The organism is Atlantibacter subterraneus (genome assembly GCF_007570865.1).
Lineage (GTDB): Bacteria > Pseudomonadota > Gammaproteobacteria > Enterobacterales > Enterobacteriaceae > Atlantibacter > Atlantibacter subterraneus.
Genome location: NZ_VLPS01000006.1, coordinates 115344 through 230378, shown reverse-complemented (window position 1 = coordinate 230378; position 115035 = coordinate 115344). Strand labels below are relative to the sequence as shown.

Sequence of the window (115035 nt, the reverse complement as noted above, 5' to 3'; positions counted from 1 at the left end):
TTTGCGCGCTGGCGTCGCGGACTTTGGTGACCGATACCACCAGCGACTGGCGCATGGCGTCAATGGCGTTCGCCAGGCGGCCCAGCTCGTTGTTCGCGGTTGGGGTGACGGTGTGGGTCAGATCGCCCGCCGCCACGCGTTCAAGCTGGACGATAGCCCGGTTCAGCGGGCTCAGCAGCAGATGGCGCATTCCGAACCAGACAGCGACAATCAGGCCCGCAGCGATCAGCGCCGCCAGCACCATCAGCCCCAGTACGGTTTGTTTGTGTTGCAGCACGCCCGTCACTTCTTCTTTGCCCCGGTTTTCACTCCAGGCCAGGAAGGTGCGCATGTCATTATCGAATTTCTGGGACAGCGGGATCAGGCCGTTTTCCATCAGGGCGTAATAGTCGTCCGGGCTCTGGCTTTTCAGCGACGCCAGCATCGGCGTGATGCCGTTGACGTTAAAGGCGTCGAAGCTGCGCGACAGCTGCCCCAGCAATTGCTGGCCCTGCTCGTCGTTGACGTTGCTTTCCAGCAGGCTTTTTAACGTCTTGCGCCCCTGGCTGATTTCATTTTCGATTCGGGTAACCGACTTTTCCGCGTCCTGCAACAGGCCGACTTCCATCAGGCGTACCGCCTGACCGGATTCATTACGCGCCCGCAGGATCTGGGTGTAGCCATCATTGAGGCGCATGATCTGCTCGCCCTGCAGATGGTTGATGCGTTGCAGCGAAGTAGAGCTTTGGGTTAGCGCATAAATACCGATCCCGCTAACCAGTAATAACAGCAGCGTCATGGCTGCCAGAACGGCCAGCAGGCCCATGCGAATAGAGAGGTTTTTCAACATAGTCATTTCCCGGTGGTTGCCGATAACTCCACGTGAAGCCAGAAGGAAGTTATCGGCATTTACCGGAAAAAGTTTAATCAGCAACGAATAATTTCAATATGTTACTGCTTTGCTATCGCCGGGTTAACGCGGGTGACAGCGGCATTCTGACGGCTTTCCCACAGCACGGTCAGGCCGCGTTGCAGGGCGATAAAGATAAACAGCAAAATGCCGATGGCGATTTTGGTCCACCAGGAGCTCAGCGTACCGTCAAAGTTGATATAGGTCTGGATTAGCCCCTGGATCGCCACGCCGAATAGCGTACCCAGCACCGTACCGACGCCGCCGGAAAGCAGCGTGCCGCCGATCACCACCGAGGCGATGGCGTCCAGTTCTACCCCTACCCCCGCCAGCGCATAGCCCGCCTGGGTATAGACAGAAAACACGATGCCTGCGAGGGTTGCCAGCCCGGTAGACAGCATATAGATCCGGATGGTGGTGCTGCGGGTAGAAATCCCCATCAGATTTGCGGAGGTGGCGTTGCCGCCAATGGCGTAAACCTGGTTGCCAAAGCGGGTGCGATGGGCGAGGAAAATGCCGATCACCACCACGCCGAGCATCAACAGCCCCATCGCGCTTAAACGCCCGCCGCCGGGTATTTTCCAGGCGAGGCTGGAGAGCGTGTCGTAAATCGGGTGGTTAATCGGAATGGACTCTTCGGACACCAGATAGCTGACGCCGCGCAGGAAGAACATCCCGGCGAGGGTGATGATAAACGCCGGAATTTTTAGCGCGTCAATCAGCAAACCCATAAATGCGCCGAAGGCGCAGCCCATCGCCAGCACCAGCGGGAAGGCCAGCAGCGGGGAAATCCCCCAGTAGCCGATGGCTTTCGCCAGGAATACGCCGGTAAAGGCGATCACCGAGCCGACCGACAGGTCGATGCCGCCGGAGAGGATCACAAAAGTCATTCCGACGGCGATAATCCCCAGGAAGGCGTTATCGGTCAGGATGTTGCAAATCACCCGCGTGGAGGCGAAACCGGGGAACTGCGTCAGGCAGTAGAGGTAACCCAGCACAAACACCGCCAGGGTAATCATCAGCGGTAAGTTACGTTTAATCATCGCGGCGTCTCCGACGTAACAGACTAATAAAGCGCGGTGACTGAACAATCAGCACGCATAGCACCACCACCGCTTTCACCACCTGGTTCAGCTCGGGCGGGAAACCGGACAGCAAAATCCCGGTGTTCATCCCCTGAATAATCAACGCGCCCACCACCGACAGGGCGATGTTGAAGCGTCCGCCCATCAGCGAGCCGCCGCCAATCACCACTGCGAGGATGGCGTCCAGCTCCAGCCACAGACCGGCGTTGTTGGCATCCGCCCCGCGAATATCCGCCGTGACGATAATCCCGGCAATGGCGGCGCACAGGCCGCTGAGCACGTAAGTCAGCATCACCATCAGGCGGGTATTCACCCCGGCGTTTTTCGCCGCGCGGATGTTAATCCCCACCGCTTCGATAAACATGCCGAGGGCGGTTTTGCGGGTGAACAGCCAGAATACGATCAGCGTGACCAGCGCGATAATCACCGGCGTCGGGAAAAACAACAGCGAGCCGCTGCCCAGGAAAGAGAGCGCGGGCGAGTTGAACGTGACGATTTGCCCGGAGGTGATCAGTTGCGCCACGCCGCGCCCGGCCACCATCAGGATCAGCGTCGCGACAAACGGCTGGATTTTTAGCACCGCCACCAGAATACCGTTCCACAATCCGGCCAGGACCCCAACGCCAAGCGCCCCCAGCAGCACCACCGGCAAGCTATGACCGGCAACGGTTAATGATGCCGCTGTCGCTCCGGCAATCGCCATGATGGCACCAACCGACAGGTCGATACCCCCGGTGGCGATCACCAGCGTCATGCCAATAGCCAGCAGCGCGACGGGCGCGGCACGGTTTAAGATGTCAATCGGGCTGCCGAATAAGCGCCCGTCCTGAACCACAATCTGGAAGAAATGGTTCGCCACCATGCTGTCGACCAGCAATACCAGCAGCAACGCTATCAGTTGCGGCATTCCCTGCGGCCAGCGGAAACGGCGCTTCGGCGCGCCCACGTCCGGCACTGAACGAGTCATCAAGAGCCCTCCTTATGCCGCGATGGCATTCATAATTGCGCTGACGGACAGCTCTTCAAGCGGGATTTCCGCCACCTGTTCCCGGTCGCGCATGATGATCACCCGGTCGGCATACCCCACCAGCTCTTCCAGTTCTGACGAGATAACCAGCAGGGCCAGGCCGTCGGCACACAGCGTTTCGATCAGACGAATAATTTCGGCATGCGCGCCGACGTCAATTCCGCGCGTGGGTTCATCGAGGATCAGGAACTGCGGACGGGTCAGCAGCCAGCGCGACAGCAGCACTTTTTGCTGATTGCCGCCGGACAAGAACTCCACCGGCTGCTCGGCGCTCGGCGTGCGGATGCCCAACTGGCGGATAAAGCGCTCGGCGATGTCGTTTTGCTCGCGCCGGGGGATCGGTCGCAGCCAGCCGCGCTGGGCCTGGAGCGCCAGAATGATGTTTTCACGCACCGAGGCGGCGGCAATAATCCCATCGGTTTTGCGATCTTCCGGGCAGAAGCCGATCCCCAGACAGGACGCCTGGTGAGGGGAACGCAGCGCCTGCGGTTTGCCCTTGATCAGCGCGTTGCCGCTGTCGGCGGGCTTGATACCAAAGATCACTTCGGCGGTTTCGGTGCGCCCGGAACCTAACAGCCCCGCCAGGCCAACAATTTCGCCGGGGCGGACTTCCAGTGAGAACGGCGCAATCACGCCTTTTTTGCCGTAGTCTTTAAACGCTGCTACCGGTTTTTCGCTCAGCAGCGTGCGCCCGGCGCGTTGCAGGGCGTTCTGGTCCAGCTCGCGCCCCAGCATCATCTTCACCAGCTCGATTTGCGGAAGCTCTTTGGTGTCGCGGGTGCCGATAAACTTGCCGTTGCGCAGCACGGTGATGCGGTCGGTGACTTCATACACCTGGTCCAGAAAGTGGGTAACGAAAATCAGGCTGACGCCCTGATCGCGCAGCTGGCGCATCAGGGTAAACAGCATTTCCACTTCTTTGGTATCAAGGCTGGCGGTGGGTTCATCGAGGATCAGCACTTTGGCGGATAAATCGATGGCGCGGCAAATCGCCACGATTTGCTGCATGGCGACGGAGAAGCGGTTGAGCGGCTCGCGCACGTCGAGGCTGAAGCCGTAAGATTCCATTAGCGCCGTGGCGCGTTTTTCCATCTCTTTGCGGCGCAGTAAACCGAAGCGTTTCGGTTCGCGGCCAATAAACAGATTATCCGCCACTGACATATTCGGCAGCAGGTTCACTTCCTGGTACACCGTCCCGATGCCGAGCTGCTGGGCGTGGGCGGTATTTTTCGGGCGGATGGTTTGGCCCTCTAACCACACGGTACCGCCGTCGGGCTGATACACGCCGGTGAGGGCCTTAATTAATGTGGACTTGCCTGCGCCGTTCTCCCCCAGCAAGGCCATAATTTCGCCACGCCGTAAGCTAAAATCGACGTGATCCAGCGCTTTTACCCCCGGAAAGACTTTACTCAGCCCTTCGGTGCGCAAGATTTCCTGATGTTGTTGTGTTTGCATCACCGGACTCCGAAAAGCGTGTCAGTAGAGCAAAAGGCTCTCCGCAGAGAGCCTTGTCTGCGGCTGGCTTAGTAGCCCATGCCTTTTTTCTTCTCGAGTTCTTCTTTCGCGGTATCCGGCAGGAACAGCGTAGATTTGGTGATGGTAGTTTTCTCAGGCATGGTGCCGTCTTTTTTGAATTTTTCCAGCGCATCGAATGCCGGGCCGGCCATGTTCGGCGTTAATTCAACGCTGGCATTGGCTTCGCCGTCGATCATCGCTTTGAAGATATCCGGTACGCCGTCGATGGAGCCCGTCAGAATATCAGAGCCCGGTTTCAGGCCCGCTTCTTTAATGGCCTGGATGGCACCGATAGCCATGTCGTCGTTATGGGCGTAAACCATGCAGATGTTTTTGCCGTTGTTTTCAGCCTTGATAAAGCTTTCCATGACTTCTTTGCCTTTACTGCGGGTAAAGTCGCCGGATTGCGAACGGATGATTTTCACGTTCGGCGCTTTAGCGATAGCTTCGGCAAAGCCTTTTTTACGGTCGATCGCTACGCTCGCACCCACGGTGCCCTGGAGTTCAACCACATTACAGGGTTTGCCGTCGAGGGTTTTTACCAGCCAGTCGCCAATCAGACGGCCTTCCAGCACGTTGTCAGCAGTAACGGTGGTCATATACAGCGATTTGTCTTTTACATCGATATTACGGTCCAGCAGGATCACCGGGATTTCCGCCTCTTTGGCTTCTTTCAGCACCGGCTCCCAACCTGTTGCCACAACCGGGGCGATAAAGATGGCATCAACGCCCTGAGCGATAAACGAACGCACGGCTTTGATTTGGTTTTCCTGTTTCTGCTGGCCGTCCGCGATCTTCAGCGTGACGCCGCGTTTTTCAGCCTCGCTTTTCGCCACGCTGGTTTCCGCTGCGCGCCAGCCTGATTCAGAACCTACCTGAGAAAAACCCACGGTTAAGGGGGCTGCCATTGCCATAGACGACATGGCTGCCGAAACTGCTGTGACCAGAAGTAAGCGCTTCCACATAAGTGAATCCTCGTAGGGTTATTGTTGGTTAAATCTCCACCTGCGGGAAAACTATAGACAATAAGGGATGTAACAAAATGCGTTACATCACAATTCAAAAAAGTTACATAAAGGTTATGAGCCTGAGAATGCAAGAGTGTGAGCGGGGTAGCGACTTTTCGCCCCTGCGCCAGGTCGCGGATTAGAGAGATTTTTTTGCTTCTGACCGGGCAAAAATCTCACTTTGTAAACGGTTACAAAAATTTATTCAGAAAGCGGCTGAGTTTATGGATTATTCAGCCATAAAAAGACAATAAAACGCGTTGGGATTTATTGGTGACGGGAAAAACAGTCCAGGACTTTCAGGCGCATTTGGCTATAATACCCGGCATTGTTTGCCATACAGTTAAAGGAAACAGACATGAGCTTACTCAACGTGCCTGCTGGTAAAGATCTGCCAGAAGACATCTATGTAGTTATCGAAATCCCGGCGAATGCGGACCCGATCAAATATGAAATCGACAAAGACAGCGGTGCGCTGTTCGTTGACCGTTTCATGTCTACCGCGATGTTCTATCCGTGCAACTACGGTTACATCAACCACACCCTGTCTCTGGACGGTGACCCGGTTGACGTGCTGGTCCCGACACCGTACCCGCTGCAGCCGGGTTCTGTGATCCGCTGCCGTCCGGTTGGCGTGCTGAAAATGACTGACGAAGCAGGCGAAGACGCCAAGCTGGTTGCGGTCCCGCACACCAAACTGAGCAAAGAGTACGATCACATTAAAGACGTGAACGACCTGCCGGAACTGCTGAAAGCGCAGATTGCCCACTTCTTCGAGCACTACAAAGATCTCGAGAAAGGCAAATGGGTGAAAGTGGACGGCTGGGATAACGCAGAAGCCGCTAAAGCGGAAATCGTTGCCTCTTTCGAACGCGCCGCGAAGAAATAATTTTCTGGCGTTAGCTCTCATGATACCGGTCGCCTTTGGCGACCGTTTTTTTTACCACCGCCCGGTTAAATTCCCCGCGCTATTTATAGGTCATTGTAAAAGTTGCCGTGGCATTAGCGACGCCAGCGGTCATTTTGGCAGCGGTCTGATAATAGCGCGCCTCAAGCGGCACCGTAAACGCACCCTGATTAGCGCTGGTGTCGACATAGGTTTCCTTGCCAAAAGTAATCGGGCTTCCGTTGTTGGTCCGTAGCCACAGTTGCACGCCGACGCCGGTAGCGCCGGTATCGCCTGGCGCGCTGTCCAGACTCATCACGCCCGGCGTCCCGGACACGCCGGGCGCATCGACGGTAATGTAGATTTTAATCGCGCTGCTATCGCAGTTCAGCCCAATATCAATATTGCGCCAGTCCGCGACGGTTGAACCGATGCCGCTAAACTCGCTAATGGCATGTTTGCCCAGATCGACTGAAATATCCGGCGTTGTGAGGGCGCAGCTCGGCAACACGATTTGTCCCCCCATAAACTGGACTGGCACCTCAGGCGCCCAGTTGTTGGTCTCATTAACGCCAGCATAAAAGTAACCCGCATTAAAGCTATTAATCGTGCCAGGCTGGACAGTACCGGTTTTTATCAGCATCATCCGCATCCGATCGCTAATGTTCATGCGCTCACCGACGCTATTGGAAAAACTCGCCAGTTGACGGGCTGTTTGTCCGGCGCTCATTCCCAGATACGCGCTCCAGTCTCCCCCGCCTTTCTGCGTGCTGCCCTCCAGCACATAGCCAATGCCGGGAACATTGGTGTCAAAAACCGTTTCACCATTCCAGGTGACGCCAGAATTATGGCTAATGTAACTTTTCAGGCCGGATACCACGTTAAATCCGCGTTGCGCTTCATAATCGTATTCGCAATTCTGATAGACCTGTCCCTGAACGTAGAGCCAGTCGCCAGTAATAGGCATCCCAACCGGTAAATCGGACCGTACCGACGTATTCTCTATACGGTGAATCGAGTAGCTGCCGCTGGCGGTACATCCCGCGCCGGGAGCAGCAAATGCGCCTCTGGACGCGATAAGAAGCAACCATCCCAACAGTAAAATTCGCATACTACATTTCATTATCGACACTCCTGTTCCGTTTCCAGTACCGGTACGTCAGCGCTATTGTCCGGCAGTTGGTAATGTACCCGGCAGCGTTCCGCCCCGCTCCAGCTCACCACAATCTCGCCCCGATCCGGCACGCCGGAGAGATACACCTGGCCGTCATCGCCGACAATACCGCTTCCCCCGTCGCTTAATTTCGCCTCAGCGCCGAAGGGAACCGGCAGCCCGCGGTAAATCAGCGTCATCAACGCGCGGCGGCCCACTCGGGTATTAAAATCGGCCATTACCACCGCCCCCTGGGTTGGAATGACGGTCTGCACCGCCGTATCAATATCCACATCGTCCCTCAGGGTGCTGGGGTCCAGCGCCACACGGTTCTTTTTATAAGGCGTGACATAAGGCACCACCGCGTAACCGCGCCAGTCGGTATAGATGCCAGTATTGTTTTGTATTCGGGTGTCATTCGCACCGGGCGCTTTTACTATCGCCAGCGACTGGCCGAGGGATTGACTGAACGTCACGCCGTGAGGATGCGCCACCACGCCGCCCTTCAGGCCATAGTTGACCTGCCGCATCGCGTCGTCATAGTTATATCCCCCAGAGACTTCGCCATACCCGCCCTTCCAGGTGGCGCTGAGCATACCTGACGCCCCTGCGCCCTGATTGGTATAGCTCTGCTGGACGTTATAACTGAGGTTGTTATCCGCCAGCGCGGTGCCATTAATGCCCAACTGCTGGCGCGTATTTCCCTGCTTCGCGCTAGTGACGCTATAGCTCGCCCAGGCATTCGATAAAAAGCGGCTGAGCGGCACCTGAATGCTGAAAGCCAACTGCTGGTCTGCCGCGGTGTCACTATCCGGCATTTCGCTGTAGCTATAAGCAATGCTGTAGTTAATGCCGTTGATACTGCCGTTCCAGCCGGCGCTGAGCGTGCGTTCATACCCTTTTTCACCCCAATAATCCTGCTGGTAGCCGGAGATGAAAAACGATCCCATCGCCCCCAGGCGCTGGCTGACATCCAGCTGCAATTTTTGGCGTTTGTTATGATCCAGGGCATCTCTGTTGTCGCCATCCTGCCGATCGTTGGTTTCCTGAAAGGAGTAATATCCTTCCGTGGAATAGCGGTAAGTCGCCAGCGTGAAGTTCGTGCCGGTGGCCTGAATATCTTTGGAGTATTGCAACCGGTATGACTGGCCAGAGTGATCCGCACTATTAACAGGCATGGCGCGGGCGACCGTGGCGTCGGCGGAAAGCGAACCCAGTTCGCCAAGGCCGATGCCCAGCCCCAGAGCCCCGGCCTGGTAATTGTCGGCATAGATGACGCCGCCATAAAGGGTGGTGGAATGGGGTAAGCCGTAAATCGCAGTCAACTGCCCGAACTGCGGCTCCGCACCGCCATCGCTGCGGTATTTTCCGGCGGCAAACGCATATTTCAGGCGTCCTTCGCGCTGCATCAGCGGCACCGCCGAAAACGGCTGTACAAAATGGCGCTCGGTGCCGTCGGACTCTTTGATAGTGACATCAAGATCGCCGCTGCCCGCGGTGGGATAAAGATCGTTGATGGTAAACGCGCCCGGTGCGACATAGGTTTGATAAATGGTGTAGCCGTTTTGTTTCACAGTCACCTGGGCGTTCGACTGCGCGATACCGCGAATAACTGGGGCGAAACCTCGCAGGCTATCCGGCAGCATATTGTCGTCGGACGCCAGCTGCGCGCCACGTAACGGTACGCTATCGAAGACATCGGAAGGGGTATAGCTATCCCCCAGCGTCATTTGCGCTTTGAGAGTGCGAATATCCCGCAGTAACTGCGTGTTGATGGAATTCCAGTGGCTACCGTTACGCTCGTCATAGTTCCATGTTGAATCATTGCGCAGCCGCCACGGGCCAAAATTCAGCCCGCTTTGCAAACTGGCATATTGGTTGCTGTCTGCCCCCTCGCCTTCGCTATATTGGGTATGGCTGCCGCTAACATTGTAATTCAACAACGCCGCAGGCACGCCTTCATCCCACTGTGCCGGATCGACCTGACCGCGCGCGGTAGAGTCCATCGCGGCCTGAGGAATACTGACATTGAGTTGCAGCTTGCTGAACCGAAACTCCGTGGCGGCCAGCGGTATGTACTGGCCGATATCCTCCAGCGCATGGTTCGGGGCCAGCGCGGCCAGCGCCGGAAAGGCGTCGATTTTTACTCCCCAGGCACGCAATAACGCCGGCGTTAACTGCGCGTTCAGTTTCTTATCCGCCCCAGCGACAAAGTTGACGTTTTGAACATCGCCCTGCTGCTCGCCATTGACGTAAACCGTTACCTGATACTCGCCGGGCTGTTGGCCTTCGGCTTCAGCAAACGCCGATAAGTCTGCCACTGGCTGGCCGGGATTATCGATTTCAAGGGCATGAATATTGAAGGTTTCGCGCGCCTGTACGCACGGCGCCAGCAACAACGCCATCAGAGACGAATAATGAACGAAGCGCCGCATTATCCCTCCTGAACGTGACGACGTTCCGGCTCGGTAATACCGCCATAATCATTAATCGCCTGCCAGACCACGGAAGAGGCCGTCGCCGCCGGCAGGGCGAAATTTACGCTGCCGAAAGGCGCAACCAGATCCGCTTCTTTGATTTCCTTACCGTCAACGGTAAGCGTAAACAGCGTGACGTAGTACGGCGTGGGATTACGAATAATCAGGCGATTGCCCTGCCGTGCCGCCTGCAACTGTCGGTATGCCTGTTGCGGGTCGCCCGGTAATCCCGTGGGGCGGTAAAACAACTTCACGCGCGTTTTGACGACCAGCTGCAATACATTGGTGTGCGGTTTGCTGCTGTCGTCAGCCGCGATCGACTTGACATTGAGCCAGAAAATGGACTCCCGATCCTGCGGTAAATTGCCGCCGGTGCGGATAATACGCAGCAGATTTTCTTCACCCGAATTAATGCGAAACAGCGGCGGCGTAACGATAAACGGTCCTCGTTCGCCAGATGTTCCGGTATCGACCCAGCTTTGAATCAGGTAGACGCCGGACTTCTCAGGATTTCTTACCGGAAGTGAAACCTCTTTTTTATCGGCCGGATAAATAACCCGGGTGCCACCCGTTACAACACCCGCCCAGGCGGGAATGGCAGACAGCGCCAGAGCTGTCGCCAACAGTACCAATCGGTTCATCGCTTATCCCCTGACAGCGCGCGGAACGCATCCGTGCGCTAAATCCCTGTGAATACCGGGGCGAGCGCCCCGGAAAAGGTTATTTGTAGTTAAAGGTGAACTGGGCGGTGCCGTTGGCGGCCCCGATAACCACGGGCTCGCCTGTGGAGACGTAACGCGCCAGGAAATTGAGGGTGTTAGGCCCGGCGCTCAGGGGATAGTTGGTTGAAGCACTGTGCAGCGGGATCAGATTGTCGCTTGAGTCATAGATACCGATACCGACGCCTTTGGCGGCGGTTGCCCCGGAATCGATTGCAAGCAGAGTGGTATCGCTGGCGCTGGTACCGTCAAACGTCACCGTTGCGCCAGTGACGGTATCCGGGCAACTGCTGACGGCGAGCGCAAACTTCACCGCAGAGGATTTAACGCCTGCCGCATCTGTGCCATCGGTATTTTGCAGCGCGCTTTTCGCGACTTTGCCGAGATCGACATCCAGCCCCTGGGCCGCGCTATCGACGGTACAGGTCTGATCGCTGATGCTGCCGGTAAAATTAATCTGGCCGTCATAAGCCATAGCCGAACCCGTCACGCCGATAGCCGCCAGGCAAAACAGGCTGATAATTGATTTTTTCATGAAAGACTCTCCGCATTGGATATAAATAACAGGCCGCCAGTCGGCCTGAATCCGGTAACAACGTAGAGACGACAATAATATTGCCCTGTGTCACACCGTTGTCATTCCGCCGCGAAAGATACCAGCACAAATAAATTATGCCATTCGGAGTCAATTCAAATTATGTCGGAAATTTTACATAATGAATTATATTTTCATCAATTTATCTAATATTAATAATCCGTTTTTGCGCATTTCATAAAATTGATCTTAGACACTAATATTTATATCACCGATATAAAAAGTAGCCATCCAGGGCATTGCGCCAGGATCTGCTACAAACACGCCGCAAACCAGCGTCGCGCCAGGCATTAACCATTTATGGGTAGGGTACAGATTACTATTTCTTTTCAGTTAGAGCTGTTTGACGGGCCAGTCAATTTTCACGAAAACCAATAATCGAAAAACAAACAAATAATTAAAAATAGAATTTCACACTTCTTTCAGTGGGACATAACCTGCTATTTATCAGGATTTCCTTATCTATATAAAAGTATAGGAAAAGTCTTCAACCTTATTAACGCTATCGACTATAACGCACTAAATTATATTTGACGTTATTAATATCAAATCCCGCAGCCCATTTCAATCACTAAGATTTCAGAGGGCGAGAATTAATAATAAGATTCACATGATAATATTATAAATCATCATTCAATGCACCCTTTGTTTTAAACAAACCGCTGTGGAAAGTAATGGCGCACTGACAGCTAAAAAAAAGAAACCCTACCGAAGCAGGGTTTCTTTTGGCGTTAATACTGTTCTCTATCCAGCCAGTTGCCGCTTTCTATGCGGGTCAGGCCCTCTACTGGCCGCTGATAAACATACATCCAGGCGCTGCCGTAGGGAGTCTGGATCAGCTGACGCCGGTATTCTCCCCCCGTTGTGCGCAGGGCATCCAGCTCGGCAAGAGTGCTGGCATCAATGCGATACACTTCACCCAGCACCTGCCCTTCGCCCGGCACCGCGCCGGGATAGTGGCCAATGCTGAACAACTGGTAGTTCTCTACCGTGTGATCGCCCAGCCACTGGGCGTTGGTCATCCAGTGGCTGTTGCCTTGTTTGCGTCTTAAACTACCGTAGACAAATATTCGCATTGCTAAAACTCGAACTGATAGAGCAAATCGAGTGCCTGATCTACGCCAGACACCGCTTCCAGATATAGCTTAGGCATCAGGCGATAACGCAGCGTAAGCGTCGCCAGCGAATCGAAAATACCTACGCCATATTTCACCTGCAGACCCGGCAGTACATAGCCGCTGACCACTACTTGCGAGGAGTCGCCGACTCCCTGGGTATCCAGCGCCAAATTACTGACGCCAAACGTCTCGCCGATTTTACCCACAACCTGACCACTTTGTGCAACCCCCAGACCAACCAGCATTGAGGTCATTGCTTCGCTATCGCTCTGTCCGCTCTCAAGCCCCTGACCGCGTAACAGATAGGAAAGTGCCTCCTGCTGCGACATTGCCGGATCTGAGAACACCTCAACCCTGGGTTCATCCGGCGTGCCGGTGACCCTCACCCCCGCGGTCACATCGTTTTCCGTGGCCTCAGGATTTCGGATTGCTTCTATGTTTAGTAGCGGCTGATCCGGCGGCCCGGAGAACAGCAGTTCGCCTTTACGCACGATCAGATCCTGGCCGTAAGCGCGGAAACGCCCTTCCGGAATATTGACCTGGCCGTTTAAGCCCAGCCCCTGCTTATCCTGCGCCACTTTCAGGTCGCCCGTCAGACGCGCCCGTAAGCCGAAGGCGTCCATACGCACGTTATTACCGACATGAACCGTCAGATTACTGTTGATTGGGATCGCTGCCGTCGGCGCGCTTTCCGGCTTCAACTGCGCATCCAGCATCACTTCATCGCTGGAAACGTCCACTGCGCTTTCCGGCAGCTCATGCACCACGATACGCGCCCAGGGCACGTCAACCCGGCCATCCAGCGTGATCAGGCTCGGCGTGGCTTCCAGCACCACGTCCGGCGATACATCCAGCCGCACCATCGGCGGCACGCTAATGCGGACTTTATCGCCCTTCGCCGCCACCCGCGCGCGCCAGTTGTCAATCTGGCTCCAGTCGGCGTCGCCGTTCAGGTTGATCTGCCCGCGTCGGGTATTCACCACGCCTTGCAGCGTGGAGCTCATGCCGTTGAAGGCCATCGAGAGCTGGCTTGGCTGCATATCAAACGGCATAAAGTTACCGTCGATATCTACGCCGGTCAGCTGCATCTGACCAAACAGCTGCGGCTGCGCCGCGTTGCCCCCCAGCCGTAAATTGGCGTTTAACAGCCCCGCCGCTTTCTCGCCGCGTGAGAAGATAGCGTTGACCATCGCCAGCGAGAAGTTGCGAATGTTGACGTTGCCGGACAGGTTGCGGCGGTTTTGCGGATCGGCAATCTGCACTTTACCGTCGAACTGCCCGTTGCCCGCCAGGCGCAGCAGCCAGCCCAGCTCCGCCTGATTATTACGCAGCGCGGCGTTCAGGCTCAGGGTATCAAAGGCCACCGGCAGCGCGTTGCCGTTAACGATTTGCGTCACCCGTACACCACGGCCATCCAGCGTCACACTGCCCTGCGGCAGACCCTCTTTGGTAGTGTCCCATGTGACATCGGCTTTGCCGGTGAACACGCCCCTTGCCTGGGTTTCCGGCGGCAGGAACGGTTTCACCATCGCCAGATCAAAGCGGTTAAGCTCCACCACGGCATGGCCTGCCGCACCCGCATCGACCGCCTGCGGCAAGCAAAGTTGCGCATTAGGGTTGGTCCAGCAATGCGGGCCGATAGTGATTTTTTGCTCCTGGCCGCGGTAATCCAGCGCAATAGCGCGGGATTGCGACCATGGGCCGACCGGCGTTTCGAAGCGGGTATTTTCCAGAGTGCCGCGCCAGCGCTGTTCCTCGCGGTCAAAGCTGCCTTTCAGATTAAGCTGCCCGGAAACCGGGTCACCCTGCACCCGCAGCGCCAGTTGATGATCCTTTTCGCTGCCTTTGGCGTTGATGGTCGCCAGCGCGATATTCAGCCCCGGCTGGGCAATACGCTCTACGCGCACGTCCAGCGTGCCGCCAATCTGATCGGTAGATTTGATGTCGCCGTCGACGCGCACCTGGGCAATCGACAGCTCCTGCCAGCGCAGATTGCGGGCGGTAATGTCCGCCAGCACCTGCGGCGCTTCCACCGTTCCACGGATCTTCACCAGTCCTTTGGCAGTGCCGCCTAACCCCGGCAGGGCGTTGTCCAGATTCGGCGCGTCGATACTGGCGTCCAGCTCCAGCTCCTTCACGCCCAGCTCGCCTTTAATGTCGGCAGTGTTACGTCCCAGCGCCACGTGCAGCCCGGGGATCACCCACTGCATATAGCTGTTGCCCTGGAGTTGCCCGTCTACTTTCACGGCGTTCTGTTTAACGTTGCCCGCCAGCTTAATTTCCGGCACGTTCACCTGCCAGCTGCCGCCGTACAGGCTGCCGCGCAGTTTTACTAAGCCATCGAGCTTCGCCGGCCAGTCTGGCCAGGTTTTGGCGGTGTTGATTTTGTTAAGCGTCAGCTCGCCGCGCCAGCTGATGGCCTGCTGCCAGTCAAGCAGCGCCTTCAGTTCAGTGGTACCTTCCAGCGCAGCGACTTTCAGCTTATCCAGATTGATGTTCTGCTCGTTGCCTTTGGCGTCCAGGGTAATCGTGGCGGGCGGGATTTCCGCGCCCTTCACCGCCGTGCGGAAGCTCAGGGTGTAGTCGGTCATCTTCCCGGTCAGCTTGAGCTTGAGATCGTCCGCCTGATACTGTTTTTCACCGGTAAACGGCCAGTAAAGCTGCTCGCTGGTGATATCCAGATTCAACGGCAGGCCCGCTTCAGCCAGCTTAGTCTGGCCGCGCAGCACCAGATCTACCGGGCCGGACAAGTTAATGCCGAACTCCAGCTGTTCGCGCAGCGCCCCGCCGACTTTGATTTTGACCTTTTCGCCTTTAATCGGATCGACGTTCAGGGTGCTGTTGAGCGTGATATCCACCGGCCAGCTGTTGCGCAGCTCGGCGCGCCCTGTGGCGTTTACCGTACCCTGGGTGGAATCAATATCCAGCGCATCAAGAGTGGCTATCCCGTCCACGCTGCTGACTTTAAGCAGCATTGCGTTAATGGTGACGTCGGTATCGCCCGTTAAGCGTAGCTGTTCGCCGCGGAACGATTGAATGGTCAGATTCAGCGGCAGATGGACGTCGGTCATCTCCGGCAGCACCGGCTTCGAGAACAGCTGTTTGAGCGTCTCGCCCAGCGGCAGCTCATCCGGCTGCGGGTTCTCTATCTTCGGTTCAACCACCTCTTCCTGCGCGACTTTAGCCACTTTCGGCAGGGCGATGAGCAGCCCCTGTAAGGTGGTAGGCGTCAGCGTCAGGTTGCGTTCCTGCCAGTTGAGGCCAGACGCGAAATCCATTACCGATACCGTGGTGTCATCAATACGAACGTTAACGTTATTGAGCGTGACGCTGCTTAGCGTAATGGGGTATGGCGTCGAGAGGTCGAGCGGGCCGCTGTCTTCCTCTTCAACCTGAGCCGCCGGGGGCATTTTCTCGGTATCAATCACCACGTTGATGTCACGTAACGCCAGAGCGTTCACGCACAGGCTGCTGTCGCGCAGGCAACCCAGCTTCACGGCGAGGTGGACTTCGCCCGCCAGGACGTTAACACCCGGCTGCTCATAGCGCAGATTTTTGATCGACAGATCGCGCCAGCCGCCGGTCACGCTGCCGATCTCCAGCCCCGGCACCCAGCGATCGGCCGCTTTAAACACCATGTGCAGGCCGGTGGTCGTCCCGACTAAGAACCCGACAACCCCAAGCAGCACCACCAGAAACAGCACCACGGCAAGGGTGATCTTCTTCCATAAACTCATAATTCAGGCCCCAAACCGATGTAGAACTGCAACCCGTGTTCTTCTTTATCGCCAATCGGCACCGCGAAATCGAGTTTGACCGGGCCGACCGGCGATTGCCAGCGCACCCCGACGCCCGCGCCGGTTTTGAAATCGCTGCGGCGGATATCATTCACCGCCTCGCCGGAATCCACGAACATGGCGCCCCACCATTTGCCGGTAACGTTGTACTGGTACTCCAGCGATCCGGTAGCCAGTTTCGAAGCGCCGGTGAGTTTGCCGTCGTCATTCTCAGGGGAAATAGATTTGTATTTGTAGCCGCGAATACTGCGGTCGCCGCCCGCGAAGAAACGCAGGTCCGGCGGGACTTTGTCGAAGTCGCCGGTTTCAATCCAGCCCAGATTGCCGCGCGCGACGAAACGGTGGCGATCGTACAGGGTGCGGATCCAGACGTTTTGCGCCTGCAACACCACGAAATCGACGTCCGAGCCCCAGGCGGTATTGGAGTAATCCACCGAATAACGCTGGGAATCGCCCCAGGTCGGCATTAAACCGCCGCGCGAGCGGGTACGGCTAATCATCACGCCCGGGTAGAGCAGCATGGTGGTATTGGTGACATCCGCCTGGGTAAAGTGGTCGAGACTCCAGCGCAGGTTGATGGCGCGCTGCCAGCCGCTCGACAGATCCCAGTAGCGCGACACCGCAAGCGTCGTGGAGTCGGCTTCGGTATCGTTTAAGTCGGTGCGCTTAAAACCGCCCTGCACCAGGTAATATTGCTCGATGGGGTTTTTCAGCAGCGGCACTTTATAGCTGAAGTCGAGCTGCTGCTCCGGCGCGGAAATGCTGGTGCTGGTGGTGAAGCTGTGGCCGTAAGAGTTAATCCAGGGCTTGTGCCAGGTGGCTTTAACGCGCGGCCCCACGTCGGTGGAGTAACCTACCCCGGTTTCTATCCGGTTCTGAATGCGCGGCGAGAGTACACCGTGCAGCGGCAGCACTTTGGTCTGTCGGGCCTTATCAAATTCCGGAGCCACCACCACCGAGTTGAACCAACCGGTGGCGGAAAGCCGACGGTTGAGTTCCGCCAGGTCTTTGGACTGGTAATAATCGCCCTGCCCGAACGGCACCAGGCTTTGTAAATACTCTTCGCGGATTTGCGATCCTTCGAAGGTCACCGGCCCAAAACGGTAGCGTCCACCGCTGTTGTAATCGATGTCCCAAAACGCCTGATGGCGTTCCAGTGAAACCCCTAACTGACTCTTAGTAAACTCGCTGTCGAAGTAGCCTTTGCGCAGCGAAACGCGAGTGAGACTTTTCTTAAAATTGTCGTAATCACCGTGATCGAGCACCGTTCCGATCGCCGGACGGGTGCTGAGCAGGTCGAGATAGTCCCGATCGGTACGCGCGCCGCCACGTAAAATCACATCGGTTCCGCCGATGCGTACCGGCACGCCAGGGGATACTTTAGCGATCAAAACCTGGCGTCCTTTGGGCGGCGGCGGGCGCAAATCGAAGTCTATTGTCGGCTCGTAATACCCCAACGCCTTAAGCCCATTTCGGATGGCGTCATCCACGCGGGCGCGGAATTGTCGGTCAGGCGTAACTTCATCACTTTGTATTGTAGATAGTTGAGCGCGAACGTTTTTTTCCAGTTCGCCAGACAGGCCTTCCACTTGTAGACGCACGTTCGCCGCGCTGGCAGCGGCGGATACCAGTACCAAACTGGCGCAGAAAAAGAGACGGAATCGTGGCACGTTTTCTCCTGAATTTCCTTTTTCCCACCCCTGGAAGGAAACGTAGTGCCGCTCCGCGGCTTGATGAAAATTCCCGCATATCGGGAATTGAAAAAGAGACGACTACCCAAATATTTCTTATGTTTAAATCTAGACGTATTTATCAACTGTATTGTGTGCAAAGACACGCCGTGTGACAACCTTAGCGAGGCTGTTGCTTATTTCTCCACTTACGGGAGTCGCAACGATGAATTTTTTTGACAAAAAGCACCTGATTGACCCGGATCTGGCTCTGCCTGGACGTAGTACGCCGATGCCGGTCACTGCGTTGCACGCAGTCAACGAGCACTCAATGACCAACGTGCCGGAAGGGATGGAAATCGCCCTGTTCGCGATGGGCTGTTTCTGGGGTGTCGAACGGTTGTTCTGGTCATTGCCGGGCGTGTACAGCACCGCGGCAGGTTATACCGGCGGCTACACCCTGAATCCAACCTACCGCGAAGTCTGTACGGGGAAAACCGGTCATGCCGAAGCGGTGCGCATCGTTTACGATCCGCGCGTTATAAGTTATGAGCAGCTGTTACAGGTGTTCTGGGAGAATCACGATCCCGCTCAGGGGATGCGCCAGGGCAATGATACCGGGACGCAATACCGTTCGGGCATTTATCCGCTGACGCCGGAGCAGGACAGTGCCGCCCGGGCCAGCCTGGCGCGTTTTCAGAAAGCCATGGAGGAAACAGGCGATGATCGGGTCATCACCACCGAAATCGCCAGCGCTAAGCCCTTCTATTACGCCGAAGATGAGCATCAGCAATATCTTCACAAAAATCCCTATGGGTATTGCGGAATCGGCGGGATTGGGGTGTGTTTACCGCCGCGCGGATAGATTAATCTGCTTGCGTTAAATTTCAGATAATGCCAAAAAAAGAATCCTGGCATTATCTGAATTCATTTTTATAAAACCCTATAAATGAATTATCTCTACAATGTTAATTTCTGAATAATAATTTAATTCCTGCCAGTCATCTCAATAAGTAATACCACCTGGTCAATAAACCTTCAGCACTATTCTTATTTAAATTATTTTTAATTAAACGATAATTCAGACAACATTAAAACTCGCCAGTTGACACTGCTCGCGCATAAATATTTAATATCGACTCTACAAAAATATTCATTTCAGCCTGACATGTACAGAGGAAATATGAAGAGTGTAAATAAGGGATATGTATTCACTACTTTGCTGGCAATTTCTTCCCTAGCCAATATAGCGTATGCAACCGACGATCAAGGGACAGTGCATTTTACCGGTAAGGTCGTCAGCGCGCCTTGTGAGATAGACAGCGGTTCTAAAACGGTTAACGTTACGTTTACGCCCGTGTCGACAACATCATTTTCTGCGCTTGGCAGTGAAAACTCACAAACTCAGGATGTGGCGATTAAATTAATCACGTGTCCAGCGGATACCACCGTTAACCTCACCTTCTCGGGTACCACTGATACCACCAATGAAGAATTGAAAGCGATGACGTCAACCGATCCTACCGGTCTGGCGGTTGTGCTTTACGGGACCGGTGCCGCATCCAGCAGCAAAGTGACTTTTGATAATGCGCCGAATAGCGCTTTTGCGCAAACGACACCAACCGGCCCGGCCAGTGATTTAACGTTTAATTATCAGGCCAAACTGGTGGCAACGGTGGCTCCGGCAACCATCAAAGGCGGCGACTTTACCGCGGATGCGACGTACACCATTTATTATCCGTAACCGGATATTCCTACAGCTGTGCTGTCTCCCTGGCGCTGCTGTTTTCACTTGAATTAAATGCCATTATGAAAAGCGTATTTCACTTAGCAGTATTTATTAGCACATTAACCCTTTGTTCATCCGCCCTGGCCGGTGTGCAGATTGGCGCAACGCGAATTATTTACCCGGAAAAAAATGATGAGGCGCAACTCTCGGTTAAAAGCCAGAATACCACCATCAGCCATTTAGTTCAGGCATGGGTGAGTAATATTGACGACCAGGGCGAACCGCCTTTTATCGCCTCGCCGCCAATCATTAAGCTTGGCGCTAATCAGGAAACGATTTTCCATTTTATCTACGCAAAAAAAGGGGCGGAATTGCCTAAGGACCGGGAGTCTGTGTTCTGGGCCAATATTAAATTCATCGCCAGCACCCCTGAAGAGTTACAGAATAAAAGTAAGCTGCAACTGGCTTCAAGAACGCGTATTAAACTTATTTATCGCCCCAGTACGCTGACTGAAGATGGCGCAAGCAACGCTTATAAAAAAATAACTTTTGCCAGAAAAGGGGCCGGGCTAAACATTAGCAATCCCACGCCTTATTACGTCACGCTGAGCACAGTTTCTGTTAATAATGTGAAACTGGCCGCGCCTCGTAATACGCTGGCGGCATTATCAATGATGGTTGCCCCATTTGGAGTAATTACTCTTCCGGCGAATCTGACGGTAAACTCATCTATTAAATGGAATGCCATTAATGACTATGGGAGCGTAACAGAGTCACAACAAACGCTTCTGCCCTAAGGTTATACATCAATGCTCAGCTATGAAATAAAGGGAGGCGCGGTTTTTTATTGCCCGGGGATACGTTATTTTGCACTGGTAATGTTAACACTATTCACCAATGCGCAGGCGCGGGGCGAAGAGCAGTTTAACCTGAACGCGTTGAGCCACGATTCGCCGCTTGCTGATAGCGCCGTTCTGAAAAAATATATTTCAGATAATGAATTACTGGCCGGAAACTATTTATCCTCCGTTTATTTCAATTTGAATTATGCAGGAAAAAAAGAAATAACCTATCAGCTTTCCGCCGATAAAAATCATTTATTTCCCGTTCTCACTAAAGCCGATCTTCGGAGCTATGGCGTGAATGTCGATGCGATACCTGCATTTGATAAACTGGCTGATGACGACACCATCAGCGACATCAGCCAGTATATTAAAGATGCGACATATCGCTGGTCTGATAAAACGCAGCGTCTGGATATTCGCGTTCCGCAAATCGCGCTGACGCATGAGGCGAAAGATCTTGTCTCGCCTGAGCTTTGGGATGACGGCCTCCCCGCCTTTCTGTTGGGCTATTACTACAGCGGATCGCAATCGCGCTATCGCAATGGGTTACAGGCAAATATGTCCAGCAATTTTCTTAACCTGAATACCGGCGCGAACTATGGCGGCTGGCGGGTACGGAATAACGCCAGCTATTCCGATGGCGACTGGGAAAACCTGTCGTCAACGCTGTCCCATGATATTAAAAAGTTGCGCAGCCAGTTTTTGCTGGGCGATAGCACCACCCCTGCCGACCTCTTTGACGGGATCCCGTTTCGCGGCGTCAGGATCTATTCAGATAACGATATGCTGCCGTACAGCCAGCAGGGATTTGCGCCCGTTATTCGCGGTATCGCCCAAAGCGACGCCAGGGTAACCATAAAACAGCATGGCTATACGCTCTATGAAACCTACGTTCCGCCTGGCCCATTCGAAATCACCGATATAACTCAGATTTCTTCCGGCAGCGATTTTGACATAACCGTTACAGAAGCAGATGGCAGCGAGCATTCGTTTACCCAGTCGTCTGCTTCTTTACCGGTTATGTTGCGGCGCGGCGGCTTTAACTACAGCCTGGCGCTGGGCCGTTATCAAAGCAAAGATGTTTCCGCGTCGCCTGACTTTGGCCAGGCGCAACTGGTGTACGGGCTGCCGTGGGGGATCACCGCATATGGCGGCAGCGTCGCGTCGCAGGGGTATTACTCATCCATGCTGGGGCTGGGTGCCGATCTGCATACTCTGGGATCGGTATCATTTGATTCCACGCACGCGACCAGCGTCATTGATGGCGCGACTAATAAAGGTATGTCTTACCGTATCCAGTATGCGAAAAATATCGATAAAACCGGCACCAATTTGACACTGGCGAGTTACCGCTATTCTTCAAAAAACTTTTATACCTTTTCTGAAGCTATTGATCAGCAAACTACCTCCGATACACAAGATGATATGTATGCGTACCGTAACGCTTATAATCGCCGAAGCCGCGCGCAAATTAATATTAACCAGTCACTGGGAAGCTGGGGCAACGTTTATATTTCTGCTTATCAACAGGATTATTGGCAGTTAAATAAATATGAGCGCAATATTTCACTTGGCTATAATATGATGTGGCATCGGATCTCATTTGCATTCAACGCGTCGCAAACTGAGATGCCCACCAGCCAGCGCGATAATCAATTTTCTTTTAACGTCAGCGTCCCTCTGGATAAATGGCTTCCTCAGACATGGGCTAATTATTCATTAAGCCAGTCGCAGCAGGGAAATGCCACCCATCAAACAGGGATAAGCGGTAATGCGTTAACAGATAACAAACTGAGTTACGCGGTTCAGCAGTCCTGGGATGAACAAAATAAAGCGACTAACGGGAGCCTTAATGCGACCTATCGCAGTTCTTCCGGCAGTGTAAGCGGCGGCTATCATTACAGTAATACTAACCAACAAATCAATTACAGCGCCCAGGGGGGCGTTGTCGTTCATCCCTATGGCGTAACGCTGGCGCAGTCTCTGCCCGATACGATGACGCTGGTGCGCGCCCCCGGGGCCAGCGGCGTGAAAATTAACAACGGCACCGGAATTTATACCGATAGCCGGGGTTATGCCATTGTGCCTTACAGTAATCCCTACCGGCAAAACACCATTTCATTGAATACGGCCGGGCAACGAAATATCGATATTAGCGATCCGGTTAACGTGGTTATTCCTTCACGTGGCGCTGTAGCGCTGGCCAACTATAAAGTGCGAACCGGCGCGCGAATCTTGTTTACCTTACGCCATCACAATCAGCCGGTTCCTTTTGGCGCGCTGGTTTCCCTCCCCAATGAAAAAGAAAGCCCATCCAGCCTGGTAGATGACCGCGGCCAGGTTTATATCACGGGCGTTTCCGCTGGCACGAAGCTGGTCGCGCAATGGGGTAATAGCATCGATCAAACCTGCGAGACCGAAGCGCTGCCCTTCGCTGCTGTTTCAACCGCTGATATCCCGGTTATTCAACAAACGCTTGAATGCCGTTAACATTTCAGGAAAAACCATGCCAGTTCAACCTTACTCACTCCTCTCTCTGTTCCGGCTGATGCTTAGCCTGCTATTGCCGGTTATCTGCTGGAGCGCACAGGCCAATTGTGTTTTTCACAACGGCTCCGGTAACGTGATGCAGGAAGTCACCATTCCGACATTAACGGTAGACGCTCATCCTGCCGCCGATACCGTATTATGGGATAGTGGGATCATTAGCTCCTCTGTCACCACCGATATTTTATGCTTAACCGCCGCGACGATTGAAACGGGCTATCTGAATGATAAAACGCCGGTCAGCGGGCTTGCGACGCCTTATGTCTACCAAACCAATATTCCCGGCATCGGCATCGCCATCTATACCAGCAAAGATATGCAAACATTAGTCCCGATACAGTGGCCGAGATATGCCGAAACGGCGGAGGCGGGTGATGAGTTTATCGAACAACATTATTTCAGAGTGCGATTAGTCGCGACGGGTCAACCAATCTCATCGGGGATGCTTATTTTATATGGCTACGAGGCTGACCGAACCTTCGGCACCATCCGACAGTTTCTGCTGTCTTTTAACCCCACACTGGTGCAGGTGCAAACCAGCGGATGCGATATTGAGACCAAAGATATTAATGTGGCGCTTACGCCAGGCGGAGGCGCATCCATCAACTCTCTTTCACGCTCAGGGGATACCACCAGCCCGGTCGATTTTGGTATCAATTTACATTGTGATGAAAACACGGATTTCTCGCTGAAATTTTCCGGCAATACCGCAGGTCAACAGGACATTCTGGCTCTGGATAACCCAGATCAGCCGGATTCTGCCCAGGGCATTGGCGTACAGATATTGTTCGAAAATCAACCTGTTTCGTTTAATCAGACCCGGCAAGTATGGACAACCGCCCATACTCAACAAGTTACCGTTCCATTCCAGGCACGGGTGATACGTCTTTACGATCGCAGTTCGCTTCGCGGCGGCAATATCAACGCTACCGCCACCTTCGAAATGGTCTACCGCTGACGCCCTGCTGGCAGCACCACCCGCCCTTACGCTATACTACCCCCTGAAATTACGGGCTCGCTCATCAGTGAGCCCGTATTTATCGTGTTATTTCTAATGGTATTTTCATTTCCCTTCCGAGGATCCGGCTCAGGCTGGATAAACTATGTTAAACAGTATTTTATTAATACTTTGTCTCATCGGCGTCAGTGCGTTTTTCTCGCTCTCTGAGATCTCGCTTGCCGCCTCCCGCAAGATAAAACTCAAACTGATGGCCGACGAAGGCAACATCAACGCCATGCGCGTGCTGAAGATGCAGGAAAATCCGGGCATGTTCTTCACCGTGGTGCAGATTGGCCTTAACGCGGTCGCCATTCTTGGCGGTATCGTCGGCGATGCGGCGTTTTCGCCAGCCTTTCATAAAATCTTTGACGGCTTAGTCTCCCCTGAACTGGCGGAGCAACTGAGCTTTATTATGTCGTTCTCGCTGGTCACCGGCGCGTTCATTTTGATCGCCGACCTGACGCCGAAACGCATCGGTATGATTGCGCCTGAAGTGATTGCTTTGCGTATCATCAACCCGATGCGCTTCTGTCTGTTCGTGTTCCGCCCGCTGGTGTGGTTCTTTAACGGCCTCGCCAACGTGATTTTTCGCATCTTCAAACTGCCGATGGTGCGTAAAGACGATATCACCTCTGACGACATTTACGCCGTGGTGGAAGCCGGGGCGCTGGCCGGGGTGCTGCGTAAGCAGGAGCACGAGCTGATCGAAAACGTGTTTGAGCTGGAATCGCGCACCGTGCCGTCATCCATGACCTCGCGCGAAAACATCGTCTGGTTCGATCTGCATGAAGATGAGCAGAGTCTGAAGAGTAAAATTGCCGACCATCCCCACTCTAAATTCCTGGTGTGTAATGACGATATCGACCATATCGTCGGTTACGTCGATTCCAAGGAGCTGCTGAATAGAGTGCTGGGCAACCAGAGCCTGGCGCTGAACAGCGGGGTGCAAATCCGCAATACGCTGATCGTGCCCGATACGCTGACCCTCTCCGAAGCGCTGGAAAGTTTCAAAACCGCCGGAGAAGACTTCGCGGTGATCATGAATGAATACGCGCTGGTGGTAGGCATCATTACGCTCAACGACGTGATGACCACCCTGATGGGCGATTTAGTCGGCCAGGGGCTGGAAGAGCAAATCGTGGCGCGCGATGAGAACTCGTGGCTAATTGACGGTGGGACGCCGATTGATGACGTGATGCGCGTGCTGGATATTGATGAGTTTCCGCAGTCCGGCAACTACGAGACCATTGGCGGCTTTATGATGTTTATGCTGCGTAAAATCCCCAAACGCACCGACTCGGTGAAGTTCTCCGGCTATAAGTTTGAAGTGGTGGATATTGATAACTACCGCATCGACCAGCTGCTTGTGACCCGCATTGATAACAAGCCCACCGTACTGGTCCCGCGCAAGCCGGAAGAAACCCCGGCTTCCTGATCCCAGAAACACTAACGGCCCCATCGGGGCCGTTTTGATTACTGCACAGGTAATACTCACGTACGACTTTAAGGGTTAAGCCATCTCGGTCTGGAGACGCAAAACCTGACGGTTGACTTCGGACATCACCGAAAGGTGCTGTTTGTCCTTCACTTTCGGGATAAGGATCTTACCCTTATCAAACTCGAAAGCGCCTACATCCTTGATATATAACCGTCCACGGAACAGGATCTTCACGTATTTAGCCACCTGAAGGGGGTTATAACGTTGGAATATTTTCACTTTTTTCTACTCCTGCTTAGTGTTACGCCCCGGCGGTGCCACAATCGGCCCGTCATGAATAAGGCGCAAATTTTGTTGCCAGTTGACTATAGACCAGTTTGGTCAGGTGACACAGTGTGGTTAAGTTTATTTACCGTTTTATTACAGTTTTTGAGAGTTTTCTTTTCAATAGCCCATAAAAGCCAGTATAAAGCGCGATTTTCTTCAGGATATGTGCGTCCGCCCGCAAAGTGGCATCAAGGTTGCGGGTAAAGAAAGTATTTAGCACATATGCTTAAAAAGTCAGGACCCAGTGGTCCGATCACCTGCTGAGAACAACAATAAGGATCCGTACAATGACCCTTCGCAAAGCCGCGACGCTCGCACTATTGCTGCTGCCTTTCATGGCATCGGCTCACAATTTCCAGGATAATCAACGCGTCCCGCCGGTCGGCGTCTCTGACCGGGGCGAATTGATTCTTACTAACGATAAGTTTAGCTACAAAAACTGGAACAGCGCGCAGTTAAGTGGAAAAGTGCGAGTGGTGCAGCATATTGCCGGACGCACCTCCGCCAAAGAAAAGAACGCCGGGCTGATTGAAGCCATCAAAAACGCCAAACTGCCCCACGATACCTATCAGACCACCACCATCGTAAATACCGATGATGCGATCCCGGGCAGCGCGATGTTTGTGCGCAGCAGCCTGGAGGATAATAAAAAGCTCTATCCGTGGTCGCAGTTCATCGTCGACAGCAATGGCGTAGTGGCTAAATCCTGGGCGCTGGAGCCGGAAAGCTCGGCGGTAGTGGTGCTGGATAAACAGGGACGGGTGCAGTTCGCCAAAGACGGCGGGCTGACCCAGCAGGAAGTGCAGCAGGTAATGAGCCTGCTGCAACAGTTACTTAGTAAATAGAAACCCGGAAGCCGGGGTTCAGGAACGACTCGCGCGGGGTGTAATCCAGCGTGACGCCCTTCCAGTCGTGAACATGTGCCCCGGCAGCCACCGCCACCGCGTGCCCTGCGGCGGTGTCCCAGATGCAGGTTGGCCCGAAACGCGGGTAAAGCTGCGCCTGCCCTTCCGCCACCAGGCAGAATTTGAGCGATGAACCGATGGACGTGGTTTGATGCTCGCCCAGCTGCTGCAAATACTCTTTTAACTCTTCATCGGTGTGCGAACGGCTGATCACCACCAGCGGTGGCCGGGCGTCGCGCACGTGGATTGGGTTACGAATATCGCACTCCTCTTTCCACGCCTTCCCTTCGGCGGCGCTGTACATCACTTTCATCACCGGCGCGTATACCACGCCCAGTACCGGTTTTCCGTTTTCAATCAGCGCGATATTGACGGTAAATTCGCCATTGCGCTTCAGGAACTCTTTAGTGCCGTCCAGCGGATCCACCAACCAGTAACGCTGCCAGTGCTGACGTATTTCCCAGGCGGGCGGATCTTCTTCAGAAAGCACCGGAATATCCGGGGTGAGCCTGTTCAGACTTTCGACAATGATTTTATGGGCGGCGATGTCCGCCGCCGTAACCGGAGAATCGTCAAGTTTATGGGTTGCGTCAATCGGCTTTTCGCCCTGATAGACCTGCATAATGGCGTTTCCCGCCTCGCGCGCCACCTGGCATACCTGTTCTAACATCTTCCACCTCTTCGTGAGCGACAGGCATTTTCTGCCGCTGATTAACCCTTTGTTTTACATAATGACTTTTTATATAGCATTGCGCCTGATTCCGCCATCTGTGATAGAGCCTGGATTTCCTTACATCAATCTATGGCAGGATTCACATTTCTGTAAGCAACAGCCTATACATACATATCTTTTTGCAACAGAGATCTTAAAAAGGGACCTTGATGATGATTAAGTTTAGCGCAACGCTCCTGGCGACGCTTGTGACGGCCAACGTCTATGCGGCAACGGTGGATTTAAGGATCCTCGAAACCACTGATTTACATAGCAACATGATGGATTTCGATTATTACAAAGACGCCCCAACTGAAAAATTCGGCCTGGTGCGCACCGCCTCGCTGATCAACGCTGCCCGTGGCGAAGCCGCTAACAGCGTGCTGGTGGATAACGGCGATCTGATTCAGGGCAGCCCGCTGGGCGATTACATGGCGGCTAAAGGCTTAAAAGACGGCGATGTGCATCCGGTTTTCGCGGCGATGAATACCCTGAATTACGCCGTGGGCAACCTCGGCAATCACGAATTCAACTACGGCCTCGATTACCTGCACAACGCGCTGGCAGGGGCGAACTATCCGTACGTTAACGCCAACGTTATCGACGCTAAAACCAATAAGCCGCTGTTTACGCCGTATCTGATCCAACCCACCGAAGTGAAAGATCGCGAGGGCAAAACCCATACCCTGAACATCGGCTATATCGGTTTTGTGCCGCCGCAAATCATGACCTGGGATAAAGCCAACCTGAGCGGCAAGGTTACCGTCACCGATATCACCGAAACCGCCCGTCGCTACATCCCGGAAATGCGCGCCAAAGGGGCCGATCTGGTGGTCGTGGTGGCGCACTCCGGGCTGTCTGCCGAGCCGTACAAAGCGCTGGCGGAGAACTCGGTGTACTACTTAAGCGAAGTACCCGGCGTGGATGCCATTCTGTTTGGACACGCTCATGCGGTGTTCCCCGGTAAAGATTTTGCCGCCATCAAAGGCGCGGATATTGAGAAAGGTACGCTAAACGGCGTTCCTGCGGTCATGCCCGGCATGTGGGGCGATCACCTGGGCGTGGTGGATATGGTGCTGAATAACGATGCCGGAAAGTGGCAGGTTAACGAGGCGAAAGCCCAGGCGCGGCCCATTTACGACGCCGCAGCGAAAAAATCTCTGGCGGCGGAAGACGCGGATCTGGTGAAGGTGCTGAAGCCCTCTCACGACGCCACGCGGGATTTTGTCAGCCAGCCGATTGGTAAATCCGCCGATAATCTTTACAGCTATCTGGCGCTGGTGCAGGACGATCCCACCGTTCAGGTGGTGAATAACGCCCAGCGCGCCTACGTGGAGCACTTTATCCAGGGCGATCCGGATCTGGCCTCGCTGCCGGTATTGTCTGCCGCCGCACCGTTTAAAGTGGGCGGGCGTAAAAACGATCCGGCAAGCTATGTGGAAGTGGAAAAAGGTCAGTTAACCTTCCGCAATGCCGCCGATCTGTATCTCTACCCGAACACGCTGGTGGTGGTGAAAGCCAGCGGCAAAGAGGTTAAAGAGTGGCTAGAATGCTCCGCCGGGCAGTTTAACCAGATTGATGTGAATAACAGCCAGCCCCAGAGCCTGATTAACTGGGACGGTTTCCGCACCTATAACTTCGATGTGATTGACGGCGTTAACTATCAAATTGATGTGACTCAGCCCGCGAAATACGACGGCGAATGTCAGGTGGTGAACCCTCAGGCTGAGCGAATTAAGCAACTGACGTTTAACGGTAAACCTGTCGATCCGAACGCGACGTTCCTGGTCGCCACTAACAACTACCGTGCTTATGGCGGCAAGTTTGCCGGGACTGGCGACGATCATATCGCCTTCGCCTCTCCGGATGAGAATCGCTCGGTGCTGGCCGCCTGGATTGGCGCGCAAACCAAACAGGCCGGGGAGATCCACCCGGCGGCGGATAATAACTGGCGTCTGGCGCCCATCCACAGCGATAAGCCGCTGGATATCCGCTTCGAAACGTCGCCGGGGGAGAAAGCCGCCGCGTTTATCCAGCAAAAAGCGCAGTACCCGATGAAAAACGTGGGTCAGGATGAGATCGGCTTTGCGCTGTATCAGCTCGATCTGAACGCCCGTTAAGCCGCACTGGCGTCCCGTTCATGGCGGGACGCCATCACCTGCGGCAAATTCATTTCAATCCAGTCCGCCAGCGCCGCGACTTTCTCGCTGACCTGCTCGCCCAGCGGCGTCAGGCTGTACTCCACGTGCGGCGGCACGACCGGATAAGAAACCCGGTTCACAAAGCCATCCTGTTCCAGCCATTGCAGGGTCTGCGCCAGCATCTTTTCGCTGACGCCGCCCATTTTGCGCCGCAGATCGCTAAAACGATGGGTGCCGTCGCGTAGCGCTACCAGGATCAGTACGCCCCAGCGGCTGGTGACGTGCTTTAACACGTCCCGGGACGGGCATTGCTCGGCAAATAAATTTCCGTCGCGCAGCTGCTGCGTCAGGGTGTTGGCAGATGTCATTTTCATACTTACCTTTTTGTGCGTACTTACTAAAAGTTAGTTAGGGTGATAGTGTGCCACAACACCCACCAAATACGAAGGAGTAACATCATGATTGCAGTCACCGGCGCAACCGGCCATCTGGGCCAATGGGTCATCAAAAAACTGCTGGAAACCCATAACGCACAGGATCTTGTGGCGATCGTGCGTAATCCAGCCAAAGCGCAGGCGCTGGCGGATCAAGGCGTTCAGGTTCGCGAGGCCGATTATGGCAATCCGGCGGCACTGGCTTCGGCGCTACGGGGCGTGGAAAAACTGCTGCTGATTTCGTCCAGCGAAGTGGGCCAACGCGCCGTGCAGCATCGCAACATTATTGATGCGGCGAAATCCGCTGGCGTAAAACTGATTGCCTATACCAGCCTGTTGCGTGCGGATACTTCGCCGCTCGGGCTGCACGTGGAGCACGTGGACACTGAAAACTATCTGGCACAATCTGGCGTGCCTTACGTACTGCTGCGTAACGGCTGGTATAGCGAAAACTATCTGGCGAGCGTACCGGCGGCGCTGGAGCACGGCGCGTTTATCGGCAGCGCTGGCGAGGGCAAAATCGCCTCTGCCTCCCGGGAAGATTATGCCGAGGCCGCCGCGAAAGTGCTGAGCCTCGATAATCAGGCCGGGAAAGTGTATGAACTGGCGGGTGACAATGCCTGGACGCTGGCGCAGCTGACAGAAAAAATCTCCGCGCTGAGCGGTAAAACCGTGGTGTATAACAACCTCTGTGAAGCGGATTTCGCCGCCGCGTTGCAGGGCGCAGGCCTGCCGGAAGGCTTTGCCAGACTGCTGGCAGACTCCGACGTTGGCGCATCCAAAGGCGGGCTGTTTGACGACGGCCATCAGCTGAGCCGCCTGATTGGCCGCCCAACGACGACTATCGATGACAGCCTGAAGGCCATACTGTAATTGTTAATTAGCGGTTAATTTTCGTAGCCATGCCACGGCTCATCCCTATAATGAATAACAGGCAGTCTAAGGGGGGTGAGTTGTGCAAGGCGTACCAGAACAGTTTACCGATGAACAAGATCGCGCCCGGTTTCGGCACTTAGCGGCCATTCCGGGCGTTGAGCTTTATCACGCCCATATCGCCAATTATGCCTTTGAACCCCATACCCACGAAGCCTTTGGCATTGGCACCATCGAATGGGGTGCCGAGCGCTTTCGCTATCGCGGTGCCGATCACGTAGCGGCGGTAAATTCCCTGGTGACCATGAACCCGGACGAACTGCACACCGGCGAGGCGGAGACCCAGGGCGGCTGGCGCTACCGGATGATTTATCTCGAACCCGAGTTGCTGGAGCAAATGACCGGCGTCAAACAGTGGTGGTTCACTGACGTTGAGCGTCACGATCCGCTGCGCGCCCAGGCAACCGGGCGGATCATTTACGACCTGTGGCACCAGCCCGATCCGCTGGCTCAACAGGGCCTGGTGTTAGACCTTATCGACAACTTCCGCCCTTACGCCCGCCACGGCGGCAGGCAAATCCCCACCCGGCAAACCCGTTTCGACCGGGTGCGCGAGTATATGTATGAAAACTACATGCATGCGGTGAGCCTGGAGGAGCTGGCGCAGGAGGCGGCGCTCAGTCCGTATCATTTCCTGCGTCAGTTCAAAGCGCAGTTTCACGTTACGCCCCATCAAATGCTGATGGCAGTTCGGCTATGGCGCGCCAAGCAATTTTTAACCGACGGCATGCCCGCAGCCGAAGTCGCCGTCGCAACCGGCCTCAGCGACCAGTCGCACCTGACGCGCGCCTTTACCCGCCGCTACGGCATCACCCCGGTTCGCTATCAGAAGCAGGTCACCAGAGGCTAAAAGCGCAATCTCATACAATAATTATCAGGCATTACTGCGCACACTGGGCGTTACACTGTTTTAACGGGAATGCGTGATGTTTGCTGGAGTGTTGTTCGCCCTCGCCGCAGGGCTGATGTGGGGGCTGATTTTCGTGGGGCCGCTGATCGTGCCGGAATACCCGGCGGCATTACAATCGACGGGCCGCTATCTGGCGCTGGGCCTGATTGCCATCCCTATCGCCTGGCTGGGCCGCCGTCGTCTGATGCAGCTCTCCTCCCGCGACTGGTGGACCGCGCTGTTTCTCTCCGCTGTCGGCAACCTGATTTATTACGTCTGCCTTGCCAGCGCCATCCAGCGCACCGGCGCGCCGGTCTCCACCATGATTATCGGCACGCTGCCGGTGGTGATCCCGGTATTCGCCAACCTGCTGTACAGCCAGCGCGATGGGAAAATCCCGTGGCGGCAGCTCGCACCTTCCTTATTGCTTATCGCCATCGGCCTGGTGCTGGTGAATTACGCCGAACTGCGTGGCGGCGTGGTGGATTTCGATCTCTGGCGCTACGGCAGCGGGATCGCGCTGGCGCTGGTGTCGGTGGTGTGCTGGGCCTGGTACGCGCTGCGCAACGCCCGCTGGCTGCGGGAAAACCCCGATAAACCGCCGATGATGTGGGCCACCGCCCAGGGGCTGGTGACGCTGCCGATGTCGCTGGTTGGCTATGTCGCAGTTTGCCTGTGGCTTTCCCACCAGCAGTCCTCCTTCGCCCTGCCCTTCGGCCCGCGTCCGGCGGTGTTTATTACGCTGATGATCGCCATTGCGGTGCTATGTTCCTGGGTAGGAGCGCTGTGCTGGAACGAAGCCAGCCAGCGGCTGCCAACGGTGCTCCTCGGGCCGTTAATCATGTTTGAAACCCTCGCTGGCCTGCTTTACACCTTCCTGATGCGCCAAAGCCCGCCGCCGTTGATGACCGCGCTGGGCATTCTGCTGCTGGTGATTGGCGTGGTGCTGGCAGTACGCGCTAAGCCGCAAAAATCGCCGCCCTCCATCATTCCCGTCACGCCGGGATCGTGATCGCAAACCGACGCAAACCGCGTCGGTTTTTTTTTGCTGACTCAAAAGGGTTATAGCTTTCCCTATAAGATGCATTTAAAATGCATCTTATATTCTGATGATTGAGGTAAACGCTATGGCCTTCCGTGACCAACCTTTAGGTGAACTGGCTTTAACCATTCCCCGCGCTTCTGCTCTGTTCCGTAAATACAATCTCGACTTCTGCTGCGGCGGCAAACAGACCCTGCTACGCGCGGCGACTCGCCAGGAGCTGGATCTCGATACTATCGAAGCGGAACTGACCGCGCTGGCGGACGAGCCGCTGGAAAAAGAGTGGCGTACCGCGCCGCTGGCCGAAATCGTCGATCACATTATTGTGCGTTACCACGATCGCCACCGCGAACAGCTGCCGGAACTGATTTATCAGGCCACCAAAGTGGAACGCGTTCATGCCGATAAGCCGAACGTGCCGAAAGGCCTGACCAAATACCTGACCATGCTGCATGAAGAGCTGTCCAGCCACATGATGAAAGAAGAGCAGATCCTGTTCCCGATGATTAAACAGGGGATGGGCAGCCACGCGACCGGGCCGATTACGGTTATGGAGAGCGAGCATGATGAAGCGGGCGAACTGCTGGAAGTGATTAAGCACACCACCAATAACGTGACGCCGCCGCCGGAAGCCTGCACTACGTGGAAAGCAATGTACAACGGCATTAATGAGCTGATTGACGATCTGATGAATCACATCAGCCTGGAAAACAACGTTCTTTTTCCGCGTGCCCTCGCTGGAGAAAAATAAGGCGCCCGTCGAGCGCCATCGGAAGTCCTTATTGGGCCATCATTGATGGCCCTTTTTTCGTCTTATTTCTGGAAGTTCGCCAGACGTTTCTTGCCGATAAACAGCCAGCCCAGACCCAGCACGATGAACCACAGCGGCGTAACGATCAGCGCCTGACGGGTATCATCTTCCAGCGTCAGCAGCACCAGCACAAACACGAAGAACGCCATGCACACCCAGCACATCAGCTTGCCGAGCGGCATTTTGTAGATCGATTTCTCATGCAGATGCGGGCGCTGTTTGCGGTACACCAGGTACGAGCACAGGATGATGGTCCAGACGAACATAAACAGGATCGCTGATACCGTGGTGATCATGGTGAACGCGCCGATTACGCTCGGATTGACGTACAGCATCACCACGCCGCCCAGCAGACAGATACAGGAGAAGGTCAGCCCTTTCGCCGGTACTGCGCGCTTAGAGAGTTTTGCGAACGCTTTTGGCGCCACGCCTTCCTGCGCCAGGCCGAACAGCATACGGCTGGTGGAGAACACGCCGCTGTTAGCCGACGAGGCCGCAGAGGTCAGCACCACGAAGTTAATCACGCTGGCGGCGGCAGGCAGGCCCACCAGCACGAACAGCTCAACGAACGGGCTCTTATCCGGCACCACGGAGCTCCACGGCGTCACCGACATAATCACAATCAGCGCAAACACGTAGAACATGATGATACGAATCGGAATCGAGTTGATGGCGCGCGGCAGCGATTTTTCCGGGTCTTTGGTTTCCGCTGCGGTGGTGCCCACCAGTTCAATACCCACGAACGCAAATACCGCTATCTGGAACCCGGCAAAGAATCCGCTAATGCCTTTCGGGAACCAGCCGCCGTCATTCCACAGATGCGCTAACGAGGCTTCAACGCCCGTTGGGGAGGTAAAGTTGGTGGCAATCATCACCACGCCGACAATAATCAGCGCCACAATAGCGACGATTTTGATCATCGCGAACCAGAACTCCATCTCACCGAACATCTTCACGGTAGCGAGGTTAAGCCCCAGCAGCAGCAGAACCACTGCCAGCGACGACACCCAGTCAGAAAGCTCAGGGAACCAGAACTGCGCATAGGCGGTAATCGCCACTACGTCCGCCATGCCGGTGACCACCCAGCAGAACCAGTAGGTCCAGCCGGTAAAATAACCGGCCCACGGCCCAAGCAGGTCCGAGGCGAAATCGCTGAACGATTTATATTCCAGATTAGAAAGTAATAATTCCCCCATCGCGCGCATCACAAAAAACAGCATAAAACCGATGATCATATAAACGAAAATAATCGACGGTCCTGCGAGGCTGATGGTTTTGCCAGAACCCATAAATAGCCCGGTGCCGATTGCGCCACCGATGGCAATAAGTTGGATATGACGGTTTGTAAGATTACGCCGTAGCGACTGCTCAGCCGGTGCCTCAGCAACGTCTGCGTCTTTGACTTGATCTACCATGTTGAATTCCTGTACCTGTCTGTGTTGTTCAGGCTCTGATGGCCTGTAAATGCATAATGAAGTGACGATGCCCCTCAAAAACATCATCGATATTAGGTAACAATCGGAGGGTTGAGTACTGCGATTTTAACGTTATGTTAATTAAATGTTTAAAATGAGTGTTAAATCACTATTACCTTGCAAAGCATCTCATGAAAACACCCGGAACGGGGGCGCAATCAGGAGAAAGCACTACAATTATCATTATTTCCATTATTTACCCCCGTCGAAACGGGGGTGGCATGCGGGGTTACAGAATTTCCAGTAACTCTACTTCGAAAATCAGAGTGCTGAACGGCGGGATGGATGCGCCAGCGCCACGCTCGCCATAGGCCAGGTTTTGCGGGATGGTCAGTTCCCATTTGGAACCTACCGGCATCAGGGTCAGGGCTTCGATCCAGCCTGGGATCACGCCGCTTACCGGGAATTCAGCCGGTTCGCCACGCATCACGGAGCTGTCGAACACGGTGCCGTCGATCAGCTTGCCGGTGTAATGTACGCGCACACGATCTTTACGCGCCGGGATTGCGCCTTCGCCCTGGGTGATGACGCGGAACTGCAGGCCGGATTCAGTGCTGTTCACGCCTTCACGCTCGCGGTTTTCGTCCAGATATTTCTGGCCGTCCGCCGCCATCGCCTGCTGACGCTCACGACGCACCGCATCGGCGCGCTCGTGGATCTCGCGCAGCGCGCGGTGCACCACATCGACCGGCACAGCAGGTTGATTGCCATCCAGTGCGTCACGCAGACCCGCGACCAGCGCTTCCGGCAGCAGACCCTGCAGCCCGGATTCACGCAGTTGCTGTCCAACCTGCAAACCAATGCCGTAGCTTGCCTGGGATTCGATGCTGTCAAAAGAAGGGGTCGTCATGGATTTTCCTTTCATGCTGATAAAAAGTAGCGGGCAGCATAACAGCCCAGCTGTTTAGGGTAAAATGATCCTGCATGAGTGGGATAGATCGCTTTGGTACTAAAACTGATACCTTAAGACCGCAGGATCACAGATAAGATGTGACGAAAGACCACATTGTTACCGCCATCAATCAGTTACATATATACTGGTTAAAAGCGGAGATTGCCGCACGCCTTATAATGCGCAGGAGAAGAGCATGCCCGGACGATTCGCAATCAAACCTACCCTTTCGCGGATTTGGCACGCGCCGGACCATGTTCGGCTGATGGACCCGCTCCCCCCTTTTCATCGTCGCGGCATTATTATTGCGGCGCTGATCATCGTGATTTGTTTTCTCTGGCCCTCGTCGCAGCCCGAACAACCCCAGGTACGGCGCGATGCCCAACTCGATCTTCAGTCTTCGTCGCAACCGCCGATGCAGGCTGAACTCACCACGCCGCCGCCGCCCACACAGGCAACGCAGACGCCCGAGCCGGAACCTGCGCCCGCAGAATCCGCCCCACAGCCGTTCCAGAATAATGATATTGAGCAGCAGTGGCGCACGTATCGCGTGGAAGAAGGTAAAACCATGGCGCAGCTGTTCCGCGACCACAATTTGCCGCCAGCGGACGTTTACGCCATGGCGCAGGTTGAAGGAGATGGCAAGCCGCTCAGTACGCTGCAAACCGGCCAGATGGTGCAGATTCGCCAGAACGCGAGCGGCGTGGTGACCGGTTTAACAATTGATGTCGGCAACGATAAGCAGGTGCTGTTTACCCGCCAGCCGGACGGCAGTTTTATTCGCGTCCGCTGATCGTAATGGGAGTGATCACTCACTCCCCTTCGGCATCTTGTTAACCCACCAGATGCCCGAGCACACCAGAAGCAGCGCCAGCACGTATTTCCACTCGAGAATGTTTTCTGCCAGGAAAATGGCCGACAGCGCGGTGCCCGCCACCGGCACCACAAAGTTAAACGGGGCGATCATGCTGACGCGGTTGTACTTCAGCAGAATACTCCACAGGGCAAAGGCGACCGACGACAGCAGCGTCAGGTAGCCTAAAATCGCCACCGAAGCGAATCCGTGAACCTCCAGCGTCCCGCCCGTCATATAGCCAATCACAATCAGCACCAGCCCGCCAAAACCTAACTGGTAGCCGGTCATCACGGTGGGATCGACGGTTTGCGAAATGCGCTTTCCGTACATGGTGGACGCGGACAGGATAAAGGCCGCCAGCACCACGAAACCATCGCCCATCAGGCTAAACGTGAAGTCGCTCATCCCGCCGTTAAAGTTGACGATCATCACGCCGGCAAAACCCAGCACGCAGCCGATGGCTTTGTTATAGCTCAGCTTGTCGTTGTGATAGATAAAGTGCGCCAGCAATACGCTGAAGAACGTGCCGGTAGCGTTCATGATTGAGCCCTTCACGCCGGTGGTAAAGGCCAACCCGATATAGAAAAACGTGTACTGGAGCGTGGTTTGGGTTAAACCCAGCACTGCCAGTTGACCGCACTGACGCGGGTTCAGGCGGGCGATGGGTTTGCGCTGCGCCATTGCGAACAGCAACAGCAGTAACCCGGCAAACAGGAAGCGGTAACCCGCAAAGACAATTTTTGATGGGATATCGTCGGTTGCGATCTGGAAGATTTCGTAGCCGCTTTTGATGGCCGGATAGGAGCTTCCCCATAGCAGGCAGCACAGCGTAGCACAGGCGAAAGCGACATTTTTACGAGCAAAAACAGGGGTTGGGCAAACAGCGTCCATTCCACTCACCAAAGATAAAATAACGTTTCAGTTTATTATCAATGATTGTTCAGAGAATAGCCACCCTCAAAAATGGCTGCACGGCGGAATTGGGATTTACCCGCCAGAAATGCAAAACGCCGACATACGTCGGCGTTTTTACACGTTGATGTGAATAACGAATTATTCAGCAACCACGTTTACGATCAGCTTAGCAAACACTTCGCTGTGAACCTGGAAGTCCACTTCGTGTTCGCCAGTGGTACGCAGAACGCCGTTCGGCAGACGAACTTCGCTCTTAGCTACTTCAACGCCAGCTGCAGTTACAGCGTCAGCGATGTCGCGAGTACCGATGGAACCGAACAGTTTACCTTCGTCGCCTGCTTTAGACGCGATAGTAACGGATTCCAGTGCGTTGATTTTCTCAGCGCGCGCTTCAGCAGCGGCCAGAACGTCAGCCAGTTTGGCTTCCAGTTCAGCACGACGTGCTTCGAAAAACTCAACGTTTTTCTTGTTAGCCGGAACAGCTTTACCCTGTGGCACCAGGAAGTTACGAGCGTAGCCCGCTTTAACGTTAACCTGATCACCCAGGCTGCCCAGGTTTGCTACTTTATCAAGCAGAATAACTTGCATTACCTTATCCTCTCAAAGTCGTATTAATGGACCGTGTCCGATTACTGATGACGATCAGTGTACGGCAGCAGGGACAGGTAGCGAGCGCGTTTGATAGCGCGAGCCAGCTGACGCTGGTATTTTGCACGGGTACCGGTGATACGGCTCGGGACAATCTTACCGCTTTCGGTGATGTAGTTTTTCAGCGTAGCGATATCTTTATAGTCGATCTCTTGAACGCCTTCCGCGGTGAAACGGCAGAACTTGCGACGACGGAAATAACGTGCCATTTGGCTAGTCTCCAGAATCTATCAATTCAATCTGCTCGGCATGGAGCACCACTTTTGTCAGCCCATTGCGCGCCTTGTGGCTGCTAATGAAACCTGAAACGGTGATCACCGTGCCGACCGTTATACTGTGAGTAATGGCCTGGTTCTGGTGTCCGCTAATAATTACGGGCATCTGGCACCACGCCTGCCGGTTAAAACCGGCTTCCTCCTGCACAGAACGATGCTCAAGCACCAGCTGACAGTGAGGAATTCCTGATGGGCTGACCTTTCGAAGGGGCGCCCTGCACACGGTGCCGGACAACACCAAACGGTTGGCCATCAGAATTACTCTTCAGAATCCCCAGCATCAGCATCATCTGCGGTTTCGTTAGCGAAATCATCGCGACGCTCGCGGCGCTCGTCTTTCGCTTTAACCATCGGAGATGCTTCAGTCACGGCGTGTTTAGTACGCATAACCATGCTGCGGATAACGGCATCGTTGAAGCGGAAAGTAGTTTCCAGCTCATCGATCACTTCCTGCGGTGCTTCAACGTTCAGCAGAACGTAGTGAGCTTTGTGCAGTTTGTTGATCGGGTAAGCCAGCTGACGGCGGCCCCAGTCTTCCAGACGGTGGATCTTGCCTTCTGCACCAGTGATGGCAGCAGAGTAGCGCTCGATCATGCCCGGAACCTGTTCGCTCTGGTCAGGATGGACCATAAAAACGATTTCGTAATGACGCATCGAATTGCTCCTTACGGATTATTCAGCCTCCTGTCTGGGTCAGCCGCGGCCCATGGAGGCAAGGAACGTGATTAAAGGGCGGCTGAAAAATTGACGCGTCATTCTACTTGCGGGCCCCGGCAAACTCAAGGCTGATTGATAAATAATTACGCAGCGCGGCCGCTCAGGGGGCAAAAAGCGGTTAACCAAGTGATTTAAAATAGGTTGTTGGGGAATGCTTAAAAAATTTGAGTAACTCCATCAGAAATGGTCACGTTTTAATCATCAATAAGCCATTACACTTATTCTACACAGACCCCTTACTACGAAGGAGTGACGATTCCGGTTGTATCGCTTGCTGTTGTGGAGTACCGATGATGAAAAACAGTCTTATCGCCGTCTTCGCGGGACTCATACTGACCGCGAATGCCGCCGCCGCCATTAAGATCGATCGCGACCTGGCGCAAAGTATGGATGATGTGCATAGCTTAGGCGTCGTCTACATAAATCATAATTCAGCCGATGATAGCAAAGCCGTTCAGTCACATAGCCAGAATTTCAGCGTGATAACCGCAACGGAAGACTCACTCCAGGTTGCCCGCCAGTAGAGTCCATCACGCGACAACACCGATTTATCGTAGATCCCCTTTCAGGAACAACGATAATGCCACGACAACGTTACTGACGTTATTTTGCCCCCGTCCAGGGGGCTTTTTTATGCCAGATGGCGGGTAAAAAACGCCACGGTTGCGTCCAGCGCAGTGGGCGTAATGCGGTGTTTGACGCCAGGCTCCCACTGATAAGTGAGCAACGCGTCGAGCTGATTTTCCTGTAGCGCGCGCTGCAAACGGAAGGACTCTTGTGCCGGAACCACGTCATCCTCCTCGCCGTGCCAGAGAAAAAGCGGTCGGTCCGCCAGTTTCGCTAACTGGTGAGTGACGTCCCATTCCGCCAGTGGAGCGATAACCGCATCAAGCTGGCGCTGGCGCTCCGGCGTCAGTTCTAATGACGGCGGAAACAACGCGGGCGCGAGGGTGGTGTAATAACCCGATCCCATCAGGCTGGCCACGCTTTTCACCTCAGGATGATGGGTCATGATGCCCAGCGCCGTCATGCCGCCCATTGACGCCCCACCCACGCCGAGCCGCTGGTCGGCAATCAGATTTTCTTCCCACAGCGCGTCACGCAGGCCGGCAAACTCCGTCATATTCTGATGCAGTATTTGCCAGAAGCGCAGCATTCGCCCCTGGGCATCACCGTTAAAACGCGCGCCGTGCTCGGCGGCGTCCGGCATCACGACGCGAAACCCCGCCTGCGCCAAAGCCACGGCAAAATAGCTGTATACTAATTTTGACGAGGTAAACCCGTGATAGAAAATCACCGTGGGTAGCGGCTGTTGGTTTTTTCCGGCAGGCGTAGCGTGCACGGTTTCGATACCCGCGAATTGACGTATTTCCAGTTCAATCATCTCGTCCCCCTTTTTGCTATTGGCAAGGTATGACATGGCGCGGCACGCCGTGCAAGCCTGTGCAATAAACCTAATGAAAAAGCATGATGAGAACCCGGTTACGTTTTTACATTTGAATGCCCGAAAAAAAGCGGCTGAGCTAACAAAATGGGAACCTTCCCTATAGGCTCAAAAACAGACGGCACTACACTCAATGGGTCAGGAAACGAGAAATGCGAATGCAAAGATTACTTCCGGTCTTACTGGCGATGCTGCTTAGCGCGTGCGGTTCCCTGCAGGGTACACCGCAGCCGGCTCCTCCGGTCACGGACCATCCGCAGGAGATCCAGCGCTCCCAAACCCAGGGCTTAATTCGAATGGGGACGGTGAGCGTCATGGAGCGCGGCGCGCCCAGCGACAGCGAGGCTGCCATTAAAGCCAAAGCGATCGCCGCCGGTGCGGATTACTACCAGATTTTGCTGAACGATGAGACAGTGGTGCCGGGTCAGTGGTACTCCCAGGCGATTTTGTATAAGAAACCGCGTTAACTTACCGTTTTATTTAGCAAAATTTACATTGCTTTGCGTCGGCTGATCGTTTTCTGTGCACACTTAATCCCGGGCCGCTATGAAAGGATGGGATAACACACCGCGAAGGATCGCCCTGTTACTCATCGGGGTAATGTGAAATGGAGCTGACTATGAAACGATCAATTGCCTTAACGTCTTTGCTGCTGTCTGCCGGTTTGATTACCACCTCTGCGCAGTCGGCAGAAGATGTCAGTGCTGACCGGGTGACCGGTCTGAATGAAATTGGCATGATTGCAGTCAACAGCGTTTCCGGAAGTCCTCAGGATGTTGAACGCGTCATTGCGATGAAAGCCGATGAACAGGGCGCTTCGTATTATCGCATCGTGCAGATGCAGGAAAACCCACGCGCTGACAACTGGCAGGTAAAAGCCATTATCTACGCCTGAATGGAAGCAGGCTGACGGCCTGCTTAGCCTGGCAAATATAACATTTGCAAAATACTGACATAAATTTTTACATTTATTGAGTAAATATTATCCCGCCGATGCCGTTTAACCGGGCAACTCAACTCGGTTGGTATAAGGGATAATTATGAAAACCATTTTCCAGCGCATCGGGCTGGGTACCAAACTCTCCCTGTTTGCAGGCCTGTCATTCGCCTGTCTGTTTTTAACCTTCACGCTGGTGTTAAGCCACCAGGCCAGCCAACAGCTGGAATCGCTGGCGCGGGAAGATTTAAAAAGCCAGACCAGCGGCGTAGTGGATATGGTGCAAATGTTCGACGCCACGCTGACTGAAGAGGTCAGCAACTACACCACTCTGCTAAACAGTTTTATCCCCCAACCCATTACGCGCGATGCGGCGCAGATGCAGGCGCTGAATAATCAGAGCGTTCCGCTGCTTAAAGGCGGCGAGCTGTCGCTGCATGAAAACAACGGCTTAACCGATGATTTCCAGACGCGAACCGGCGCTATCGCCACGCTGTTCGTGCGCAGCGGTGATGACTATGTGCGCGTGGCGACATCGTTGCGTAAAGAGGACGGCACTCGCGCGGTGGGCACGCAGCTCGATCGCGCCAGCCCCGCCTGGCTACCGATGAGTAAAGGTGAAATCTATCGCGGGCTGACGCAGCTTTTTGGCAAGCGCTACATTACTCAGTATCAGCCGGTAAAGGATGAGCAAGGGAACGTCATTGCGGTGCTGTTTGTCGGCGTGGATATCTCCTCCTCATGGCAGCTGATGCGTGAAAAAATCCTCAGCCGCAAGCTGGGCGACAGCGGCCACTTTTACGTGATCAACCGCCAGCCGGGTGAACCGTTCGGCCAGTACCTGTTCCATCGCGATGCCGAAGGGCAAAAGCCGCTGCTGCCTGAAGATGTCCGTCAGCACCTGCTGGCCGATAGCGAAGGTGAACTGGCCTGGCAGCGCGACACGGGCGGCACGTCGCTCATGACCTTCACTCACGTACCGGGATGGAACTGGGTGGTGGTAGGCGAAGTGGACCGGGGCACCCTGCTGGCAAACATCGATCGGCTGCGTAACCAGTTTTTACTGGCAGGCCTGGTCATCAGCCTGCTGTTCGCCATTCTGTTTGATTTCACTACCCGCCGTCTGCTTACCGCGCCGCTGCGCAATGTCATTGGCCTGGCGCAGCAGTATGGTGCAGGCGACTTGCGATCCAGCATCACCACGCGCCGTCAGGATGAAGTGGGCGAACTGATCGCCGCCATCAACAGCATGGGCAACGGCTTGCAGCAGATTGTGATTCAGGTACGCGATGCCGCCGCCGACATCAGCCACGGCACCGATGAACTGGCGGCGGACAGCCACGACATCAGCGAGCAGATCAACAAGCAGGCCAGCAGCGTGGAGGAGACGTCCGCCAGCATGGAGCAACTGACAGCAACGGTTGAGCAGAACGCCGAAAACATGGTGCAGACGCAAAATTATATGCAGCAGGCCTCCCACGCGGTGCATATCGGCGGCGATACCGTGACCAACGCGGTATCGACGATGAATGCGATCCGCGATGCGTCGCGGCGTATCGCCGATATCACCCACGTGATTGAATCTATCGCGTTCCAGACCAATATACTGGCGCTGAACGCGGCAGTAGAAGCCGCCCGCGCCGGGGAGCATGGCAAAGGATTCGCGGTTGTGGCGCAGGAAGTACGGGCGCTGGCGGCGCGCAGCGCCAACGCGGTGAAAGAGATTGATGCGTTAATTGAGGACACGCTGCATAAAGTCACCGAAGGGCACCAGCTTTCCGAGCGCACCCGCCAGGCAATGGAGCAAATTATCCAGCATATCGATCAGGTGAACTTGCTGGTGACGCACAGCAGCCAGGCCTCCCATGAGCAGTCTGCGGGCATTCAGCAGGTGAATCTGGCGATGAACCATATCGGCGAAGCAACCCATATCAACGCCGAGCGGGTATCGCGCAGCGAGCAAACAGCGCACACGCTGCGCGATAAGGGCCACCATCTGAATACGCTGGTGAGCGTGTTCCGCTTACGCAACAGTTAACCGATGCCACCCGTGGCGCGCAGCAGGACGTCGGAGAGGCAGTTCTCCGCCACCTGGGCGTCGCCTCGCGGGTCGAGCATCATCTGGCACCAGGCTTCCGCCGTGGGCACCGAGGCGTGGCGTAACAGCTGCGCCCCGGTCGCCAGCCGGTAAAGCTGGCGGGTTATGGCGCGTCCGTCGGCCTCGTGGGGTTTGCGTAACCGCTGGGCCAACTGTCGCCAGGCCCGGTCAAAATGACGATTCTGGCCTTTAACTTCCTCGAACTCGCCGCTCAGCATCTCCATCACGCCAGGCTGTTTGGCCAGAACCCGCAGCACGTCGAGGCACATGATATTGCCGGACCCTTCCCAGATGCTGTTGACCGGCATTTCACGATACAGACGCGGCAGCTCGCTCTCTTCGCAATAGCCGATACCGCCCAGCACCTCCATCGCTTCCGCCACAAACGGGATCCCCGCTTTGCAGACGTTAAACTTCGCGGCAGGCGTCATCAGGCGGCAAAACGCCCGCTCGCGCTCATCCCCCTGCGCTTCCCAGGCGCGGGCCAGACGGAACAGTAGCGCGGTTTGCCCCTCCAGTTGCAGCGCCATCCGTCCTAAAACCTGGCGCATCAGCGGCTGATCGATCAGGTTCTTGCCGAACGCCTGGCGCTGATGGGCGTGATACAGCGCTACCGACAGCGCACGGCGCATCAGGCCGTGGCTGCCCAGCGCGCAGTCGAAGCGGGTCATCGCGCCCATTTTCAAAATCTGGCGCACGCCTTCGCCTTCATCGCCCAGCAGCCAGCCCAGCGCATCGCAAAATTCCGCTTCGCTGCTGGCGTTAGAGCGGTTGCCCAGCTTGTCTTTCAGCCGTTCAAGGCGCACCGCGTTGCGCTGGCCGTCAGGTAAAAAGCGCGGCACCAGGAAGCAGGACAGCCCGCCTTTCGCCTGCGCCAGCACCAGATGTCCGTCGCTTTGCGGCACGGAGTAAAACCACTTATGGCCCACCAGCCGATAGGCTTCGCCGGGGCCGGGGCTACCCACCGGCTCCGCGCGAGTAGTATTAGTAAGTACGTCCGAACCGCCCTGCTTTTCGGTCATCCCCATGCCAATCAGCAATCCGCGCTTTTGTCCGGCGGGCTGTAAATGGGCGTCATAGCGATCGCTGAGCAACGGTTTAGTCCAGTCGCTGAACGCTGAGGGCAGTGACTGAAGCAGCAGCGGCGTGGCGGCAAAAGTCATAGTCACCGGGCACAGCGTGCCCGCTTCCACCTGAGCATGAAGAATAAAGCGCGCGGCGCGGGCCACGAAGGAACCGCGCCGCCGATCCTCCTGCCACGGCAAATTGTGCACCCGATTGGCGAACAGTCCCTGCATCAGCAGATGCCACGCCGGATGAAAGCGCACGTCGTCGAGCCGCTCGCCACTGGCGTCGTAGCGTAGTAACTCAGGGGGATTGGCATTCGCCAGGCGGCCCAACTCCAGGGATTCGGCGGTACCCAGTTGCTGGCCGATGCTGGCCAGAAGCTCCGCATCCCAGGCGGCGTCTTCACGCTGGACGGCTTCGCGTAGCGCGGTGTCAGATAAAAAGAGATTACTGTTGTTTAACGGGATCGGTTGGTTGAAAACGGTATGAGTTTGCCATTGCATCCTGTTTCCCTCCATAAATCGGCAACGCCTTTAGTATGGACGGCAGGAAAAGTTATGCAGGGAAAGGGATCACAAAGCGGGGCGTGCCGATAGTTTATGATGTTATGGAAAGACAGAAACACCGCCTTTCCATTGTGATACCGGCCTGGTAGGCTGCGCTATTTCTTTGCTTTCCGCTCAAGATAATCCGTCAAAAAGTATTCTGCATCCCCCTGGCGGGACAGATCGTCGTTATATGCTACTGAAATCGGTGTTTCACCGGGCAGATAAAGTTCGCCTACACCATTATTAAGCCTCAGCACCATAAACTGCTTCCCGTCAATCTCAGTCGAATAGCCTTTACCGCCATCGCTGATGGGTTGAACCTTGCAGCGCAATATCTTCATGTCAAGTTCATGATCGATGTTTGAAATTTGCAGCAAAGCTTCATTTTCCGATCTTGGCCCGATACGTAAGGTGCATAGTTTAACCCCCTCCAGGCCGATATAGCCCTTAACATGTTTTGCCGTTTCAGGCCTCGCGTTATCCGCGAACACAGGTTGCACAAACAAAGCAGAGAAAATAATTAATATCACTACACGAAACATAGCATTAATTCTTAGTCGTCTGTTTTTCCAATTAATCACTTAACCCGCAATGTAATGAGGTATAAAGCGAGAGGTATCTTTGGTAATGAGCGTGTTATCTTCACGAATCCCCATACCTACCGCTTCGTCATCAATAACCCAGCTACCGATAAGTGTGTAGCTATCACCGAAGCGCGGCAACGGCTGAAATGCCTGAAAAATAACCGGTTCATCCGCGTAATCTCCCTCCGCGCTATCTATTACATTTTGCTGGCCGTCATATATCGTGATGTTTCCACCTTCACGCGAAAAAAGCGGTTTTTTCACGTAGCTATCTCCCGCTTTAATTAACGGCTTTTCATTATCAAACCAGGCAGGTAACAGATTTGGATGCTCAGGAAAATAACGCCATAACAACGGCATTAGCCCTTTATTACTAAGGATGCTTTTCCATAAAGGCTCGATCCATTGTTCACGTCTTTTACACAACAGCGGACCATTTTCATCACGCATCATCCATTCCAGCGGATAGAGTTTGAAAGCCTGCTGAATCACATTGTCTTGTAAATCGGTCAGGCTGCCGCCAACGCCCAATCCGATATCTTCGATATAGATAAAACGCGTTTGCAGCCCAGCCTGCTGTGCACAATCCTCAAGATACAGAACCGTTCCTCGATCTTCTTCAGTATCTTTACAGCAACATAAATACAGCGGTCCGCCGTTGTTCAGTTCACCAAGGCGCGCAATCAACCTATCCTGAATAGCATTGTACTGATCGGCTCCACGCGGTATAAGGCCTTGTTGACGCGCATCCTCCATCCATACCCATTGAAAATAGGCAGACTCGTATAGCGAAGTCGGCGTATCGGCATTGTATTCCAGTAATTTAACCGGACCTTTTCCCGTCCAGACAAAATCCATACGCCCATATAACGAAGGATCATTATTTCGCCAGCTTTCGGCTATTGCATCCCAGTAAAGCGGTGGAATAGCCAACTGCTTCATGACGGATTCGCTTTTTAACGCCCGATCGACAACCTCAAGGCACATCTGATGCAATTCGGCCGTGGGCTTTTCGATCTGCTCTTCTATCTGTCGCAATGTGAATCGATATGCGCGGCTTTCATCCCAATAGATCTCGTTATCGATAATGTGGAAATTAAAACCATGTTCCTTAGCGATACGATCTAAATTTGGCCGTACAGGGACATTATGACGCAGCATATTAACCTCCCCAACTTCCGCGTGCGCTGGAAGAATGACCAAAGCCGCCACGTGAAACGGTGGCTGCGCTTTTTGATGTAACCTTGCCAGAACCCGATGACCTGGAGGTGCCGGTTCGCCAGGTATAATCGCCATGGTTGTTAGACCAGACAGGACGTGAAATATAGCCGCCGCCGCTGCTAACATAATAATTGTCACGGTTTTGCTGAAGCGCTGAAGCCAGCAAAAAGCCCATCATTATTGGAGACCAATTACCCGTTATATTATCCAGATAACAGTTGCCATATGATTTTTCACACGCTTCACGCGTCAGGTTGGTTGGAACTTCTTTAGCGAAATTTTCTTTTGCAGTGTTCCAGGCGTCATTGCAAACCTGGGCAGAGTTCCCGGCGTTGATACATTCAAGCGGCGATGAATAGAATACCCCATCATCTGGTTTATCCTCTTCGTCGCAGCCGTTAAGCGCAATTAACGCCACACCTCCCATGAATACTAACCTTAATACCTTTGAGCTTTTTCTTTGTGGCAAATGCGTCAACATGGCGGCGTCACTAGGCCGACTTGAGCTTCCTGATTGGTTCTTTTTTTTCCGGCTCATAATATTATCCTACCAGGTCATGCATGCTGCATTAAAGATCCCGCCGGCTAAAGCCGAAGTTCCCATAAATAATCCTGCCGCAAGGTTACGATTAATGATCTTTTCGCTGAGCTTCGGCATATACAATCTTACGCTGCCGTAAACAAGGAGTTGTACAACGAGGGCAATCACACCCCAAATTAAATAATCCGGCACGCTCACTGCATTAATCGCTGCGCTGGAAAGCGGAATTATATAGCCAAGGATCGAGCCACTAAAGGCCAGGGCCGCCGCAAGGTTATCATTCTTAATTAATTGCCATTCGTTATGCGGAGTAATTCTGGTGTAGATAAATAAAAATATCGCGACCATAGGTACGCCAGTAAAAAAATATGTACAGAATGCTGATAAACCTATAAATACTTGCATCGTTTCAACCTATGACCTGCAGTCCACTGCGTGATATATCTACACCTAATGACCAGGAAATTAGCCATTCAGGTTCCTGTTGTTCGTTAAATGTCTCTTCGCCTGAAATAAGTAAATATTCAAAGCAATCGGCGTTAACATTTCGTTGATAAAGCATGCAGAAGTTGTTGAGCTCCCACGTTTCCCGGTCGCTATTTTCAACATTTTCCAGCAAATAAATCGGCTCTACTTCTCTATTTTCAAGCGGATTAAATACGCGTCGCCATGTTTTCCCTTTCCAGTTTAAATCAGGTTTTCCTATGGCTCTAGCATCAATGGAATTATGCCAGGCTTCGCGTGTAGAAATGCCTGCACTTTCTGAATAAATAAAAAATTTTATATCTTCGATACATAAATCATCTATCCCCCCGGTAGTATTTATTTGTAAAAATTCATCCCCGGAGGTGTAATAGCGATAAATATTACACCCAGCGCCCATATCAATTATGCCAGTCGCCGCGATGGTATAGTCTTCAGCGGGTATTTCAATAAGATAGTTATTACCTAAAAGACGAAAATCAACCGTATCGATTTCAAATCCTGCGTGAAGGTGTAATCCAAGTGGCCCTTTTTCACAGGCAGAGCTAGTGTCATTGTGAAAAAAATGACGTACTCGGCTGAATAGTGAAGTCATAATTCTTTCCCTATAGTATGCCATTGCACTTCATCTGCGGTGATTCGTTGATTGCCTATCAAGTGCAACCACATACCTCCGCGAATTACGGTAGAAACAATGGGATTCAATTCCATTCCCCGGCCATTTTTGCAATGGCTAATCCCCAGAACAGTGGCGTCATGATGCTGTTTCATATACCGCATTAGCCCCCCGTAGCAAAATTCGTTGACGTGATGGGGGATCTCAAGCACATAACCCGTGTCTCCCAGCATGGGGTTCATAATCGACGCGACAGATTGTGAGGAACCGGGATCCTGTACTGAACGTAATAACTGCTCAGCGGACAAATTACGGACAACTTCAATTTGGTGGCAATGCTGTTCTAACAACCGGGCATAACGCTCGTCTTCTAGATACGCCACGATGTGGCTGGAATCGCTAACCTGTCCCGCGATAGACAGCGCAACCGTAAATGTCTGCTCGTCGTTTTGCGCAAAAATGATAACGCTATTGCAATTCGCCAGGCCGATACGTTGCTGTTCCTCGGGGGCATTGAAGTTACTGACGCTGGCGAAAAAGACCTGTGCATGCCCTTGCATTGGATGATGTTGTAATTGTGCCCCTGACTCGCAGATCAGTATTTGCGAAAACGTTTTGCTTTGATCGTAAAGCAGCAAATTGATCATCTTTTCCGTCTGCTGTCCACGCCAGCCAACAATAATTAGGTGACCGGAAAGGTGGTTAAAGTTGGACAAACCGCGAATTCCTTTTGTTAAAGCTTGCTGAGCTACCGAGATCATTTTTCCCATTAATGCGCCAAATAATGCAACGCTGACTGGAATATGCCAGAGGCCCGTAAACCAGCGTCCCGGCTGATTTTGCGGGCTGAGATCACCAAAACCTAATGTTGAGCCCACTACCGAGCAGTAATAGATAAAATCACCTAATTTCGCAGTGAGATGCGCTTCACCAGCTAAGCGTAGCGCGATGTAACAAATGCAATAATGAGTCAAAAATAAAATCAGTAACCCCGGCCAGGTTAATCTGGCCAGGTGAAGCTGGCAAAGCTGAATGATGCGAGAAAGCAACATTAGCCGTTACGCTGATTTTTAAGACGAGCGAGAACGTCCTGCGCATTACTTTTATTAACGCCGCCAACGCCTGCCTGCGATAACTTTTCATCCAGGTCGCACCCGTTGGCTATTTTCTCCAGCGATTCTGCTGCCTCCAGTCTCGCCTGGCGCTCTGTTTGCCGCGCCTGCAGGCGTTTAAGCGAGTCGGCTGCAGTCGCTACGCTGCTGCTTGCCCCTACTGTAGAGGTTGTTACCACTTGTTGAGCGCGTTGCATCGCTTCAGTGGCTTTTACGACTTCAAGCTGATGTTCAAACTGGGCAATTCGCTGGCTGGTCGCCGCAACGGCTTTTTCAATAGCATCCCGGGAATGCTCAAAATTATGTAGCACGCTTTCTTCTGACGCGATTACCGTTTCAAGCCGTGAGATTTCCTCAGCAACCTCAAGCAACAGGCTTTCATCGACTTGTTTTTGCATCGCTTCTACGGCCCGGCATTCCAGTGTTGCTTTACGCGCATTTAATTCCTGCAGTTTGTCTCTGCTCAATTTAACACGCGCCAGCAGATCGACGCGTGATTCACCGGCTTTATCAAGCTCGGCTCGCGCATCCCGAATGTGTTGTTCAAGTAGACGTATGCCCTGGGTTTCTTCTATCAGGGTTTCGGTCTCATTAACTAACGATCTCCCCAGAGTGAATAATTTTTTTAAAATACTCATCGCATTCCCTCGTAAATAGATTGACGATGCCTTTCGTCTTATGATTCAGCAATAATTTCAGCGAGTTCCAACGCGTTTTCAGCCAGCGTTTCAATCTCAAGGACAATATCAGCGAGGGAGGACGCAAGCGAAAGCGCACCAAACGCCAGGTAATAATCTTTGTGATTGATAATAGAAATACCGACTGAGGAAAGAGGTAATAACTTCTGAATGCGTAATAAACGATAATTTAATTTATTCACATCCTGAATATTTTCAACGGGGCAAATCACCGTTTCAATGAAAATTTGCTTTGATGTCATTGAAATATGAACAACAAGATCGCCGTGTTGCTTCAATGTCAGTTTTAATGCGTTTTGTATGTGAGAAACAGAATAATTGCAATAGTTATCCTGCTTAAGTGCTGCCTCCAGCGCGACGATTGTCCATGTCATATATAAATCCTCCCGATATATTTTGGGTATGAATATACCCCTACGACAATCCCCTTATTGATTTCAAATTATGCAATAAAAAATAATTAAAAAAAAACCATCCCGGAGGATGGTTTGAATAATCAGAAATTAGCTGCGTTGTCTCACCGCCTCAAACAGGCAAATGCCCGTCGCAACGGAAACGTTCAACGACGAGACGCTGCCCGCCATCGGGATGCTGATCAGCTCGTCGCAGTGCTCACGGGTCAGGCGGCGCATACCCTCGCCTTCTGCACCCATCACCAGCGCCAGACGGCCGGTCATTTTGCTCTGGTAGACAGTGTGGTCCGCTTCGCCAGCGGTGCCGACAATCCAGACATTCTCTTCCTGAAGCAGACGCATGGTGCGCGCCAGGTTGGTGACGCGAATCAACGGCACGTTTTCCGCCGCGCCGCAGGCCACTTTTTTGGCGGTGGCGTTGAGCTGCGCGGAACGGTCTTTCGGTACGATCACCGCATGAACGCCCGCCGCATCGGCGCTGCGCAGGCACGCGCCCAGGTTATGGGGGTCGGTCACACCGTCGAGGATCAGCAGGAACGGCGATTCAAACTGGGCCAGCAGATCCGGCAGATCGTTTTCCTGATACTGACGCCCTGGTTTTACCCGCGCGATAATACCCTGATGGACCGCGCCATCGCTTTTTTCATCCAGGAACTGGCGGTTCGCCACCTGAATCACCACGCCCTGGGCTTCCAGCGCGTGCAGTAAAGGCAGCAGCCGCTTATCTTCGCGGCCTTTCAGCACAAAGACTTCCTGAAAGCGCTCAGGCGCGCGTTCCAGTAAAGCCTGAACCGCGTGGATGCCGTAAATCATTTCACTCATGAAAAGTACTCATTTGAGGCGTTATCGCGCCTGGTTTAATACGTTGCCGCTGGCCTTATCGCAACAATAAGGCCAGCCGGGGGTTACGCGTCGTGGGTTTTCTTTTTCGCCGCCCGTTTCGCTTTGGTGGCCGCCGCGATTTTTTGGGTTTTCGACGACGGTTTTTTCACTTTTTTGTCGGCCTGCTCTTTTTTGGCTTGCGGCTTGCGCTTTTCGCCACGGAATTCGCTGTCCGGCTCGAAGTTGGTCCGCTTACCTGCCTGACGGCGTTTGCCGGAGGGTTTCGCCGCGCCGCCCTTGCGGGCTTTTTCACGCGCCGTTTTGCCGACGTTGCGCGGGCCGCGCTCGCTGGAGATCAGCGAGAAGTCGATCTTACGCTCGTCCATGTTGACCGCTTCCACTTTCACTTCCACACGGTCGCCCAGACGGTAGGTTTGGCCGCCGGACTCGCCGATCAAGCGCTGGCCCACCTGGTCGAAGCGGTAGTAGTCGTTGTCCAGTGAAGAAACGTGCACCAGGCCGTCGATAAACAGATCGTTGAGGCGGACAAAGAAGCCGAAGCCGGTGACGCTGGCGATAACGCCAGAGAACGTCTGCCCTACCTGATCCTGCATAAAGTCGCACTTCAGCCAGTCCGCAACTTCGCGGGTGGCTTCATCGGCGCGGCGTTCGGTCATGGAGCAGTGCTGACCCAGTTGCAGCATCGCTTCCACGGAATAGTGCCAGCCGCCGGTCGGCGTACTGTTGCCAACGTGCCCTTCCTGCTTCGCCAGCAGATATTTAATGGCGCGGTGCAGCGACAGGTCCGGATAACGACGGATCGGCGAGGTGAAGTGCGCATAGGACTGGAGTGCCAGACCAAAGTGACCACGGTTTTCCGGATCGTAGATCGCCTGTTTCATTGAGCGCAGCAGCATGGTTTGCAGCATCTCGTGATCCGGACGATCGGCGATAGACTCCAGCAGTTCGGCGTAATCGCGCGGCTCAGGTTTATCGCGGCCCGGCAGCTCCAGGCCGAGCTCTGCCAGCACTGAGCGGAACGAGGTGATCGCCTCGGTGCTCGGGCGATCGTGAATACGGAACAGCGCCGGCTCCTGGTGTTTCTCAACGAAACGCGCCGCCGAGATGTTCGCCAGGATCATGCACTCTTCAATCAGTTTATGGGCGTCGTTGCGCTGGGTTTGTTCGATGCGTTCAATACGGCGCTCGACGTTAAAAATAAACTTCGCCTCTTCGCTTTCGAACGAGATGCCGCCGCGCTCGCTGCGCGCAACGTCCAGCGCTTTATACAGGTTATGCAGCTCTTCGATGTGCTTAACCAGCGGCTGATACTGCTCGCGGAGATCCTGGTCGCCCTGCAGGATGTGCCAGACCTTGGTGTAGGTCAGGCGTGCATGGGAGCGCATCACCGCTTCATAGAATTTGTAGCCGGTCAGCTTACCGCTGGCGGAAACGGTCATCTCGCAGACCATACACAGGCGGTTAACCTGCGGATTAAGCGAGCACAGGCCGTTGGACAGCACTTCCGGCAGCATCGGCACCACTTGCGACGGGAAGTAGACCGAGGTGCCGCGGTTGTGCGCTTCGGTATCCAGCGCGGTTTGCGGACGCACGTAATAGCTCACGTCGGCAATCGCTACCCACAGACGCCAGCCGCCGCCGCGTTTTTTCTCGCAGAAAACCGCATCATCAAAGTCGCGGGCATCTTCGCCATCGATGGTGACCAGCGGCAGATCGCGTAAATCCACGCGTCCGGCGATGGCCTCTTCCGGCACCTCTTCGGTTAATCCGGCAACCTCTTTCTCAACCGCTTTCGGCCAGACGTAGGGGATTTCATGGGTGCGCAGCGCCATATCGACGGCCATGCCGGTGCCCATGTTATCGCCCAGTACTTCGACGATTTTACCAATCGCTTTGGTACGGCGGGTCGGACGCTGGGTCAACTCCACTACCACCACATAGCCCATGCGCGCGCCCATGATCTCTTCTGGCGGGATCAGGATATCAAAGCTTAAGCGGCTGTCGTCCGGCACCACAAAGCCGACGCCCGCATCGGTGAAATAGCGCCCGACGATCTGGCCGGTTTTCGGCACCAGCACGCGGACGATACGCGCTTCGCGGCGTCCTTTACGGTCCGCGCCCAGCGGCTGCGCCAGCACCTGATCGCCATGGATGCAGGTTTTCATCTGTTCAGACGACAGATACAGGTCGTCTTTGCGGCCTTCCACGCGCAGGAAACCGTAGCCATCGCGATGGCCAATAACGGTGCCTTTTAACAGGTCCAGACGCTCCGGCAAGGCGTAGCACTGGCGGCGGGTGAAGACCAGCTGTCCGTCGCGCTCCATGGCGCGCAGGCGGCGACGCAGGGCTTCCTGCTGCTCTTCGCCTTCAATATTCAGTTCGATCGCTAACTCTTCCCGGCTGGCGGGCTTTTCGCGTTTGGTTAAGTGATCGAGGATAAATTCCCGGCTCGGGATAGGATTGGTGTACTTCTCTGCTTCTCGTTCCTGAAAAGGATCTTGTGACATTTCGATTCCTCCGTTGTCATCTCTGGCGGAAATCCTCGGGGGTCAGGCTATGCGATCCCGCGCTGCGCTAAGTGGTGCGCAAAGAAAAGCCTGCTACCCGTAAGGTTTACTTATTCCACCAGCAGTAATTTATACAGCGGCGTATTCTCTTCAACTAAGTCGGCAAGCGTGTAGTTATCAAGCTCAGTCAGAAAACTATTCACCGCTTTGGATAGCGCCTGTTTTAAACGACAGGCAGGGGTGATATGGCAAAATTCGCTGCTACAGTTAACCAGCGAGAGCGGTTCCAGCTCGCGAACCACGTCACCGATGCGGATTAAGGGTGCCGGTCTGCCTAAACGGATGCCGCCGTTTTTCCCGCGTACAGCCATGACATAACCAGCGCGACTCAGTTGGTTGATAATTTTAACCATATGATTACGGGACACGCCATAAACCTCGGTCACTTCGGAAATGCTCGTCATACGACCTTCAGGCAATGACGCCATATAAATCAAAGCACGTAATCCGTAATCGGTAAAACTCGTTAACTGCACATCAACCTCTGAATAAGGGGGGAACGCGATTTGCCTGGGGGCATAGAGTGATGATAAACCAGCCAGCACAAAGGCGGCTAATTTATTTAAATAAGGTTGGGGAAAAAGCGGAAAAAACAAGAAAGGGGCGTCGAAAACGCCCCTTTTCATCATTATGCGTCGAACGGGTCGCGCAGAATCATGGTTTCAGTACGGTCAGGGCCGGTAGAAATGATATCAATCGGCACACCGGTCAGCTCTTCGATACGCTGAATGTAGTTCAGCGCTGCCTGCGGCAGACCGCTGCGCTCTTTCACGCCGAAGGTCGACTCAGACCAGCCCGGCATGGTTTCGTAAATCGGCTCGATACCTTCCCAGTCATCAGCGGCCATCGGGGTGGTGGTCACTTCACGACCATCCGGCAGACGATAGGCAACGCAGATTTTCACTTCTTTCAGGCCGTCCAGCACGTCCAGCTTGGTCAGGCAGAAGCCAGACAGGGAGTTGATCTGCACCGCGCGGCGTACCGCTACGGAGTCCAGCCAGCCGGTACGACGGCGGCGGCCAGTGGTTGCGCCGTATTCGTTACCCTGCTTGCACAGGAACTCGCCAATGTCATCAAACAGCTCTGTCGGGAACGGACCCGCACCCACGCGAGTGGAGTAAGCTTTGATAATGCCCAGCACGTAGTCAACATAACGCGGACCGATACCGGAACCCGTCGCCACGCCGCCGGCGGTGGTGTTGGAAGAGGTCACGTACGGATAGGTGCCGTGGTCGATATCCAGCAGCGTACCCTGTGCGCCTTCGAACATGATGAAATCGCCGCGTTTACGCGCCTGATCCAGCAGATCGGAAACGTCAACCACCATGCTGGTCAGGATGTCGGCAATCGCCATCACATCGTCCAGCACTTTCTGATAGTCAACCGCTTCAACTTTGTAGAAGTTAACCAGCTGGAAGTTATGGTATTCCAGCACTTCTTTCAGTTTCTCAGCAAAGGTGGCTTTGTCGAACAGGTCGCCAACACGCAGGCCGCGACGCGCCACTTTATCTTCATAAGCCGGGCCAATACCACGACCGGTGGTGCCGATGGCTTTTGCGCCACGCGCTTTTTCGCGCGCCACGTCCAGTGCGACATGATAATCCAGAATCAGCGGGCACGCCTCGGAGAGCAGCAGACGCTCGCGAACCGGAATACCGCGGTCTTCCAGCTTTTTCATCTCTTTCATCAGCGCAGCCGGAGAGAGCACCACACCGTTACCGATGATGCTGGTGACATTCTCACGAAGAATACCGGAGGGAATAAGATGGAGGACGGTTTTTTCACCGTTGATTACGAGAGTATGGCCAGCGTTGTGACCACCCTGGTAGCGCACAACATATTTAGCCCGTTCAGTAAGAAGATCGACAATCTTCCCTTTGCCTTCGTCACCCCATTGGGTGCCCAGTACGACGACGTTGTTACCCATTTTTCAAAATCACCGTTTGCTTAAAAATGGATTCTACCATCGGTTTTGTGGATGATCAGCCCTTTTTGTATTCAAAATTCATCGAACTTGAGCAGAATTCACTCAGCCAATCGTTTTCCTCAACATGTAGTAGATAACGCAGCCGGCAACCACTAGACCGCCGCCAAAGCGGCGTAAAATCGTTTCAGGTAATTGTGTCATACTTAACACCATCCGCCGCCAGAGACGCGGAAATAACATCGGCCCGAGACCTTCAAGCACTAACACTAACGCCAGCGCTAACCAGATTGTTGAATTCATTTTTCTCTGTCCAATAAAAAAGAGCCGGTATTCACCGGCTCTTCATCAGGGGTTCGCGTAATTTAGCGCGCGCTGTTGGCTGGCGTCTTCATATAACGGAAGAAGTCGCTGTCCGGGCTCAACACCATCACGTCCTGATTAGAGCTGAAGCTGCTCTCATAGGCGCGCAAGCTACGGATAAACGCATAGAAATCCGGGTCCTGGCTAAACGCGTCGGCAAACAGTTTCGCCGCTTCCGCATCGCCTTCACCGCGCAGGATACGCGCCTGACGCTCAGATTCCGCCAGGGTACGGGTTACTTCGTAATCCGCTGCGGCACGCAGTTTTTCCGCTTCTTCCTGGCCCTGTGAACGGTGGCGACGCGCTACCGCTTCACGTTCTGCACGCATACGGTTGAAGATCGCTTCAGACACTTCGGTCGGCAGGTTGATCTGCTTGATGCGCACATCCACCACTTCGATACCCAGCGCGGCCATACTGTTCGGGTTCACGACCGGCACTTTGCCGTTGGTTTCCGCCGCTACACGCTCCGCCGCTTTGGCAATCGCATCATCCGCTGCCGGGGTAGTGACTTCATCTTCGGTGCCCGCAGAACCGGAGTTCAGGGCATCGCGCACTTCGAGGGTCAGACGGCCACGGGAGTCGGTCACGATGTCTTTTACATCCAGACGACCAATTTCCGAACGCAGACGGTCCGAGAACTTACGTTTCAGCAGTACTTCGGCCTGAGAAACATCGCCGCCGCCTGTCGCCAGGTAGTAACGGCTAAAGTCGCTGATACGCCATTTGATATAGGAGTCGACGATCAGGTCTTTCTTCTCTTTGGTGACGAAGCGGTCCGCCTGGTTATCCATGGTCTGGATACGCGCATCAAGGGTTTTCACCGATTCGATAAACGGGATTTTGAAATGCAGGCCTGGCTCAAAGACCACCGGCTTGTTTTCATCATCACGCAAAACTTTACCGAAACGCAGCGTAATTCCACGCTCACCTTCTTTCACCACGAATACCGAGGTGTAGAGCACCACCAGCACGATGATGATGACTGCAATCACTGACTTACGCATTGTTATTCACTCCCTTCGCGCTGGTAATCGTTACGCTGCGCATTCGCACGGCGCTGATCCATGATGTCGCCAGCGCTGGATGAGGCAGGCCGGTTAGCGCCGCTGTTGCTGGATGAGGACGCAGGCGGCAGGCGCAGTAAGGAATCCGCGCCACTGCTATCGCTCTTTGATGCCGGGGCATTATTGCCTTTCAGCATCTGATCCAGCGGCAGCACCATCAGGTTTCCGCCCTTGTCATTGACCAGCACTTTACGGGTGTGGCTAAGAACTTTTTCCATGGTCTCGATATACAGACGCTCGCGGGTAATTTCCGGCGCGGCTTTATATTCCGGGAGGATTTTCGCAAAGCGTGCCACTTCACCCTGGGCTTCCAGGATAGTCTGGGTCTTATACGCACGGGCATCTTCGATGATACGCTGCGCAGAACCGTTAGCGCGCGGCTGCACTTCGTTGGTGTAGGCTTCCGCCTCACGGATGTATTGCTGTTCGTTTTCACGTGCGGCAATCGCATCGTCAAACGCGGCTTTAACTTCTTCCGGCGGACGTGCGGCCTGGAAGTTGACGTCCAGCAGCGTGATACCCATGTTGTAAGGACGGATCGTCTCTTCCAGTTCGCGCTGGGTATCGCTACGGATCACCGTACGGCCTTCGGTCAGGATACGGTCCATGGTGTACTTGCCGATCACGCCGCGCAGGGCGCTGTCGGTGGCCTGACGCAGACTGTCGTCGGCGCTGGTCACGCTAAACAGATAACGCTCAGGATCGGTGACGCGGTACTGCACGTTCATCTCAACGCGCACCACGTTTTCATCTGAGGTCAGCATCACGCCGGACGCCGCGAGTTCACGCACCGATTCAACGTTAACAGGCTGGACGCTATCGATAAACGTCGGCTTCCAGTTCAGACCCGGTTCAACCAGGTGACTGAATTTGCCGAAACGCGTAACCACACCGCGCTCCGCTTCTTTGATGGTATAGAAACCACTGGCAGCCCAAATGATCACTGCCGCCGCCGCGACAATCACCACCACTCGGCCACCGATCGGGTTACGGGGGCCCGGGGTTGAACTTCCACCGCTTCTACCACCAAATCCACCGAGTTTTTTACTCAGTTTACGGAAGATATCATCCAGATCGGGCGGCCCCTGCTCGCGACCGCCTTTATTTCCATTTCCCCCAGAGTCGCCGCCAGGCTTGCTGCTTCCCCACGGGTCGCGGTCCTGTCCGTTATTACCGGGCTGATTCCACGCCATGTTTGTGCTCCATATTTGTTATGCGGTGATATACCTGTCCTGCTCCGCACTGTCTCTTTATTGCTGTCTTCACGTTTCCCACCGCATCGCGCTTAATGCCGCCGGGAAGTTGCTCCGTTCGCGCTACGAGACAACCCAGACTATTTCAGGTACCCCCCAAAGGGGAAAGTTCTTCAGGCAACCTCAGACCGGTTAGACAACATAGTCAACCAGAGTCGGTTCTTGTTTACAGAGGCGACGCCAGTCAACGATGGGCATACGTACTTCCACCCCCACGCTGCCGTCCTCCTCCATCCACTCTTTTTCTATCGCCTGAAGCTGGTAAAACCGGCTCCGCAGTCGCCCTGCCTCTGGAGGCAAACGCAACGTGTGCTGCGCTATCTCTCCCGACAAACGCTCCGTCAGAGCCTGGAAAAGCAGTGGTACGCCGTCACCGGTCTGGGCAGAAAGCCACACCCGTATCGGCCTGTTTTCATCATCACGATCGATACGCGGTTGGAAATCATCCAGCGCATCGATTTTGTTCATCACCAGCAGGGTTGGGATCTCGTCGGCCTCGATCTCTTCGAGCACCGTATTAACGGCGTCGATGTTGTCCTGCATGCGTACATCCGCTGCATCAATCACATGAAGCAGCAGGGTGGCCTGGCGCGTTTCCTGCAACGTGGCTTTAAACGCGGCGACCAAATCGTGGGGCAGATGGCGAATGAATCCGACGGTATCCGCCAGAACGGTTTCGCCGACATCGGCCACATCAATCCGGCGAAGCGTAGGGTCCAGCGTGGCGAACAGCTGATCCGCCGCATAAACCTGCGCTTCGGTAATCTGGTTAAACAAGGTGGATTTACCGGCGTTGGTGTAGCCCACCAGTGAAACGGTTGGTACATCCGCTTTGCTTCTCGACCGACGCCCTTGTTCACGTTGTTTTTCTACTTTCTCAAGGCGCGAGAGAATTTGCATAATCCGGTTACGCAGCAAACGACGGTCTGTTTCGAGCTGAGTTTCACCCGGTCCACGTAAGCCTATCCCGCCTTTCTGGCGCTCAAGGTGGGTCCATCCGCGCACCAGGCGCGTCGCCAGATGCCGCAACTGGGCAAGCTCAACCTGCAGCTTCCCTTCATGGGTGCGTGCACGCTGGGCAAAAATGTCTAAAATCAAGCCGGTGCGGTCGATTACGCGACATTCGCACAGGCGTTCCAGGTTTCGTTCCTGGGCGGGCGTTAATGCATGATCAAATAAAACAACTGATGCGCCCGTGGCTTTAACGGCATCAGCTATTTCGACGGCCTTACCTTCACCAACAAAATACTTTGGGTGCGGGGCTTTACGGCTACCGGTAATCACCTGTAATGCTTCGACACCGGCGGAAGAGACCAGAGAATCAAACTCCTGGAGATCTTCCATATCTTTGTCTTGCGAAAAATAGATGTGTACCAGCACCGCCTGCTCACCGGCGTCATAACGGTCAAACAAGCGTATAACCTCTCAAAAAGACCAGCGGGGAACACAGCCAGACTGGTTCCCCGTCATGGAAACAGCCACCAACCTTATTCGGCGTCGTCGCTGTCTTGCTGTGGTGCAGATGCACCCTGCGCATTACTGTGGTGGTAGTTACTACCCGTACTGCCACCGGCGTTGTTGCTGTGATGAGAAACCGGGCGAGACGGCACAACCGTAGAGATTGCGTGCTTATACACCATCTGGCTAACCGTGTTTTTCAACAAAATCACGAACTGATCGAAAGACTCAATCTGCCCTTGCAGCTTAATACCATTCACCAAATAAATAGAAACTGGAACACGTTCGCGACGCAGTGCGTTCAAGAACGGATCTTGTAAAGATTGCCCCTTAGCCATTCTATCTTTTCCTTATATGCTTGTTTTGTACTTAAGAACCCTTGGGCTCTGAAAAACTACCTAAAAAAATTCGCGCACGATACGGTTCAATTGTACACATTCATTGACGGTTAGCACCAACAACCTGTAACACTTCCTGTAAGGCCGACTCGGGCTTTTCACTGTCTAACCAGTGAACGCCTTGCCAACCCCGCAGCCAGGTCATCTGGCGTTTCGCCAACTGCCTCGTAGCGCAAATACCGCGATAAACCATGTCGTCATACGGCACTTCACCGGCCAGATAAGACCACATCTGGCGGTAACCGACACAACGAATGGAAGGCATATCCGTATGCAAATCTCCACGGGCGAAAAGCGCCCGTACTTCTGCTTCAAAACCTGAAGCCAACATCTGATGAAAACGCTGCTCAATTCGCTGATGGAGCAGTTCACGGCTCGCCGGGGCGATGGCGAACTGGTGCACCTGGTACGGCAGAGCGTCTCCTGACGTTTGCGTCAGTTCCGTTAAAGTTTTACCCGAAATGAAAAAAACTTCCAGTGCCCGGGAAAGTCTTTGCGGATCATTTGGATGAATCCGTCTTGCCGCGACAGGGTCGATTTCCTGGAGTTCGCGATGCAAGGCGTCCCACCCCTGCTCTGCCGCCTGTTGTTCAATACGCGCCCTGATTTCCGGATTTGCCGACGGCAACGGGGATAACCCCTCCAGTAACGCCTTGAAGTAAAGCATGGTTCCGCCCACGAGCAGCGGAATACGCCCGCTGGCAGTGATCTCCGCCATCTCCTTCAGGGCATCGCGACGAAAATCCGCCGCGGAATACGCTTCAGCCGGGTCCAGAATATCCAGCAAACGGTGCGGCGCTTGCTCCAGCTCCTCTGCGCTCGGCTTCGCCGTTCCGACATCCATTCCTCGATAGATGAGGGCGGAATCGACACTTATCAACTCAACCGGGAGCGTTTTACGCAGATTAATTGCCAGCGCCGTTTTGCCCGAGGCCGTTGGCCCCATTAAAAAAATCGCCTTAGGCAGGCTCGCCTTACTTACTTCAGTCATGTTTCAGGGCATTCATCGCCGGTTGCAGATCGACAGGTTGTAATAAACCACCAGGCGGTGACTTCACCAGGTTTGGACAAAGCCGTTCCACATCCGTTAACAGCGTGATGGCCTGCGCCACGCTCCACTGTTCGTGCTCGGTCGCCAGTTGGCGGGCAAGCCAGCTGGCGAGTTGTACGGAATCGGCTTTCTCGTTTGCCGCCAGGTAGCCTATCAGTTCAGGAATCAAGATTTGTAAATTTTGTTGGCGTAAGGGTAAAGGCACGGTGCGGATCGTAACATGCTGATGATCCAGCACGGTTTGGATACCCATTCCCTCTAATAACGCCGAGGCGTTGCGCATCACCGTCTGTTCTTGCGCATCCACTTTAATACGCACCGGGATCAGCAACGGCTGGGCGCACAGGGTTTCCGCGCCGGGCGTCAGTTGCCCCTGGCGTAGCCAGCGTTCCGCCACGGTAAGATCCAGCAGCATTACGCGTTCGTCGCGCTCCAGTAACGCGTAAGCATTGCTGATTACCGTAAGAACGCGGCCAAAGCTATGGCTGTGCCCTTCCAGCGCGGGCGGCGCAGGTTTGCGCTCCCGCGGCGTTTCCGGTGTCTCCAGCAATTTACGGTAAAGCGCACCCTGCTGCTTACTGTAATCCGCCTGGGCATGAGGCCATGCGCCGCCTGGTGCAGCGCGACCGCCGCCGGAAGAGGCGCTGGCCTGACGCGGCGCAGGCGCAGGGTTTTCCACCGCAGGCTGGGAGAAATGATTCTTGCCCGCCGCCACGCGGTTTTCCGGCTGCCAGCGAGGCGGCTCTTCTTCGGCCTGCCCCAGCGGCAGCGTCGGCTCCGCCTGCTGCTGTTGCAGCACGCTCAGCACGCCCTGATAGATAAAATCATGCACCAGCCGCGATTGATGGAACCGCACCTCATGCTTGGCTGGATGCACATTCACATCCACCTGATGAGGATCGATCTCCAGATAAAGCACGTAGGCAGGCTGCTGATCGACGCCGAGCTTATCTTCGCAGGCCTGGCGGATAGCGTGATTTATCAGGCGATCGCGCATCATGCGGCCATTGACGTAGCAATACTGGATTTCGCTCAGTGCGGCGCTGGCTTTCGGTTCCGCCACCCAGCCGCGCAGCGCGAGATCGCCATGCTGCCACTCTATCGTCAGCGCCTGTTCAAGGAACGCGGTGCCGCAAATCGCGCCAAGGCGGCGCTCTTTCGGCGCGTTGGGCTGCACGCCGCGATACTGGCGGATTAACTTGCCGTTATGGCTCAGATTGATGGTCACATCGAAGCGCGCCAGCGCAATGCGGCGGATGATTTCGTCGATATGGTTAAATTCGGTTTTCTCGGTGCGCATAAATTTGCGCCGCGCCGGGGTGTTGTAAAACAGATCCAGCACTTCCAGCGTGGTGCCGACAGGATGCGCGGCGGGTTTCACCGTCACATCCATATCACGCCCTTCGGCATAGGCTTGCCACGCTTCACTCTGTTCTGCGGTGCGCGAGGTCAGGGTCAGACGCGATACCGAACTGATACTGGCCAGCGCTTCGCCGCGAAACCCGAGGCTGATGATGGCCTCCAGATCGTCGAGCGAGGCAATTTTACTGGTGGCATGGCGCGCCAGCGCCAGCGCCAGTTCATCTTTGTTGATGCCGCAGCCGTTATCGCGGATGCGGATCAGCTTCGCGCCACCGCGCTCAATATCGATATCAATCCGCGTCGCCCCGGCGTCAAGGCTGTTTTCCACCAGCTCTTTGACGACGGATGCGGGGCGCTCCACCACTTCGCCCGCAGCGATCTGATTCGCAAGCTGTGGTGGCAGAACCTGAATCGGCATGAATGCTCCTTATTGCGTCACGGCGAACTGGCCCGTGGTCGTTGAACCAGCGTTAACCGTTTTGCCGGTTCCGCCCTCTCCGGGCGCCGATTGTAACGGATGCGACAGGAAATAGTTACGCAAGCCCTTATAAAGCGCATCGGCGATCTGCTGCTGGTAATCGTCGCTCGCTAACAGGCGCTCTTCGCCGCTATTGCTGATAAACCCGGTCTCCACCAGCAGGGATGGAATATCCGGCGAGCGCAGTACGCCCAGGCTGGCGTGTTCCGGGCGGCGCTTGTGTAAATCACCGACCCGCGCCAGCTGCGACAGTACGTTAGTCGCCACGTCATAGCCTACACGCTGGGAGTGGCCGAACTGCAAATCCAGTACCGCCTGGCTCAGATACGGGTCCGCCTGGCTGTTCGCCAGCACGTCGCCCGCCCCGCCCAGCAGTTCGGATTGCTTCTCGTGCTGTTCAAGCCAGCCCGCCATTTCGCTGTTGGCGCGGCGATTCGACAGTACCCAAACCGACGCGCCCGTGGCGTCGCGGTTCGGCGCGGCGTCAGCGTGAATCGACACCAGCACGTTGGCGTTCTGTTTACGCGCCACATCGGAACGGCCCATGACCGAAATAAAATAATCGCCGTCGCGGGTCAGTACGCCTTTAAACAGCGGATCGTCGTTTAACAGAGTGCGCAGCTTGCGGGCGATGGCGATAGTGACGTTTTTCTCTTTCACGCCGCCAGGGCCGATTGCGCCCGGATCCTGACCGCCGTGTCCGGCGTCAATCGCGACCACAATACGGTCGCCGCTGGCGGAGACTTTGCGCGCGTTGGCTGGCCGCGTCACGGTGTTGCTGCTCACCACTGAGGTCACGCGATCGGATTCCGCTTTAAACGGGTTACGCGCAGGCTCTACAGCACGCGGCGGCGGCGTGATTTCCCGTTTTGCTACCACGGGCGGCGGTGGAGGTGGAGGCGGCGCATCGGCATCGATGGTGAACACCACGGTATAATTGGCTCCGTTTTGCTGCTTCACCGCGCGGGTTTTGCCGTTTTTAGTCAGGTCGACCACCAGGCGTAGCGAGCCCGTGTCTTTCGGTGTTCCTGAGCGGATGCTTTTCACCAGATTATTACCGCTGAAAATCAGCGGCAGCCCCTGGATCACGCCGGTCTGTTTAATATCCAGCGCGACGCTGCGCTGGCCGTCGTGGGAAAACGCGTAATCAGGCTCGCCAAAAAAGCTGAACGTAATTCGCGCCTGGTCATCGCCATTGGAGACCTGGATATCGGATAAGCTTGCCGCCCACGCAGGCGCGCACAGCGCCAGCAAAGCGATAATCAACCACTTTTTCATGAAAGGTATCATCCCGTCATCCTTGTTAAATGGCTGGACGTGTCACACCACAACCCGATCGGTGTTGGGATCTAAACGTGCCAATAACGTGTTACCCGCTGCAGATACGGCTTTGATCTGTGCCGAACGCCCGCGATCGCGATAAGTAAGATGAATTTCGACATCCGGGTCAGGCAGCACACCCGCACCTTGTTGCGGCCACTCCACCAGGCAAATGGCGTTGTCGGCGAAATAATCGCGGATCCCCATAAACTCCAGTTCCTCAGGGTCCGCCAGTCGATATAAATCGAAGTGGTACACGGTCAAATCTTCAAGCTCGTACGGTTCGACCAGGGTATAGGTGGGGCTTTTCACATTGCCCTTATGGCCCAGCGCCTGCAAGAAACCACGACTAAAGGTGGTTTTACCCGCCCCTAAATCACCCACCAGCCAAATCACCGTTGCGCCATTACAGGCCTGCGCCACGGCCTTGCCGAAATCTAACGTTGCCTGTTCATCGGCGAGAGGGATAACACGTTCAATCATGGTTTACATCATTCAGTTCAGGGTTAACAACCAAGTGCAGCGTCGTAAACAGATCGCTTGCGAGCATTCCACGCGTACCAGAACGGCGGGCGACGGCGTCAGCGGCGGCGGCATGCGCCACGCAACCCGCGCAGGCGGCATCATAAAGATCGAGTTTTTGACCTAATAACGCGCCGATGACACCGGACAACACATCGCCCATTCCGCCTGTCGCCATACCGGGATTTCCGGCATCGACAATCGCGAGTTCACCGTTTTCGCTGGCGACCAGCGTACCCGCCCCCTTTAAGACCACAACGCCGCCATAACGTTTCGCCAGGCGGTGGGCTGCGAGTAAGCGATCGCTTTCAATTTGCGCGACGTCACAGTTGAGCAGGCGCGCCGCTTCGCCGGGGTGCGGCGTAATAACCCGATTCTGACGTTTATCGGGATTGAATGCCAGAAGGTTGAGCGCATCCGCATCCCACAGCATCGGTTTTTGCGAATTCTCGACTTTTTGCAGTGCCCGTTTGCCCCATTTCTCCTGGCCCAGGCCAGGGCCGATAATCACCACGTCCGCCCATCCAAGGCCTTTGGCGAGCGATTCATCGGTTAATTCCTGCACCATCAGTTCGGGGCGGGCGGTGAGCAGCGCGGCGATATTCTCCTGGCGCGTCAATACGCGGACCAACCCGGCACCGGTACGCAGCGCCGCTTCGCCCGCCAGACGTATCGCCCCGGCGGTGCCGTGGTCGCCGCCAATCACCAGCAAGCGTCCGTTATCGCCTTTATGCGACGTAGCGCGGCGCGGTGTTAGCCAGCGTACCAGCGTTGCGGCATCGTAACGCTGGATTGCCGCAGGCTTATCCGCCAGCCAGCTTTCCAGCCCGAGCGCGTTCACCTGAAGCTCGCCCACCACATCGCGGGCTTTCCCGGTTAGCAGGCCGGGCTTCAGGGCGATAAAAGTTAACGTTTGCTGCGCGATAATCACACTGCCGGGGGTTGCGCCGGTTTCGGCCAATAATCCGGAGGGGATATCTAACGCCAGAATCGGCGCGGGATCGGCATTGGCGCGATCGATCAGCGCGCTGACCGCAGGACGCGGCGCGCTGGCAAGGCCGGTTCCCAGCAGGCCATCAACGATCAGCGACACGCCCTGCGGCCAGGGCGCGTCCGGGGCGTGGATTTCCCCGCCCGCGTTCAGCCAGGCCTCGCGGGCGCAAGCCGCCTCTTCAGGAAGCGGTTTCTCGCTTTCCAGCGCCAGCAGCGTCACGTCGATGCCTTCAGCCTTCGCCAGCCGCGCGACGACGTAACCGTCGCCGCCGTTATTGCCGTGACCGCACAGCACCAGCCAGTGCTGCGCCTCGGGCCATGTCGCGCGCGCCAGCCGAAACGCGGCGTCCCCGGCGCGCAGCATCAATTCGTACAGGGTGATGCCGAGGCTATCCGCCGCCTCTTTCTCCGCCTTTCTCACCCACTCAGCCGGCCATACCGAGTGTGGTATACTGCTACGGTTATTGGTAAGCCGATGGTCCGTCATGTCTGAACCCCTTGATCTCAATCTTCTCGCGCAAAATATAAAACAATGGGGTGCCGAACTCGGCTTTCAGCATGTCGGTATTACCGACACCGATTTAAGCCCCCATGAACCGGCGCTCCAGGCGTGGCTGGACAAACAATATCACGGCGAGATGGAGTGGATGGCGCGCCACGGTATGATGCGCGCCCGCCCGCATGAGCTGTTGCCCGGCACCCTGCGCGTAATCAGCGTCAGGATGAACTATCTGCCCACCAACGCCGCGTTTGCGCGCACTTTAAAAGATCCCTCGCTGGGTTATATCAGCCGCTATGCGCTGGGCCGCGATTATCACAAGCTGATGCGAAACCGGCTAAAGAAACTGGGGGAAACTATTCAGCAGCAGTACGCGTCGCTGAATTTTAGACCCTTTGTCGATTCTGCGCCCGTGCTTGAGCGCCCGTTAGCCGCAAAGGCGGGCCTGGGCTGGACAGGTAAGCACTCACTTATTCTCGATCGCAACGCCGGTTCGTTCTTTTTCCTTGGCGAATTACTGGTAGATATTCCGCTGCCGGTAGATCAACCTGTGGAAGAAGGCTGTGGCCGCTGTGTGGCGTGTATGACCATCTGCCCTACCGGCGCGATTGTTGAGCCTTACACCGTTGACGCGCGTCGCTGCATTTCTTATCTGACCATTGAACTGGAAGGCGCTATCCCGGAAGAATTCCGTCCGCTCATCGGTAACCGCATCTACGGCTGCGATGACTGCCAGCTGATTTGCCCGTGGAACCGTTTTTCTCAGCTCACCGTTGAAGCCGACTTTTCGCCGCGCCAGGCGTTACACAGCCCTAAGCTGATTGAGCTGTTTGGCTGGAGCGAAGCGCATTTCCTGAAAATGACTGAGGGTTCCGCGATCCGCCGCATTGGGCATGTGCGTTTTCTGCGTAACATCGCCGTCGCGTTAGGTAACGCGGCCTGGGATGAAGCCAATATCGCCGCGCTAACAAAAAGAAAAGGTGAGCACCCACTTCTTGATGAGCATATAGATTGGGCGATTGCGCAACAATTAACCAGGCGAAACGCCGATGCAGTCGAGGTGCAACTGCCGCAAAAACAGCGGTTGGTGCGGGTGATAGAAAAAGGTTTAACGCGTGACGCTTAAGAAAATTCTACTGTGAATAAAATTTAAAAGGCCTTGTCATTCAATCGTAAAAAATACGTCAGTGATCGAATTAACAATTTTAGCCGTTTAAAAATCTTATTAATAAACAACAGACTGGCGAAAAGATGTCAAAATGTGACTTGTAGTCTACGGCGGAGCGGCAAGAAATAACCTGTGGATAAGTCTGTTGAAAGCCCTGTTTCAAAGTCGTGAAAAAGGCTTACAGACAAGTTGACTTGCTGTGGATAATTTTTAATCGGTGAGAAATTTGGAGCGGGAAACGAGACTCGAACTCGCGACCCCGACCTTGGCAAGGTCGTGCTCTACCAACTGAGCTATTCCCGCTTAATCTTCGTCTTTCGCGCTGCTTAGCTGCAACTCGAAATTCTGCGATTGGATGGTGCTGAATCAAATTTTGGAGCGGGAAACGAGACTCGAACTCGCGACCCCGACCTTGGCAAGGTCGTGCTCTACCAACTGAGCTATTCCCGCTTAATCTTCGTCTTTCGCGCTGCTTAGCTGCAACTCGAAATCCTGCGATTGGGTGGTGCTGAATCAAATTTTGGAGCGGGAAACGAGACTCGAACTCGCGACCCCGACCTTGGCAAGGTCGTGCTCTACCAACTGAGCTATTCCCGCCCGACGTGAACTGCATTTCTGCTCTGTCACGGGAGGCGCATTATACGAGAAATCATCGCTGTCGCAATACTTTCAAAGCGTTTTTTTGTGATTTTTATCTGAATGCTGATTTTATCAGCAAGATGGCGAAATTAAAAACAGCGTTGTTACAAAACGGTTATCAAAAAAAATTTACGCTGCTGTGATAAGCGTACAGCGTAGTCCGGCAGTATCAAGCTGCTGGCGAAAAATAGCCGGTAAGTGGCTATCGGTAATCACTTCATGCACCAGCGACAGCGGGCCCAGCGCGTGGGGATGGATCTCCCCAAATTTGGAGCTGTCGGTCAATACGTAATTACTGGCGCACTTATGCAGTGCAGTGACAACGATATCGGCGCGCAGCATATCGCGGCCGGTAAAGCCGGTTTCAGAATGAAAGCCGTCAATGCCGATAAACGCCTTCGCAAAATGGACATGCTCCAACGCCAGCCGCGCCAGCGGCCCTACCATGCTCTCGCTGCGCTTTTGCAGTACGCCGCCCAGCAGGATCACCTCACAGCGGCTGTCACGCAGCAAATTAGCGATATGCACGCTGGCGGTGATAACCGTCACCTGGCGCTCTTTCGCCAGCACGCGCGCCAGAATGGCATTGGTACTGCCGTTCTCAATAAATACCGTTTCGCCATCGTCAATCAGCGAAGCGGCATACTCCGCCAGCGCTTTTTTGGCCGGGAAATTGCTCAGCATCCGCGAATCCACGCTGTCGTTATCTGCGACGACCGCGAACCCGTGCTCGCGCTTTAAATAAGCGCCCTGCTCCAGATAATTAAGATCGTGGCGCACGGTGACTACCGACACGCCTGTCACATCTGCCAGTTCCACAACCGGTACGCGTTTATTGTCGGTGACATATTGCAGGATATGCTGTTGGCGATCGTTCATAAGCTCATAACGTCAGGAAGCGCAGCGGCGTTGCCGCTGCGCGAGGTGGATTACAGGGTGTGCTCGGTACGGGCGATGATATCGTCCTGGGCATCCGGCGACAGCGCGGTAAAGAACGCGGAATAGCCTGCAACGCGCACCACCAGGTCGCGATACTGGTCAGGATGTTTCTTCGCTTCCAGCAGCGTTTCCCGCGACACGATGTTGTACTGAATATGCCAGCCCTTATGCACTTCAAAGAAGGTTCTCAGCATCATCATCAGCTTGATACGGTCGCTGGTATTTTCCAGCGTAGCCGGGTTCAGTTTCTGATTAAGCAATACGCCCCCAAGAATCGATCCGGTCGGCAATTTGCCTACTGAACTGATGACCGCCGTTGGCCCCAGGTGGTCGGTCCCGGACGCCGGGCTGGCCCCTTCCGCCAGCGGCGTTTTCGCTTTACGACCGTCCGGCGTTGCCATGGTTGCTGCGCCAAACGGCACGTTAGCAGAGATAGACGACGTGCCCGCGTAGTAGTTACCGCCAATTGGCCCCCTGCCGTAACGCGGGTTGTGGTACTGCTTAATCTCGTCGATGTAGGTCTGATAAGCCCGCGCCAGCAGTTCGTCCACGCTGTCGTCATCGTTGCCGTACTTCGGCGCGCTGTTGATCAGGCGCTGACGCAGTTGCTCATGGGTCAGCCCGTCGAAATCCTCTGCCAGCGCCTGCGCCAGCTGCTGCTGACCAATAGCGCCCTGCTCGAACACCAGCTTTTTCACCGCCGCCAGGCTGTTGCCCAGGTTCGCGATCCCCACCTGCAAACCGGATACCCAGTCATATTTCGCGCCGCCCTGCTTGATGCTCTTCGCGCGCTCGATGCAGTCATCCACCAGCGCCGAACAGAGAATATCGTGGACGTTCTCCTCCAGCATGGTGTCCACCACGTATTCGATTTCGATAGATTTACGGGTGTAGTAGCGGATTTGGTTATCCCAGGCCGCCATCACTTCGTCAAACTGACTGAAATTACCCTTTGAAAGCGCCAGTTCCTGCGGCAGGAAGACTTTACCGCTGGTGGCGTCTTTGCCCCCTTCCAGCGCCGCCAGCATCACGCGTGCGAAGTTGATAAAGCTCATGCCGGTGCAGCGGTAACCCCATTTGCCGCCCACGGCGGTTTCGATGCAGCCAATGGCGGCATATTGATACGCGTCTTCCGGCTCCACGCCAAGCTTGATGAATTCCGGGATCACAATTTCATCGTTGTTGAATGCCGGCATCCCAAAGCCGCAGCGAATCACCTGTACGCAGGCGTCCAGAAAGTCGTCGCTGATACCAGCGTGATAGCGCACGCTGAGGTTCGGTTGGGTAGAGCGCAGGCGTCCGCAGGATTCCAGGATGGCGTAAGACAGCGGGTTGACCGCATCCGTTGCCACGCCGTTCACCAGATTCTGGCCGCCGATGGTCACGTTCTGGTACAGCGGGCTGCCCGCCGAGGCTTTTGAATGTGAGCCGGAGCGGATTTTGTTCACTTCCAGTAGCTTCAGCCAGCAGCTGTGCAGCATTTCGATGGCCTGTTCGCGAGTCAGCGACTGCTCCAGCTCCACATCGCGGCGATACCACGGGTAGAGATACTGATCCATGCGGCCAAACGACACCGAGTGTCCGTTAGACTCGATCTGCAAAATCAGCTGGATGAAGTAGCACAGCTGCAACGCCTGCCAGAAGGTTTTTGGCGGCTCGTGGGCGATGACTTCACAGTTTTCAGCAATAGCAAGCAGCTCGGCTTTACGCGTTTCGCGAGTTTCCTGCTGCGCCATCTGCTGCGCCAGCGCAGCAAAACGCAGAATATGATGGCTGACGGCTTCAAGGGTTATATCAATGGCTTTCAGGAACTGTTCGCCGTGCAAATCGTCCAGCACGGTCAGATTGATGCGCGAGCGGCGCTCGGCCACTTTGGCGCGCATTCCGTCCATACCCAGCTCCAGCAGCAGCGGGAAATTCACCGCCAGATGGGCGTCGCCGGAGGTCATATTGCCTTCGGCTTTGATGATGCCGGTATCCAACAGCGCCTTTTGCTCGCTGGTAAACATGCCGTAGCAGCGATCCTGCACCGTTTGCCCGCGCCACCACGGGCAAATCTCATGCAGCACGCGTTTATTCTCTTCGCTCACCGCAAACCCTGCGCCCGGACGTTCGGCCAGATCGTCGATCTCTTTTTCGATCCACGATACGGTGTATTCCGGGAAAATCGGCGCGGCGCGCACTTCGCTCGCCTGGTTGCCGATAATCAGCTCGTCGTGTTTGATCCAGATGGTGCGTTCCGCCAGGTGATGGGCCAGCGCCAGCGCGCGGCGTACCGGAATCGGCTTATCCATATTTTGTTGATAAACCGCGGTGTAATGCCGGGCGCGCTCGGTACAGACCGGCGGCTTAACAATATGCACCAGGGCGTTTTTGTGCGCCTTAATACGGTCGCTCAGCACATCCAGTTTCAGGGTGGTCATGACATTATCCTCTCAAGGTAGCCGTCAGGCCCTTCTCACGGGCGCAGGACTGGGCAAAATCAAGCAATTCCGGCGCATCGAGCGGTTTGTCCGGCGCCAGGTAGGGTTGGTTTAACAGGTGATATTTGTTGATGCCCAGAGTGTGATAGGGCAAAAAATGAATCTCTTTGACGTTGAGCTTTTCTGCGGCGAAGTCAGTAATCGCCTGGATTGACGCTTCGTCGGCGTTAAAACCGGGGATCAGCGGGACGCGGATAATCATTTGCTTGCCAGCTGCCGCCACGTTTTCCAGATTCTTCATTACGCGCCGGGCTGAGCCGTCGGTCCATGTTTTAAACGCTGCGTCATCCACGTGCTTAAGATCGGCGAGAAACAGGTCGGTATACGGAAGCGAGGGCTCAACATAGTGCCAGGGCACGTGCAGGCAGGTTTCTACGGCGGTATGAATGCCCTGCTCATGGCTGGCTTTTAGCAGCGCCAGCGCCATCTCGGGGTTCATAAAGGGTTCGCCGCCCGACAGGGTCAGCCCGCCGCCGCTGCGGTCATAAAATGGCTTATCGCGCAGCACCGTCGCCATAATCTGCTCAACGCTTTTCTCTTCGCCGTAAACCGTCAGCGCCTGAGTAGGGCAGCAGTCCTGTAAACGGTCGAGATGTGCAGTTTCCAGCTTTTCACGGTGAATAATCAGCCCGGTCAGGCTACGTTGGATGATGTCCGGCAGCGCCTGCTGGCAAAGATCGCAGCCTTCAAGGCACAGGCGGGGCTCAAACAGCACGTCGCGTTCGCGTGAACGGCTTTCCGGATTCTGGCACCAGCGGCACCCGAGAGAGCACCCTTTCAGAAACACCACGGTACGAATGCCGGGGCCGTCGTGGGTCGAGTAGCGCTGGATATTGAAAATCATAAAATTCACCGTGTATGTTGCGTATGAAAATTAAATGACTTTCGAAAGAAAGTAACATTGATTTCGATCAATCAGTCGGTGAAGGGCGAAGATATACTGCGCTAAGTTGCTGCATTTCACATTTTGAGGACGAAACGATGGAACTTTATCTTGATACTGCCGACGTTGCGGCGGTGGCCCGCCTGGCGCGGATCTTCCCTTTGGCGGGCATTACCACCAACCCCAGCATTGTCGCCAGCGGGAAAAAACCCGTGAGCGTGGTGCTGCCGGAATTACAGGAGGCGCTGGGCGGTAAAGGGCGTTTATTCGCGCAGGTGATGGCTGCTCAGGCGGAAAAGATGGTGGACGAAGCGCTGGCGCTGCGGGAAATCATTCCCGATCTGGTGGTCAAAGTGCCGGTGACGCCGGAAGGCCTGGCGGCAATCAAGATCCTGAAAACCAAAGGCGTTCCCACGCTGGGTACGGCGGTTTACGGTGCTGCTCAAGGCTTGTTAAGCGCGCTGGCGGGCGCGGAATACGTCGCGCCGTATGTGAACCGCGTTGATGCCCAGGGCGGCGACGGGATCAAAACCGTTACCGAGCTCCAGCAGTTGTTAACGCTGCATGCGCCGGGTTCGAAAGTGCTGGCTGCGAGCTTTAAAACACCGCGTCAGGCGCTGGACTGCCTGTTGGCGGGCTGTGAAGCCATCACTCTGCCACTGGACGTGGCGGAGCAGTTTATCAATGCGCCTGCGGTCACGGCGGCGGTAGCGAAGTTCGAGCAGGACTGGCAAAACGCATTCGGCACGCTGGGGCTGAACTAAAAACAATTCAGGCCGCGAAAGCGGCCTGAAGATCAACGCACCAGTTTGCTTTGTACCAACCATTCCAGCATCTCGCTTTTTTGCTGTGGGGTGATAAAGCGGAACCAACGATGGCACACGGCGGATGTGGCGATAAAGTAGTTAAGATAAAAGTTTCTCATGGCGACCTCCTCGTAATCTGTACAAAGTGTCGCCTGAAAACCGGAAATCATAAATTGACGAGTTTTACCGCTTATGCCCTCTTTTAGGCAAAAAGGCGCTGTTATCAAGGTAAAAAGCGCGAATTTTTGTTCAAAAAGGGGATGTCATGCAATTAATCACAAATTCTGGCATCCCCTTTTTATTACAGCTTGATAAAGTGCTCGCGGTAATACGCCAGCTCCGCCACCGACTCACGGATATCATCCAGCGCCTGGTGCGACCCTTCTTTTTTCAGACCCACTAAAATTTCCGGCTTCCAGCGGCGCGCCAGCTCTTTCAGCGTGCTGACGTCCAGATAGCGATAGTGGAAATAGGCTTCCAGTTCCGGCATGTACTTAAACAGGAAGCGGCGATCCTGGCCGATGCTGTTGCCGCAGATTGGCGAGGTATTAGCTGGCACCCACTGTTTCAGGAACTCGATGGTCGCCAGTTCTGCCGCGCGGTCGTCCAGAGTACTGGCCTTCACGCGATCCACCAGGCCGCTGCCGGTATGGGTACGCACGTTCCAGTCATCCATCAGCGCCAGCTGTTCGTCCGACTGATGCACCGCGATCACCGGCCCTTCCGCCAGGATATTCAGATTCGCATCGGTAACCAGAGTGGCGATTTCGATAATGCGGTCGCGCTCGGGATCCAGCCCCGTCATCTCCAGATCGATCCAAATCAGATTATTTTCATTTCCACTCATGCTATTTTCCACCCTTCTGGCGTCTTCAATGTGACGATCGGTTAATTCATATAAAATTAGTGTGTATCATAGAGGTTTTGCCCATTCCGGGCGACCAGGAGCCAGCACGATTGAGCAAAAATAAACTCTCCAAAGGGCAACAGCGCCGTGTGAAAGCGAACCACCAGCGTCGGTTAAAGACGCCGGAGAAGGTGGATTACGACGATAACCTGTTTGGCGAGCCGGGCGAAGGCGTGGTGATCAGCCGTTTTGGTATGCATGCCGATGTCGAGGCACCAGACGGTTCAGTGCACCGCTGTAACATTCGCCGTACCATTCGTTCGCTGGTGACCGGCGACCGCGTTGTCTGGCGTCCGGGTAAAAGTGCGGCGGAAGGCATGGCGGTGAAAGGCATCGTCGAAGCCGTACATGAGCGCACCTCGGTGCTGACCCGCCCTGATTTTTATGATGGGGTAAAACCTATCGCCGCCAATATCGACCAGATCGTGATTGTTTCCGCGATCCTCCCCGAGTTGTCACTTAATATTATCGATCGCTATCTGGTGGCCTGCGAAACCCTGAACGTCGAGCCACTGATCGTACTGAACAAGATCGACCTGCTGGACGACGCGGGCATGGCTTTTGTGAATGAGCAGATGGATATCTATCGCGGGATCGGCTATCGCGTCCTGATGGTCTCCAGCCATCAGCAGAACGGCTTACAGCAACTGCAAACTGCCCTCACCGACCGGATCAGTATCTTCGCCGGGCAATCAGGCGTTGGTAAATCGAGCCTGCTGAACGCCCTGCTGGGACTGACCGACGACAGTATTCTCACCAACGACGTTTCTGACGTATCAGGGCTGGGACAACACACCACAACCGCCGCACGGCTGTATCACTTCCCGCACGGCGGCGATGTGATTGATTCCCCAGGGGTACGTGAATTTGGTCTGTGGCATCTTGAACCGGAACAAATCACCCAGGGCTTTGTCGAATTCCACGACTATCTGGGCCACTGCAAATACCGCGACTGCAAGCATGACACCGACCCTGGCTGCGCCATTCGTGAAGCGGTCGAGCAGGGAAAAATTGCGGAAAGCCGTTTCGATAATTATCACCGCATCCTGGAAAGCATGAGCCAGGTAAAAACGCGTAAAAGCTTTTCTGAATCTGATGACTGACATTTAATCTGGGCGTCGCTAGAATCGCCCCCCTTTGGGTGTTGCCTGGTTTTAAAAACCAGGCCAGGAACAGCATAAAAACATTAGCCTGGAGGCTATCTTGTTAAACAACTTTAAACTTTCGCTTCAATACATTCTCCCGAAACTGTGGCTCACTCGCCTGGCGGGCTGGGGCGCAAGTAAACGTGCTGGCTGGCTGACCAAACTGGTGATCGACCTGTTCGTCAAAGCCTACAAGGTCAACATGAACGAGGCGCAGAAGCCGGATACCGCCAGCTACCGCACCTTTAACGATTTCTTTGTTCGCCCGCTGCGCGATGACGTGCGCCCGGTGAATACCGATCCAAACGTGCTGGTAATGCCCGCCGATGGCGTCATCAGCCAGTTGGGCCGCATTGAAGAAGACAAAATTCTGCAGGCCAAAGGCCATAACTACAGCCTGGAAGCGCTGCTGGCCGGTAACTACCTGATGGCGGATAAATTCCGCAACGGGACCTTCGCCACCACCTATCTGTCGCCGCGTGACTATCACCGCGTACATATGCCGTGCAACGGTATCTTGCGTGAGATGATCTACGTGCCGGGCGATCTGTTCTCGGTAAACCATTTAACCGCCCAGAACGTGCCGAACCTGTTCGCCCGTAACGAGCGCGTGATCTGCCTGTTCGATACTGAATTTGGTCCGATGGCCCAGATTCTGGTCGGTGCAACCATTGTCGGCAGCATCGAAACGGTGTGGTCCGGTACGGTTACGCCGCCGCGCGAAGGCGTGATCAAGCGCTGGACGTGGCCGGCGGGCGAGAGCGAAAACGCAGTCGCGCTGCTTAAAGGCCAGGAAATGGGCCGCTTCAAGCTCGGCTCCACGGTGATCAACCTGTTCGCGCCGGGCAAAGTGAATCTGGTCGAGGGGCTGCAAAGCCTGTCGGTGACCCGCCTTGGCGAAGCGCTGGCGGTTTCCACCGAAACGTTCGAGACGCCGGATACCACCCCTGCGCCGCTGTCGGATGAGGAAATCAACGCTGAACTGGCGGCCAGCCCGTTGGTTGAAGGCTCCCCGAAAGATCAGGGTTAATTTTTTACGTAAAGGTAGACTGACGTGCGCCTGATTATCACAATCCTGATGGCCTGGTGCCTCAGCATGGGGGCGTACGCTGCGACGGCCCCCGACGCAAAACAAATCTCCCAGGAACTGGAGCAAGCCAAAGCGGCGAAAAATCTGCCTAACCAGGCGGAAACCGTGGAGGCTCTTCAGGCCGCGTTGAACGCGCTTGAAGAGCGCAAAGCCTCGCTGGAGCGCGCAACGCAATACCAGCAAGTTATTGATAACTACCCCAAGCTTTCCGAGACCCTGCGCCAGCAGTTGAATAACCTGCGCGACGAGCCGCAAAAAGTCCCGGAAGGCCTCACCTCTGACGCCCTGAGCCAGGAAATCCTGCAAGTCAGCAGTCAACTGCTGGAAAAAAGCCGTCTGGCCCAGCAGGAGCAGGAGCGCACCCGGGAAATCGCCGACTCGCTCAGCCAGCTTCCGCAACAGCAAACCGATGCGCGCCGTCAGCTGAATGAAGTAGAACGGCGGGCGGGCGCGCAGACCGGGGCAAGCAACGCCTTAACCCAGGCCCAGCAGCTTAATGCCCAGGCGGAATCCGCACGTCTTAAAGCGTTGGTGGATGAGCTTGAACTGGCGCAGCTTTCCGCCAGCAACCGCCAGGAGCTGTCGCGGATGCGCAGCGAGCTGGCGCAAAAACAGAGCCAGCAGCTGGATGCTTATCTACAAGCCCTGCGCAATCAGCTCAATAGCCAGCGGCAAAAAGAGGCTGAGCGCGCCCTGGAGAGCACCGAACTGTTAGCAGAAAACAGCGCGGGCCTGCCGCCGTCTATCGAAGAGCAGTTCAAAATCAACCGCGAACTGTCGCAGGCGCTCAATCAGCAGGCGCAGCGCATGGATCTGGTGGCATCGCAGCAGCGCCAGGCTTCTGGCCAGACGCTGCAGGTGCGCCAGGCGCTGAATACCCTGCGCGAGCAGTCCCAGTGGCTGGGCGTGTCGAATATGCTCGGCGAAGCGTTACGTGCGCAGGTCGCCCGTTTGCCGGAAATGCCCAAGCCGCAACAGCTGGATACCGAAATGGCGCAGCTGCGCGTCCACCGTATGCGCTATGAGGATTTGCTGAACAAGCAGCCGCAGCTGCGTCAGCTTCGCCAGGCCGACGGCGCGCCGCTCACGGCGGAGCAAAACCGCATTCTGGAAGCGCAACTGCGCACCCAGCGCGAGCTGCTCAATTCGCTGTTACAGGGCGGCGATACGCTGATCCTGGAATTAACCAAGCTGAAAGTCGCCAACAGCCAGCTGGAGGACGCGCTAAAAGAGGTTAACGAGGCGACCCACCGCTATCTGTTCTGGACGGCGGACGTCAGCCCAATGACCATCGCCTGGCCGCTTGAAATCGTGCAGGATTTACGCCGCCTGGTATCGCTCGACACCGCCAGCCAGATGGGCAACGCCACGCTGATGATGCTTACCAGTAAAGAGACGCTGCTGCCGCTGTTTGGCGCGCTGATCCTGGTGGGCTTCAGCCTCAGTTCGCGGCGGCACTTTACGGCGTTTCTGGAGCGCTCCAGCGCCCGCATCGGCAAAGTTACCCAGGATCACTTCAGGCTGACGCTACGCACATTGTTCTGGTCGATTCTGGTGGCCTCGCCGCTGCCGGTACTGTGGGCAACGCTCGGTTACGGGCTGCGCGAGGCCTGGCCCTACCCTATTGCCGTGGCGATTGGTGATGGCGTGACGGCCACCGTGCCGCTGCTGTGGGTGGTGATGATTTGCGCCGCTTTCGCCCGCCCGAACGGGCTGTTTATCGCCCACTTCGGCTGGCCGCGCCGCCAGGTCGCCCGCGCGATGCGTTACTACCTGATGACCATCGGATTTGTGGTGCCGCTGATCATGGCGCTGATCATGTTCGATAATCTTAACGATCGGGAGTTCTCCGGCTCGCTGGGCCGCCTGTGCTTTATCCTGATTTGCGGCGCGCTGGCTATCGTGACGTTAAGCCTGAAGCGCGCCGGAATTCCGCTGTGGCTGGATAAAGAAGGCAGCGGCGACAACATGGTGAACAAGATGCTGTGGAACCTGATGCTCAGCGCGCCGCTGCTGGCGATTCTGGCATCCGCCGTGGGGTATCTGGCCACCGCCCAGGCGCTGCTGGCGCGTCTCGAAACCTCGGTCGCCATCTGGTTCCTGCTGCTGGTGGTATATCACGTGATCCGCCGTTGGATGTTTATTCAGCGCCGCCGCCTGGCGTTTGACCGCGCTAAACACCGCCGTGCGGAAATTCTCGCCCAGCGCGCGCGCGGCGAAGAGGAGCCGGCCCATAACCACAGCACCGAAGGCAGCAACGAGATCATCGAAGAGCCGGAAGTGGATCTCGATACCATCAGCGCCCAGTCGCTCCGGCTGGTGCGGTCAATACTGATGCTGATCGCCCTGCTGTCGGTGATTGTGCTGTGGTCGGAAATCCATTCGGCGTTCGGCTTCCTGGAGAACATCTCCCTGTGGGATGTCACCTCGACGGTGCAGGGCGTGGAAAGCATCGAGCCGATAACCCTCGGGGCGGTGCTGATCGCGATACTGGTATTTATTATCACCACCCAGCTGGTGCGAAACCTGCCGGCCCTGCTGGAGCTGGCGCTGTTGCAGCATCTGGATTTAACGCCAGGCACCGGTTACGCCATCACCACCATCACCAAATACCTGTTGATGCTGATTGGCGGCCTGACCGGGTTCTCAATGATCGGGATTGAGTGGTCGAAACTGCAATGGCTGGTGGCCGCACTCGGTGTGGGGCTGGGTTTTGGTTTACAGGAAATTTTCGCCAACTTTATTTCTGGCCTGATTATCCTGTTTGAGAAACCGATCCGCATCGGCGATACCGTGACTATTCGCGATTTGACCGGCAGCGTGACGCGCATTAATACCCGCGCCACCACCATTAGCGACTGGGACCGCAAAGAGATAATCGTGCCGAACAAGGCGTTTATCACCGAGCAGTTTATTAACTGGTCGCTGTCCGACTCGGTCACCCGCGTGGTGCTGACCGTGCCTGCGCCGGGAGATGCCGATAGCGAAGAGGTAACGCAAATCCTGTATACCGCCGCGAAGCGCTGTTCGCTGGTGATCGATAACCCGGCGCCGGAAGTGTTTCTGGTGGATTTACAGCAGGGTCTGCAACTGTTTGAGCTGCGTATCTACGCCGCTGAGATGGGTCACCGGATGCCGTTGCGCCATGAGATCCACCAGCTGATCCTGCACGGCTTCCGCGAACACGGTATCGACCTGCCGTTCCCGCCGTTCCAGATGCGTCTGGAAAGCCTGGACGGCAAGCGTACCGCGCGGACGTTAACGTCGACAGGGAAAAGCTCGCGCCCGGCGGGAAGTTTGTAATCAGAGAGCCGGTTACTTCGGGTGACCGGCTTTTTTACCAGAGGCAAAGCTGATAGCGGATAAAAAATTGCCATAGCCAATAACCTGTAAGACATAAGGTTATTAACCAGATAAACCAGTGATGCTTTTTTTTGATAATAAGAGCATAAATTGCAGGAAAGAAAACGGGAAGCGTTACGATAATACCTACATCGCGAGCATCGTCGTTTTCAATCAAATAAACCAGATCGCAGATGTTTTTAATTTCTTCTGAGCCTATCATCCACTCTTTATCCTGGAGAGAAAATACAATAATCCAAAATAACGCAACAAAAAACCAAATTATCCCCAGGGCGTAAATTTTATAGTTCATTCATCTACCCTCTAATATCCGCATTATGGCTTCTTTTTTTTGAAGAATACGCCGTCCGTATTCGCTATATTCACGGGTTGGAGAACCTATCGGATCGTGAATCGAGTTTTTAATATCACTATCAAGTCTTTGAGTTCCCCGATTATAACGTGAACCTGCAAGGATAATTTGTTCATCAGTCAACATAGCTGTATTAATCCCAGGATTATCATAGAGAATTAAGTCCCGCAAATGAAAAGCGACCACTCGAATATTGAAGCTATTGTCTAATAAACAATTAGCAAGTCGGAATTGTTGAAAATGGTCCAGGGTTGTAGGGTCTATCCCTAGGGTTTCAGCAGCAACGCCTAATTGAATTGCAATCGATCCTACTGATGTTTTGTTAGAGTAGTGATTTTCCTCACCTGTCAATTCATCTAATACTTGCCTGGCTTGCAAAACGCCTAATCCTTTGAACCTTTCAGGCATTCCACCGACTTCTGACACAGCGACACCCGCTAATAAAAAAGCTGGGATCTCAGCTTCTTTAGAATATTGCTTAATCATGTTTCGGTGATAGATTAACCATGAAGTTTTATAAAGCCATAAATAAGCATTCCCCGTCATAAATCCCCAATTCGTGGGCAATGCATACCAACGAAATGCATCAAAGCCATTCCAGTGCGGGAAGCCATATTCATCAACATCACAAAACAATAATGATTCATTCATTTTATAAATCTCTCTATAAAATAAAAACATCCTTTAAAATAAAGGACTTTTTTATAAAGAAAAGATAAATTATGTACTTTTATAAACAGAAATAAGTTGTAATTAAACAAACAAATGTCTTTTTTCAGTATATTACAGAAGGATTAAGCTTCAATAAAACTTGTGAAAAGTGGAATAGGCATATTTCTTGTAATATGCCCCTTATAAATTGAGATAAGGGGCTTTTCTATCACGCACGATCCACGCTAAACGCCAGCACGTCAGACAGCCGTTCCGCGCCCAGCGCCAGCATAATCAAACGATCCACGCCTAACGCCACGCCGGAACAGTCCGGCAGGCCCGCTTTTAATGCATCCAGCAAATTCACATCTACCGGCTGCTGCGGCAAACCACGCGCGGCGCGTTTACGGTTGTCCTGCTCGAAACGCTGCTGCTGCTCGCGAGCGTCGGTCAGTTCGTGGAAGCCGTTCGCCAGTTCGATGCCTTTGAAATAGACCTCGAAACGCTCGGCGACGCGATGATCTTCCGTGCTGATCTGCGCTAACGATGCCTGGCTCGCCGGGAAGTGGTAAACAAAGGTCGGACGATCTTTGCCAATCTGCGGCTCAACGCCCATGGTGAACAGCAGTTGCAGCAGCGTATCGCGATCCTCTTCGGTATCGGCGATATTGCTCAAATCCAGTCTGGCCGCGACTTCACGCAGCTGGGCTTTATCGGCGGACAGCGGATCGATTTCCAGATAGCGCTGGAATGCCTGCTGATAAGAGATCGTTTCCGCCGGGCTGGTTTCCAGCACCTGCTGTAGCAAATCGTCCACTTCGTTCATCAGGCGGTACATGTCGTAATGCGGACGGTACCACTCCAGCATGGTGAATTCCGGGTTGTGATGACGCCCCATCTCTTCATTACGGAAGCTGCGGCACAGCTGGTAGACCGGGCCGCAACCCGCCGCCAGCAGGCGCTTCATGTGGTATTCGGGGCTGGTCATCAAATAAAGGTTGATGCCTTGTGAATGGCCGGGGCCAACAAAACGGGTTTCAAACGGGACCAGATGAATATCCGTAACCGTCGCCTGGCTCATGCAGGGGGTTTCCACCTCCAGCACGCCGCGATCGGCAAAAAAGCGACGAATCTCCGCCATCAGCGCTGCGCGTTTTAACAGATTGGGGATGGATGCGCTCGGCTGCCAGGAGGCCGTATCGCTCATAATTTATTCTCCGACTTCAGATAAGGGCACGAAGTCTACCCGCATCGCGCAGAGGAGACAATTTTTGCGCAGCGAATTTTTGGTTTTGACGGTTAATGAATCATGAATCTTCGGTTTCGTGAGCCAGACATCAATGATTGTGACAAAGGCCACTGGGCACCCGCCAAAAAAATCGAACACGTCAAATTTCCTTAAGATTGACCCCGTTATACTGTTCTACCCATTAAGGAGCAGGGGAATTCGCTTTCGCAAACGTGCCTTGCGTCTGTTCTGGTTTGGTCATAGCGCTTGCGAAATTACAATAATCTGGAGGAATGTCGTGCAAACCTTTTATGCCGATCTCGCCGTCATTGGCGCTGGCGGAGCTGGACTGCGAGCGGCCATCGCCGCAGCACAAGCTAATCCTAACGCCAAAATCGCACTGATTTCTAAAGTCTACCCTATGCGCAGCCACACCGTTGCCGCCGAAGGCGGTTCCGCAGCGGTTGCGCAGGATCATGACAGCTTTGACTACCATTTCCACGATACCGTGGCAGGTGGCGACTGGCTGTGTGAGCAAGATGTGGTGGACTATTTCGTGCATCACTGCCCCACAGAGATGACACAGCTTGAGCAATGGGGATGCCCGTGGAGCCGCCGTCCGGACGGCACCGTTAACGTGCGTCGTTTCGGCGGGATGAAAATCGAACGCACCTGGTTCGCCGCGGATAAAACCGGCTTCCACATGCTGCATACCCTGTTCCAGACCTCCCTTCAGTTCCCGCAAATTCAACGCTTCGACGAGCACTTCGTACTCGACATTCTGGTCGACGATGGCCACGCCCGCGGCCTGGTGGCGATGAATATGATGGAAGGCACCCTGGTGCAAATCCGCGCCAATGCGGTGGTGATGGCGACAGGCGGCGCAGGCCGCGTCTACCGTTACAACACCAACGGCGGGATTGTCACCGGCGACGGTATGGGCATGGCGCTAAGCCACGGCGTACCGCTACGCGATATGGAATTTGTTCAGTATCACCCGACCGGCTTGCCGGGCTCCGGCATTCTGATGACCGAAGGCTGCCGCGGCGAAGGCGGTATTCTGGTGAACAAAGACGGCTACCGTTATCTGCAGGATTACGGCATGGGCCCGGAAACGCCGTTGGGCGAACCGAAGAACAAGTACATGGAACTTGGCCCGCGCGATAAAGTTTCTCAGGCGTTCTGGCACGAATGGCGCGCTGGCCGCACCATCCCGACGCCGCGCGGCGATGTGGTCTATCTGGATCTGCGTCACCTGGGCGAGAAGAAACTGCTTGAGCGCTTACCGTTTATCTGCGAACTGGCGAAGGCCTATGTGGGCGTCGATCCAGTTAAAGAGCCAATCCCGGTACGTCCGACCGCGCACTACACCATGGGCGGCATCGAAACTAACCAGCAGTGTGAAACCCGCATTCAGGGGCTGTTCGCCGTGGGCGAATGTTCTTCCGTGGGTCTGCACGGCGCAAACCGCCTCGGTTCTAACTCGCTGGCGGAACTGGTGGTGTTTGGCCGCATGGCGGGCGAACAGGCGATGGCGCGCTCTGCTACCGCTTCCGAAGCCAATGATTCTGCGCTCAACGCGCAGGCGGCGGACGTCGAACAACGTCTGAAAACGCTGGTGAATCAGGAAGGCAACGAGAACTGGGCGAAGATCCGCGATGAAATGGGTCTGTCGATGGAAGAAGGCTGCGGTATCTACCGTACCCCGGAACTGATGCAGAAAACCGTGGATAAACTCGCCGAACTTCAGGAACGCTTTAAGCGCGTGCGTATCACCGACAACTCCAGCGTGTTCAACACCGACCTGCTCTACACTATCGAGCTGGGCCACGGTCTGAATGTGGCCGAATGTATGGCGCATTCCGCTCTGGCGCGTAAAGAGTCGCGCGGGGCGCATCAGCGTCTGGATGAAGGTTGCACCGAGCGTGATGACGTCAACTTCCTGAAACACACCCTCGCCTTCCGCGACGCCAGCGGCGCGACGCGTCTGGAATACAGCGACGTGAAAATCACCACGCTGCCGCCAGCAAAACGCGTTTACGGTGCGGAAGCAGAAGCAGCCGAGAAGAAGGAGACGGCGAATGGCTGAGATGAAAAACCTGAAAGTTGAGGTGGTGCGTTATAACCCGGAAGTGGATAACGCGCCCCACAGCACGTTCTATGAGGTGCCTTACGACGAGCAAACCTCGCTGCTGGATGCGTTGGGTTACATCAAAGACAATCTGGCACCGGACCTGAGCTATCGCTGGTCATGCCGTATGGCGATCTGCGGCTCCTGCGGGATGATGGTCAACAAAGTGCCGAAGCTGGCCTGTAAAACCTTCCTGCGCGATTACGAGAAAGGCATGAAGGTCGAGGCGCTGGCGAACTTCCCGATCGAGCGCGATCTGGTGGTCGATATGACCCACTTTATTGAAAGTCTGGAAGCGATTAAGCCTTACATCATCGGCAATCCGCGCACCCCGGATCAGGGTCCGAACAACCAGACCCCGGCGCAGATGGCGAAGTACCATCAGTTCTCCGGCTGCATCAACTGCGGTCTGTGCTATGCCGCCTGCCCGCAGTTTGGTTTGAACCCGGAGTTTATCGGCCCGGCGGCAATTACGCTGGCGCACCGTTATAACCTGGATAACCGCGACCACGGCAAGAAAGAGCGTATGGCGCAGTTGAACGGCCAGAATGGCGTCTGGAGCTGTACGTTTGTGGGCTTCTGCTCTGAAGTGTGCCCGAAACATGTCGATCCGGCAGCCGCCATTCAGCAGGGCAAGGTGGAGAGTTCGAAAGACTTCTTAATCGCCACCCTGAAACCTCGCTAAGGAGTGCATGATGACAACAAAACGTAAGCCTTATGTACGGACGATGGGTCCGACCTGGTGGCGCAACCTCGGCTTTTATCGTTTTTACATGATCCGTGAAGGAACGGCGGTGCCGACCGTATGGTTCAGCATCGTGCTGATTTACGGCCTGTTCGCGTTGAAAGGCGGCCCGGAAAGCTGGATGGGCTTTGTTGGCTTTTTGCAAAACCCAATCGTGGTGATCCTTAACCTGATCACCCTGGCGGCGGCCGTGCTGCATACCAAAACCTGGTTTGAGCTGGCACCGAAAGCGGCCAACATCATCGTTAAGGATGAAAAACTGGGTGCGGAGCCGATTATCAAGGGGCTCTGGGGCGTCACCATCGTGGTGACCGTGGTGATTCTGTTTGTGGCATTGTTCTGGTAAGGAGGCCCTGTGATTAATCCCAATCCAAAACGTTCCGATGAGCCGGTTTTCTGGGGCTTGTTTGGCGCTGGCGGTATGTGGGGCGCGATTATTGCGCCGGTGATCGTACTGCTGGTGGGTATTATGCTGCCGCTGGGTCTCTATCCGGGCGACGCGCTGGGTTATGAGCGCGTGCTGGCATTTTCCCAAAGCTTTATTGGCCGGGTATTTCTGTTTTTGATGATTGTTCTGCCGCTGTGGTGCGGGCTTCACCGTATCCACCACGCCATGCACGATCTGAAAATTCATGTGCCGAGCGGCAAGTGGGTGTTTTACGGCCTGGCGGCGATCCTGACTGTCGTGGCGCTGATTGGCGTGATTACGCTGTAAGCACAACCCATTGTGAAACAGGCCTGCCGATGCGCAGGCCTTTTTTATGCCATCAGATGGCGTAATGCATTTAACAACAGCAGCAGCCCGGCGGCGCAAAGGCTGAGCGAAATCAGCGGTTTTCCGACGCGTTGATGCCCGTTAAACAAAATCGACGCCGCCGCGACGCCACACATCAGGGTTGCCGCCCCGTAAAACAGATTGCCGTCGCGGCACCAGCCGCGAAAGCAGAGCAGCGCAAACAGCGCCAGCGAGAAGCGGGTACGTGACCAGGCGAGCCGGGTGCGTTCCGGCTGCAAGCCCGGATCGCGGGCCATCATGGCGCGTTCTGCCAGAACAGAACTGCCAGCAGTATCGCCACCAGCGTCATAAATCCGCTGAGCATCAACAGAAAACGCGTGTAGGGCAGCTCGCACTCAAGGCGCATAGCGTGCTCGTTACGCCGCCATCTGCGCCAGGACGTGACGCTTAGCGCAATGCCGCCCATCACCAGCAGCATCACCAGGCCGAATCGTAAATCCGGCGAGCCGAGATGGGGTGAAAACTGGTCAATGCCGACCGCCCCCGCCAGCAACGCCAAAGCAGTGCGGATCCAGGCCAGAAAAGTGCGTTCGTTAGCTAACGTAAACCGGTAATCCGGGGTTTTGCCCGACAACCACCATTGCCCTTTTCCCGTCGCCTGGGCAGGCGCATTATCCTGTTGATTCACGCTTAATCCGTTCTTTTATCAGTATTTCTTTAATCGATAACCCGGGCGAATCCGTATCCCTGAAATTGTACCGGGTCACCTCCGTACACAAAAACTCGATCATAAACAGCTGCGATACGCGGGTGCCGATGGAATCTCCCTGATAGCGCGCGCTTTCACCGCAGGTCAGTAAAAAGGCGTCTGCCAGTTCATTTAACGGCGAAACGGTGCGATGGGTAATGGCTAAACGGAACGCCCCGGCTTTTTGCGCCAACTTAAACGCGTTGACCACTTCCGGGGTTTCGCCGGAGTGCGAAAACGCCACCACCAGATCATCAGGCTTGAGGTTCGCCAGCTTCAGGGTCATGGTAAAACGATCGGTAAAGGCTTCAGAATCGATGCCGATACGGTTCATTTTGTCCCGCGCTTCCATGGCCGCCAGGCCGGACGCGCCAAAGCCAACAAACATCACGCGGCGGGCGGCAATAAATCGCTCAACGATAGTTTTGAGCTTTTTCATGTCCACCAGGTCGATAGTATCCTGCACCGTGGTTTCGATGGTCATGGCGATTTTTTGCGCCACATCGTTACGCGAATCCCCGACAAAAATATCCGGCGATGAGGGCAGCGTCAGATCGCTCTCCTCCAGCAGCTCGCGTTGCAGCTCTGCTTTAAGGTTAAGCAGCCCGCCATAGCCAATCTTTTTGCAAAACCGCACGATGGTGGCCTCGCTGACCGCAATCTCCTGCGACAGCTTTTTGACCGGCAGCTGCACGAAGCGCCCGGCGTTGTGCAGAATAAACTCCGCGATCGCGCGATCTTTATCCGCCAGCGTGGCCAGAATATTGGCGATATAAACCCTGACGTTTTCTCTGTTGATGCTCATAGACGGCTCTCTGGACGATTCACTGCCCGCTATTTTAGCCATCTCACCGCGCGCCGTCTGCCGGGAATACCATATCCAGCTGCTGTTGATAAACTGCGCCAGCCGCCAACCACTGCATCCCCCGCTTTTCGCGCTGCTGCCCGGAGGCGTCCGGCGCGTCGGTCGTGCCGGACAGCAGTTCGATACACAGCAAATCCGCCCCCGGCACGCCCCATAACGCCACCCAGGGCTGATAAGTTAACCGGCATTGCAGTACCCTGCGCCCCTCTGGCGATATCACGTTAACCCGGCTTCCCTGGCATCCGGCGAAATAAACAGCTCCGTGGCAAAACGCGTCCGGCGTGAGCGTAAATTCGCGCACTGTACCAGCGTTTTGCGTCAGGCTTAGCGTCCGGTCGCGGGTATAGAACGGGCCGGTAACCATCGCGTCGTCAAACGTGACGCGCCAGCCGTGCTCTTGCGCGACAGGCAGGGCGAAACCGGGATGGTAACCCAGCGAAAAGCACAGCGGCTGGCGATCCTGGTTGGTCACCCGCCAGACGATTCGCACACCCGTATCCAGTAGTTGATAGTCCACCTGCACCGAAAACAGAAACGGCCAGATATTTAAGGTTTCATCCGTCGCGTGGCTAATCAGGCTTAGCGTGCCGGGCGAATGCTTTAACAATGAAAACGCCTGATGACGCAAAAAGCCATGGGCGGGCAGCGGGTAAAATTTTTCGTCATCCCATAGCCCGTTATGGATTAACCGCCCTACTACCGGAAAAAGCAGTGGCGCAGTGCTTTTCCACGTTTTGTCATCTGGCATCCAGAGCCACTCCCGGCCAGCAGATTTCTCGGTCAACAGGCGCATTTCCGCGCCTCGCGCACTGACCGCCATCCGCCAGCGCGCATTTTCCAGTGTCCAGGTTTGCGCCATAAATCCTCAGTCAATCCGCAACAGTAGCCGTACCTGATAATTCAGCGCGGCCTGCTTCTCAGCAGCAAATAACCTGTCGATGGCCGTAAACACCGAGGCTTCCGTCAACAGCGTTTCCGGGTCAAAACAGCCAAACAGATCGTCGTCAGTGTTGCCCTGCTCCGCCAGCGCCCGCGCCACAAACTGCAACGCTTCGGCTACGCCACGGTGCTCGCCGCGATAGCCGCGCTGCGCCAGCCACACGTCGCTTTGCCATAACGTCTGGAATGCCTGCTCCTGCTCCACCGTCGGCGCGTCCAGCTGGAAGCGGGTATACAGCTCCTCCGGCGCATCATGCTGTTGCAACACCGGGATCATCGCCCTGGCGAAATGCAGCGCATAACTCACGTTATTGATGTTGTGCTGCTGATGCGGGTCGCTTTGCAGATTGAACAGCTTATCGCCGAAGCGCCACGGATTGAGATACCCGAAGCTTGCCGGGATTTTCATCACCTGCGCGCCCTGGGTGAAATCAAAACCAGGGTGGAGGGTGATATCGGTCAGTTCGCTGATTTTAAACGGGCTATCGATACGCGTCGGCATCAGGGTATATTCGAACAGGTGCCGCTTGCCCTCTTCACGCGGCGCGCGCATATAAACGTACTGGCCGTCGGTGAGGTTGATATGCCCGCCAAAATAACCAAACAGCGCGTAATCGCGGATTTTTTCATCGTTGCGCACCACGGGCAGCAGCGACTGGCCGGTCATCGACGCGGGCTTTTCAACGCCGAAGAAGTCCAACAACGTAGCCGGGATATCAATGGTTTGCGCCAGCGCCCCGCGCCGCTCACCCTGCACTTTGCAGCGCGGATCGCGAATAAAGAACGGTGTGTTAGCGATTTCGTTGTACACCGGCATGATATTTTTGCCCCACCACTGATGCTCGCCCAGCAGGAAACCATGGTCGGTACAGACGATAAACAGCGTATCTTCCCACAGCCCGCTCGCCTTGAGCTTATCCATCACCTGGCCGAGATAGTCGTCACACATGGTGATCAGCGCCTGGTAGAATTTGCGCACCTTTTCATCGTTTTCGCCACCGGGGCTGCCGCAGTAGTACGGCACCCAGCCGTCAAATTCGCCGGGCTTGCAGCCGTATTGGGCCAGATATTTCTCCGGCACGAAAAACGGTTCATGAGGATCGAAACACTCGATTTGCAGGAACCAGTTATCCTGATCTTTATTGGTGTCGATAAAATCTAACCCGGCTTTGATGGTGCGATGGGTATAGTGTTGTTCAATCCCCGGCATCGCCGCGCGGTTGATCAGATCCTGGGTCATGCGCCCGCTGCGCCGCTTAAAGGTTTCTTTGTCTTCCATGCCCTGCCAGGCGATGGTGGGTTTTGCGACCTGGCCAATCCAGCAGTCGCCCTCCTGGCCGCGAATAAACTCAAAGGTGGAATAGCGGGTGTGATACGTCGCCCCGCCGTCGCGCCAGTAGTGCTTATGGTCGGTCACCATATGCGTATGGATACCCTGCCTGTGCAGCGCCTGCGGCATCGAAAAATCAAAGGGTTCGAGCGGCCCCCAACTGCGGTGCAGGAAGTTATAGCGCCCGGTGTGCAGTTCCCGGCGCGCAGGCATGCAGGGCATACTTCCCACAAAGAAGTTGTCAAACTGCACCGACTCGCGGGCGAGCCGGGTAAAGTTTGGGGTGATCGCCGTGCCGCCATACGGGGCCAGGTGATGACGGGTCAGGGTGTCAAACATCAACATTACAGCTTTCATACATTCCTCTCGTCGCGTGAGCGACGCCGTTACAGACCTAAATACTCTTCGACTTCGTTTTTGATCAGCGTGACGTGCGGTCCAAACACCACCTGTACGCCCTCACCGCGCAGGAATGCGCCCCGGCTGCCGGAGGCCTTAAAGTCATCCAGTTTGACCCGACCCGGCTCTTTCACCGTGACCCGCAAGCGAGTGGCGCAGCAATCCACGTCGAGAATATTTTCCCGGCCGCCCAGTGCGGAAACGATCATTGACGGACGGGCGGCTTTATCGCTGACTTCCGCCGCGGCTTCATCAGCCGGTTCGTCTTCACGGCCTGGCGTTTTCAACTGACGCCACTGAATCAAAAAGCGGAAGGAGAAGTAGTAGAGGCAGAACATCACCGCGCCAAGCGGCAGCATCAGCAGCCAGTTGGTTTTGGCATTGCCCTGGAGAACGCCGAACAGCAAGAAATCGATCAGGCCGCCGGAGAAAGTCTGCCCGACGGTAATCGCCAGCACGTGGGTGAGCATAAAGGCCACGCCGGTCAAAACGATATGCACCACATACAGCAGCGGCGCGCAGAACATAAAGGCAAATTCCAGCGGTTCAGTAATGCCGGTAACAAACGAAGTCAGCGCCGCCGACAGCATCAGGCTGGCGACTTTGGTGCGATTTTCACGCTTCGAACAGTGGTAGATAGCCAGCGCCGCGCCCGGCAGGCCAAACATAAAATCAGCAAAACGCCCGGCCATGAAGCGCGACACGCCGATGTAATATTGCGTCACGCTGGGATCGGCCAGTTGGGCAAAGAAAATCTTTTGGGTGCCCTGGACTACATGGCCGTTGACCATCACTTCGCCACCCACGCTGGTCATCCAGAACGGCAAATAGAACAGGTGGTGAAGCCCGAGCGGGATCAGGCATTTCAGGATCATGCCGTAGAACAGCGTACCGATATAACCGGTTTTCTCCACCAGGCCGCCCAGGTGGGTAATGCCCGCCTGCACCGGCGGCCAGATCCAGAACAACAGCACGCCAAGCAGGATCGCGAAAAATGAGGTGACGATGGGAACGAAGCGTGAACCGCTGAAAAACGCCAGCAGGTTCGGCAGCTCGGTTTTACTGAACCGCCCGTGCAGCCAGGCGGTCAGCAAGCCGCTGATAATGCCGCCCATCACGCCGGTCTGAAGCGTCACGATGCCCAACACGCTCGCCTGCCCTGCGGCGGCAAAATTCTCCGTTGCCAGGGTGCCGGTTAAAAACAGCATGGCGTTGATGGCTTTGTTCATCACGATAAAGCACAGCACGGCGGCTAAACCGGCGGTGCCTTTATCGCTGCGTGCCAGCCCGACGGCGATCCCCACGGCAAACAGCAGCGCCAGGTTATCAAACACCACGCTGCCGCACATTTTCATCAGCGTGAAAATGGCTTGCAGCACGGCATTGTCGAGTAGAGAGTAGGTTTCGATAGTAATCGGATTAGAAAAAACGCCGCCGATCCCCAGCAGGAGACCCGCGGCGGGCAGCACGGCAATGGGCAGCATAAACGACTTGCCCAGATTTTGTGCACCAGCAAAAAGTTTGCTCATGGTGTATCCCTGGTGTTGGTATAGTTAATTTGAATATTAAATTTCATTGAAAGATTGCCTTTGTGAAATTATTATTTCTACAGGCGCGACCTACTGTCAATCCTTAATGTCTAAAGGGTGATTAAGATCACTTTCGCGCGTTGGCATACCCACTTCAGGACGGGACAAGTATGAAAAAAGCATTCCACCTTATGGCGAAACCCGTCAGCTACCAGTGCAATATCGCCTGCGACTATTGTTTCTACCTGGAAAAAGAACAGGGCACGCTGAAGCCTAAAAAACCCGCGCGTCATATGGATGACGACACCCTGCGCCGCTACGTTAAACAGTACATTGAGGCCAACCCGGCGCAGGAAGTGGAATTTACCTGGCAGGGCGGCGAACCAACGCTGGCCGGGCTGGATTTTTATCAAAAAGCGCTGGCCTGGCAGAAAGAGTTCGCAGGCGGGAAAACCATCCGCAACAGTATGCAAACCAACGGCGTGCTGATTGACGATCAATGGGCGGAATTTCTGGCACGTAACCAGTTTCTGGTTGGGTTATCGGTCGATGGCCCCGCCTGGCTGCACGATCGCTATCGCAAAACACGCGGCGGAAAGTCGGTGTTTGATAAGGTGGTGCAGGCTATGGCGGTGATGCAAAAACACCGCGTCGAGGTGAACGTGCTGACGGTGGTGAACAATGCCACTGCCGAAGCGCCGCTGGAGATTTATCGGTTTATCACCGAAGAGCTGGGTGCGAGACACATACAGTTTATCCCGGCGGTGGAGCAACGCCCGGTTCATGAGAAGTACGGCGAGCTGCTGTACCCACAAAAAACCGGGGCGGTGACCGAGTGGTCAGTCAGCGGCGAGCAGTGGGGCGCGTTTATCAATACCGTTTTTGACTACTGGGTGCGCCGCGACGTTGGCCGCGTCTACGTTCAACTGTTTGATAGCGCGCTGGCCGCCTGGCTTGGAGAAAAGCCGTCGCTGTGCGTGATGCAGTCGACCTGCGGTTTCGGGCTGGTAGTGGAGCAGAACGGCGATATTTACAGCTGTGACCACTATGTCTATCCGGAGCACCGGCTGGGCAATCTGCGCAGCGATAATCTGGCGGCGCTGGCGGGCGGCAAGCAGCAGCGTAAGTTCGGGATGATGAAAGCGCAGGTGTCGTCGCTATGCCAGAAGTGTGAATGGCGCTTCGCCTGCCACGGCGGCTGCCCGAAGCACCGCATCCGCCAGGTGGGCGATCGCTGGCATAACCATCTTTGCGCGGGGTATAAGGCGATGTTTAGCCATATGGATCCGTATATGCGCTTTATGGCCAATCAGATCCGCCATCAGCAGCCTCCCGCCGCCATTATGGATGTCGCCGCCACCCTCGCCGCACAACAAAAATCTTAACGCGCCTTACGGGCGCGTTTTCCGTGACGCAATCTACACTTAGAAAAAAACGTCTAAGGAAATCTCTATGCGCATTCTCCCGATCATCACTACCGTCGCCGTCGCGTTTCTGGTTGTTGCCTGTAGTTCCCCTACCCCGCCGAAAGGCGTCACCGTGGTGGAGAACTTCGACGCGAAGCGTTATCTGGGCAAATGGTATGAAATCGCCCGCTTCGACCACAGCTTCGAACGCGGTTTAGATCAGGTCACCGCCACGTACAGCACCATGGATGACGGCGGGATCCAGGTGATTAACCGTGGATTTAATCCCGATCGCGGTAAGTGGCAACAGAGCATCGGCAAAGCGTACTTCACCGGATCGCCGGATCGCGCTGCACTTAAGGTGTCATTCTTTGGGCCGTTTTATGGCGGGTATAACGTGATTGCGCTGGATAAAGATTATCAACACGCGCTGGTTTGCGGGCCGGATCGCGACTATCTGTGGATCTTATCCCGTACGCCAACCATCAGCGACGAGGTTAAACAGCAGATGTTAAGCGCCGCGACCCGGCAGGGCTTTAAAGTTGAAAAGCTGATTTGGGTCAGACAGAAGCCTTAATGGGTGCTGAGCTTAAGGCCGATAATGCCCGCCACGATCAGCGCCAGGCTGAGTATGCGTGCAGGGCTGGTGGATTCGCCTAACAGCACCATCCCGGTAATGGCGGCCCCGACGGCACCAATGCCGGTCCACACCGCATACGCGGTGCCGGTCGGCAGCGTTTTCATCGCCCATGACAGCAGCACGATGCTAACGATCATCGCGGTAACGGTAATGATACTGGGGGTTAATCGGCTAAAACCGTGGGTGTACTTCAGGCCAACCGCCCACACGACTTCCAGCAGGCCAGCAATCAGTAGAATAATCCAGGACATAACGGTCTCCATAGTGCGGGGCCGTCCCCTGATGAACAAACGCTAACGGGTCGTCCCGTCAGGTATCGGTAAGAGTGGCATATCATCCTCATCCTTGCAGCCAAAATCAACTAATTTACTTTAAGTTACGTTAACCCCCCTATTTAACGCCAGAATTAGCGGAATATCTCAGCGTAACTCGCTGGTTAATTTTTAGGATTATTCTTTATGATGCACTAACGCGTCCAGGAGGCTAGTACATAGCCGCAGAGTATTCAGAAATCATGTATGCCTAAAATTTTAGTGATAGACCGTTGTTACTACAGCCGTACAGGTTTGGCCCAGCTCATTAGTGAATCTGCGTTATCCATAGACGTCGTCCAGACAGACGATCTCTTGCGGGCCAGGGAGTACATGAAATGGAAACCTGATATCGTTATTGCCGATTTTTATGGCTTCTTACACGATCTGCACCATATCGATCAGCTGTCATCCATTTTTGCCGCCAGTTCTACAAAAACCCGTTTTATTTTATTGCCTTCCGCCAGGTCTGCGCAGTTAGAAAATTATTGTGCTACTCAGGACATCTGGTTCAGCGCCGATAAATCCTGCTCGCTGGAAGCCGTGGATGAAGCGTTACAAAATGCGCTTACCCGAATGCATATCAAAGTGGATAACCGGCATATCGCTTCGCTGCTGACGTTACGCGAAGAGCAAATTTTGCAGTTGTGGAAGAAAGGAGACAGTAACGAGAGTATTGCTGAATGCATGCAGATTACGGTGAAAACGGTCTACACCTACAAACGCAATATCAGAATGAAGTTGGGCGCAAATAATCGCTTTACGCTTTTCCGCCGGGGAACTGAGCTGGCACAAATTTAACGGCACGGCCGCTGATGCGCCGCGCCGCCACGTGGTCTTACTGCTGTGCTTTGGTTGCTGCGCCAGAAATGGCACTACCGCCGTCCTGAATGTCTTCACCAACGCCACGGGTGGTGTTACAGGCAGTCAGCAGTGAGGAAAGGACCACTAATGAAAAGAACGCCGCAATTGTTTTCTTGATCATAATCTTATCCTTTAATAGCCAATGTTTTGTGTATAGCTACTTAAGCATAGACAAAAACTCGGGAAGTAAAGGTTAGGTAAAGATTTTTAGGAGAATTAGAGATTACTTCGCCGCACGCTCGATGGCGCCGCCAAGATGCTGAATGTCATCGCCAAAACCGCGTACGGTATTACAGCCGCTCAGCAAGAGCGAGAAAAGAAGGGTCACAAGCAGAGGTTTCACAATACGGTTCACGTTCAATAGCTTCCTGCATACGGCGGCGTGGAGAACCACGCCGCGAACCAGACGTAAAATTTATTTCACGCGGGATACGTATTCGCCAGAGCGGGTATCCACTTTGATGACTTCACCAATCTGCACAAACAACGGCACTTTAACCACCGCGCCAGTGCTCAGGGTAGCCGGCTTGCCGCCAGTACCTGCGGTATCGCCTTTCAGACCCGGATCGGTATCAACGATTTCCAGCTCAACAAAGTTTGGCGGCTGTACGGCGATCGGACGGCCGTTCCACAGCGTAACAATGCACTCAGCCTGATCCAGCAGCCATTTCGCGTTATCGCCGATTGCCTTCTCATCCGCCGCTAACTGCTCGAAGGTTTCGTTATTCATGAAATGATAGAACTCACCGTCGTTGTACAGGTAAGTCAGGTTCATATCCACAACGTCAGCGCCTTCAGCGGAGTCAGTAGATTTAAAGGTTTTTTCTACGCGGGTGCCAGTCAGCAGACGGCGCAGCTTAACGCGCGCGAAAGCCTGACCTTTGCCCGGTTTAACGAATTCGCTGGATTCTACGGCGTAGGGTTCGCCGTCCATCATGATTTTAAGACCGGCACGAAAATCGTTGCTAGAATAAGTCGCCATAAGGCCCTCTGAATATGTTAACTGGTAGCTTAGCCAAAAAAATGGCAGACATTGTAACCCTAAACCCCTCTTCCAGAGAAGATTGGTTAGCGCAACTCGCCGATGTTATAACCGATCCTGACGAGCTTCTGCATGTTTTAAATATAGAAGCAGATAAAGATCTCCTCGCGGGGCGTGAGGCGAGACGGCTTTTTGCCCTGCGCGTGCCGCGCGCCTTCGTGGCGCGGATGGAAAAAGGAAACCCCAACGATCCGCTGTTGCGGCAGGTTTTAACCTCCCGTGAAGAGTTCGTGATGGCACCCGGCTTTTCTACCGATCCTCTTGAAGAACAGCACAGTGTGGTACCCGGCCTGTTGCATAAGTACCGTAATCGCGCGCTGCTGTTGGTGAAGGGCGGCTGCGCGGTTAACTGCCGCTACTGCTTCCGCCGCCATTTCCCGTATGCCGATAATCAAGGGAACAAACGCAACTGGCAGACGGCGCTGGACTACATCACCGCGCATCCTGAACTGGATGAAATTATTTTTTCTGGCGGCGACCCGTTGATGGCGAAGGATCACGAGCTCGACTGGCTGATCACCCAGCTTGAAGGCATTCCCCATATCAAGCGGCTGCGTATTCATAGCCGCCTGCCGATTGTTATCCCGGCGCGCATCACCGACGCGCTGACGGCGCGGTTTGCTCAATCCAGCCTGCAAATTATCCTGGTCAATCACATCAATCACGCCAGAGAGATCGACGAGGCGTTTCGCGCGGCGATGGCACAGCTGCGTCGGGCAGGCGTGACGCTGCTCAATCAGAGCGTGTTATTACGCGGCGTGAATGATAATGCGCAAACGCTGGCGGCGCTCAGCAATGCACTGTTCGACGCGGGCGTGATGCCCTATTACCTTCACGTGCTGGATCACGTGCAGGGCGCGGCGCATTTCCTGGTAGACGATGAGGATGCCCGCAATATTATTCGCGAGCTGCTGACGCTGGTATCAGGTTATATGGTGCCAAAACTGGCGCGTGAAATTGGCGGCGAGCCCAGTAAGACGCCGCTGGATTTGCAGCTAAGGCAACGGTAATCGCCGTCCGAAAGCGGATTATTTCCACATCCGTCGATGTGCTAGCTTCTTAAAACTATTCACCTTATCTCCCCTGCCGCTGTTTACAGCGGCAGGGGAGATTATTTTGAGAGCCAACATGCCAGCCATCGTTAAAGGAATTAATTCAGGTGTTATTTGCCATAATAAACATTTTGTTTCTCTGGCGTTAAAAATACGCAACATTAACGATAAGGAGAATCTTTTCTTATTTTCTCTCCCGCAATTGCAGGACTTACTGCATGCGCTTGAAAGCCGCATTGAATCTTTTTCACAACCGCAGGACAGCAGCCAGCCAGCCAGAAATGCTGCGCCATGCGCCCGCGCTTAATGAGCAAGAACTCCAGGCTGCTGGCGATACCGCCCACGTTGCACAAATCAGCGCCGCGATGAAAATATCCGGCATCGAGCTGGAGATTGTTTCCCGATCTGCTGAAAAAACTATTTTTTTAATTAATGATAATCAGGTAGAGACGTTTATCCGCGCCATTATTTTTGCCATTAAGAACGCAGGCTTTCAGGATATTTTATTAACCGTTTCTTCCATGCTCGATTTTATTCCCTTATATGACATAGATTTACTTAACGATGGCAAAATGGAATATGACAGTTATAATCCACAGCCCTGGAAATTATCGCTGTTTAGCCGCTATTTATTGGTAGTCTATAAATACCAGCAAGATACCGGACATAACGCTTATTGCGGCGTCGTGATGAAAACCAATGCGCTGTCAGGTTCGCAGGAAGCGGAAGGCGTAGCTCAGCGAGCGATGAAGTTCAGTCGGCGGCTGAGGAAAATCGTAGAGAGGCCCTGTCAGATTTTTTGTACTGAAATTACGCCGTCGGGCAGTGAACTGACTAAACAGCAGTGCCTTGATTCTCTACACCGCCTGTGTATCGCCGCACTTCGGGCTCCGGCGAAAAACTAACGCCTCCGGCATACAAAAGGGAATACATTCCCTTTTGTATTGCGTTATGACCGGGCTAATTTTATTAGTTTGGGCACTTATAAACCTGGCCGACCATTTTGCTGGCGGTGGGCACAAAGCTGGAAAGCAGATTTTGACCCGGGCTGGTTACCCCATACAGCACGTTGCCGCCCATCGCTGCCGCGTTATTACGTAATTCATTTGCCGCGCCGCGCATAGAGCCGCCCTCTTCGCCATGCTGGCCAGATAGCCAGTTGCTTTGCTCGCCCGTAGCAGTACCCAATAGCTGGCACTCCGCGCCCGGCTTATCTTCTACAAAACGAACATTGTGACCACCGCTCGATAATTGATTACCCGTGCTGCATCCCGCAAGCAGCAGCGCCGCCGCAACCATTCCCGCTGAGACTGTAATGCGCATGTCATTCCTCGTTATTAATTGGCCGGAACAAATTTTATCCGTAAGACCTTATACTAAAAACATGACCAAAAGAAAAACCCCCAGCCATTTCTGACTGGGGGTTTCACATTTTTATGCGACAGATTGATTTAACCGACTAATTAAAGCTACGGCAAGGCGGCAAGTTCGAGAGTCCCCGGGAGCTTACATTAGTAAGTGACCGGGGCGAGCGAACGCAGCCAACGCAGCGGTAGCTTTAAGAAGGAAGGTTAAATTACATCATACCGCCCATACCGCCCATGCCGCCCATACCGCCAGCAGCACCTAAGTCCGGCGCGTCGCTTTTCGGCAGGTCGGTAACCATGCACTCGGTCGTGATCATCAGGCCAGCAACAGAGGCTGCGTACTGCAGAGCGGAACGGGTCACTTTGGTCGGATCCAGGATACCCATTTCGATCATGTTGCCGTACTCTTCGGTAGCCGCGTTGTAACCGTAGTTACCGTCGCCCGCTTTCACGGTGTTAGCCACAACTGACGGCTCTTCACCGCAGTTCAGTACGATCTGACGCAGCGGGGATTCCATTGCGCGCAGCGCAACTTTGATACCCACGTTCTGGTCTTCGTTCGCGCCACGCAGTTCGCCCAGTTTGGACGCCACGCGGATCAGCGCAACGCCGCCGCCAGCCACTACGCCTTCTTCAACCGCAGCACGGGTCGCGTGCAGGGCATCTTCAACGCGTGCTTTTTTCTCTTTCATTTCAACTTCGGTAGCTGCGCCCACTTTGATAACCGCAACGCCGCCAGCCAGTTTAGCTACGCGCTCTTGCAGTTTTTCGCGGTCGTAGTCAGAAGTCGCTTCTTCGATCTGCTGACGAATCTGGGTCACACGGCCCTGAATAGCAGATTCTTCACCCACGCCATCGATGATGGTGGTGGTGTCTTTGTTGATCACGATGCGTTTAGCCTGGCCCAGGTCTTCCAGGGTGGCTTTTTCCAGTTCCATACCGATCTCTTCAGAGATAACGGTACCGCCGGTCAGGATAGCGATATCCTGCAGCATGGCTTTACGACGGTCGCCGAAGCCCGGTGCTTTCACCGCAGCCACTTTCACGATACCGCGCATGGTGTTCACCACCAGGGTCGCCAGCGCTTCGCCTTCCACATCTTCAGCGATGATCAGCAGCGGTTTGCCTGCTTTAGCAACGGCTTCCAGCACCGGCAGCATTTCGCGGATGTTGGAGATTTTCTTGTCAGCCAGCAGGATGAACGGGCTTTCCAGCTCGATAGAACCGGTTTCCGGCTTGTTGATGAAGTACGGAGACAGGTAGCCACGGTCGAACTGCATACCTTCAACCACGTCCAGCTCGTCCTGCAGGCCGGTGCCTTCTTCAACGGTGATAACGCCTTCTTTACCCACTTTCTCCATCGCCTGAGCAATCAGGGTGCCCACGGTTTCATCGGAGTTAGCGGAGATGGTACCAACCTGAGCGATCGCTTTGGAGTCAGAGCACGGAACGGACAGCGCTTTCAGCTCTTCAACCGCAGCCAGAACCGCTTTGTCGATACCACGCTTCAGGTCCATTGGATTCATGCCCGCAGCCACGGCTTTCAGGCCTTCGGTGATGATGGACTGCGCCAGTACGGTTGCGGTGGTGGTGCCGTCGCCTGCCGCGTCGTTCGCTTTAGAGGCCACTTCTTTCACCATCTGCGCGCCCATGTTCTCGAACTTGTCTTCCAGCTCGATTTCACGCGCAACGGACACGCCGTCTTTGGTGATGGTCGGTGCACCGAAAGATTTATCCAGAACCACGTTACGGCCTTTCGGGCCCAGGGTCACTTTCACTGCATCTGCCAGTACGTTTACGCCACGCAGCATTTTTACACGGGCGTCGTTACCGAATTTTACGTCTTTAGCTGCCATTGTTTCTTTCCCTTAAATTCGTTCGTTCAGTGAGTTAACGCGTGTAATTACGCTTCAACAATTGCCAGAATGTCGCTTTCAGACATGATCAACACTTCTTCATTGTCGATCTTCTCTGCTTTCACGCCGTAGCCATCGTTGAAAATCACGATGTCGCCAACTTTCACATCCAGCGGCTTCACTTCGCCATTTTCCAGGATGCGACCATTGCCTACAGCCAGTACTTCGCCACGGGTAGATTTGCCCGCTGCGGAGCCGGTCAGAACGATGCCGCCAGCAGATTTGGTTTCAACTTCTTTGCGCTTGACGATCACACGATCATGCAATGGACGAATATTCATTGAGAGCTCTCCTTTGAGAAAGTCCGTATTAGTTTTCGGGTAACGCCGAAACCCACTGGGTTTCCGGCTGGTGCCCTGAGAGATGGGGTTAGGTTTTCCCCCCTTCAAGGGGGGAAGCAGAAAAAAATTTAACTTTTTTAGCGATCGTCGCGATCGCGGTCTTCGAGGCGGTTTGAGGTATCGTCTTTACGCTGGTACTCGCCGTCGAAAGTCTGGCCGCTGTTGCCGCCAGGGCCAAAGCCGCCAGACATTTTGCTAAAGCGTAAATGCGGCATCAGCTTGAGGGTAAGATGCTTTTGCACCGGCGGGAGCAGCAGCAACAGGCCGAGGAAATCGGTAAAGAAGCCAGGCAGCAACAGCAGGAAACCGGCAATGACCAGCGACACGCTTTTGATCATTTCTGCCGCCGGGCTCTCGCCCGCCGCCATTTTCTGCTGCATCAGCATGAAATTTTTGAATCCCTGGTTGCGCACCAGCGACATCCCGATGACCGACGTGAAAATCACCAGCACCAGGGTCATAAAGATGCCGAACACATGGGCAACCTGGATGAAAATCGAAATCTCTATGTAGACGTAGAGAAAAAAGACAATAAAGGGTAACCAACGCACAGTATTCTCCTGTGTATAAAAAAACAGACGCCGACGCGCCTGTAGGAAGAAATTTGCTCACGCATCATCATGAAATGGCGACGCCATAGCCACTTTTCAATCGGATTGCCGAGACATTTTTTTTAGAAATTGTTAACCGGTGACCTATTTCACAGATTAATAAATGTAATGCAACAACGCCCATAATAAGTGATCCAGATTACGGCTTTTCGCGGATAACAGCATATGATCATGGGTATCAGACCGAATAAGGAGATATTTGTCGGTCGTTAATCCTCCATAACCACATATATTCTGTGAGTTTGGTAAAACATTCGTCAGCTTGAGAAAGAAGGTTCACATGTTAAACAACATTCGTATCGAAGAAGACTTGTTGGGTACCAGGGAAGTTCCAGCGGAGGCCTATTACGGCGTACACACTCTGAGAGCGATTGAAAACTTTTACATCAGCAACAGTAAAATCAGCGACATACCGGAATTCGTTCGCGGAATGGTGATGGTGAAAAAGGCCGCCGCGATGGCTAACAAAGAGTTGCAAACCATTCCTAAAAGTATTGCGAACACTATCATCGCTGCCTGTGATGAAGTGCTGAACAACGGGAAATGCATGGATCAATTCCCGGTAGACGTTTACCAGGGCGGCGCAGGCACCTCTGTAAACATGAATACCAACGAAGTGCTGGCAAACATCGGCCTGGAACTGATGGGACATCAGAAAGGCGAGTACCAGTACCTCAATCCGAACGACCACGTTAACAAATGCCAGTCCACTAACGATGCCTACCCGACCGGCTTCCGCATCGCGGTTTACGCCTCCATCGTGAAACTGGTAGACGCGATTAACCAGCTGGGCGAAGGCTTCCAGCGCAAAGCCGTTGAATTCGAAACCATTCTGAAGATGGGCCGCACTCAGTTGCAGGACGCGGTGCCGATGACCCTCGGCCAGGAATTCCACGCGTTTAACGTGTTGCTGAACGAAGAAACCAAAAACCTGCTGCGCACCTCTGAACTGCTGCTGGAAGTGAACCTCGGCGCGACCGCCATCGGTACCCGCCTGAACACGCCGGACGGCTATCAGCACCTGGCGGTACAGAAGCTGGCTGAAGTATCTAATCTGCCGGTGGTTCCGGCGGAAGACCTGATTGAAGCCACCTCTGACTGCGGTGCCTACGTGATGGTACACAGCGCCCTGAAACGCCTGGCGGTGAAACTCTCCAAAATTTGTAATGACCTGCGTCTGCTCTCTTCCGGCCCGCGTGCTGGCCTGAATGAAATCAACCTCCCGGAACTGCAGGCGGGCTCGTCCATCATGCCAGCCAAAGTGAACCCGGTTGTGCCGGAAGTGGTTAACCAGGTGTGCTTCAAAGTTATCGGCAATGATACCTGCGTGACCATGGCCTCTGAAGCCGGTCAGCTGCAGTTAAACGTGATGGAGCCGGTGATTGGCGAAGCGATGTTCGAATCGATTCATATCCTGACCAACGCCTGCTACAACCTGCTGGAAAAATGCGTTAACGGTATCACCGCGAATAAAGAAGTCTGCGAAAGCTACGTTTATAACTCCATCGGTATCGTCACTTACCTGAACCCGTTTATCGGCCACCACAACGGCGATATCGTCGGGAAAATCTGTGCCGAAACCGGTAAGAGCGTGCGCGAAGTCGTCCTTGAACGTGGTCTGCTCACTGAAGCAGAGCTTGACGATATTTTTTCCGTGAATAACCTGATGCACCCGGCTTACAAAGCGAAACGTTATACCGATGAAAGCGAACAGTAACAGTTCTTCATAATACTGCGAAAGGCACGTCACCTGTGACGTGCCTTTTTCGTTTCTGGCAGATACTAAAATACAACAATTTATTATCAACTCGTTAAAACACAAGGAAGCGCATTATGTTTGGTGCTGAACTCGTCATAGTCCTTTTGGCGATCTACCTCGGTGCCCGGCTCGGCGGCATAGGCATTGGCTTTGCTGGCGGTCTGGGCGTTCTGGTATTGACCCTGATGTTTCAAATTAAACCCGGGGCGATCCCGTTTGACGTTATCGAAATCATCATGGCGGTTATCGCCGCTATCGCCGCTATGCAGGTTGCCGGCGGGATGGATTACCTGGTAAGTCTTGCGGAAAAACTGCTTCGTCGTCACCCGAAATACATTACCTTCCTTGCCCCGCTGGTCACCTGGTTTATGACCATCCTGGCGGGTACGGGCCACACCGCGTTCTCCACCATGCCGGTGATCACCGAAGTGGCGAAAGAACAGGGCATCCGCCCTTCCCGTCCGCTGTCTATCGCCGTTGTCGCTTCGCAGATTGCGATTACCGCCTCGCCGATCTCTGCGGCAGTGGTGTTCTTCGCGGGTATCCTTGAGCCGCTGGGCGTAAGCTACCTGACGCTGCTGGGCATCTGTATTCCGGTAACGCTGGTTGCCGTAATGCTGACTGCCGTGCTGTGTAACTTCCTGGGCGCGGAACTGAAAGACGATCCGGTGTATCAGGAGCGTTTAGCCCGTGGCGAAGTGAGCCTGCGCGGCACTCAGGCGTTTGTCATCAAACCGCACGCCAAGCGCGCCGTGGTGCTGTTCCTGATCGGTATTGTGGCCGTTATGCTGTACGCCACCGCTATCAGCCCGACCGTGGGTCTGATCGCGAACCCGGTGCTGCCGCGTAACGAAGCGATCGTGGTATTCATGCTTACCGTGGCGACCCTGATCTGCCTGACCTGTAAAATCAACACCGGCGACATCCTCAACGCGGGTACCTTTAAATCCGGTATGAGCGCCTGTATTTGCGTACTGGGCGTGGCGTGGCTGGGCGATACCTTCGTAAAACATCACATCGAAGATATCCAGGCTGTCGCGGGCGATCTGCTGAACAGCTATCCGTGGCTGCTGGCTGTGGTGCTGTTCTTTGCCGCTACCCTGCTTTACTCCCAGGCAGCGACCACCAAAGCCCTGATGCCGGCTGCGCTGATGCTGGGCGTTAGCCCGCTGACCGCCGTGGCCTCTTTTGCTGCGGTTTCCGCGCTGTTCGTGCTGCCGACTTACCCGACGCTGCTGGCGGCAGTAGAGATGGACGACACCGGCTCGACCCGTATCGGTAAATACGTGTTTAACCACGCCTTCCTGATCCCGGGGGTAGTGGCTATCGCGCTGTGCGTGATCCTCGGCTTTATCGTGGGCGGTATGGTGCTGTAATCACAGCCATTGTCATCAAAAGTAAAAACGGGCCGCATTGCGGCCCGTTTCATTATCCCGCCCCCTTGCCCGTGATATAGTGCCTGCTTTCACTGAGACGAGGATGATTATGACCACGCCCACCGCTGTCGTAGTACTCTGCACCGCCCCGGATGAAGCCACTGCGCAAGAACTGGCGACCAAAGCATTAAGTGAGAAACTGGCCGCCTGCGTCACGCTGTTGCCCGGCGCCTCGTCGCTCTATTACTGGGAAGGGAAGCTCGAACAGGAGTATGAAGTACAAATGCTGCTGAAAAGCGATACCCAGCATCAGGACGCGCTGCTGGCGTGCCTGAGATCCCATCATCCTTACCAAACCCCTGAATTACTGGTTTTGCCAGTGCTCCACGGAGATAGCGATTACCTCTCATGGCTCAACGCATCCTTACGCTAATTCTGCTGTTTTGCAGCACCCAGGTTTACGCCGGATTATTCGATTCTCAGAAAAGCCAGTTTGTCCCGGTGGACAGCGCTTTCGCCTTTGATTTCCAGCAGCAGGGCAACAGCCTGGGGCTGAACTGGCAAATCAAACCTGGCTACTATCTCTACCGCCAGCAAATCAGCGTGACGCCAGCACAGGCCACGGTCGGCGCGTTAAATCTTCCTGCCGGCGAGTGGCATGAAGATGAGTTTTACGGCAAAACCGAAATTTATAAGCATCAGCTCTCCGTCACGCTCCCCATTAGCGAGGCGGTGCAGGGCGCGACGCTGCGCGTCACCTATCAGGGCTGCGCCGAAGCGGGCTTCTGCTATCCGCCAGAAACCAAAGTCGTTCCGCTCAATGCGGTCGCGCCGGGTGAATTTGCCCCCGCGCCGGTTACCGCCCCGGAAGAAAAACCCACTCAACTCCCCTTCTCCGCCCTGTGGGCGCTGTTGATTGGTATTGGTATTGCATTTACGCCGTGCGTCCTGCCGATGTACCCGCTGATCTCCGGCATCGTATTAGGAGGCAAACAGCGCCTGTCGACGGCGCGCGCGCTGTGGCTGTCATTTGTCTACGTCCAGGGGATGGCGCTCACCTACACGGCGCTGGGCCTGATTGTGGCCGCCGCCGGAATGCAGTTCCAGGCTGCGCTGCAACATCCTTATATTTTGATTAGCCTGTCAGTGGTGTTTATCGCCCTGGCGCTGTCGATGTTTGGTCTGTTTACGCTGCAACTGCCCTCTTCACTGCAAACGCGCCTGACGCTGCTCAGCAACCGCCAGCAGGGCGGCTCGCTGGCGGGCGTGTTCAGCATGGGGGCGATTGCCGGGCTGATTTGCTCGCCGTGCACCACCGCGCCACTGAGCGCCATCCTGCTGTATATCGCCCAGAGCGGCAATCTCTGGCTGGGCGGCGGGACGTTATATCTTTACGCGCTGGGCATGGGGCTGCCGCTGATTCTGGTAACGGTATTCGGCAACCGGCTGCTGCCAAAAAGCGGGCCGTGGATGCAGCAGGTTAAAGTCGCCTTTGGGTTCGTGATCCTGGCCCTGCCGGTGTTCCTGCTGGAACGCGTGATCGGCGAAGCCTGGGGATTACGCCTGTGGAGCCTGCTGGGCGTCGCGTTCTTCGGCTGGGCGTTTATCACGTCGCTTAACAGCCATAAAGGCTGGATGCGGGTACTGCAAATCGCCCTGCTGGGCGCTGCGCTAGTCGCCGCCCGTCCGCTACAGGATTGGGCGTTTGATGCGTCGGTGCAGACGGCGCAGGCTCATCTCAACTTTACGCGCATTACCGATATCGACTCCCTGAACAGCGCACTGGCGCAGGCGAAAGGGAAACCTGTAATGCTGGACCTGTACGCCGACTGGTGCGTGGCGTGTAAAGAGTTTGAGAAATATACGTTCAGCCATCCTGACGTGCATCGCGCGCTGGAGAACACTGTGCTGCTACAGGCGGACGTCACGCGCAACAGCCTTCAGGATGTCGCTTTATTGAAGCATCTCCAGGTTTTGGGCTTACCAACCATTTTGTTCTATGACGCAAACGGCCAGGAGCAACCGCAGCAGCGCGTGACCGGCTTTATGAACGCCGCAGACTTTACCGCGCATTTGCACAATCTGGCCCGGTAAACAACACTTGGGATGGGAATAACCGTTGGGACGAACGGAGGAGTGAACCGTGCAACGCGAACAAGTACTTGAGCACGCCCTGCATGTATTAGAAGAAAAGGGGCTTGCCAACACCACGCTGGAGATGGTGGCCGCCAGAGCGAATTATCCCGTTGAAGAGATTATCCGCTTCTGGCCCGACCGTGAGGCGCTGTTTTATGACGCGCTGCGTCATCTGAATGAGCAAGTCGAAGCCTGGCGCAGGCAGCTGCTTCATAATGACGAGCTGAGCATCGAGCAGAAGCTGCTGTACCGTTATCAGGCGCTGACCGAATGCGTCAGCCAGAATCGCTATCCAGGCTGCCTGTTTATCGCTGCCTGTACCTTTTATCCGGATGCCTCGCACCCTATTCACCAGATCGCTGACCGCCAGAAAAAAGCGGCGCTGGATTACACGCACGCGCTGCTCACCCAACTGGAAGTAGACGACCCAACCATGGTCGCAAAGCAAATGGAACTGATCCTGGAAGGTTGCCTGAGCCGCCTGTTGGTGAAGCGCAGCCAGGCCGACGTGGATACCGCTCGCCATCTGGCGGAAGATATTCTGCGCTTCGCGCAGTGCCGCCTCGGTGGCGCATTGACGTGAAAATGTCCGCTTTTGCGGATTTTGCCTGAAAAGCAGTCAATCAACACAGATTTACCGATTTTTTATGACAAAGCCGTTGACGCCATGCGGCCTTTACGGTTTAATTCGCCCCGTTGCCCGGATAGCTCAGTCGGTAGAGCAGGGGATTGAAAATCCCCGTGTCCTTGGTTCGATTCCGAGTCCGGGCACCACTATTTTAAAGAACCCGCCCAAAAGGCGGGTTTTTGCTTTTCTACGTCCCGGCATCTACTTTTCCAGTACAAAATTTCCTTCTCCTCTACCAATTCACCTCTAATCCCGTTAAAAATAATCTTATAAATCAACAGGATTTATTTAACTTAGGGAAAGACATGACCCAACCTATTAGCTGGCCGCCGCTTGTTACTACAGCAGAATTAGCCGCGCTGACCGCAGGCGGTATCGACTACATTCGTACAAAAAATAATATAATCAAAGGCCTGGCGTTAAAATTGACGATTAATCCATTGGGACCAGAAGTGATAGTGTTTGGCGGCGGCAAAAATATGGTGGCGCGGGCGGAGCGTTTTCTGGCTTCTCAGGCTGTGGTTCCGGCTTACGTTAAACTCACCACCAACCGCTGGAAGTTTTACGGGCTCTATCGGGCAATCGCCATTAAACGCGATAAACACACCATCACAAAATATCGTGCCGATCGGTTAGTGCAAAACATTGATGGCGTACTGTTTCTGGAAAACGTCGCAGAACCAGCGACAGACAGTTTCGATGGACAATATGGGGATGCGAAAACCAGAAAAGCTGTAGAAGAAGCCGCCATCAAAGCCGTCTGGAAATATCTTGAAGATAACGGCTATACGGTAAAAGATCGGCAAAGCGATAATTGCGGGTACGACCTCTATGCCCAGAAGGGCAAAAATTTCATTCTGGCCGAAGTTAAAGGCACTGATTCATCGCAGCCGCGTTTTCTCCTTTCACGCAACGAAAGAGCGCACAGCGAAACCGATGCAGGATGGCGGTTGTTTGTGGTCTGTAAGGCCAGGACATCGCCTGAGATAATGCAATATACCGCCGATGAGATGGAAGCCGCTTTCTCCTTCAGCCCAAAGTCATGGGAATGCCATCCCAAAATACGTTAAGCATGAAGACCAAAGAAAATTATAAGGGCTTACTTTTTCCGCACTATTATCAGGGGGTAAAAGCGCAGCGGTAATCTATTTCAAATTATCCCTGGTTAACCAGACATTAACCGCGTCCGAAATATAAAGCGCCCGCGTAATAATTAGCAGGCGCTTTTTGTATAAACAAGTGTGAAATATCAGACGGAGTCTTAACGCAAATCTTTAACCGCTACGTGGTCCATATCGTCAAACACCTGGTTCTCACCCACCATACCCCAAATGAAAGTATAAGCTTTGGTGCCGACGCCAGAGTGAATTGACCAGCTCGGGGAAATGACCGCCTGCTCGTTCTGCATCACAATATGACGCGTCTCTTGCGGCTGACCCATCATGTGGAATACGCAGCTGTTCTCGTCCATGTTGAAGTAGAAATAGACTTCCATACGGCGCTCATGAGTATGGCACGGCATGGTGTTCCACAGGTTGCCTGGTGCCAGTTCGGTCAGGCCCATGCTCAGCTGGCAGGTTTCCAGTACGTCCGGCACGAAATATTTGTTGATGGTGCGGCGGTTGCTGGTGACATCTTCGCCCAGCGTGACCGGTGCGACATCAGCCGGCGTAACGCGTTTGGTCGGATAAGTCAGGTGTGCCGGGGCGCAGTTGTAGTAGTAACGCGCCGGGTTTGCCGGATCGGTGCTCTCGAACACCACCTCTTTCGCACCTTTACCCACATACAGGCCATCACGGTGGTTCATTTCGTAGCAGGTGCCGTCAACACGGATCAGGCCAGGACCGCCGATGTTGATCACGCCCAGCTCGCGACGCTCCAGGAAATAGGTCACACCCAGCTGTTTACCCACTTCGCCGCCCACGCTCACCGTGCGGTTAACCGGCATCACGCCGCCCACAATAATGCGGTCGATATGGCTGTACGTCATGGTGTACTCATCAGCCACGAAAACTTTTTCAATCAAAAACTCTTTACGTAACCCGGCAGTGTCCAGGGTTTTAGCGTGATCGCTATGAATACTTTGGCGTACGTCCATTATGTCTCCTCAGTGACGTTACGGGGGCTAAGAATAACGCCCGTTATTATTAATTCAGCATATTCAACAATAAAAAGTACAAACTCTTTACATTAATTTTCGCTGCTATCGATCTTAACAAAACCAAAAATCAATATTGTGACGAAGATAACTAAAACAACGTTTCATTTCTATTGAATCAATATTCCAATGGATCAATAGTATCACCACTGATTAGCGGGATTCAGATTTTTGCGTAAGCCAGACGGCAAGGTGACCCGTAAAGGCGCGCCTCAGAGAAGACACTACGGCTCGCAACGCACAAAAATTCCTTTTTATTAGCAGCTTGCAGAACCTGCCTGCTGATACCAGAAAATCTAAGTTAAGAGGCTTGTACATGAAGATTAAAGCGACTATGGAACGAATCCCGGGCGGGATGATGCTTATTCCGCTGCTGCTCGGTGCCGTACTCAATACTTTTGCACCTGACACCGGCGCATATTTTGGTTCCTTTACCAAAGGTATGATCAGCGGAACGGTACCGATTCTCGCGGTCTGGTTTTTCTGTATCGGGGCCTCTATCGACTTGCGCGCAACCGGCACCGTTTTGCGTAAATCCGGTACGCTGGTAATCACTAAAATCGGCGTAGCCTGGCTGGTCGCGATGATTGCCGCGTCGTTTATCCCGGAAGGCGGGATTCAGACCGGTTTCTTTGCCGGTATTTCGGTTCTGGCCATCGTATCTGCTATGGATATGACCAACGGCGGTCTTTATGCCAGCCTGATGAACCAGTACGGTACTAAAGAAGAGTCTGGCGCATTCGTCCTGATGTCTCTGGAATCCGGCCCGCTGATGACCATGGTGATCCTGGGTTCCGCCGGTCTGGCATCGTTTGAACCGCACCACTTTATCGGCGCTGTTCTGCCGTTCCTGATTGGTTTCACCCTGGGCAACCTGGACCACGATTTCCGCGCGTTCTTCAGCAAAGCAACGCCGGTCCTGATCCCGTTCTTCGGCTTCGCGCTGGGTAACACCATTAACCTGGGTGTGATTCTGGATACGGGCCTGCTGGGCGTCGTGCTGGGCGTGGCGGTTATCGTTATCACCGGTATTCCGTTGATTATCGCTGACCGCGTGATTGGCGGCGGTAACGGTACTGCAGGTGTGGCTGCGTCTTCTGCAGCAGGCGCAGCGGTCGCTAACCCGGTGATCATCGCGCAGATTAACCCGGCGTTTGAACCGGTCGCCGCTTCAGCTACCGCGCTGGTTGCCGCGAGCGTTATCGTCACCGCAATCCTGGTGCCGATTATCACCGCGCTGTACGCCAAACACGTCGGCGGCTATAAACCCGCTGAAGCGAAACAGCCAGAGCAACAGGTTCAACACCACTAATCGTTAAGCCTGAAAAAAAACGCCGCACTCCCGAGTGCGGCGTTTTGCTTTATAAAGATGAGATAAATCAGGCTGCCAGCGAATCTACCAGCACTTCATCCACCATCGCCCCGGCCAGGCGCGACGCGGAGCACAACCGCGGCATGCCCAACGCCACGCTTTTCCAGCTCTGGGTTACCGACCAGCACACCGGCTGTCGTTCGCTGTCGCTCCAGTTGCCCAACCAACTGAGGGTATCTTTATAGTCCAGCAGGCTCGGCGTTGGCGGCGAATTAAGCCACTGCTGATAAAAATGACGCGTTTGTGTCGAGGCATCGACGCTTTTTGCCAGTAATTCCGTAGCCTGTCGGCGGATCTCTTCCAGCAGCATGTCACGCACGCGCGGAGTACTCAGCCGAACAGCCGCACCGCAGCGTCCCCAGCGCAGCTCTTCCAGCACCACGTAACAACGCCCCGCCGGAGAAAACTCGCCATAATGGCCGGAGCGCCAGCGGGCGAATATCGCATCGATATGCTCGCGCGCTTCATTTTCCAGCCCGCGCGCGGCCAGTTCATCTTCGAGCCGCGTGGCGCACTGCTGATAATAGCTGCCTAGCTGCTCCAGTTGCGTCACCAGGGCTGGCTCCCGGCCCGGAATTTCTGCCAGCAACGCCTGGGCAATCAGGCTCAGCGCCATATGACCGGGTTGGCGATACTGGCTCACGCCGTCCAGCAACCCCGGTAACCACTGTGCGCCCTCGGTCATCGCGGCGGTGGTCCACCAGTTCGGCAAACTGGATTGCGCCAGCAGCTCTTTTTGCAGCCGTTCGCCAATCGCCTGTTGATGCGGAACCGCAGGCATTACGCGCCGCTGCTGCACGGCCAGAGTCGTATCGACCATCCATTTATCCGTAACGCTTTGCAAATGGCGTCCTGGTCCATCAAGTAACGCGGTCTGCCTCATACGCCATACTCCGCTGCAAAGAGGGTTTGAATATCATCACGCAGTAACCGGGCGTCCTCATAAATAAACCCGGCGGTGGAATTGCACTGTTGCAGCTGTTTACGCAGCGCCAGCAGCGCATCTTCGTTTTGCTGCCTCGCAATCAGGCTTTGCTGCAGGCTGGCTTCAATGGAGGACAGCGCGCCGGAAAACTCAGCAAAAAAACTGGTCAGCCCGGCGCTAACGGAGAGGTCGATTTGCGTATCCATCGCCTGGCGCACCTGGCTGCTGAACTGTTCGATGTGCTGATACAGTTTTTGCTCCAGTCCCGGGATATCAATCACGAAGCGCCGGGCGCTGGCGGTGTACCCTTCCCAGCCCCACTCCGAGCTGTTAAGCCAGCGCACGACCGTTCCCTTCATTCCCCCCCGATGGCGGGCGCGGTTAAGCGGTAGCGTTTGCTGATCGATTGCATCGTTAAACAGCGAATGCGCATTAAAGTTAAGCTGATTAGCGCTGAATGCGGGTAGCGTAATGTGCGCTTTGAATCCCGCCTGGACCAGGCCGTCGGAGACGCGGGTTTCAATCGGATGCAATGCCTCGCGCAGTGTGCGTGTCAGAGTGATTTCCAGTTGGCTGAACAGCGTCGCCAGGTCGCGGATCAAGCCTTCCTGGAAGCCCAGCATAATCACATCGCAGGAGGCTCGGATTTTATGCAGCAGGGTACGCGCTTCGTTTTCAGACTCCAGCATCATCTGCTGGCATCCCGGTTCAAAATCGCGGCGACGATGAGGATCGTGACGGCCAATCCCGCTCAGGGAAACCTCCGGAATCTGCCCGCTGCGAAAATAGCTGCTCAGGCTTTCGATCATGCGGCGCTGATAGTCCGCAATGCACGCCGCCCCGCTCTGCAACGCCTGGGCCACTTCATGCTGAACCTCATCGCGCACGCCGTTACGGGACAAATGCAGCTCTTCGATATTCTGGCGCAACCGCACGATGCTTTGCTGAAGCTGGTCGCTGGCGATATCCAACCCCTGGCGGCGGAAGGTCATATAGGTTTGCGCGCTTTGCGCATAGTTGAGCAATTTATGCGACGCAGAGCGCAGCGCGTACAACGACGCGTTGGCGTGGGCCGCATGCAGCACCGTTTTGATCGGCTGCTCGAAGAGGGAATCTTCCCACAGCAGCTCGGCGGCATGGCGCAGCGCGGTGATATCGGTTAACGATTCGGTGCGCCAGCGTCGGCCCAGCGCCGCCTCCGCGAAATCCTGCACCCACAGCTGTTCGGTATGGGGCGGCAACTGGCCTTTATGCATCAGCTCGTGGCGCGCACGATTGGCTAAATACGCCCACATCGACGATACCGGGAAGATATGGTCGGGCTCGATATGCCCTTTCATCAGCGTGCCGGAAATCAGCGCCCGCACCTGACCTTCATCGTCGCTGTTGCGGTCTTTCTGGTCGAATTTATTGACCAGCGCGTACAGCGGCACCGATTTGCCCACCGTTGATAACGCCTGGCGCACTTCCTCATCGGAAACCGACTTAAGCTGGGTGTAATCCATGACTGCCAGCACCGCCGAGGCGCTAGCCAGCTGTTCCCGCAGCATTTTTTGCAGATGCGGCTGGCCAGCTTCGTTAGGCCCGGGGGTATCCAGCAGAGTCAACTGCCCTAACCCCTGGTCCATTCCCGCCAGGTGGACGAACTCCACCTGAATAAACGGGATATGTTCGATAGCGGTGTACGCGCTGAAGGGAAACGCCACATCCAACACTTTTGACAGGCGCACCAAATCGTTGAGACTCTTCAAACAATGAAAAATCGGCTGTGCGCCTAAATACTGCTTCTCGAACCGGGTGCCGCTGGCAATGCGCAACAGCAGGCTGTCCATGTCTTTATCGATTTCCAACTGCGTGGCGAGATTATCACGTGGCCGGGCGTGCAGTTTTTTTTGCAGCTCGGCCATTAACGTTTCAATAGGTCCAACATGGGGAAAATGCAGAATCGGCTCAACCTGGCCTGGCGTATGGCGAATCAGAGTGGGTAACGCGGTCATGGGACGGTTGCGGTTGGGCAACACTTCCGTGCCAACAATGGCATTAATGGTGGTGGATTTTCCCGCTTTCATGGTGCCGACGATCGCCAGCACCATTTCCTGATGTGTCACTTTGCGCAGTTCATTGCGCAAGGTTTCCTGCTGAACCTCCACGCCCTTATGGCTGAAGTGTAACGGATGAATGGTGGCGATCCGTGCGCCATCTAAACCAGATGGATTTTCCTGCACCGCCAGGGGTATTTTTTTCAGCATATCCAGGTTATGCATGGCGAGATGGATTAACCGCTCCGCTTCCTGGCTTAATTCAAAAATTGTCTGTGTATGCATAAAATGTTTCCTTAATGCAAATTTTCTTTAGTTTTATTTGCTTTATCTTTTTATTATCTGGTAACGCCTTTTATAATTACCTGAAGGAAATAAATTCCGAATCGTTAAAACGCCGTTTTGATTGCTGGAAATAACCCGTTTGTCCATCCGGGAGCATTATTAAAATTGCTAATAGTGACGACCAATACTGGATTTTTATTTTGTATCTGCTATAGGCAAAAGCCATCCGGAATGACCAAATAAGCCATTCGGTGATAATGATTCAGCGTGCGTTCAAGTGGCCGATGTGTAGCCCTGATGATTGTCGATAACCATAGAATAATAAATATCACTTAAGAGGCCAGAATAACACCGACAGAAGACAAATCACGATATATGTTTCGCATATTTGCGCTAAAATT

General features: G+C 54.6%; 111 protein-coding genes and 4 tRNA genes (1 of these 115 cut by a window edge). 41 read left to right on the top strand and 74 right to left on the bottom strand.

The genetic code is table 11. The features are described 5' to 3' along the window. From FND52_RS13045 to ytfQ, 5 genes are all read right to left on the bottom strand, one after another. A protein-coding gene (locus FND52_RS13045) for a methyl-accepting chemotaxis protein (RefSeq protein WP_144131265.1) crosses the window boundary here: on the bottom strand, window positions 1–829 show its 5' portion. The gene continues 737 nt to the left of window position 1, outside the view; only the first 829 of its 1566 coding nucleotides appear in the window; the start codon lies at window positions 827–829; its stop codon lies off the left edge, out of view. A 101-nt stretch (window positions 830–930) separates the two neighbouring features. Next, window positions 931–1932: a galactofuranose ABC transporter, permease protein YjfF gene (yjfF, locus tag FND52_RS13040; RefSeq protein WP_125294211.1), complete on the bottom strand. Its 1002-nt coding sequence runs from the start codon at window positions 1930–1932 to the stop codon at window positions 931–933. After that, a complete protein-coding gene (gene ytfT, locus FND52_RS13035; RefSeq protein ID WP_125294210.1) occupies window positions 1925–2944 on the bottom strand; it encodes a galactofuranose ABC transporter, ATP-binding protein YtfT in 1020 nt (339 codons plus the stop codon). Before ytfT ends, yjfF begins: the two co-directional genes overlap by 8 nt. Window positions 2945–2953: 9 nt before the next feature. Continuing rightward, complete coding sequence (gene ytfR, locus FND52_RS13030) at window positions 2954–4456, bottom strand: galactofuranose ABC transporter, ATP-binding protein YtfR (RefSeq protein WP_144131263.1); 1503 nt, start codon at window positions 4454–4456, stop codon at window positions 2954–2956. Between the two features lie 68 nt (window positions 4457–4524). After that, the gene (ytfQ, locus tag FND52_RS13025; protein ID WP_125294208.1) at window positions 4525–5481 is read right to left on the bottom strand and encodes a galactofuranose ABC transporter, galactofuranose-binding protein YtfQ; all 957 of its coding nucleotides are present in this window, start codon (window positions 5479–5481) and stop codon (window positions 4525–4527) included. A gap of 400 nt (window positions 5482–5881) precedes the next feature. On the opposite strand from ytfQ, the gene ppa reads away from it, so the two are divergent. Next, the gene (gene ppa / locus FND52_RS13020) at window positions 5882–6412 is read left to right on the top strand and encodes an inorganic diphosphatase (RefSeq protein ID WP_125294207.1); all 531 of its coding nucleotides are present in this window, start codon (window positions 5882–5884) and stop codon (window positions 6410–6412) included. Window positions 6413–6491: 79 nt separating this feature from the next. Here the strand turns inward: ppa and FND52_RS13015 are convergent, their stop codons facing one another. The 7 genes from FND52_RS13015 to tamA all read right to left on the bottom strand — a co-directional run bounded on the left by FND52_RS13015 (window position 6492) and on the right by tamA (window position 17938). Then, window positions 6492–7532: a fimbrial protein gene (locus FND52_RS13015; RefSeq protein WP_144131261.1), complete on the bottom strand. Its 1041-nt coding sequence runs from the start codon at window positions 7530–7532 to the stop codon at window positions 6492–6494. Beyond that, window positions 7532–9997 carry a fimbria/pilus outer membrane usher protein gene (locus FND52_RS13010; protein WP_144131259.1) on the bottom strand — a complete coding sequence of 822 codons (2466 nt, stop codon included), beginning with the start codon at window positions 9995–9997 and terminating at the stop codon, window positions 7532–7534. Before FND52_RS13010 ends, FND52_RS13015 begins: the two co-directional genes overlap by 1 nt. Then, window positions 9997–10680: a fimbrial biogenesis chaperone gene (locus FND52_RS13005; RefSeq protein WP_144131257.1), complete on the bottom strand. Its 684-nt coding sequence runs from the start codon at window positions 10678–10680 to the stop codon at window positions 9997–9999. Before FND52_RS13005 ends, FND52_RS13010 begins: the two co-directional genes overlap by 1 nt. A 79-nt stretch (window positions 10681–10759) precedes the next feature. Next, the gene (locus FND52_RS13000; RefSeq protein ID WP_125294203.1) at window positions 10760–11293 is read right to left on the bottom strand and encodes a fimbrial protein; all 534 of its coding nucleotides are present in this window, start codon (window positions 11291–11293) and stop codon (window positions 10760–10762) included. 791 nt (window positions 11294–12084) lie between these two features. Then, window positions 12085–12429 (bottom strand): gamma-glutamylcyclotransferase family protein, encoded by a 345-nt coding sequence (locus FND52_RS12995; RefSeq protein WP_144131255.1) that lies wholly within the window; start codon window positions 12427–12429, stop codon window positions 12085–12087. Window positions 12430–12431: 2 nt separating this feature from the next. Further along, on the bottom strand, window positions 12432–16208 hold the full coding sequence (gene tamB, locus FND52_RS12990) for an autotransporter assembly complex protein TamB (protein WP_125294201.1): 3777 nt from the start codon (window positions 16206–16208) through the stop codon (window positions 12432–12434). After that, a complete protein-coding gene (gene tamA, locus FND52_RS12985; RefSeq protein ID WP_144131253.1) occupies window positions 16205–17938 on the bottom strand; it encodes an autotransporter assembly complex protein TamA in 1734 nt (577 codons plus the stop codon). The genes tamB and tamA overlap by 4 nt, the downstream gene beginning before the upstream one ends. Window positions 17939–18164: 226 nt before the next feature. On the opposite strand from tamA, the gene msrA reads away from it, so the two are divergent. The 6 genes from msrA to paeA all read left to right on the top strand — a co-directional run bounded on the left by msrA (window position 18165) and on the right by paeA (window position 25494). Then, window positions 18165–18803, top strand: coding sequence for a peptide-methionine (S)-S-oxide reductase MsrA (msrA, locus tag FND52_RS12980; RefSeq protein WP_144131251.1), 639 nt, complete (start codon window positions 18165–18167; stop codon window positions 18801–18803). Window positions 18804–19121: 318 nt separating this feature from the next. After that, the gene (locus FND52_RS12975; protein WP_144131249.1) at window positions 19122–19682 is read left to right on the top strand and encodes a fimbrial protein; all 561 of its coding nucleotides are present in this window, start codon (window positions 19122–19124) and stop codon (window positions 19680–19682) included. A 65-nt stretch (window positions 19683–19747) separates the two neighbouring features. Next, window positions 19748–20464, top strand: a complete 717-nt coding sequence (locus FND52_RS12970) for a fimbrial biogenesis chaperone (protein ID WP_144131247.1) — start codon at window positions 19748–19750, stop codon at window positions 20462–20464. 81 nt (window positions 20465–20545) lie between these two features. Beyond that, entirely contained in the window at window positions 20546–23002 is a 2457-nt protein-coding gene (locus tag FND52_RS12965; protein ID WP_167509359.1) for a fimbria/pilus outer membrane usher protein, read from the top strand. A gap of 16 nt (window positions 23003–23018) precedes the next feature. Continuing rightward, window positions 23019–24017, top strand: a complete 999-nt coding sequence (locus FND52_RS12960) for a fimbrial protein (protein WP_167509358.1) — start codon at window positions 23019–23021, stop codon at window positions 24015–24017. Between the two features lie 145 nt (window positions 24018–24162). Then, a complete protein-coding gene (gene paeA, locus FND52_RS12955) occupies window positions 24163–25494 on the top strand; it encodes a polyamine export protein PaeA (protein WP_125294194.1) in 1332 nt (443 codons plus the stop codon). Window positions 25495–25569: 75 nt separating this feature from the next. Here the strand turns inward: paeA and FND52_RS12950 are convergent, their stop codons facing one another. Beyond that, window positions 25570–25776 (bottom strand): DUF1107 domain-containing protein, encoded by a 207-nt coding sequence (locus FND52_RS12950; protein WP_004857160.1) that lies wholly within the window; start codon window positions 25774–25776, stop codon window positions 25570–25572. A 335-nt stretch (window positions 25777–26111) separates the two neighbouring features. Between FND52_RS12950 and FND52_RS12945 the strand changes: the two genes are divergently transcribed. Further along, a complete protein-coding gene (locus tag FND52_RS12945; protein ID WP_125294193.1) occupies window positions 26112–26669 on the top strand; it encodes a YtfJ family protein in 558 nt (185 codons plus the stop codon). Here the strand turns inward: FND52_RS12945 and cysQ are convergent. Further along, a complete protein-coding gene (cysQ, locus tag FND52_RS12940; protein WP_125294192.1) occupies window positions 26659–27399 on the bottom strand; it encodes a 3'(2'),5'-bisphosphate nucleotidase CysQ in 741 nt (246 codons plus the stop codon). The genes FND52_RS12945 and cysQ overlap by 11 nt on opposite strands. 215 nt (window positions 27400–27614) lie before the next feature. On the opposite strand from cysQ, the gene FND52_RS12935 reads away from it, so the two are divergent. After that, entirely contained in the window at window positions 27615–29561 is a 1947-nt protein-coding gene (locus tag FND52_RS12935; protein ID WP_144131296.1) for a bifunctional 2',3'-cyclic-nucleotide 2'-phosphodiesterase/3'-nucleotidase, read from the top strand. On the opposite strand, the gene FND52_RS12930 is transcribed toward FND52_RS12935, so the two are convergent. Next, complete coding sequence (locus tag FND52_RS12930; protein WP_125294191.1) at window positions 29558–29956, bottom strand: winged helix-turn-helix transcriptional regulator; 399 nt, start codon at window positions 29954–29956, stop codon at window positions 29558–29560. The genes FND52_RS12935 and FND52_RS12930 overlap by 4 nt on opposite strands. Before the next feature lie 84 nt (window positions 29957–30040). On the opposite strand from FND52_RS12930, the gene FND52_RS12925 reads away from it, so the two are divergent. The 4 genes from FND52_RS12925 (at window position 30041) to ytfE (ending at window position 33631) form a co-directional block, all read left to right on the top strand. Then, window positions 30041–30889: an SDR family oxidoreductase gene (locus FND52_RS12925; RefSeq protein WP_144131240.1), complete on the top strand. Its 849-nt coding sequence runs from the start codon at window positions 30041–30043 to the stop codon at window positions 30887–30889. A gap of 82 nt (window positions 30890–30971) precedes the next feature. Further along, window positions 30972–31799, top strand: coding sequence for an AraC family transcriptional regulator (locus tag FND52_RS12920; protein WP_144131238.1), 828 nt, complete (start codon window positions 30972–30974; stop codon window positions 31797–31799). Window positions 31800–31875: 76 nt separating this feature from the next. Beyond that, the gene (locus FND52_RS12915; RefSeq protein WP_144131237.1) at window positions 31876–32850 is read left to right on the top strand and encodes a DMT family transporter; all 975 of its coding nucleotides are present in this window, start codon (window positions 31876–31878) and stop codon (window positions 32848–32850) included. A gap of 115 nt (window positions 32851–32965) precedes the next feature. Further along, window positions 32966–33631 carry an iron-sulfur cluster repair protein YtfE gene (gene ytfE / locus FND52_RS12910; protein WP_144131236.1) on the top strand — a complete coding sequence of 222 codons (666 nt, stop codon included), beginning with the start codon at window positions 32966–32968 and terminating at the stop codon, window positions 33629–33631. Window positions 33632–33693: 62 nt separating this feature from the next. Here the strand turns inward: ytfE and cycA are convergent, their stop codons facing one another. Together cycA and bamJ are read right to left on the bottom strand one after the other, a co-directional pair. Beyond that, a complete protein-coding gene (gene cycA, locus FND52_RS12905) occupies window positions 33694–35106 on the bottom strand; it encodes a D-serine/D-alanine/glycine transporter (protein WP_125294186.1) in 1413 nt (470 codons plus the stop codon). Between the two features lie 289 nt (window positions 35107–35395). Continuing rightward, window positions 35396–36016 (bottom strand): BamJ family beta-barrel-assembly machinery protein, encoded by a 621-nt coding sequence (gene bamJ / locus FND52_RS12900; protein WP_125294185.1) that lies wholly within the window; start codon window positions 36014–36016, stop codon window positions 35396–35398. Window positions 36017–36254: 238 nt separating this feature from the next. Between bamJ and FND52_RS12895 the strand changes: the two genes are divergently transcribed. Then, the gene (locus FND52_RS12895) at window positions 36255–36851 is read left to right on the top strand and encodes a LysM-like peptidoglycan-binding domain-containing protein (RefSeq protein WP_144131234.1); all 597 of its coding nucleotides are present in this window, start codon (window positions 36255–36257) and stop codon (window positions 36849–36851) included. A 15-nt stretch (window positions 36852–36866) separates the two neighbouring features. On the opposite strand, the gene FND52_RS12890 is transcribed toward FND52_RS12895, so the two are convergent. From FND52_RS12890 to rpsF, 5 genes are all read right to left on the bottom strand, one after another. After that, complete coding sequence (locus FND52_RS12890; protein ID WP_144131232.1) at window positions 36867–37805, bottom strand: DMT family transporter; 939 nt, start codon at window positions 37803–37805, stop codon at window positions 36867–36869. Between the two features lie 162 nt (window positions 37806–37967). Beyond that, a complete protein-coding gene (rplI, locus tag FND52_RS12885; protein ID WP_125294182.1) occupies window positions 37968–38417 on the bottom strand; it encodes a 50S ribosomal protein L9 in 450 nt (149 codons plus the stop codon). A 41-nt stretch (window positions 38418–38458) separates the two neighbouring features. After that, the gene (gene rpsR, locus FND52_RS12880) at window positions 38459–38686 is read right to left on the bottom strand and encodes a 30S ribosomal protein S18 (protein ID WP_000135199.1); all 228 of its coding nucleotides are present in this window, start codon (window positions 38684–38686) and stop codon (window positions 38459–38461) included. A gap of 4 nt (window positions 38687–38690) precedes the next feature. Beyond that, entirely contained in the window at window positions 38691–39005 is a 315-nt protein-coding gene (priB, locus tag FND52_RS12875; protein WP_144131230.1) for a primosomal replication protein N, read from the bottom strand. A gap of 5 nt (window positions 39006–39010) precedes the next feature. Further along, a complete protein-coding gene (gene rpsF, locus FND52_RS12870; protein ID WP_044181355.1) occupies window positions 39011–39406 on the bottom strand; it encodes a 30S ribosomal protein S6 in 396 nt (131 codons plus the stop codon). A 353-nt stretch (window positions 39407–39759) separates the two neighbouring features. On the opposite strand from rpsF, the gene FND52_RS12865 reads away from it, so the two are divergent. After that, window positions 39760–39993: a hypothetical protein gene (locus FND52_RS12865; RefSeq protein WP_144131228.1), complete on the top strand. Its 234-nt coding sequence runs from the start codon at window positions 39760–39762 to the stop codon at window positions 39991–39993. A gap of 107 nt (window positions 39994–40100) precedes the next feature. Here FND52_RS12865 and yjfP read toward each other — a convergent pair whose 3' ends face one another. Then, the gene (gene yjfP, locus FND52_RS12860) at window positions 40101–40853 is read right to left on the bottom strand and encodes an esterase (protein WP_144131226.1); all 753 of its coding nucleotides are present in this window, start codon (window positions 40851–40853) and stop codon (window positions 40101–40103) included. A gap of 212 nt (window positions 40854–41065) precedes the next feature. Between yjfP and bsmA the strand changes: the two genes are divergently transcribed. From bsmA to FND52_RS12845, 3 genes are all read left to right on the top strand, one after another. Continuing rightward, a complete protein-coding gene (gene bsmA / locus FND52_RS12855; RefSeq protein WP_144131224.1) occupies window positions 41066–41380 on the top strand; it encodes a biofilm peroxide resistance protein BsmA in 315 nt (104 codons plus the stop codon). A gap of 152 nt (window positions 41381–41532) precedes the next feature. Continuing rightward, window positions 41533–41808, top strand: a complete 276-nt coding sequence (locus FND52_RS12850; protein WP_183169792.1) for a YdgH/BhsA/McbA family protein — start codon at window positions 41533–41535, stop codon at window positions 41806–41808. 145 nt (window positions 41809–41953) lie between these two features. Next, a complete protein-coding gene (locus FND52_RS12845; protein ID WP_144131222.1) occupies window positions 41954–43888 on the top strand; it encodes a methyl-accepting chemotaxis protein in 1935 nt (644 codons plus the stop codon). On the opposite strand, the gene FND52_RS12840 is transcribed toward FND52_RS12845, so the two are convergent. The 23 genes from FND52_RS12840 to nnr all read right to left on the bottom strand — a co-directional run bounded on the left by FND52_RS12840 (window position 43885) and on the right by nnr (window position 67318). Further along, a complete protein-coding gene (locus FND52_RS12840; protein ID WP_144131220.1) occupies window positions 43885–45519 on the bottom strand; it encodes an isovaleryl-CoA dehydrogenase in 1635 nt (544 codons plus the stop codon). The genes FND52_RS12845 and FND52_RS12840 overlap by 4 nt on opposite strands. 158 nt (window positions 45520–45677) lie before the next feature. Then, window positions 45678–46106 carry a hypothetical protein gene (locus tag FND52_RS12835; RefSeq protein ID WP_144131218.1) on the bottom strand — a complete coding sequence of 143 codons (429 nt, stop codon included), beginning with the start codon at window positions 46104–46106 and terminating at the stop codon, window positions 45678–45680. A gap of 39 nt (window positions 46107–46145) precedes the next feature. After that, complete coding sequence (locus tag FND52_RS12830; protein ID WP_144131216.1) at window positions 46146–47309, bottom strand: glutathionylspermidine synthase family protein; 1164 nt, start codon at window positions 47307–47309, stop codon at window positions 46146–46148. A gap of 1 nt (window position 47310) precedes the next feature. Then, on the bottom strand, window positions 47311–47907 hold the full coding sequence (locus FND52_RS12825; protein WP_144131214.1) for a DUF1190 domain-containing protein: 597 nt from the start codon (window positions 47905–47907) through the stop codon (window positions 47311–47313). A gap of 9 nt (window positions 47908–47916) precedes the next feature. Continuing rightward, a complete protein-coding gene (locus FND52_RS12820) occupies window positions 47917–48315 on the bottom strand; it encodes a DUF350 domain-containing protein (RefSeq protein ID WP_144131212.1) in 399 nt (132 codons plus the stop codon). Between the two features lie 4 nt (window positions 48316–48319). Continuing rightward, window positions 48320–48988, bottom strand: a complete 669-nt coding sequence (locus FND52_RS12815) for a DUF2491 family protein (RefSeq protein WP_144131210.1) — start codon at window positions 48986–48988, stop codon at window positions 48320–48322. Next, entirely contained in the window at window positions 48985–50061 is a 1077-nt protein-coding gene (locus tag FND52_RS12810; protein ID WP_144131208.1) for a potassium channel family protein, read from the bottom strand. The genes FND52_RS12815 and FND52_RS12810 overlap by 4 nt, the downstream gene beginning before the upstream one ends. Then, a complete protein-coding gene (locus FND52_RS12805) occupies window positions 50061–50759 on the bottom strand; it encodes a PspA/IM30 family protein (RefSeq protein WP_144131206.1) in 699 nt (232 codons plus the stop codon). Before FND52_RS12805 ends, FND52_RS12810 begins: the two co-directional genes overlap by 1 nt. Window positions 50760–50797: 38 nt before the next feature. After that, window positions 50798–51193 carry a DUF2170 family protein gene (locus FND52_RS12800; RefSeq protein WP_144131204.1) on the bottom strand — a complete coding sequence of 132 codons (396 nt, stop codon included), beginning with the start codon at window positions 51191–51193 and terminating at the stop codon, window positions 50798–50800. A gap of 129 nt (window positions 51194–51322) precedes the next feature. Continuing rightward, window positions 51323–52054 (bottom strand): 23S rRNA (guanosine(2251)-2'-O)-methyltransferase RlmB, encoded by a 732-nt coding sequence (gene rlmB, locus FND52_RS12795; RefSeq protein WP_144131202.1) that lies wholly within the window; start codon window positions 52052–52054, stop codon window positions 51323–51325. A gap of 83 nt (window positions 52055–52137) precedes the next feature. Beyond that, window positions 52138–54582, bottom strand: a complete 2445-nt coding sequence (gene rnr, locus FND52_RS12790) for a ribonuclease R (protein ID WP_144131199.1) — start codon at window positions 54580–54582, stop codon at window positions 52138–52140. Window positions 54583–54692: 110 nt separating this feature from the next. Next, window positions 54693–55118 (bottom strand): nitric oxide-sensing transcriptional repressor NsrR, encoded by a 426-nt coding sequence (nsrR, locus tag FND52_RS12785; protein WP_144131294.1) that lies wholly within the window; start codon window positions 55116–55118, stop codon window positions 54693–54695. Between the two features lie 152 nt (window positions 55119–55270). Beyond that, entirely contained in the window at window positions 55271–56569 is a 1299-nt protein-coding gene (locus FND52_RS12780; RefSeq protein ID WP_144131197.1) for an adenylosuccinate synthase, read from the bottom strand. 102 nt (window positions 56570–56671) lie between these two features. Then, window positions 56672–56869 (bottom strand): DUF2065 domain-containing protein, encoded by a 198-nt coding sequence (locus FND52_RS12775; protein WP_125294172.1) that lies wholly within the window; start codon window positions 56867–56869, stop codon window positions 56672–56674. Window positions 56870–56931: 62 nt separating this feature from the next. Beyond that, entirely contained in the window at window positions 56932–57936 is a 1005-nt protein-coding gene (hflC, locus tag FND52_RS12770) for a protease modulator HflC (protein ID WP_125294171.1), read from the bottom strand. 2 nt (window positions 57937–57938) lie between these two features. Beyond that, window positions 57939–59189, bottom strand: a complete 1251-nt coding sequence (hflK, locus tag FND52_RS12765) for an FtsH protease activity modulator HflK (protein WP_144131195.1) — start codon at window positions 59187–59189, stop codon at window positions 57939–57941. A 192-nt stretch (window positions 59190–59381) separates the two neighbouring features. Further along, a complete protein-coding gene (gene hflX / locus FND52_RS12760; RefSeq protein ID WP_125294169.1) occupies window positions 59382–60662 on the bottom strand; it encodes a ribosome rescue GTPase HflX in 1281 nt (426 codons plus the stop codon). Between the two features lie 74 nt (window positions 60663–60736). Next, window positions 60737–61045 carry an RNA chaperone Hfq gene (gene hfq / locus FND52_RS12755; RefSeq protein WP_125294168.1) on the bottom strand — a complete coding sequence of 103 codons (309 nt, stop codon included), beginning with the start codon at window positions 61043–61045 and terminating at the stop codon, window positions 60737–60739. Between the two features lie 100 nt (window positions 61046–61145). Further along, window positions 61146–62096 carry a tRNA (adenosine(37)-N6)-dimethylallyltransferase MiaA gene (gene miaA, locus FND52_RS12750; RefSeq protein WP_144131193.1) on the bottom strand — a complete coding sequence of 317 codons (951 nt, stop codon included), beginning with the start codon at window positions 62094–62096 and terminating at the stop codon, window positions 61146–61148. Continuing rightward, entirely contained in the window at window positions 62089–63936 is a 1848-nt protein-coding gene (gene mutL, locus FND52_RS12745; RefSeq protein ID WP_144131191.1) for a DNA mismatch repair endonuclease MutL, read from the bottom strand. Before mutL ends, miaA begins: the two co-directional genes overlap by 8 nt. Window positions 63937–63945: 9 nt before the next feature. Beyond that, window positions 63946–65286 (bottom strand): N-acetylmuramoyl-L-alanine amidase AmiB, encoded by a 1341-nt coding sequence (amiB, locus tag FND52_RS12740; protein WP_144131189.1) that lies wholly within the window; start codon window positions 65284–65286, stop codon window positions 63946–63948. 30 nt (window positions 65287–65316) lie between these two features. Then, complete coding sequence (gene tsaE / locus FND52_RS12735; protein WP_125294164.1) at window positions 65317–65799, bottom strand: tRNA (adenosine(37)-N6)-threonylcarbamoyltransferase complex ATPase subunit type 1 TsaE; 483 nt, start codon at window positions 65797–65799, stop codon at window positions 65317–65319. Beyond that, the gene (gene nnr, locus FND52_RS12730) at window positions 65792–67318 is read right to left on the bottom strand and encodes a bifunctional ADP-dependent NAD(P)H-hydrate dehydratase/NAD(P)H-hydrate epimerase (RefSeq protein ID WP_144131187.1); all 1527 of its coding nucleotides are present in this window, start codon (window positions 67316–67318) and stop codon (window positions 65792–65794) included. Before nnr ends, tsaE begins: the two co-directional genes overlap by 8 nt. Between nnr and queG the strand changes: the two genes are divergently transcribed. Further along, on the top strand, window positions 67317–68456 hold the full coding sequence (gene queG / locus FND52_RS12725; protein ID WP_144131185.1) for a tRNA epoxyqueuosine(34) reductase QueG: 1140 nt from the start codon (window positions 67317–67319) through the stop codon (window positions 68454–68456). The genes nnr and queG overlap by 2 nt on opposite strands. A 269-nt stretch (window positions 68457–68725) precedes the next feature. On the opposite strand, the gene FND52_RS12720 is transcribed toward queG, so the two are convergent. The 6 genes from FND52_RS12720 to FND52_RS12695 all read right to left on the bottom strand — a co-directional run bounded on the left by FND52_RS12720 (window position 68726) and on the right by FND52_RS12695 (window position 73403). Further along, window positions 68726–68801, bottom strand: a tRNA-Gly gene (locus FND52_RS12720). Between the two features lie 71 nt (window positions 68802–68872). Continuing rightward, window positions 68873–68948: transfer RNA gene (locus FND52_RS12715), tRNA-Gly, on the bottom strand. A 71-nt stretch (window positions 68949–69019) separates the two neighbouring features. Then, window positions 69020–69095 (bottom strand) — tRNA-Gly (locus tag FND52_RS12710). Between the two features lie 171 nt (window positions 69096–69266). Further along, complete coding sequence (locus tag FND52_RS12705) at window positions 69267–70016, bottom strand: DeoR/GlpR family DNA-binding transcription regulator (protein ID WP_144131183.1); 750 nt, start codon at window positions 70014–70016, stop codon at window positions 69267–69269. A 50-nt stretch (window positions 70017–70066) separates the two neighbouring features. Continuing rightward, window positions 70067–72499, bottom strand: a complete 2433-nt coding sequence (locus tag FND52_RS12700) for a formate C-acetyltransferase/glycerol dehydratase family glycyl radical enzyme (RefSeq protein WP_144131180.1) — start codon at window positions 72497–72499, stop codon at window positions 70067–70069. Between the two features lie 4 nt (window positions 72500–72503). Next, on the bottom strand, window positions 72504–73403 hold the full coding sequence (locus FND52_RS12695; protein ID WP_144131177.1) for a glycyl-radical enzyme activating protein: 900 nt from the start codon (window positions 73401–73403) through the stop codon (window positions 72504–72506). A gap of 137 nt (window positions 73404–73540) precedes the next feature. On the opposite strand from FND52_RS12695, the gene fsa reads away from it, so the two are divergent. Next, window positions 73541–74206, top strand: coding sequence for a fructose-6-phosphate aldolase (gene fsa / locus FND52_RS12690; protein ID WP_144131175.1), 666 nt, complete (start codon window positions 73541–73543; stop codon window positions 74204–74206). Window positions 74207–74238: 32 nt separating this feature from the next. Here fsa and FND52_RS22045 read toward each other — a convergent pair whose 3' ends face one another. Further along, on the bottom strand, window positions 74239–74367 hold the full coding sequence (locus FND52_RS22045; RefSeq protein ID WP_260466691.1) for a hypothetical protein: 129 nt from the start codon (window positions 74365–74367) through the stop codon (window positions 74239–74241). A gap of 182 nt (window positions 74368–74549) precedes the next feature. Beyond that, a complete protein-coding gene (gene orn / locus FND52_RS12685) occupies window positions 74550–75095 on the bottom strand; it encodes an oligoribonuclease (protein ID WP_144131173.1) in 546 nt (181 codons plus the stop codon). A gap of 110 nt (window positions 75096–75205) precedes the next feature. Here orn and rsgA point away from each other — a divergent pair, with 110 nt between their 5' ends. The 3 genes from rsgA (at window position 75206) to mscM (ending at window position 80693) form a co-directional block, all read left to right on the top strand. Next, window positions 75206–76258 carry a small ribosomal subunit biogenesis GTPase RsgA gene (rsgA, locus tag FND52_RS12680; protein ID WP_185760749.1) on the top strand — a complete coding sequence of 351 codons (1053 nt, stop codon included), beginning with the start codon at window positions 75206–75208 and terminating at the stop codon, window positions 76256–76258. A 100-nt stretch (window positions 76259–76358) separates the two neighbouring features. Beyond that, a complete protein-coding gene (asd, locus tag FND52_RS12675) occupies window positions 76359–77330 on the top strand; it encodes an archaetidylserine decarboxylase (RefSeq protein ID WP_144131171.1) in 972 nt (323 codons plus the stop codon). A gap of 24 nt (window positions 77331–77354) precedes the next feature. Beyond that, window positions 77355–80693, top strand: coding sequence for a miniconductance mechanosensitive channel MscM (gene mscM / locus FND52_RS12670; protein WP_144131169.1), 3339 nt, complete (start codon window positions 77355–77357; stop codon window positions 80691–80693). A 34-nt stretch (window positions 80694–80727) separates the two neighbouring features. Here mscM and FND52_RS12665 read toward each other — a convergent pair whose 3' ends face one another. The 3 genes from FND52_RS12665 to epmA form a co-directional block, all read right to left on the bottom strand. Next, window positions 80728–81045, bottom strand: coding sequence for a YjeO family protein (locus FND52_RS12665; protein ID WP_144131167.1), 318 nt, complete (start codon window positions 81043–81045; stop codon window positions 80728–80730). Next, window positions 81046–81756: a hypothetical protein gene (locus FND52_RS12660; protein WP_144131165.1), complete on the bottom strand. Its 711-nt coding sequence runs from the start codon at window positions 81754–81756 to the stop codon at window positions 81046–81048. It lies immediately after the preceding gene. A gap of 229 nt (window positions 81757–81985) precedes the next feature. Next, window positions 81986–82963 carry an elongation factor P--(R)-beta-lysine ligase gene (epmA, locus tag FND52_RS12655; protein WP_144131163.1) on the bottom strand — a complete coding sequence of 326 codons (978 nt, stop codon included), beginning with the start codon at window positions 82961–82963 and terminating at the stop codon, window positions 81986–81988. Between the two features lie 319 nt (window positions 82964–83282). Here epmA and frdA point away from each other — a divergent pair, with 319 nt between their 5' ends. From frdA to frdD, 4 genes are read left to right on the top strand one after another with little or no spacing between them, the layout of a single operon-like run. Continuing rightward, window positions 83283–85073, top strand: coding sequence for a fumarate reductase (quinol) flavoprotein subunit (frdA, locus tag FND52_RS12650; protein ID WP_125294654.1), 1791 nt, complete (start codon window positions 83283–83285; stop codon window positions 85071–85073). Beyond that, window positions 85066–85800, top strand: a complete 735-nt coding sequence (locus FND52_RS12645; protein WP_125294655.1) for a succinate dehydrogenase/fumarate reductase iron-sulfur subunit — start codon at window positions 85066–85068, stop codon at window positions 85798–85800. Before frdA ends, FND52_RS12645 begins: the two co-directional genes overlap by 8 nt. A 10-nt stretch (window positions 85801–85810) precedes the next feature. Then, on the top strand, window positions 85811–86206 hold the full coding sequence (gene frdC / locus FND52_RS12640) for a fumarate reductase subunit FrdC (RefSeq protein ID WP_125294656.1): 396 nt from the start codon (window positions 85811–85813) through the stop codon (window positions 86204–86206). A 9-nt stretch (window positions 86207–86215) separates the two neighbouring features. After that, the gene (frdD, locus tag FND52_RS12635; protein ID WP_144131161.1) at window positions 86216–86575 is read left to right on the top strand and encodes a fumarate reductase subunit FrdD; all 360 of its coding nucleotides are present in this window, start codon (window positions 86216–86218) and stop codon (window positions 86573–86575) included. A gap of 44 nt (window positions 86576–86619) precedes the next feature. On the opposite strand, the gene FND52_RS12630 is transcribed toward frdD, so the two are convergent. The 6 genes from FND52_RS12630 to FND52_RS12605 are packed head-to-tail and all read right to left on the bottom strand — an operon-like array spanning window position 86620 to window position 92406. Continuing rightward, complete coding sequence (locus tag FND52_RS12630; protein ID WP_125294658.1) at window positions 86620–86895, bottom strand: DUF202 domain-containing protein; 276 nt, start codon at window positions 86893–86895, stop codon at window positions 86620–86622. Beyond that, window positions 86892–87284, bottom strand: coding sequence for a YidH family protein (locus FND52_RS12625; protein WP_125294659.1), 393 nt, complete (start codon window positions 87282–87284; stop codon window positions 86892–86894). The genes FND52_RS12630 and FND52_RS12625 overlap by 4 nt, the downstream gene beginning before the upstream one ends. After that, window positions 87268–88149, bottom strand: coding sequence for a MurR/RpiR family transcriptional regulator (locus FND52_RS12620; protein ID WP_125294660.1), 882 nt, complete (start codon window positions 88147–88149; stop codon window positions 87268–87270). Before FND52_RS12620 ends, FND52_RS12625 begins: the two co-directional genes overlap by 17 nt. 43 nt (window positions 88150–88192) lie before the next feature. Beyond that, window positions 88193–89068 (bottom strand): aldose epimerase family protein, encoded by an 876-nt coding sequence (locus tag FND52_RS12615; protein WP_144131159.1) that lies wholly within the window; start codon window positions 89066–89068, stop codon window positions 88193–88195. 6 nt (window positions 89069–89074) lie between these two features. Next, window positions 89075–90835: a sulfatase gene (locus FND52_RS12610; protein ID WP_144131157.1), complete on the bottom strand. Its 1761-nt coding sequence runs from the start codon at window positions 90833–90835 to the stop codon at window positions 89075–89077. 29 nt (window positions 90836–90864) lie between these two features. Further along, complete coding sequence (locus FND52_RS12605; RefSeq protein ID WP_125294663.1) at window positions 90865–92406, bottom strand: PTS transporter subunit EIIC; 1542 nt, start codon at window positions 92404–92406, stop codon at window positions 90865–90867. Window positions 92407–92576: 170 nt separating this feature from the next. Between FND52_RS12605 and FND52_RS12600 the strand changes: the two genes are divergently transcribed. Both FND52_RS12600 and FND52_RS12595 read left to right on the top strand, forming a co-directional pair. Then, a complete protein-coding gene (locus FND52_RS12600) occupies window positions 92577–93791 on the top strand; it encodes an anaerobic sulfatase maturase (RefSeq protein ID WP_144131155.1) in 1215 nt (404 codons plus the stop codon). A 67-nt stretch (window positions 93792–93858) separates the two neighbouring features. Then, window positions 93859–94389, top strand: coding sequence for a lipocalin family protein (locus tag FND52_RS12595; protein WP_144131153.1), 531 nt, complete (start codon window positions 93859–93861; stop codon window positions 94387–94389). Here the strand turns inward: FND52_RS12595 and sugE are convergent. After that, window positions 94386–94703, bottom strand: a complete 318-nt coding sequence (gene sugE / locus FND52_RS12590) for a quaternary ammonium compound efflux SMR transporter SugE (protein ID WP_125294666.1) — start codon at window positions 94701–94703, stop codon at window positions 94386–94388. The genes FND52_RS12595 and sugE overlap by 4 nt on opposite strands. Window positions 94704–94970: 267 nt before the next feature. Between sugE and FND52_RS12585 the strand changes: the two genes are divergently transcribed. After that, the gene (locus FND52_RS12585) at window positions 94971–95564 is read left to right on the top strand and encodes a LuxR C-terminal-related transcriptional regulator (RefSeq protein WP_144131151.1); all 594 of its coding nucleotides are present in this window, start codon (window positions 94971–94973) and stop codon (window positions 95562–95564) included. Window positions 95565–95601: 37 nt separating this feature from the next. Here FND52_RS12585 and ecnB read toward each other — a convergent pair whose 3' ends face one another. The 3 genes from ecnB to efp form a co-directional block, all read right to left on the bottom strand. Continuing rightward, the gene (gene ecnB / locus FND52_RS12580) at window positions 95602–95748 is read right to left on the bottom strand and encodes a lipoprotein toxin entericidin B (RefSeq protein ID WP_002434063.1); all 147 of its coding nucleotides are present in this window, start codon (window positions 95746–95748) and stop codon (window positions 95602–95604) included. Window positions 95749–95850: 102 nt separating this feature from the next. Beyond that, window positions 95851–95982: an entericidin A/B family lipoprotein gene (locus tag FND52_RS12575; protein WP_125294668.1), complete on the bottom strand. Its 132-nt coding sequence runs from the start codon at window positions 95980–95982 to the stop codon at window positions 95851–95853. A 60-nt stretch (window positions 95983–96042) separates the two neighbouring features. Further along, window positions 96043–96609 (bottom strand): elongation factor P, encoded by a 567-nt coding sequence (efp, locus tag FND52_RS12570; protein WP_125294669.1) that lies wholly within the window; start codon window positions 96607–96609, stop codon window positions 96043–96045. Between the two features lie 41 nt (window positions 96610–96650). Between efp and epmB the strand changes: the two genes are divergently transcribed. The 3 genes from epmB (at window position 96651) to yjeJ (FND52_RS12555) (ending at window position 98626) form a co-directional block, all read left to right on the top strand. Beyond that, window positions 96651–97679 carry an EF-P beta-lysylation protein EpmB gene (gene epmB, locus FND52_RS12565; protein WP_144131149.1) on the top strand — a complete coding sequence of 343 codons (1029 nt, stop codon included), beginning with the start codon at window positions 96651–96653 and terminating at the stop codon, window positions 97677–97679. A gap of 118 nt (window positions 97680–97797) precedes the next feature. Continuing rightward, on the top strand, window positions 97798–98028 hold the full coding sequence (gene yjeJ / locus FND52_RS22115) for a YjeJ family protein (RefSeq protein ID WP_167509356.1): 231 nt from the start codon (window positions 97798–97800) through the stop codon (window positions 98026–98028). Beyond that, window positions 97940–98626: a YjeJ family protein gene (gene yjeJ / locus FND52_RS12555; RefSeq protein WP_144131142.1), complete on the top strand. Its 687-nt coding sequence runs from the start codon at window positions 97940–97942 to the stop codon at window positions 98624–98626. Before yjeJ (FND52_RS22115) ends, yjeJ (FND52_RS12555) begins: the two co-directional genes overlap by 89 nt. 64 nt (window positions 98627–98690) lie before the next feature. Here yjeJ (FND52_RS12555) and FND52_RS12550 read toward each other — a convergent pair whose 3' ends face one another. The 4 genes from FND52_RS12550 to FND52_RS12535 form a co-directional block, all read right to left on the bottom strand. Then, window positions 98691–99044: a DUF4156 domain-containing protein gene (locus FND52_RS12550; RefSeq protein WP_144131140.1), complete on the bottom strand. Its 354-nt coding sequence runs from the start codon at window positions 99042–99044 to the stop codon at window positions 98691–98693. A gap of 253 nt (window positions 99045–99297) precedes the next feature. Further along, window positions 99298–100944 carry a chaperonin GroEL gene (gene groL, locus FND52_RS12545; RefSeq protein ID WP_125294673.1) on the bottom strand — a complete coding sequence of 549 codons (1647 nt, stop codon included), beginning with the start codon at window positions 100942–100944 and terminating at the stop codon, window positions 99298–99300. Window positions 100945–100991: 47 nt separating this feature from the next. Continuing rightward, on the bottom strand, window positions 100992–101285 hold the full coding sequence (locus FND52_RS12540) for a co-chaperone GroES (protein ID WP_125294674.1): 294 nt from the start codon (window positions 101283–101285) through the stop codon (window positions 100992–100994). Between the two features lie 137 nt (window positions 101286–101422). Beyond that, complete coding sequence (locus FND52_RS12535) at window positions 101423–101896, bottom strand: FxsA family protein (protein WP_144131138.1); 474 nt, start codon at window positions 101894–101896, stop codon at window positions 101423–101425. Window positions 101897–102236: 340 nt separating this feature from the next. Here FND52_RS12535 and aspA point away from each other — a divergent pair, with 340 nt between their 5' ends. The 7 genes from aspA (at window position 102237) to FND52_RS12500 (ending at window position 108925) form a co-directional block, all read left to right on the top strand. Next, a complete protein-coding gene (gene aspA, locus FND52_RS12530) occupies window positions 102237–103673 on the top strand; it encodes an aspartate ammonia-lyase (protein ID WP_125294676.1) in 1437 nt (478 codons plus the stop codon). A 116-nt stretch (window positions 103674–103789) separates the two neighbouring features. Next, window positions 103790–105091: an anaerobic C4-dicarboxylate transporter gene (locus FND52_RS12525; RefSeq protein WP_125294677.1), complete on the top strand. Its 1302-nt coding sequence runs from the start codon at window positions 103790–103792 to the stop codon at window positions 105089–105091. Window positions 105092–105200: 109 nt separating this feature from the next. Next, window positions 105201–105524 carry a divalent cation tolerance protein CutA gene (gene cutA, locus FND52_RS12520; protein ID WP_125294678.1) on the top strand — a complete coding sequence of 108 codons (324 nt, stop codon included), beginning with the start codon at window positions 105201–105203 and terminating at the stop codon, window positions 105522–105524. Beyond that, window positions 105500–107185 (top strand): protein-disulfide reductase DsbD, encoded by a 1686-nt coding sequence (locus FND52_RS12515; RefSeq protein WP_144131136.1) that lies wholly within the window; start codon window positions 105500–105502, stop codon window positions 107183–107185. Before cutA ends, FND52_RS12515 begins: the two co-directional genes overlap by 25 nt. A gap of 49 nt (window positions 107186–107234) precedes the next feature. Further along, a complete protein-coding gene (locus tag FND52_RS12510) occupies window positions 107235–107810 on the top strand; it encodes a transcriptional regulator (protein ID WP_125294680.1) in 576 nt (191 codons plus the stop codon). A gap of 115 nt (window positions 107811–107925) precedes the next feature. Continuing rightward, window positions 107926–108001: transfer RNA gene (locus tag FND52_RS12505), tRNA-Phe, on the top strand. A gap of 33 nt (window positions 108002–108034) precedes the next feature. Further along, window positions 108035–108925 (top strand): protein NO VEIN domain-containing protein, encoded by an 891-nt coding sequence (locus FND52_RS12500; protein ID WP_144131134.1) that lies wholly within the window; start codon window positions 108035–108037, stop codon window positions 108923–108925. Window positions 108926–109116: 191 nt separating this feature from the next. On the opposite strand, the gene kduI is transcribed toward FND52_RS12500, so the two are convergent. Further along, window positions 109117–109953: a 5-dehydro-4-deoxy-D-glucuronate isomerase gene (gene kduI / locus FND52_RS12495; RefSeq protein WP_125294682.1), complete on the bottom strand. Its 837-nt coding sequence runs from the start codon at window positions 109951–109953 to the stop codon at window positions 109117–109119. Between the two features lie 376 nt (window positions 109954–110329). Between kduI and kdgT the strand changes: the two genes are divergently transcribed. Beyond that, a complete protein-coding gene (gene kdgT, locus FND52_RS12490; RefSeq protein ID WP_144131132.1) occupies window positions 110330–111325 on the top strand; it encodes a 2-keto-3-deoxygluconate transporter in 996 nt (331 codons plus the stop codon). A 67-nt stretch (window positions 111326–111392) separates the two neighbouring features. Here the strand turns inward: kdgT and FND52_RS12485 are convergent, their stop codons facing one another. Both FND52_RS12485 and crfC read right to left on the bottom strand, forming a co-directional pair. After that, window positions 111393–112205: a diguanylate cyclase regulator RdcB family protein gene (locus FND52_RS12485; protein ID WP_167509355.1), complete on the bottom strand. Its 813-nt coding sequence runs from the start codon at window positions 112203–112205 to the stop codon at window positions 111393–111395. 59 nt (window positions 112206–112264) lie between these two features. Beyond that, a complete protein-coding gene (gene crfC / locus FND52_RS12480) occupies window positions 112265–114634 on the bottom strand; it encodes a clamp-binding protein CrfC (protein ID WP_144131130.1) in 2370 nt (789 codons plus the stop codon). Between the last annotated feature and the right edge of the window lie 401 nt (window positions 114635–115035).

What these genes read in the sequence shown, in the direction of transcription:
- FND52_RS12605 (WP_125294663.1), bottom strand. Translation starts at nt 92,406, where the DNA reads ATGAGCAAACTTTTTGCTGGTGCACAAAATCTGGGCAAGTCGTTTATG.
- hflK (WP_144131195.1), bottom strand. Translation starts at nt 59,189, where the DNA reads ATGGCGTGGAATCAGCCCGGTAATAACGGACAGGACCGCGACCCGTGG.
- FND52_RS12585 (WP_144131151.1), top strand. Translation starts at nt 94,971, where the DNA reads ATGCCTAAAATTTTAGTGATAGACCGTTGTTACTACAGCCGTACAGGT.
- FND52_RS12895 (WP_144131234.1), top strand. Translation starts at nt 36,255, where the DNA reads ATGCCCGGACGATTCGCAATCAAACCTACCCTTTCGCGGATTTGGCAC.
- FND52_RS12815 (WP_144131210.1), bottom strand. Translation starts at nt 48,988, where the DNA reads ATGACTTCACTATTCAGCCGAGTACGTCATTTTTTTCACAATGACACT.
- rplI (WP_125294182.1), bottom strand. Translation starts at nt 38,417, where the DNA reads ATGCAAGTTATTCTGCTTGATAAAGTAGCAAACCTGGGCAGCCTGGGT.
- FND52_RS12805 (WP_144131206.1), bottom strand. Translation starts at nt 50,759, where the DNA reads ATGAGTATTTTAAAAAAATTATTCACTCTGGGGAGATCGTTAGTTAAT.
- FND52_RS13000 (WP_125294203.1), bottom strand. Translation starts at nt 11,293, where the DNA reads ATGAAAAAATCAATTATCAGCCTGTTTTGCCTGGCGGCTATCGGCGTG.
- FND52_RS13015 (WP_144131261.1), bottom strand. Translation starts at nt 7,532, where the DNA reads ATGAAATGTAGTATGCGAATTTTACTGTTGGGATGGTTGCTTCTTATC.
- cutA (WP_125294678.1), top strand. Translation starts at nt 105,201, where the DNA reads ATGACCACGCCCACCGCTGTCGTAGTACTCTGCACCGCCCCGGATGAA.
- FND52_RS12600 (WP_144131155.1), top strand. Translation starts at nt 92,577, where the DNA reads ATGAAAAAAGCATTCCACCTTATGGCGAAACCCGTCAGCTACCAGTGC.
- FND52_RS12850 (WP_183169792.1), top strand. Translation starts at nt 41,533, where the DNA reads ATGAAACGATCAATTGCCTTAACGTCTTTGCTGCTGTCTGCCGGTTTG.
- bsmA (WP_144131224.1), top strand. Translation starts at nt 41,066, where the DNA reads ATGCGAATGCAAAGATTACTTCCGGTCTTACTGGCGATGCTGCTTAGC.
- yjeJ (WP_167509356.1), top strand. Translation starts at nt 97,798, where the DNA reads ATGCCAGCCATCGTTAAAGGAATTAATTCAGGTGTTATTTGCCATAAT.
- rpsF (WP_044181355.1), bottom strand. Translation starts at nt 39,406, where the DNA reads ATGCGTCATTACGAAATCGTTTTTATGGTCCATCCTGACCAGAGCGAA.
- FND52_RS12620 (WP_125294660.1), bottom strand. Translation starts at nt 88,149, where the DNA reads ATGAGCATCAACAGAGAAAACGTCAGGGTTTATATCGCCAATATTCTG.
- ytfE (WP_144131236.1), top strand. Translation starts at nt 32,966, where the DNA reads ATGGCCTTCCGTGACCAACCTTTAGGTGAACTGGCTTTAACCATTCCC.
- FND52_RS12550 (WP_144131140.1), bottom strand. Translation starts at nt 99,044, where the DNA reads ATGCGCATTACAGTCTCAGCGGGAATGGTTGCGGCGGCGCTGCTGCTT.
- FND52_RS12610 (WP_144131157.1), bottom strand. Translation starts at nt 90,835, where the DNA reads ATGAAAGCTGTAATGTTGATGTTTGACACCCTGACCCGTCATCACCTG.
- FND52_RS12830 (WP_144131216.1), bottom strand. Translation starts at nt 47,309, where the DNA reads ATGCTGCGTCATAATGTCCCTGTACGGCCAAATTTAGATCGTATCGCT.
- FND52_RS12840 (WP_144131220.1), bottom strand. Translation starts at nt 45,519, where the DNA reads ATGCAATGGCAAACTCATACCGTTTTCAACCAACCGATCCCGTTAAAC.
- kdgT (WP_144131132.1), top strand. Translation starts at nt 110,330, where the DNA reads ATGAAGATTAAAGCGACTATGGAACGAATCCCGGGCGGGATGATGCTT.
- FND52_RS12705 (WP_144131183.1), bottom strand. Translation starts at nt 70,016, where the DNA reads ATGAACGATCGCCAACAGCATATCCTGCAATATGTCACCGACAATAAA.
- FND52_RS12615 (WP_144131159.1), bottom strand. Translation starts at nt 89,068, where the DNA reads ATGGCGCAAACCTGGACACTGGAAAATGCGCGCTGGCGGATGGCGGTC.
- FND52_RS12775 (WP_125294172.1), bottom strand. Translation starts at nt 56,869, where the DNA reads ATGAATTCAACAATCTGGTTAGCGCTGGCGTTAGTGTTAGTGCTTGAA.
- nnr (WP_144131187.1), bottom strand. Translation starts at nt 67,318, where the DNA reads ATGACGGACCATCGGCTTACCAATAACCGTAGCAGTATACCACACTCG.
- groL (WP_125294673.1), bottom strand. Translation starts at nt 100,944, where the DNA reads ATGGCAGCTAAAGACGTAAAATTCGGTAACGACGCCCGTGTAAAAATG.
- FND52_RS12835 (WP_144131218.1), bottom strand. Translation starts at nt 46,106, where the DNA reads ATGTTTCGTGTAGTGATATTAATTATTTTCTCTGCTTTGTTTGTGCAA.
- yjeJ (WP_144131142.1), top strand. Translation starts at nt 97,940, where the DNA reads ATGCGCTTGAAAGCCGCATTGAATCTTTTTCACAACCGCAGGACAGCA.
- miaA (WP_144131193.1), bottom strand. Translation starts at nt 62,096, where the DNA reads ATGACTGAAGTAAGTAAGGCGAGCCTGCCTAAGGCGATTTTTTTAATG.
- ytfR (WP_144131263.1), bottom strand. Translation starts at nt 4,456, where the DNA reads ATGCAAACACAACAACATCAGGAAATCTTGCGCACCGAAGGGCTGAGT.
- FND52_RS12665 (WP_144131167.1), bottom strand. Translation starts at nt 81,045, where the DNA reads ATGAACTATAAAATTTACGCCCTGGGGATAATTTGGTTTTTTGTTGCG.
- efp (WP_125294669.1), bottom strand. Translation starts at nt 96,609, where the DNA reads ATGGCGACTTATTCTAGCAACGATTTTCGTGCCGGTCTTAAAATCATG.
- FND52_RS12485 (WP_167509355.1), bottom strand. Translation starts at nt 112,205, where the DNA reads ATGGTCGATACGACTCTGGCCGTGCAGCAGCGGCGCGTAATGCCTGCG.
- FND52_RS12845 (WP_144131222.1), top strand. Translation starts at nt 41,954, where the DNA reads ATGAAAACCATTTTCCAGCGCATCGGGCTGGGTACCAAACTCTCCCTG.
- tsaE (WP_125294164.1), bottom strand. Translation starts at nt 65,799, where the DNA reads ATGATTGAACGTGTTATCCCTCTCGCCGATGAACAGGCAACGTTAGAT.
- hfq (WP_125294168.1), bottom strand. Translation starts at nt 61,045, where the DNA reads ATGGCTAAGGGGCAATCTTTACAAGATCCGTTCTTGAACGCACTGCGT.
- FND52_RS12515 (WP_144131136.1), top strand. Translation starts at nt 105,500, where the DNA reads ATGGCTCAACGCATCCTTACGCTAATTCTGCTGTTTTGCAGCACCCAG.
- FND52_RS12995 (WP_144131255.1), bottom strand. Translation starts at nt 12,429, where the DNA reads ATGCGAATATTTGTCTACGGTAGTTTAAGACGCAAACAAGGCAACAGC.
- rnr (WP_144131199.1), bottom strand. Translation starts at nt 54,582, where the DNA reads ATGTCACAAGATCCTTTTCAGGAACGAGAAGCAGAGAAGTACACCAAT.
- orn (WP_144131173.1), bottom strand. Translation starts at nt 75,095, where the DNA reads ATGAGTGGAAATGAAAATAATCTGATTTGGATCGATCTGGAGATGACG.
- FND52_RS12925 (WP_144131240.1), top strand. Translation starts at nt 30,041, where the DNA reads ATGATTGCAGTCACCGGCGCAACCGGCCATCTGGGCCAATGGGTCATC.
- FND52_RS12525 (WP_125294677.1), top strand. Translation starts at nt 103,790, where the DNA reads ATGTTTGGTGCTGAACTCGTCATAGTCCTTTTGGCGATCTACCTCGGT.
- mutL (WP_144131191.1), bottom strand. Translation starts at nt 63,936, where the DNA reads ATGCCGATTCAGGTTCTGCCACCACAGCTTGCGAATCAGATCGCTGCG.
- FND52_RS12945 (WP_125294193.1), top strand. Translation starts at nt 26,112, where the DNA reads ATGACCCTTCGCAAAGCCGCGACGCTCGCACTATTGCTGCTGCCTTTC.
- FND52_RS12810 (WP_144131208.1), bottom strand. Translation starts at nt 50,061, where the DNA reads ATGTTGCTTTCTCGCATCATTCAGCTTTGCCAGCTTCACCTGGCCAGA.
- cycA (WP_125294186.1), bottom strand. Translation starts at nt 35,106, where the DNA reads ATGGTAGATCAAGTCAAAGACGCAGACGTTGCTGAGGCACCGGCTGAG.
- queG (WP_144131185.1), top strand. Translation starts at nt 67,317, where the DNA reads ATGTCTGAACCCCTTGATCTCAATCTTCTCGCGCAAAATATAAAACAA.
- tamB (WP_125294201.1), bottom strand. Translation starts at nt 16,208, where the DNA reads ATGAGTTTATGGAAGAAGATCACCCTTGCCGTGGTGCTGTTTCTGGTG.
- FND52_RS12540 (WP_125294674.1), bottom strand. Translation starts at nt 101,285, where the DNA reads ATGAATATTCGTCCATTGCATGATCGTGTGATCGTCAAGCGCAAAGAA.
- ecnB (WP_002434063.1), bottom strand. Translation starts at nt 95,748, where the DNA reads ATGATCAAGAAAACAATTGCGGCGTTCTTTTCATTAGTGGTCCTTTCC.
- FND52_RS12595 (WP_144131153.1), top strand. Translation starts at nt 93,859, where the DNA reads ATGCGCATTCTCCCGATCATCACTACCGTCGCCGTCGCGTTTCTGGTT.
- yjfP (WP_144131226.1), bottom strand. Translation starts at nt 40,853, where the DNA reads ATGATTGAACTGGAAATACGTCAATTCGCGGGTATCGAAACCGTGCAC.
- fsa (WP_144131175.1), top strand. Translation starts at nt 73,541, where the DNA reads ATGGAACTTTATCTTGATACTGCCGACGTTGCGGCGGTGGCCCGCCTG.
- FND52_RS12695 (WP_144131177.1), bottom strand. Translation starts at nt 73,403, where the DNA reads ATGATTTTCAATATCCAGCGCTACTCGACCCACGACGGCCCCGGCATT.
- FND52_RS12645 (WP_125294655.1), top strand. Translation starts at nt 85,066, where the DNA reads ATGGCTGAGATGAAAAACCTGAAAGTTGAGGTGGTGCGTTATAACCCG.
- frdC (WP_125294656.1), top strand. Translation starts at nt 85,811, where the DNA reads ATGACAACAAAACGTAAGCCTTATGTACGGACGATGGGTCCGACCTGG.
- epmB (WP_144131149.1), top strand. Translation starts at nt 96,651, where the DNA reads ATGGCAGACATTGTAACCCTAAACCCCTCTTCCAGAGAAGATTGGTTA.
- rpsR (WP_000135199.1), bottom strand. Translation starts at nt 38,686, where the DNA reads ATGGCACGTTATTTCCGTCGTCGCAAGTTCTGCCGTTTCACCGCGGAA.
- kduI (WP_125294682.1), bottom strand. Translation starts at nt 109,953, where the DNA reads ATGGACGTACGCCAAAGTATTCATAGCGATCACGCTAAAACCCTGGAC.
- sugE (WP_125294666.1), bottom strand. Translation starts at nt 94,703, where the DNA reads ATGTCCTGGATTATTCTACTGATTGCTGGCCTGCTGGAAGTCGTGTGG.
- FND52_RS12630 (WP_125294658.1), bottom strand. Translation starts at nt 86,895, where the DNA reads ATGATGGCCCGCGATCCGGGCTTGCAGCCGGAACGCACCCGGCTCGCC.
- FND52_RS12865 (WP_144131228.1), top strand. Translation starts at nt 39,760, where the DNA reads ATGATGAAAAACAGTCTTATCGCCGTCTTCGCGGGACTCATACTGACC.
- FND52_RS12915 (WP_144131237.1), top strand. Translation starts at nt 31,876, where the DNA reads ATGTTTGCTGGAGTGTTGTTCGCCCTCGCCGCAGGGCTGATGTGGGGG.
- paeA (WP_125294194.1), top strand. Translation starts at nt 24,163, where the DNA reads ATGTTAAACAGTATTTTATTAATACTTTGTCTCATCGGCGTCAGTGCG.
- FND52_RS12800 (WP_144131204.1), bottom strand. Translation starts at nt 51,193, where the DNA reads ATGACATGGACAATCGTCGCGCTGGAGGCAGCACTTAAGCAGGATAAC.
- priB (WP_144131230.1), bottom strand. Translation starts at nt 39,005, where the DNA reads ATGGCCAACCGTTTGGTGTTGTCCGGCACCGTGTGCAGGGCGCCCCTT.
- FND52_RS12820 (WP_144131212.1), bottom strand. Translation starts at nt 48,315, where the DNA reads ATGCAAGTATTTATAGGTTTATCAGCATTCTGTACATATTTTTTTACT.
- FND52_RS12975 (WP_144131249.1), top strand. Translation starts at nt 19,122, where the DNA reads ATGAAGAGTGTAAATAAGGGATATGTATTCACTACTTTGCTGGCAATT.
- msrA (WP_144131251.1), top strand. Translation starts at nt 18,165, where the DNA reads ATGAATTTTTTTGACAAAAAGCACCTGATTGACCCGGATCTGGCTCTG.
- yjfF (WP_125294211.1), bottom strand. Translation starts at nt 1,932, where the DNA reads ATGATTAAACGTAACTTACCGCTGATGATTACCCTGGCGGTGTTTGTG.
- epmA (WP_144131163.1), bottom strand. Translation starts at nt 82,963, where the DNA reads ATGAGCGATACGGCCTCCTGGCAGCCGAGCGCATCCATCCCCAATCTG.
- FND52_RS12780 (WP_144131197.1), bottom strand. Translation starts at nt 56,569, where the DNA reads ATGGGTAACAACGTCGTCGTACTGGGCACCCAATGGGGTGACGAAGGC.
- FND52_RS12960 (WP_167509358.1), top strand. Translation starts at nt 23,019, where the DNA reads ATGCCAGTTCAACCTTACTCACTCCTCTCTCTGTTCCGGCTGATGCTT.
- rlmB (WP_144131202.1), bottom strand. Translation starts at nt 52,054, where the DNA reads ATGAGTGAAATGATTTACGGCATCCACGCGGTTCAGGCTTTACTGGAA.
- FND52_RS12660 (WP_144131165.1), bottom strand. Translation starts at nt 81,756, where the DNA reads ATGAATGAATCATTATTGTTTTGTGATGTTGATGAATATGGCTTCCCG.
- hflC (WP_125294171.1), bottom strand. Translation starts at nt 57,936, where the DNA reads ATGCGTAAGTCAGTGATTGCAGTCATCATCATCGTGCTGGTGGTGCTC.
- ppa (WP_125294207.1), top strand. Translation starts at nt 5,882, where the DNA reads ATGAGCTTACTCAACGTGCCTGCTGGTAAAGATCTGCCAGAAGACATC.
- crfC (WP_144131130.1), bottom strand. Translation starts at nt 114,634, where the DNA reads ATGCATACACAGACAATTTTTGAATTAAGCCAGGAAGCGGAGCGGTTA.
- aspA (WP_125294676.1), top strand. Translation starts at nt 102,237, where the DNA reads ATGTTAAACAACATTCGTATCGAAGAAGACTTGTTGGGTACCAGGGAA.
- amiB (WP_144131189.1), bottom strand. Translation starts at nt 65,286, where the DNA reads ATGATACCTTTCATGAAAAAGTGGTTGATTATCGCTTTGCTGGCGCTG.
- FND52_RS12935 (WP_144131296.1), top strand. Translation starts at nt 27,615, where the DNA reads ATGATTAAGTTTAGCGCAACGCTCCTGGCGACGCTTGTGACGGCCAAC.
- FND52_RS12825 (WP_144131214.1), bottom strand. Translation starts at nt 47,907, where the DNA reads ATGAGCCGGAAAAAAAAGAACCAATCAGGAAGCTCAAGTCGGCCTAGT.
- cysQ (WP_125294192.1), bottom strand. Translation starts at nt 27,399, where the DNA reads ATGTTAGAACAGGTATGCCAGGTGGCGCGCGAGGCGGGAAACGCCATT.
- FND52_RS12890 (WP_144131232.1), bottom strand. Translation starts at nt 37,805, where the DNA reads ATGGACGCTGTTTGCCCAACCCCTGTTTTTGCTCGTAAAAATGTCGCT.
- FND52_RS13005 (WP_144131257.1), bottom strand. Translation starts at nt 10,680, where the DNA reads ATGAACCGATTGGTACTGTTGGCGACAGCTCTGGCGCTGTCTGCCATT.
- FND52_RS12930 (WP_125294191.1), bottom strand. Translation starts at nt 29,956, where the DNA reads ATGAAAATGACATCTGCCAACACCCTGACGCAGCAGCTGCGCGACGGA.
- FND52_RS13010 (WP_144131259.1), bottom strand. Translation starts at nt 9,997, where the DNA reads ATGCGGCGCTTCGTTCATTATTCGTCTCTGATGGCGTTGTTGCTGGCG.
- FND52_RS12700 (WP_144131180.1), bottom strand. Translation starts at nt 72,499, where the DNA reads ATGACCACCCTGAAACTGGATGTGCTGAGCGACCGTATTAAGGCGCAC.
- FND52_RS22045 (WP_260466691.1), bottom strand. Translation starts at nt 74,367, where the DNA reads ATGAGAAACTTTTATCTTAACTACTTTATCGCCACATCCGCCGTGTGC.
- ytfQ (WP_125294208.1), bottom strand. Translation starts at nt 5,481, where the DNA reads ATGTGGAAGCGCTTACTTCTGGTCACAGCAGTTTCGGCAGCCATGTCG.
- FND52_RS12965 (WP_167509359.1), top strand. Translation starts at nt 20,546, where the DNA reads ATGTTAACACTATTCACCAATGCGCAGGCGCGGGGCGAAGAGCAGTTT.
- FND52_RS12970 (WP_144131247.1), top strand. Translation starts at nt 19,748, where the DNA reads ATGAAAAGCGTATTTCACTTAGCAGTATTTATTAGCACATTAACCCTT.
- bamJ (WP_125294185.1), bottom strand. Translation starts at nt 36,016, where the DNA reads ATGACGACCCCTTCTTTTGACAGCATCGAATCCCAGGCAAGCTACGGC.